The organism is Butyrivibrio sp. VCB2006, from assembly GCF_000420945.1.
Taxonomy (GTDB): Bacteria; Bacillota; Clostridia; order Lachnospirales; family Lachnospiraceae; genus Butyrivibrio.
In genome coordinates, this window is record NZ_ATVX01000003.1 from 1 (window position 1) to 115343 (window position 115343).

The window sequence follows — 115343 nt, forward strand, 5'->3', positions numbered from 1 at the left end:
ATCTATCATCTAAATCCTATTGCACTCTGCTTCTTAGTCACTAGTTCCACTGAGACAATAGCTGTAATATAGAAATCTATCATCTAAATCCTATTACTCTCTGCTTCTTAGTCACTTTTCTGCATCACCTGATACTTTTTACCTCATCCACTAATCATCACTAATGTATTTTCTGTATCAACCTGCACAAAGTTACGCCAATTACCACATAACAGCACAAATAAAGTGACTAAACATAGCCCAAACACACAATTTAGATACAAAATGGAATTTACCGCGCCTCAGAACGAAGCGCACCTCTGCAAAACGCAGAACAATTAGATTTACAAGAAACCGGGTGCCGCAACAACCAATATGCCAAACAGGCCATGTCTATTGCCGGCACCCGAAAATAATTGAAATATATTATCCTACCTGAGAGCTTATATTCCTGTTATTACAAGGAACAACAACTCTGCACAGTCATCTCTTCATACAGGTACTGATGTACAGTCATTATAAGCAGTGCAAACCTGCATAAACACTGGATTTATCACTTCTTTACAGATTTTAAAGTCGGGAAGAGTAAAACGTCTCTTATGGTTTCACTATCTGTCAGCAGCATGCAGAGACGGTCAATACCGTAGCCGATACCACCTGTAGGAGCCATACCGATCTCAAGGGCATTGAGGAAGTCCTCATCTGTGTGCTCTGCCTCTTCGTCGCCGGCTGCCGCGTTAGCATCCTGAGCAGCGAAACGCTCACGCTGATCGATAGGATCGTTAAGCTCTGAATATGCGTTACACATCTCCCAAGTGTTGATGAAGAGCTCAAAACGCTCAACCTTCTCAGGATCTGTAGGCTTCTTCTTGGTAAGAGGTGAAATTGCAAGAGGATGATCCATGATGAATGTAGGCTGGATCAGGTTCTTCTCGCAGAACTCTTCAAAGAAGAGGTTGATGATATCGCCCTTAGTGTGACGATCCTCAAACTCAATGTGGTGCTCCTTGGCAAGAGCCTTAGCTTCCTCGTCAGTCTTAACTGTGTCGAAGTCGATGCCTGCATACTTCTTGATAGCATCGTTCATTGTAAGACGCTCGAAAGGCTTACCAAGATCGATCTCGTTGTCGCCGTACTTGATGAGTGTTGTACCACACACCTTCTCAGCGAGGTAACGGAACATGGACTCTGTAAGTTCCATCATTCCTTCGTAGTCTGTATATGCCTGGTAGAGCTCCATAAGTGTGAACTCTGGGTTGTGTCTTGTATCAACACCTTCGTTTCTGAATACACGTCCAATCTCGAATACTCTCTCAAGGCCACCAACGATAAGTCTCTTGAGGTAGAGCTCAAGTGAGATACGAAGCTTTCTCTCCTCATCAAGAGCATTGTAATGTGTGATGAATGGTCTGGCTGCTGCTCCACCTGCGTTCTCAACAAGCATAGGAGTTTCAACCTCAAGGAAGTCTCTGTCTGCAAGGAAGTTACGGATCTCACGAATGATCGCACTTCTCTTCTTGAAAGTCTCCTTAACATCCTCATTCATGATAAGGTCAACATATCTCTGTCTGTAACGAATCTCTGTATCTGTAAGTCCGTGGAACTTCTCTGGAAGTGGCATAAGAGACTTGGATAAAAGAACAAGCTCTTTAACATGAACTGAAATCTCACCGGTCTTGGTTCTGAAAGCAAAGCCCTTAACACCGATGATATCACCGATATCCATTTTCTTGAAATCAGCATAAGCCTCGTCTCCGAGATCATTTCTGGAAACGTAGAGCTGCATACGTCCGTCTCTGTCCTGAAGGTTAGCAAAAGAAGCCTTACCCATAACTCTCTTGGACATCATACGGCCTGCAAGTGAAACAACCTTCTCAGAAGGAACATCTGAAAGAGGCACTACAACTGCCTTACCCTCTTCATCTACAGGTGGTACAAACTCAAGAGTCTCGAAGTTATCTCTAATCTGCTGAGTATGATGTGTCTGATCATACTTAACGATCTGGAAAGGATCTCTTCCCTGAGCCTGAAGCTCTGAAAGCTTGTCTCTACGAACCTGGCGAAGACGTCCAACGTCCTCAACTGGTGCATTCTGCTGGTTGTTCTGCTGATTATTATCTGCCACTATTTCTTCCTCCTGTCACAGCCCTCGTCAAAAGACAAGTCTGCTATTCTTAATTTGTATAAGAGCCAGCGAAATCTTATAAATCGCTGGCCCCCTATAATTATCGTAATATTGCTAAATCAAAAATGTAAGTGTCATCTGATGACATCAGTCTATCATCAAACCTCTGATCTCTCGATGCTAAGTACCTTGTACTTAATTGTGCCGGCCTGAGTCTCAACTGAAACAGTCTGGCCCTTCTTGGCACCGATAAGAGCCTTACCTACTGGAGACTCATTTGAAATCTTACCCTTAAGTGAATTAGCTTCTGATGAACCTACGATCTTGTACTCAAGTTCCTCGTCAAACTCAAGGTCCTTGATCTTAACCTTACATCCGATGCTGATCTTGTTGAGGTCTACATCCTCTTCTACAACAACTTCTGCATTCTTGAGAATCTTCTCGAGGGCTTCGATTCTAGCCTCGATGTCTCTCTGCTCATCCTTGGCTGCATCGTACTCAGCGTTCTCGGAAAGGTCGCCCTGTTCTCTTGCTTCCTTGATCTTCTCAGCAACTTCCTTACGCTTAACAACTTTAAGCTCATGAAGCTCGTCCTCGTACTTCTTGAGTCCTTCATAAGTTAAAATGTTCTTCTTCTCTTCCATTTCATAGCCTACCCTTCATAATAGATTAAACCGCACAACTGTGGGCTTTTGGAGCATATTTTAAAATATTTCTTCTTATTAAAAAGCTAATTTAACTTTGCTATTATATAGTCTATAAAATTTTGTGTCAAGACCACAATTACCGCTCGGAATGACGTTTATGATAATTTAATAATTTAATCTTATTGTCCAAAAAGAAGCCCACAAGCCTCTTTTAGCGAGTCCATATCTTCCATCTGATTGATCTGGTTACGGAACTTGGCACTGCCAGGCATTCCTATGGTGTACCAGGACACGTGCTTACGCATCTCGCGTATTCCGATGTATTCACCCTTATATTTAAGCTGCAGATCTGCATGTCTAATAACAGTGTCGTAAACTTCCTTGGGTGTTGGCCTCTCGCAAGCCTCTCCCGTCTCGAAGTAGCTCTTTATCTCTCGGAAAAGAAATGGATTCCCCTGGGCAGCTCTGGCAACCATTACTCCATCGCACCCTGTCTCTTCAAACATGCGCTTGGCGCTTGGTCCATCAACTACGTCTCCGTTTCCGATTACAGGAATAGACAATGCCTCTTTTACCTGTCTGATAATTGACCAATCAGCCTGACCGGAGTAGTACTGCTCTCTTGTTCTTCCGTGAACTGCAACTGCTGCCGCTCCGCCTTCCTGGGCTGCAAGAGCACATTCAACCGCGTTGACACTAGCTTCAGTAAATCCTTTACGGATCTTGACTGTCACAGGTCTGTCTGAAACCGCCACAAGGGCTTTCACAATCTTCTCTATCAGTTGGGGATTTTTCATAAGGGCTGAACCCTCGCCATTTCCTACAACCTTAGGCACGGGACATCCCATGTTTACATCTAGAATGTCATAGGGTCTGTCCTTAATCATCTCCACTGCCTGCTGCATTATCTCAGGCTCAGAGCCAAAGAGCTGGAGAGATACCGGATGCTCATCCTCATGAATTTCCATCAACATCCCTGTATTCTTGTTCTTGTAGGTGATAGCCTTGGCGCTGACCATTTCCATGCACACAAGACCTGCTCCCATTTCTCTGCATAACAGACGAAACGGCAGGTCTGATACACCTGCCATTGGACCAAGTATTACATTATTGTCCAGGGTTACGTTCCCTATCTGTAACTTGCCGTATCCTGACATAAAACTCCTAACTAATAATTACTCTGCGTCGTCCTCACCAAGGATATCCGCCGGATTCTCGTGAAGAACATAAATCCTGTAGTACAGTCCCAGGGCCTCGAAAAGATCCTGTCTCTTACGTCTAACTTCGCTAACAAGAAGGCCCGCTGTGATCTCATCGTAGGTGATATCCTCTTCATCAGCGTTAGTCTCAATGCTGATTGCTCCGTCTTCTTCAAATACTATTGTGAAGATTCCGCCTGCTTCCTGGGTAAAAAGAACACTGATGATATTCAGTTCTTTTTTGATACTCTCAGGAATCTGCTTGAACACAGGGTTAAAGTAATATTTCTGCTCATAAGCATTAGCTCCGCACAGAACCACTCTGCCGCCTGCTGCCTGCTCGAAGACTCTCGCCTTGTTAGTCTTCTGCATCTCATCTATCTTAAGTTCTTCCTTCAGATCTTCCTCAGTTGTAAGATCCTTATCACGAAATTCCTTATTGTACTGTTCCTCAAAATCCTTGGCACTCATTAAAAAAACTCCTCACTCCGGCGCATTCTGATTATCGAATTCCTTGAGCTGTGGCTTACTGCGACGGTTCTTTTCATATAGAATCTGAAGACCGCGAAGAGTCAGTGTCGGATCGTACACATCAATCTCTTTGGTCTCATCTGCAATAAGTCTTCCCAGGCCGCCGGTTGCGATAACCTTGGCGTTCTTAAGTCCGGACTCAGTCTTCATCTTATCTACGATATATTCGGTCTGACCAACCTGGCCGTAGATAAGTCCTGCCTGCATGCTGGAGATTGTCTCCTTGGCAAGAATGCTGCCCGGATTCTTGATCTCGATCTCAGGAAGCTTGGCTGTATCCTGCCACAAAGCCTTGGCTGAGATTCTGATGCCTGGGCAAACCACGCCGGTAAAAAACTCACCTTTTTCATTTATCATAATATAGGTAGTTGCGGTTCCAAAGTCAACCACAAGTACAGGACCGCCGTAAATCTCGTATCCTGCAACTGCATCTACGATAAGGTCAGGACCAACTTCTCTTGGGTTATCCAGGGCAATCTTGATTCCGGTCTTGATTCCGGGGCCAACAATGTAAGGCTTCTTGCCCAGGTACTTGATGATTGCATTTACAAGGGCATGCATAACCTTGGGCACAACGCTTGCGATCATTACGCCCTCGATCTTATCTTTATCTACATTATTGATATTCATAAGCGCCAATAGCTCAATACCATACTCATCAGAAGTTCTGATGGCTCCGGTTGTCATCCTGAATGAACCAACCAGCTTGTCGCCCTTAAACACACCATATGTAATGTTAGTATTTCCAACATCAACTACAAGGATCATATTATTCTCCTGCATTATCAGCATCAGAAAAAGTTACTATTGCACGACAATCACTCATGCATCTATCACGTATACCCGTACAAACCTCTTACAGATACTTCCCCTGCGTTTATTTCAAATTCTTCGCCTTCTTCATTGGATACGAGGAGAGCCCCCACATTGGTAATGCCGTGAGCTATGGCTTCGTAGGCACCCTTGGGGTCAAGCACCTTAACCAGCTTATGTCTGTTTATGAGTCTTGTTTCATACTGATCCAGCAAAAGAGACATGTCATAGGTTTTGCAGTACTTGCCGTAGTTTTCTTCGAATCGTCTCATGCAGCAGGCAATTACACTTTCTCTTGTAAGCTCCACTCCTGTTGTCCCGAGAATTGATCCCGCAATATCTTTTATCTCATCGGGGAAATCCGTCATATTCACATTTATGCCAACGCCTATCACAACATCCCGAATAGTGTTGTCACTGTTCATGTGAAGCTCTGTCAGTATACCACAAATTTTTTTGCCGGCAATAACAATGTCGTTAGGCCACTTAATCTGTGGGAAAGTCTTGTACTCCGCTATTATTTCTCCGGGAATGTTGACCAGAGTGGATTTGCTAAGGGCATTATCCCTTGCAGCAATCAGCGCCTCCTCGATGCCTTCTGCCACGGACATTCCCATTATGAGGGTCAGCATGGAAATCCTGTCCGCAGGAGCTTCAGGTCTTATTAAAAGACTCATTGCTATATTATCCTCCTGTGGTGTCTCCCAACTTCTTCCTCTGGAACCTCTTCCTGTTATCTGTCTGTCCGCAACAACAAGAGTGCCGTGTGGAGCGCCCTGCTCCCCAAGCTCTCTCGCATCGTCGTTGGTGGATCCTGTTTCCTCCTTATAAATAAGATTCTGTCCCGCCCAACTTGTATGAAGGTTTTCTGATATGCTCTCCTTATTCACGATTTTTTACCCTTATGCCTTATATTTTCCGTCGATTGCCTCGTGCTACTTTATCCATCTTCCATATGGAAGATTATTTTTGTATATGTTCTATTGATTATTATTACATATTTATGCGGCTTTTTCACACAATTTGTTGAATAATTATGATATTATTTGTCCTCTTTTAATGTGGCAAGCATTACAGCCTTGATTGTATGCATACGGTTCTCTGCTTCCCGGAACACAATTGACTGCTCTGATTCAAAGACTTCGTCAGTTACTTCCATCTCATTAAGGCCGTATTTCTCCTTGATCTCTTTTCCGATTCCTGTATTAAGATCATGGAAAGAAGGCAGGCAATGCATAAATACGCATTTGTCACCGGCATTCTTCATAATATCCATTGTAACCCTGTATGGTTCCAGGTCCTTGATACGCTCTTCCCATACGCTGTCGGGCTCTCCCATTGAAACCCAGATGTCTGTATAGATGACGTCAGCGCCCTTTGTTCCCTCGATAGGATCCTCGCAGAAATCGATGATAGCCCCGGTCTTAGATGCAATTTCCATGCATGTTTCCACAAGTTCTTTTCCCGGGAAATATTTCTTATTGGAAACTGCAGTAAAGTGCATGCCCATCTTGGCACAAGCCACCATCAGAGAGTTTCCTGTGTTGTATCTTGCATCACCCATGTACACCAGATGGATTCCGTTGAGCTTACCGAAGTGCTCCTTAATTGTCAAAAGATCTGCCAACATCTGCGTAGGATGGAACTCGTTGGTAAGTCCGTTCCATACCGGAACTTTACTGTACTTGGCAAGGGTCTCCACTATTTCCTGTTCAAAGCCCCTGTACTCAATTCCGTCGTACATGCTGGCAAGAACCCTTGCTGTATCAGCGATACTCTCCTTTTTGCCGATCTGAGAATCAGTTGGATTAAGGTATGTTGAACCCATTCCAAGATCACTTGCTGCAACTTCAAAAGAACACCTTGTTCTTGTACTTGTCTTCTCAAAGATCAGAGCGATATTCTTGCCCTTAAGTTCGTCGTGAAGGATACCGTTTTTCTTTTTCTCCTTGAGCTGTGCTGCCAGATCAACAAGATATGTTATCTCTTCAGGTGTATAGTCCAAAAGTTTTAAAAAGTCACGTCCGTACAGGTTCATTCTACTCCTCCTTGTTCTCATGCGTTTAGATAGTGTGTAATTATATTGATATTATCACATAATTATACAAAAAAGCAACTAATATACATAATTTATGCATATTTATACAAATTGGAATTTCTGGCGCATTCCGGATATAAAAAACTCAAGGTTGCCGACAGTTAGAATTAACATGCAGGGACACAACCTTGAGTTTATGAATTTTAATTGTTCGACTTTTTTATCATCTTAGAATGGTAATTAGTAGAATACGTGAGCTCCGATTATGATTCCCTCTCGACCATTTACACGTCTGAAGTGGAGCGCTCCTCCGACAGTGGTCTCACCATTTAATGCAGCCTGGGCTGCCTGGTAGTTCGAATCAGCTATCTTGCCGCTGTTATATACTCTTGCAACTGTTCCGTTAAGTGCAGGTGTGAACTGACCTGATGCATAAATAACGCTGTAAATAGTGTTAGGATAAGCGCCGCTCCTAACTCTGTTAAGAACAACCGCACCAACACCAACCTTGCCTTCATAAGGCTGGTTACCTGCTTCGCACTGGATAAGTGCTGCCAGGAGTTTAACTTCATCAGCATCTGCGCTGACTGCTCCGCGATTCCTTGTAAGTGCAGCTTTTTTCTCTTCTTCCTCACGGATCTTGATAGCTGCGATGGTCTCGCCCTGGTCGATCTTGAACTCGCTTGTTACGTAGTCACTCTGAACATATCCTGTCTCATCATTGTAATCTACGCTGATCCAGCCGTTGCCCAGATCTTCGATCATATCTACGAATACTTTTTCTGTGAGAACTCCAAGAACTTCTGCGTTCTCATCAGCTTCTTTCCTAATATTAAGAGCACTGCTCTGACTCTTTACTACCTGCTTACCAACGTCAGATGCAAGGTTCATGGCATCTTCACCAAAGAGAAGGTAATCATCCTTGGCCCATCCAATCAGGTCTCCTGACTGCAATTTGGTCCAGCCATCTTTCCTCTCGAGAATCTTACCACCGCAATCCTTGTACAGAACGCCTACCTTGGCAGAGTCTTCGCTGGGCTCTTCCCTGACATTCATGGCTCTTGATACATTAGCCATTACTATTTTGCTCTCTGTTTCCTCGGCAGTGCTGGAAGCGCTGCTGGCATCTGATGATTTGGTCACGCTGGAAGCTACTATTACTTCATAAGCGTCAGCATCAATACCAAGTGGTGAAACAGGACTGATAATGTTTGAAATACCTGCAGCAACATCTGAAATAGTGTTGTTGCTTCTGGCATTTACGGTTAATCCCTGGGAATTTGTAAGAACAAAGACGAGACCACAAATAATGAAAAGTCTCATTACCCTGAGGGATAACGTCGCCACTTTATTCATATCTTTGCTATCCTCTGAATATTTCTATATTTAGTAATAAATCCTTGTGTGCAATTATTACGTAATTGTTGCAATTTATTACTATCACGAAAACATTAAGATATTAGCAAAAAAACTTATGTTTGTCAAATTTGAATACTTTTTCGTACAAAAAATTGAAAGGAAATTACAGGCTTTTAGACTTGTCAATGCAGGCAGTTACAGCATCTATCACTGCTGCGCGGAATCCCTTTTCCTCCAAAACTCTGACTGCCTCGATTGTAGTTCCTGCCGGTGAGCAAACCATGTCTTTAAGCTCTCCGGGGTGCTTGCCTGTCTCGAGAACCATCTTGGCACTGCCTAAAACGGACTGTGCTGCAAACTCATAGGCCTGCTTCCTTGGCATTCCGCCTGCAACAGCCGCATCTGCCATTGCTTCTATGAAAAGAAATACATAAGCCGGAGATGATCCGCTTACTCCAACAACTACATCCATCAGGCTTTCGGGTACTGTGTATGCCTTACCGAAGCTCTCAAGAAGCTCTATTACAAACTGGAAATCATTTTCACCTACAAGGTCATTTCTGCAGACTGCAGAGCATCCCTCAAGAACCAGGGCAGGAGTGTTGGGCATTACTCTTATGATCTTAACCGGTTTCTCAAACTCTTTTGACAACCAACCTATGGTCTTGCCTGCCGCAATACTAACGATGATCTTGCTATCATCTACGCTATCCATGATATCTGCGATAACGACCTTGAGATACTGAGGTTTAACCGCAAGGATAATGATGTCTGCTTCCTTGGCAACAGCTTCGTTAGAGCTTCGAACCTGAATGCCGTACTTATTAGCTACCTTTGTTCTTGTAACCTCAGTTGCTGCAGTTCCTATGATCTCGTTAGGTCCCATAAGTCCCTTGGCAAGAATGCCGCCAATCATGGCCTTCGCCATATTTCCAAGTCCGATAAAACCAATTGTCATGTCGCTTCTCCTCCTAAGTACTATTGTCTTTATCTATATGTAATCTTCAGTCGGTAGTAACCTTCAATCTTCTTTATCTATATGTCTTTATCTGTATTTTTGTATCAGCTGCGTCTCTGTCTTGATGCCTCGAATGTAAGAATTGCGGAAGAAGTTGCTGCGTTCATGGACTCAACCTCTCCCTTCATAGGTATAAGAATGTATGTATCAGCCGCATCTGCAGTCTCCTTGGTAAGACCGTTTCCTTCGTTACCAATGAGGAAAGCTGTTGGCTGTGTATAGTCGAACTCGTCGTAGTTCTTTTCCCCTTTGAGGTGCGCAGCATAGGTATGAATGCCGTTTGCCTTGAGGGTAGCCAGAACCAGCGGAACACTTTCTACATATATAAATGGCATTCTGAAAATGGATCCCATTGTTGATCTGATAACCTTGGGATTGTAAATATCTGCTGAGCCCTTACTGAGGATAATGCCTGTTACACCGGCGCCCTCTCCTGATCTTAGCATCGTTCCAAGGTTTCCCGGATCCTGAATATTCTCAAGCACAAGAATAAGAGGCTTGGCACCTTCATCATCTTTATTGTAACCCTCGAGAACTTCTTCCATCGTGTAATGGTACTGACTTATAACCGCAATGACGCCCTGTGGTGTCTGGGTAGCCGCCATCTTCCTCATAACTTCGTCAGATACTTCTTCTGCTCCGTATCTCCACAGAATCTCTTTATCTTCCTCGCTAGCTTTATCAAGGAAGCGTGTTGTCACATACACTTCTCTAACTTGCAGAACCGGCGCTTCCCTCAGCATCTTCATGCCTTCGATGACAAAAACATCATCTTCACGACGCGCCTTGCTCTTCTCTATATAGTTAACGACCTGCTTAACTCTATCGTTATTTACACTTGTAATCATTGTCTATCCTCATACTAAATAAAAATATAGCCTAACAATGACTTAGGCTTTTCATTATTCTATGCAAGCACTGCCATGATATCATGAATAAACTATTCAGAGTATCAGCAAACAAAAATGTAGATATAGTATAACACACATTAAAGCGATACATCATAGTCTTTATTACATGACCACTGCTACTTTTTGTCCCTATTATTGTTTTCCGCTCTTTAAATAATACCAAATTCTCATTAATTGAAAAATCTCAAGTTTGCTGACTTCTCTGACCAATGCCGAAAGGAAGCAAACTTGAGATTTTGAAATCTTATAAATTACACCGCAGACGAAAACAAGTATTACAACGAATCCAAGAAACAATTACAGAATACGAGCGATCTCGTACATGTACTCGTTGATGTTCTTCTTCATTGCAAGAGCCTCGTCAATATCGTAATCAACAAACTGGCCGTTGCGGTAACCAACTACTCTGTTAGTCTTGCCTGCAGCAAGGATATCAGCTGCATAGCATCCCATCATTGATGCATATACACGATCCTTACATGTTGGGCTACCACCACGCTGCATGTAACCAAGGATAGAAGCTCTTGTCTCAAGACCTGTAGCAGCCTCGATACGACGAGCCATTGATGTTGAATGTCCGATACCCTCAGCGTTTACGATGATGTGGTGTGTCTTACCCTTCTTACGGTTATCGATGATGTTGTCGATAATCTTCTGCTCATTGTAGTCATACTTCTCAGGAAGAAGGATGTCATCAGCGCCGTTAGCGATTGCGCACCAAAGAGCGATGTATCCTGCGTGACGTCCCATAACCTCTACGATACTAACTCTCTCGTGAGATGATGATGTATCACGAATCTTGTCGATAGCTTCCATTGCTGTGTTGATAGCTGTATCAAATCCGATTGTGTAGTCTGTACAAGAAATATCAAGATCAATAGTTCCTGGGATACCAACTGTGTTGATGCCCTGAGCTGAAAGCTTCTGAGCTCCGCGGTATGATCCGTCACCACCGATAACTACTACTCCGTCTATACCATGCTTACGGCAGATTTCTGCGCCCTTAGCCTGACCTTCTGCTGTTGTGAACTCCATACAACGAGCTGTACCAAGAATTGTACCACCCTTCTGGATGATATCTGATACGCTACGTCTGTCCATATCAATGATCTCTTCATTAAGAAGACCCATGTAGCCCTTCTTGATACCCTTAACCTTAAGTCCGTTAGCCAGTGACTTACGTACAACAGCTCTGATCGCTGCGTTCATTCCAGGTGCATCGCCACCACTTGTAAGTACTCCGATAGTTTTAATCTGCTGTTTTGCCATAATTATTTCCTCGATTCAAACTAAAAATTCTAATATTAATCTCTTCAAAAATCTTATTTAATATAATACAAAACCCACTTATTGACAATACTTTGACATACTAATTTTTTATATTATCTCAAAGTTTTTTTGTAACTGCAATGCATGCGAAAACGATTTCAGTCTTTTTTAACTTTTGTCCCTTTTTTGTGTTTATTTTAACACTTTTTCGAATTCTATTTAGCCTTCTATATATAAGCTTTTAATGCCCATATATGATATAATTTCTTCATTAGTTTATAGATGCGGCATGTAGGTTTTCGCATCTGGTTGTTGTTGGGGAAAAGATATGGCATTTACTCATTTACACGTCCACACCGAGTATTCTCTTCTGGACGGTTCCAATAAGATAAAAGAATATGTAAAAAGACTGAAAGACCTTGGTATGACTGCCGGAGCCATCACTGATCACGGCGTTATGTATGGTGTCATCGACTTCTACAAGCAGTGTCGCGATGCTCAGATTAACCCGATCATTGGCTGTGAGGTGTACGTAGCACCAGGTTCCCGCTTTGAAAAAGAGACCTCGGTTTCCGATGACAGATATTATCATCTGGTTCTTCTTGCCGAGAACAACGTGGGCTATGCCAATCTGTCTCACATTGTAAGCCGCGGATTTACTGAAGGTTACTATTACAAGCCCCGTGTTGATATGGAGCTTTTAGAGCAATATCACGAAGGCATTATTGCGCTTTCTGCCTGCCTCGCAGGAGAGATTCCAAGGAACATCGTTAAGGGAACCCCTGACAAAGCCAAAGAAGCTGCTATCCGCCTGGATAACATCTTCGGACATGGCAATTTCTTTTTGGAGCTTCAGGATCACGGAATCCCAGAGCAGCGCATGGTTAACGCTTCTCTCATGGCTCTTTCCCAGGAACTTGATATTCCGCTGGTTGCCACCAACGACTGCCACTACACCTACGCTGACGATGCGGAGGCCCATGACCTGCTTCTTTGCATCCAGACCGGTAAAAAAGTGTCCGACGAGGACCGTATGCGCTACGAAGGCGGCCAGTACTACGTTAAGAGTGAAGAGGAGATGCGTTCTCTTTTCCCATATGCTCAGGAAGCTATCGACAACACACAGAAGATTGCTGACAGATGCCATGTGGAGATTGAGTTTGGCGTAACCAAGCTCCCACATTTCGAGGTTCCGGAGGGGTACGATTCCTGGACTTATCTTAATAAGCTCTGTCTTGACGGTCTTCACGAGCGCTATCCTGATGATGATGGCACGTTAAAAGAAAAGCTGGACTACGAGCTGGGCGTTATCAAGCGCATGGGCTATGTTGATTACTTCCTTATTGTTTGGGACTACATCAACTACTGCCGCGAAAATGGCATTGCTGTTGGCCCGGGACGTGGCTCTGCTGCTGGAAGTATTGTTTCCTACTGCATGCACATCACCAATATTGATCCTATCAAGTATGATCTTCTCTTCGAGAGATTCCTTAATCCTGAGCGTGTATCCATGCCCGATATAGACGTAGACTTCGAGTACGAGAGACGTCAGGATGTTATAGATTACGTTACCGAGAAATATGGCGCCGACAAGGTTGTTCAGATCATCACTTTTGGTACACTTGCTGCCAAGGGCGTTATCCGCGACGTTGCCAGGGTTATGGATCTTCCTTACAGCTTTGGCGACACTATTTCCAAGATGGTGCCAACAGAGCTTAATATCACCTTAGACAGGGCTCTTGAGATGAATCCTGAGCTGCGAAGCCAGTATGAGACTGACGAAACTGTCCACAAGCTTATAGACATGTGCAAAAAGCTTGAGGGGCTTCCCCGTCATACCTCTATTCACGCAGCCGGTGTCGTTATCTGTTCTGCTCCCGCTGAGGACCTGGTTCCTTTGTCCCGTTCCGCAGAAGGTAACGTAACAACTCAGTTCACCATGACTACCATCGAGGAGCTTGGCCTTCTCAAGATGGATTTTTTGGGACTTCGTACCCTTACTGTAATTAAGGATGCTACAGAGTTTGCAAACCGCTCCCTCGGAAAAAAGCCCGGGGATGAGGGCTATATAAATATTGATGAGATTGATTACAATGACCCGGCAGTCCTTGCTTCCATTGGAAGCGGACACTGCGATGGTATATTCCAGCTTGAATCAGGCGGAATGCAGTCCTTCATGAAGGAGCTTCGCCCTCAATCTTTGGAAGACATTATCGCGGGCATATCTCTTTACCGTCCGGGCCCAATGGATTTCATTCCCAAGTATATTGCGGGCAAAAATGACTCCGGGGCTATTTCCTATCAGACTCCCGAACTTGAGCCTATCCTTAAGCCCACCTACGGCTGTATCGTATACCAGGAGCAGGTTATGCAGATAGTTCAGCAGCTTGGTGGATACACTCTCGGGCGTGCGGACCTGGTTCGTCGTGCCATGAGTAAAAAGAAACAGCATGTCATGGAGGTTGAAAGAGCTAACTTCGTAAATGGCAATGCCGAGCAGAATGTTCCGGGATGTGCATCCAAGGGAATCCCGGCGGAAGTTGCCAATGCCATCTACGATTCCATGATGGATTTCGCCAAGTACGCCTTCAACAAGTCTCACGCTGCCTGCTACGCCGTTGTTGCCCTTCAGACCGCATGGCTTAAATACTACTACCCGACTGAGTTTATGGCTGCGCTTATGACTTCTGTCATTGATAATCCGGGGAAGGTTTCCGGATATATCATGAGCTGCAGAAATATGAATATAGCTCTTTTACCACCTGATATTAATGAGGGATTCGATGGCTTCTCTGTTACTGAGATCGAGGCTTCCGAAAATGATAAGCCTATTCCCGGAGCAGTTAACACCTGCGCTCCCGGCCGCAAGAAGGCTATTCGCTACGCTCTTACTGCTATCAAGGGCGTTGGAAGACCTGTAATTGCCGCCATTGTCAAAGAGCGTCAGCTCCACGGCAAGTTCAAGAATATAAACGACTTCCTCACCAGAATGCAGGGCAGGGAAAACGACGTCAACAAGCGTGCCGTGGAAAACTTCATCAAGGCCGGTGCTTTTGACTGTTTCGAAGGAACCCGTAAGCAGCACATGACTGTTTACTCCCAGATCATGGATCAGCTCCACAATTCAGGCCGCAACTCCATGGCAGGTCAGATGACTTTATTTGATTTTGCAGGAGAAGAGGAAAAGAAAATGTACGAGATTCCACTTCCTAATGTTGGAGAGTTCCCTCGTGAGCTTATGCTGGAATTTGAGAAAGAGGTGCTTGGAATCTACGTTTCAGGACATCCTCTTGAGGAATACATTGGAATCTGGAAAAAGAAAATCACTAATACTACTACTGATTTCTATCTTGATGATGAGTCCGGCGCTCCTGTCGTTCACGACAACGCTACTGCCACTCTTGGTGGGATCATCAGCGAAAAGAAGATTAAATATACCAAGAACGATCAGATCATGGCATTCCTGACACTGGAGGATCTTGTTGGTTCTGTGGAAGTCATTGTATTTCCTAAGACCTACGAAGCCAACGCTCCCCGTCTTAACGAGGATGCCAAGGTCTTCATCGAAGGCCGCGTCTCTGTTGAGGATGACCGGGATGCGAAGCTAATCGCCAGCAAGATCATGCTCTTTGATGAAGTACAGAAGACTGTCTGGCTCCGATTTGCAAACAAGGAAGAATATGAAGACAAGACTGATGCTGTTGGCAAAATTCTTGCTGAAAGTGACGGTCGCGACGAAGTTGCTATCTTCCTCACTGACACCAAGCAGATAAAGAAGCTGGGCAAGGCTCAAACCATCAAGGCAGATCACGCCACCTTAGAAGCTCTGGAGGAGCTCCTGGGGAAAGAAAACGTTCAGGTGACATGAGAACATATATGAGCTGCACTATCAGTGTGCAAAGAATAAAGTCTAAGATGTGAGTCATTCGCACGAGTACGTAAATTCATGAGTGTAAAAAGAAAAGGACCAATTCCTGATTACGGTTTACTTATTTAAACCGTAGGAATTGGTCCTTTGATTTTTATACCATGAATTAGTTCGAGCCAGAAGCGAACAGATTAGACTTTATTCGTTCTATTACTGTACAGCTGCCTTAAGCTCATCTACCTTATTGGTCTGCTCCCAAGGAAGGTTAAGATCGTTACGTCCGAAGTGTCCGTAAGCAGCTGTCTGCTTGTAGATAGGACGACGAAGGTCAAGCATCTTGATGATACCAGCTGGACGAAGGTCAAATACCTTACGAACTGCCTCTGTAAGCTTCTCATCAGAAACCTTACCTGTTCCGAATGTATCAACGAGAACTGATGTAGGCTGTGCAACACCAATAGCGTAAGAGATCTGGATCTCTGCTCTGTCTGCAAGGCCAGCTGCTACGATATTCTTAGCAACGTATCTTGCTGCGTAAGCTGCTGAACGGTCAACCTTTGTGCAGTCCTTACCAGAGAAAGCACCGCCGCCGTGTCTAGCTGCTCCACCGTAAGTATCAACGATGATCTTACGTCCTGTAAGACCAGCATCACCCTGAGGTCCGCCGATAACGAAACGTCCTGTTGGGTTGATATAGATCTTTGTATTGTCATCAACAAGTGCAAGATCAACTACTGCATCGATAACGTACTTTCTGATATCAGCATGGATCTGCTCCTGTGTAACCTTCTCATCATGCTGAGTTGAGATAACGATAGCTTCAAGTCTCTTAACCTTACCGTTCTCATCGTACTCAACAGAAACCTGGCTCTTACCATCTGCTCTAAGGTAAGCAAGTGTGCCATCTTTTCTAACTTCTGTAAGCTTTTTTGTAAGCTTGTGTGCAAGGCTGATTGCGTATGGCATATACTCCTCAGTCTCGTTTGTAGCATAACCGAACATCATACCCTGGTCACCGGCACCGATAGCTTCAAGCTGCTCGTCTGTCATCTGGTTCTCTCTAGCCTCAAGAGCCTTATCAACGCCCATAGCGATATCAGCTGACTGCTGATCAAGTGCTACAAGAACTGCACATGTGTTGCCATCAAAGCCCTTAGCTGAATCATCATAGCCGATCTCTTTGATTGTCTCACGAGCGATCTTAGCGTAGTCAACGTTAGCCTTTGTTGTGATCTCACCTGTGATGAGAACGAAACCTGTACATGTAGCTGTTTCGCAAGCAACACGGCTCATTGGGTCCTGTGCCATGCAGGCATCAAGGATAGCATCAGAGATGTTATCGCAGATTTTGTCTGGGTGTCCTTCTGTAACTGATTCGGATGTGAAAATAAACTTATCCATTCTTCTTTCCTTTCTGTTTGGATTGCTACCATAAGGCCGGCTCAAACGCTCCTCCTTATTGTGCAAAAAAAGTCCGCTTGCTGCGTGCACAAACAAGCGGAACTGATTAACGTCTCAGATCCTCTTATTGCTCGTAGAAATAACATTGAAAAATGTCATCTCGTATTCCACAAGGGAATTGCACGCTCAGGTTGGCACCTTCCTTATTTAGTAAGGGGTTGCCGTGGCTTCACCGGTCCTATGTACCTCCACCACTCTGAATAAGAGAACATACTAAATATATAATTGTCTTCGGAAACTATTTTGATTAACTAATTTCCGATATCTGATATTAAACCATGTCGAACAATAAATCAATAGAAAAAATAATAACATTCTGTGAACGAAATGAAAAACTATTTCAATCACGGGTATTTAACGGCATTTAATCAATTCCCTGCTGACGCATATTGCTGCATCTGCTGATAATTAACGTACCAGGAATTATACTTGGAATCTCCTCTTCGGTCCGGAAGTTCATAATTTGCTTTTAACTCATTTCCAAGATATCTGGTGAATTTCTGCGCTCCCCAGTAGTTCAAATGGGAATCATCGTTAAAATCTGTGGCAAAATCCAGCCCCATTTCTGAGTAGTCATAATTAGTGCTGTTAAAGCCAATTTCGTTCATCCTAGCTATTTCTTTTACCCTGTTATAAACAAGTTCATCGCTGTCATTGGTCACGTATGGAGCCACGATCAGGAACAATTCTATATCATTGGCCTTGGTATAATCGATTATCTTCTGAAGGTATATCTCTGATTTCAAAGTAAGTCCGCCGCTTTCTTCCTGCTCGATCACAGGCTGAACCTGACTGTTCACATTGAAATACGGTGTAAAACCCTTAAAATTCGTAAGCTTCTCTCTTTTTGTAAAAGGATAAAGGAAGTCCTCTTTAGTAAGGTCCCCCAGCCTTCCATGATAGTACGCAAAGTCCGGGAAGTAATCAAAAAGCTTGTCCTTCTCAACACTAACCGATAGCATCTGAAGTTTGTTTAAAGAAAACCTTAGTCCGAAAATGTTTGGTCTTATCCAGTCATACTGGTAATCGTCTTTTCGAAGTGCAGGTGAATAGAGATCCAAAACCACTACCTTAGGGCTTTGGTATTTACACAGTTCTTTTAAATAATGATAAGTGATCCAAAGGGGCTGTTCGGCAGCGCTGTAATCGATGGAGGCAATTCCGTAATCATGCCACAAAAGCCCGGTATCAATATCACAATGAATGTGGCTTGAGCCAAGCATGGCCACATCCACGGAGTTCCTGGGCTGATAGTACATGGCCCTGGTCTGATTGGTCCCAACATCGTCCTTTATGCATAAAGCTTCGTCAAAATACCATAACGCAAATAATGTCAGTGCTACAAAAAATACTCTAAGTAGATTCTTTGTTAACCAGTTTCTCTTTTGTTTACTCATTCTCAGATCCCCCAATCCTTGAAAGAAACAACCGTTACAGAAAAGAGATTAGCAAATGCTTAGATCCCGTGTTTTTTAGAAGTTCATGTACATGAAGTCCTGAGCGTTGTAGCCGGGTCCGTAAATTCCCAGTAAAAAGATTCCCATTATCATCACAAACTCAACTGAATACCTGAAAACTGCCGGATATTTCATCAGTGCCTCACCAAATGGCAGCTTTTTTACCAGGCAAATGATATCCAGGAAAAGAATGATCAGCGGAAATACAATTATATTTCTGTCCATCATCCCGACTCCAAGCTCTATGGTCTGAGCTTCCATCGGCACTTCACCCACTCCAATGGTGAACATTCTAAAGATATAATTAAGTGCAAATTTAGTGCTTGGTGCCCCGAAAAAGATCCACGCCAGGGCCACACAGAAGAAGGTTACTACGATATCGACAAGGTACCTGCTTACAGATAAGAATTTGTTCTTGATTTGTCTTTTACCAGCGAAGTTTCTATATAAGGTGTGTATCGTAATGTATATTCCGTGGAGAAGTCCCCAAATCACGAAACTTAGTCCCACTCCATGCCACATGCCGCATACTAAAAAGACAATCAGCGTATTAATGATTTTTCTGAAAAGGCCCTTTCTGTTCCCCCCAAGAGGAATATAGACGTAGTCTCTTAGCCATGTTGACAGGGACATGTGCCATCTTCGCCAGAACACGCTTATATCCGGAGTAAGGTACGGTACAAAGAAGTTTTCTTTAAGCCTGATTCCGAAAAGCCTTCCCACACCTACTGCCAATGCGCTATATCCCGCAAAGTCGCAGTATATCTGGAGTGTATACATGATAAATCCGGCAAAGAGCCATTTTGAGCCGAAGATATGCGGATAGTTCAAAAGCTTTGGTGTATAAATAGCCAGCCTGTCTGCCATCACGACCTTCATGAAAAAGCCGTACAGCATTGTAGGAAATACGATTGATAGTCTTTGATCTGCAAAAAATCTGACTTTATCCAGCTCTTTTACCTGAGACAAAAAGTCCTGCGGCCTTTCGATAGGTCCACTGACAAACTTTGGAAAAAAGCACATGTACAGCAGGAAATATGCAGGATTCTTTTCAGCCTTGGTCTTCCCCTGATAAATGTCAACCTGATATGAAATGGCCTGGAAAATGTAGTAGGAAAAGCCAATGGGAATTATCAGCTGCTCCATTATTTTATCCGAAAGGCTCCATTTTGCCGAATACTTAAGAACAACCAGGGAAATAATGCTAATGCATACACCGATAGTTGCTATTACCTTGGCCTGCTTATGTTTATCCTCACTTATAGCACGGTCTTCCAATAACCCGAAGCCGTACACTATGGCAGATGTGGCAATTACCCATGCAAAAGAGCGAACATCTAATCTGTAGATAAAGACCAGGCTCGCCAGCAAAAGCACATATGGTCTGAATTTGCTGCGAATGATGTAAAACAAGAATACTGTCGCAAACAGCAGTATAAACGAATCTATTTTAAATGGCATTTCCGTCCCCCAACTTGGTGCCGTTTAACTAGGTTGCTGATTTTAAGGATAAAGTTTCATAGAAACTAATAGTTGTATAGTTGACTGTTTTTATACAATATATTGTACCATTTCTCCTATGGTAATAGCTAGGGTAAAAGTGAAAGTAAGTTTAAGATATTGAGATTATTAGATGCTATGGCTAGGTTAGTCTTGGCTTTGTGTGTTATCATGTATATACAAATACTTATTTGCGTTTTTATTCTATTGATTATTCGTATGTCAAATTACATTTTTTCTGAAGCATGTACTGTTTAGGAGAACCCATGGAATCTAAGAGCAGAGAAAACAAATTTTATCTGGTAATTCTTTTTGTATTCATAGTTGCCTTCATCGGCATTGCAATCCTGTATTTGGCTAAAAAGAATAATACTTCCATCATTCTTCAGGGCGAGCCTAAAGATGTTGTTATGGAAAACTTTAATGGAGAAATGGAATTTCAATCCTATTCTCTGTATTCCGGTGACGCTATTCTTACCAATGAAAGCGATATTTCTTTTGACCTTAATGGGAAGACCTATCACGCGGCCCCTTACGAACTGGTTATTGAGTTTACATCCGTACCTTCTGAAGAGGGAGAAAATCTCTCCCTTGGGGGTATAAGTAATCCCATAATTCAATTTCTTTCTTCAGCATCTGCTGTGGATGACGTACAGGCGGATTCAATAGGGCTCAAATATGAAAGTCGTGTAACGGAAAGTGACTACGACACCAGCCAAGAATACAACAAGGTCACAACAGCACCTTTGGAAGTAACAATTAATAATATCAGCTCTCTTCCCAGCATTTATGTAGGCTTTGGTGATCCGCTTTATGCCAACGATAATACTGTGATCAAGCTTGGAGATGTTGTCCTGAGCGACTGCGGCGGTAATATAAATCTTCATGGAATGGGAGAATTTTCTTTTTCCAGCGTCTCTGATGTGACTATTTCCCTGATGAACCCCAGTGATGCTCTGTATCTAAATGGCCATATTGGTACAATCTCAGGATTCTTTAGCAATGATGATGCCGCTTTGTACTGCACCACCGGAACATCCCAAAATAGTTTCTTCTGCGGCAATCAGAAGGTCTACGCACAGGGGAAAGCTCTGAGCCTTGAATATGAGTACAACTCCGAATCAGCAGATCTTATTGTTAACGGCAAGCCCAAAGTAGCTCGCCTTGAAGGCATCGATATCCTCGAAGGCTTTGTCCAGTACCTTGTCTCCAACTTTGATTCCTTCTTTATGGCATTGATTGGAGCTATATTGGGGTTGGCAATTGATAAGACATTGAAAAAAGAGTGACCTCGGGTCACTCTTTTTTACATAGAAGTTGCTCCGTGTTTGCGACATCAGTAAGTCTGTTCTTTCCATCCTGCGTAGCCATTATCAACTGGTGACAATTTGTCACCAACTAACTTCCTTCTTCTCCTAGCTTCTTTATTTCTTCACTGACACTAGAATTGATCAGTAATCGTCTTTCTAGTGTCCGTTTATACCTCATCTACATATAGCAGACACTAGAATTCATTGTATGCTTGTCGTTCTAGTGTCTTTGGCTCCAATTTTCCTTCTTTTTTATCCCACGAAGACACTAGAATAGCAACCTTATCAGTCTACAAGTGTCGCAGCACATTAAAATCGACACTTGTACACATACCTAGCGTCATTTCTAGTGTCGCGCTACTATGTTGGTAACATAGTCGGAATAAAAATCCCGTTTCTATTTCATATTTTTAACTAATATTGATAAAAGCAATCAAGATTTCAAACTGTCCTAAGTCCTTTTTTCCGTATATCGTCCAACTCCTCAGGTTTCAAACATCCGCATTGATATAAACGCAGATATTCTTTAGAAACATCTGAATCGAAGATTAAAACATCGTCAGAGCCTATGGTTACATCAACGCCATTTCTACATAGTTCTGCTATGGGATGAGTCTTCATATCTTTTACTCTTCCAAGCAAATAGTTACTGGTAGGCGTGATATTAAGCCTTATGTGATTATCTACAAGGAATCTGATTACAGAAGGATCTTCTGCTGCCGCAGTTCCATGCTGTACTTCATCCAGCTCGAGTTCCTCAACAGCGCGGCGTACATCCTCAGCTGTGCCCCACTCACCCACGTGAGCTTTAAGCCTAAGCCCTTCAGCTTTTGCACGGCGATAAATTGATTTGAAGTTTTCAATTGGCTGCGCCAGTTCATCTCCATACAGGTCAATTGAGTAAAACGCCTTGCATCCCCAGAAATGAGAAAGGCAATCCTCCAGATATGCTATATCACAATGTCTGGACATACCAATCTGAAGTCTAAGTTCAATCTCCGGAGCAATCTCTTTATGCGCTGATTCAAATGCATTAACAAGTTCCTCTATGTTCCCATTGAAAAACTCACCAAGCCCCCAGACATCTTCACCAATTTCCAATATAGTAACACCATCTTCCTTGGCCTGGGCAAATGTTGCCTCAATTAACAGCCTCCGTCCCTCGGATGAATTGAAATCTTCTCCAATATTCTGCGAATTCCATGCATGCATTTCATCCATGGAGTGAATCGGCTCAAAGATTGGTTTAATATCTTTTCCTGTATGCTCTTTTAAATACTGTCTACTTCCACCTAAAACAAAGTGATTATGTAGATCTGCTTTAGGGCATTTACGTATTTCTTCAAGATTACCTTGTTGTAGTGCATCTATGAAATCCATAATATTTCTACTATCCTCTTTTGGTCATTGATCTTCTTTTAGTATTTCTACAGTTCTTTTTCAAAAAGCTGATCCATTTCTATCATCTTCTCTGAAATTTGCTTCCCACGGGCGTTCTCATCAACAAACATGAATCCAATAAATGGGGTGAAACAATACTCATCAGGTAATTCATCCTTTTCACTCAGTGTACAATACCCAATGATCGAATCACCCGCTGTGGCAACAATTACACTCTCCCACTCGTTGAATGCATTATTTTGCATTCTGGAAGCAAGGTATGGTCCAGCCTTCCAGGAGCACTCTTGCGCATAGTTTATTGTCTTTTCCCATAGGGGATGTCCTTGCTTTATACAAACAATTTCCATAATATTCCCCATCTTGAATAATTCAAGATTATTTGAGGCTCCAATTTAGTGATAGTGCCCCCATATCAGCGATTATACTGATTATAACAGATATCTTTTTATCTTTTCTCTAATTTGCTTGATATCAAGCGGCTTTTGGATTGTTTCTATCGATATTATCAAGTCATTTCCAAGTTCAAATCCTGCTTGTTCGTACGAATTAAGCTTCGAAAGAGCGTTTTTTGCATATTCTCCATCAGACGCCAGGCCGAAATGTTCCCAATATATTGTTCTTCTTGTACGAACGTTCAACAGTGCAAAATCCGGATATAGGATTTTTCCATCATTTATTCTAAGTTGTGGCTCATAGCTATATGGTATTCCTGACTTTTCAAACATATCCGCTAGTATTTTTTCAGATTTAGATCTAACCTTCTCACCTCTGATGGTTAGAAATTGTCCTTCTTCAGGAAAAGAATTCAATCCTCCGGTATTTCTTTTCCTCCAAATCTCGATATATTGTTCATCAGTTGGAATGATTGGAGCAACTAATGCTTTCTTAGCATCGCTAAGGTTGTTATATACAGCATTAATTGAATCCATATCATATACCTTTAGAAATTTCTCAATTTTCCCTTGTGTAAAATGCAACCTATTAAGCACAGCCTGATAATAGTCCCTTTGAACTATCCTTTTAACCTTATCCATGTCTTTTTGCTTCACATACTCAAGCTTTCCTTCCGATGATTCCAAATAATATTGAAATCCATTTTTTCTTTTTGACGTCCTGATTGGTCTATCTTCAGTGATTCTAAATGCACTTAGTGATCTTTGTGTTTCAGCAATAACCTTATCTAGCCATTCAATCTGTCTTTTTAACTGGGCTGAATAATCTTCTATTTTTCTATCCTCCTACTCTTTTTATTATCATGAACACTAAAATTTGCAAAAAAATAATATTTCTAGTGTCCATTCATACCTCATTTACAATCAACAGACACTAGTATTAGAGCTATATCCCAAATCTAGTGTCTAAAACGTTCTTTTCCCTCCCCCATTTACCCTGTTATGACACTAGAATATCTAGTTCTCGCTCCTACTAGTGTCGCCGCAACTCGAAATCGACACTTGTAAGCAATAATATTCCTTTTCCTAGTGTCAACATCACCTATTGCCGCTTTCCATAGCAAACTCAAAACACCAGAGCTGGCACAACACAAACAAAAAACAAGGAATTTTGCGTGGTAAGACATATATCACCACAAAACGATTGTTAAAGAAAAATATGAATACTGAATAAGAATATAACCTACACAATTAAAAAAAGCAATATAATCACTCCTATAATCGAAATCGCTTGAAATACAGCGATTTCGATTATAGTCTGTTGTCGCCGGATACTTCGCCAATTTATATGAAAATCCCTTCGGGATTTCACGCATAAAATAAAAGACAGGACATGAATGCAAGCATTCGTCCTGCCTTTTATCTTATGCTAAAAACACTACGTGTTTTTCATATAAATTGTCTCGTGCCCGGCTCGTTATCACTCAAGCTCCACAGTTCCCGGGGGCTTACTTGTAAGGTCGTACATTACGCGGTTAACGCCCTTGACCTCGTTGATGATGCGGCTCATGACGCGCTGGAGAACCTCGAAAGGAATCTCGGAAGCCTCGGCTGTCATGAAGTCGATAGTTTCAACGGCACGGAGAACTACAGCGTAGTCGTAGGTACGCTCATCGCCCATAACGCCAACAGATCGCATGTTGGAAAGAGCTGCGAAGTACTGGTCTGGAAGCTTCTCGAGGCCTGCGTTTGCAAGCTCTTCGCGGTAGATAAAGTCTGCGTCCTGAACAATACGGACCTTCTCGGCTGTAACTTCGCCTATGATGCGGATTCCAAGACCGGGGCCCGGGAATGGCTGACGAAATACCAGGTACTCAGGAAGACCAAGTTCAAGACCGGCCTTTCTAACCTCATCTTTAAACAATGAGCGAAGTGGCTCAATAATCTCTTTGAAATCAACATAGTCAGGAAGTCCGCCCACGTTGTGGTGGGATTTGATAACAACGGATTCTCCGCCAAGTCCTGATTCAACAACGTCAGGATAAATAGTTCCCTGTGCAAGGAAATCTACTCTGCCAATCTTCTTGGCCTCTTCCTCAAATACACGGATGAACTCTTCGCCGATAATCTTACGCTTGCGCTCTGGCTCTTCAACGCCCTTGAGCTTAGCGTAGTATCTCTCAGCCGCATTGACGCGGATAAAATTGATATCGAAGTTTCCCTTTGGTCCGAATACTCCCTCGACCTCATCACCTTCGTTCTTACGAAGCAGGCCGTGGTCTACAAATACGCAGGTAAGCTGCTTACCGATTGCCTTAGCAAGAAGTGCCGCAAGTACTGATGAATCAACACCTCCTGAAAGAGCCAGCAGAACCTTACCATCTCCAACCTTCTCGCGGATTTCCTTAACAGTATTCTCAACAAAGGAATCCATTCTCCAGGTGCCTGCAGTCTCGCAGATTCCACGTACAAAGTTGCGAAGAATCTCTTTGCCCTTAACTGTATGAAGAACCTCTGGATGGAACTGAATTGCATAGAGCTTTTTGTCCTCACAGGCAGCTGCTGCAACAGGGCAATCAGTGGTGTGGGCAATAATCTCGAATCCGGGAGCAACCTTGCTGATATAGTCAAAATGGCTCATCCAGACAATTGTCTTATCCTCAACGCTTGCAAAAAGAGCTTCCTTGGAGCCGTCGATGAAAGTCTCGGTTTTACCATACTCACGAACAGGAGCCTTCTCAACCTTGCCGCCAAGAACGTGCATCATAAGCTGAGCGCCGTAGCAAAGGCCCAGGACAGGAATACCAAGTTCAAAAAGTTCCTTGGTATAAGTAGGAGCGCCCTCTTCGTAACATGAATTAGGACCACCTGTCAGAATGATACCCTTAGGATTCATCGCCTTAATCTGATCAATAGGGGTACGATAGGAATAAATTTCACAGTAAACATTACATTCTCTGACTCTGCGGGCCACAAGCTGGTTGTACTGCCCACCGAAGTCAATGACAATCACTTTTTCTTCTGAAGCCATTTTACCTCCTGGTTAAATAAATCGTCTCACTGAAATAATTGATCTGTAAGTTGCCGGAGAGTACTTAATTCCGGTCTTCTGAGTGCTGGCGTGAACTATCTGTCCACCACCAATATATATTCCCACATGCCCGCCATAATAAATAACATCCCCCGGCTGGGCATCTGCATAAGACACTTCTCTACCATAAGACCCCTGCGCCCAGCTTGTTCTGGGAACTGATACTCCAAAGGCCTTATATACTGACTGAACAAATCCAGAACAATCTGCTCCGTTTGTAAGGCTTGTTCCTCCGGCTACATATGGATTACCCACAAACTGGCAGGCATAGCTTGCTATGTTGGAACCTGACAAACTACCCGGCGAAGAATAACTCTTGGATCCGCCGGAACTACTTGAACTTGAGCCTCCTCCATTGGAAGATGCTACAGATGTATCTCCTGAACCATTCTTTTCAGCTTCAGCTCTCTCAGCTTCTGCCTTGGCAGCTTCCTCTGCTTCCTTGGCTTCCTGGGCTGCCTTCTTGGCTGCATCTACTTCTTTTTGCTTGGCCTCTATCTGCTTCTGAAGGTTTGCAATTCCGGACTGCTGACTCTTAACCTGAGCAGTATAAACTGCCGCATCCTGCTTGGCCTTGGCAAGCTTAACCTCATAATCTGCGTAAGTAGCCTTATACTGAGCAAGAAGTTCCTCCATATAGGCCTGCTCTTCTTCCAGCTCGTACTGAGAAGTCTCAAGCTCTGCCTTCTCAGCCTCAAGCTGCTCACCATAAGCCTCTGCTGCCTCTTTGGCGGCTACATATTCCGCCAGCTTAATCCTATCGTATTCATACATTTCCTCTACGTAGGACACCTTGTTAAGGGCGTCTGCGTAGCTTGTTGCTGTTAAAAGAATCTGCACATACGAGGTATTGCCTTTTTCATACATGTACTTAACACGCTGTACCATAGCCGCATAGAGATTCTCCTCATGGGCTTTGGCATCATCGTACTCTTTCTGAGTCTTGTCGATAAGTACTTCCTTGTTTGCAATATCCTCTTTTATAAGCTCTATATCTGCCATCAGGCCCACAAGTTCGCTATTTGTCTCATCGATAGCTTCCTGTGTATCCTCCTTGGCCTCAGAATAATCACCAATCTGGCTATTGGCGTTATTAAGCTTGTTCTGGCTGTCCTTGCTCTGCTTCTCAAGATCCTTCTTTTGTTTCTCAAGAGCCTTTTCTTCCTGCTCCAGTTTTTTCTGATTCTGCTCCAGTTCCTCACTGGTTGTGGCATAAACTGTCGCCGGCTCCGCCATTACAAACAAAAAGACAAGTAAGACAGCACAAAGAATATGTAGTTTTCTTTTTTTCATACCGCCCCTCCCTGTCATTTTCTTTATTAATCATTAGTATATCAGAACTAAAACCGACCAATCAACATAAGCCCATAATATAGCATGTTTCTTGCAACATGCTCGCGCCGCGCGCGGATGCTTCAGCATCATTTACATATCGCGCGAGTGCGCATCCATAGCGGAGCGTTTTTATTTCATAGGTTTTTCCTATGAAATAAAAAGGCACTCCAATGAGATAATTCAAAGGAGTGCCATATATACTTAGAAATCACAGTTTCTAGGTGTTCTTGGATAAGGAATTACGTCACGGATGTTCTCAACTCCAGTTAAGTACATAATAAGACGCTCAAATCCCATACCGAAACCACTGTGGATGCAACCGCCGTATCTTCTTGTATCGAGATACCAGTCGATGCCCTCTTTATCTACGCCCATCTCATCCATTCTCTCGATGAGCTTGTCGAGGTTCTCTTCTCTCTGGCTACCTCCCATAAGCTCGCCGGCCTGTGGTACGAGAAGGTCTACAGCTGCAACTGTCTTGTTGTCTGGGTTGACTTTCATGTAGTAAGCCTTGATATCCTTAGGCCAGTCTGTGATAAATACAGGACCGCCAAAGTGCTCAACGATGTACTTCTCGTGTTCCTTGGCAATATCCTCGCCGTAATCAGGCTCGAATTCCCACTTAACGTCTGCTGCCTTAAGAATATCAACAACGTCATGGTGGCTGATACGAGTAAAGTGAGCATTTACGATATCGTTAAGCTTAGCCTTAAGGCCGTTAGATACAAACTTATCGCAGAAATCAATCTCCTCAGGACACTTGTCGCATACATACTTAACTACGAACTTAAGCATTTCCTCTTCGATGTCCATAAGGCCTTCAAGATCACAGAAAGCCATCTCAGGCTCGATCATCCAGAACTCATTAGCATGTGTCTGGGTGTTTGAGTTCTCAGTTCTGAAAGTAGGTCCAAAGGTGTAGATATCACCGAAAGCCATAGCGAAGGTCTCGCCCTGAAGCTGTCCTGAACCTGTGATAAAGGACTGCTTACCGAAAAGATCCTTGCTGAAATCTACCTTGCCTTCCTCTGTCATAGGAAGATCATTCATGTTAAGGGTTGTAATCTTGAACATTTGATCTGAACCCTCACAGTCTGCACCTGTGATAAGAGGAGTATGAACGTAAAGGTATCCTCTGTCCTGGAAATAAGTGTGAACTGCCATTGCAGCTACGCTTCTGATACGGAATACAGCGCTGAAGAGGTTAGTACGTGGACGAAGGTGTGCCACTGTTCTAAGATACTCTCTTGTGTGACGCTTTGGCTGAATAGGATAGCTCTCGGGGCAGTCACCGAGAAGTTCTACTGCTGTAGCCTTTACTTCGAAAGGCTGTTTGTTTTCTGGAGTAAGTACTACATTACCAGTTACCTTAACGCTGGCACCTACTCTTATCTTGGAGATGTCCTCAAAATTATTAAGTTCCTGATCGTAAACAACCTGTAAATTCTCAAAAAATGATCCGTCGTTAACGTTAAGGAATCCAAACTGTGCCTGTGCGCGGTTTGTACGTACCCAAGCGCAGATGGTCACTTCTTTGGAAGCATATTCAGAGGTGTTTCTGAACAGCTCTTTAATTTTTGTTCTCATCTTTTCTCTCCTTAGTTTTCTTTATTCTGCAACTGTTGAAGAAGCCTCGCCAGCTGCCTCTGCAGTCTCTCCAACTTCTGTTGTCTCTGCCTGAACAACGTGTGCATTATTTACAATGAATTCTACAACCTTATCAGCCATAAGTCCTTCTCTGTAGATCTCAAGATCAAGAGAAGCCTTGTACTCTTCGAAAGAGCTGAAAGATGTTGTAGAAGCATTGTCATATGCGTTCTTGAGGTAATCATTGATCTCATCCTCAGAAACTTCAATGCCCTGTTCATCAGCAATTGCCTGGAACAAAATGTACTGCTGAGCCATATCCTTGGAAATATCGTTAAGGTAGTCATCAGCTGTTCCAACAAAGCCTTCATTGTTCATGTACATGCTAAGCATATCAGCTGTTGTAAGCTGCTGACCATAGTAGTATGAGTACATTGTTGCCTGATAATCAAGCATCTGCTTCTGCTGAAGCATATATCTGTTAACAAGTTCCTGTGGAATATCGCCGAATACTGCTGCATCGTATACCATCTGAACTGCTGTGTTCTCTACTGTTGAATCATATTTAGCCTTTGCCTGCTCTGTAAGTGTATTAAATGCATACTCTTTAAGAGAAGCAAGATCTGTTACACCATCAAGTCCAAGGCCTGCTGCCCACTCATCTGACATTTCTGAATCAGGAGCTGTAATCTTGTTAACTGTTACAGTGAAAATAACATCCTTGCCTGCAAGGTTCTCTGCACCATAGTCCTCTGGGAATGTGAGGTTAAGATCTCTTGTCTCGCCAACTTCTGCACCAACAAGTCCGCTCTCAAATCCGTCGATGTATGTGTTAGAACCGATCTTAAGGCTTGCGCCCTCAGCTGTACCACCATCAAAAGCTTCCTTAGTGTCAGCATATTTACCTACATAATCGATATCAACGGTATCTCCGTCCTGAACTGTTCTGTCTGTAATCTCCAGCATAAGTGGATTAGATGACCAAAGGTTATTGACGTAGTCCTCAACTGCTGCGTCTGTAACCGCTTCCTGCTTGGCCTCAAGTGTGATCCCGTTGTACTCACCAAGTGTTACATAATCTGATGCCTTAACATCACCAAGAACCTTGGTCTCGAGATTATCAAAATCAATTGTCAGCCCTGAAGCTGCCTCTGCTGAATTCTCTGTAGCAGCTGCCTCAACACTGCTATCTGTTGCTGCACTTTCATTACCCTCAGCTGCCTCTTTACCGCATGCTGTAAACATAGTGCACACCATTACTCCCGCCAGTAGCACTGATAGTTTTTTCTTCATAATACTTCTCCTTGAAAACTAAAAAAATCTATACTGTTTCCATATTAAAAACAATATTCCTTATACTACCACACATTTTCAAGAGATTAAAGTATTTTATTTGCCATGTAGAGTAAAGAATGCTACAATATTTTCTACGCAGGCCAAGATATATTTTTATCAATTTGGCCGCAGAGTTTAGTTTGTTAGATATTGGAGGATTTAGTTTTGAGTACTGGAGCTATTGTCGCTATTGTCATTGCAGTTATTCTTGTGGCTGCAATTGTTGCACTTTATTTCTTTGGAAAAAAAGCACAGAAAAAGCAGGAAGAGCAGCAGGTACAGCTCGATGCTATGAAGCAGTCTGTTACAATGCTGATCATTGATAAAAAGAGAATGAAGCTTAATGAAGCAGGCCTTCCACAGGCAGTTATCGAGCAGACTCCCAAGCTTCTTCGCAGATCCAAGCTTCCTATCCTCAAGGTTAGAGTTGGAAGCCGTGTAATGAGCCTCATCTGTGATGAGAAGATTTTTGATAGTGTTCCTGTTAAAAAAGAAGTTAAGGCTTCTGTAAGTGGTATCTATGTAACAGAAGTTAGAGGTCTTCATGGTAAGACAGCTGCTCCTGAGCAGAAAAAGAAAGGCTTCTTTAAGGACTTGGTTGCTAAGGCACAGGAAAAAGCCGGCGCTAAGATGGTTAAATAATTATTTGCATATAGTAAAGCGGAGACAAGTCATCTTGTCTCCGCATTTTTTATCTCTATTATTATCATGGAATCCGACAATACCTGTCCTTCCATTTCCAGTGCATACTCCGCCATTACTTTCATGGCCTCTTCCTGATGACTGGTATTGAAATCAAAGCTGTTAGTCACAACCTTCATGGACATGGAGCCATATGGTGTGCTGTACTCAGTGTCATACTCCATCTTTTCTCCAAATTCCAGACGATTCTGAACCTCGCCTCCTCTGACGATTTCCATGCTTTTGCCATCAGAAGCGATATATACCTGATTGTGAACCTTAATAACTCCGTTTGCGGCATCCTGCTCCTCATCATATTCCACAAGGCGTCTGCCATCTTCCATATCCTGATATGTACCTACCGAGCTGGTCATTATCTTCTCCGTAGGCTCTCCGGGTCTCGAATGAATTCCTGTTACATGAACATCTACAGTTTTTGTCATAATATTTACTCCTCATTTACTACCACTATCTATTGTCTGTTCGTTCACCACCCATCACATTTTATTCATTCATATCTTATTTGGATTAATTGCCTTTGTAATAAATACCTGCGGCGCAAGAGCATTGTTGCATATAGCATCGTACCCTTTTTGTGCCTTGCCCTTATCATCAAATATTCCAAATACTGTAGGTCCGCTACCTGTCATGAAGGCCCCTACTGCACCGGCCTGCGTTAAAAGAGCTTCCAGCTTGCCGATGACTTCATATTTGGATGCCGTAACCGGCTCAAGGACATTTCCGATAAGATCGCACATTTTTTTCAGATCATTACTCTCAATGGCCTTTCTTATGCCGTCGATATCCGGATGATTCTCTATTTCCTTGCTATCGAGTTCCTTGTAAACCCAACCTGTGGAAACATCAATATCCGGCTTGGCAACTACAATATTGCATTCAGGCATATCGGAGATAATTGTAAGTTCCTCGCCTATGCCCTCAGCCAGAGCTGTTCCTCCTATGATACAGTACGGAATGTCTGCTCCCAGCTTAACCGCCAGCTCGCAAAGCCTGTTTTTATCAAGTCCAAGGCCCCAAAGTTCATTGAGTGCCAGATATGCCGCAGCTCCGTCTGTGCTGCCTCCTGCCATTCCCGCAGCTACAGGAATTCTTTTCTCCAAATGAATTTTGGCTCCCTTATTAACACCGTATTCAGCCTGAAGTTGTCTAGCAACCTTGCAGATAAGGTTTGACTCATCCGTGGGAATCTTCTCAGAATTGGCTGTAAGAATAATTTCTCCCGTATCATTATCTTCAAAAGAAAGGGTGTCATAGATATCCACATTCTGCATTATCATGCGGACAATATGGTATCCGTCGGCTCTTCTTCCTGTAACATCCAGTCCCAGATTGATTTTGGCATATGCCAATCTCTCTATCTTCATAAATAATCACGTCTCCAGTTATTATTAGTCTGTAAAAGCGCATAAACACGCTTATCATCAATTCTCTTACATCTTCTCACCAGTAAACATCAAACTCAAGAAAAAAAGTCAAAAAAAATTAAAAAAATTTTGTTTTAACTCTAAAGTTTTTTGAAAAAATGCCGATAAGGGGATTAGGTAAACTATTGTTTCGTTTCAGCGAAGTAACCGTCGCGGAAAAGGAGTTCTATATGGGCGTAAACGGAGTTACCGAGGTTACTAACAACATCGCTACTACCTATGCTTCAACCGTCAATCCTAATTCTGTTGAAGAAAAGAAGAAAGACGATGAGGTTAAGGTAAAGCAGGAGGCTGCCGCTGTCTATGAGAAATCAGACGAAAAGACATCTTCTGTTTCCTCCAAAGAAGCGGACAGGACCAAGATCATCCAGCAGCTCAAAGCAGATGATGCGATCCGTCAGCAACAGCTCCTTGACATTGTTAATAAGATGATGGGCAAGCAGGCTAAGAGCTATGGCATCGCAAACTCTGACAATCCGGATGACTCCATTTGGAGTTTCCTTGCGAAAGGTGATTTTACTGTCGACGCAGCCACAAAGGCTCAGGCCCAGGCCGATATCGCAGAGGATGGATATTGGGGTGTTAAGCAGACATCTGATCGAATCCTTGACTTTGCTAAGGCCCTTGCCGGAGACGACCCTGACCAGCTCGAGAAAATGAGATCCGCCTTCGAAAAAGGTTTTGCTCAGGCAGAAAAGACCTGGGGCGGCAAGCTCCCGGATATTTCTCAGCAGACCTATGAAGCTGTTATGAAGGGCTTCGACGAGCTGACAGGAAAAACAGTAACTGAATAACGTTGCTAGTAATCAAAAAGGAAGGACTCAATTGTCCTTCCTTTTTCTTTGTCTTTATTCCACAATGCCTCGAAGCTCGTTTATATCTTCCACATTGTATCTTGTCATATAGTTCTCAATTCCCTCTACCACCTTCTCGGTAGTGTATGGATCATGGAAATTCATGGCACCTACAGCCACTGCGGTAGCTCCTGCCATTATAAACTCTATGGCATCGTCTCCGTTTGCAATTCCTCCCATTCCGATAATAGGAATCTTTACAGCATGTGATGCTTCGTAAACCATACGTACAGCCACAGGCTTGATTGCAGGGCCTGACATTCCGCCGGTCTTATTTGCCAGGGCAAATTTTCTTTTATGAATGTCTATCTTCATTCCGGTAATAGTATTGATAAGTGAAATAGCATCAGCACCTGCTGCCTCTGCAGCTTTAGCCATCTCCGCAATACTTGTAACATTAGGACTAAGCTTCATGATAACCGGCTGCTTAGCCACCTTTTTGATCCTTGATGTAATGTCAAAAAGAGCATCCTTATTCTGCCCAAAGGCAATGGCTCCCTCTTTTACGTTAGGGCAGGATACGTTGATTTCCAGCATATCCACTCTGGATTCATCCCCAAGGCGCTCTACTACTTCCAGATAGTCCTCTACGCTCTTACCACATACATTTACAATGACTTTTGTGTCATATTTTTTCAAAAATTCCAGATCTCTTTCTATAAAGACATCTATTCCGGGATTCTGAAGTCCAATGGCATTTAGCATTCCGCCATATACTTCTGTCACCCTCGGAACCGGATTTCCGGGCCATGGCACATTGGCAACACCCTTTGTAACTACTGCTCCCAGTTTATTCAGATCAACAAAATCCGCATATTCCATTCCGGAGCCAAAGGTTCCTGATCCTGTCATAACGGGATTTTTGAATTTAACGCCTGCTATCTCAACTTGTGTATTCATAGTATTCTCCATCTATTCTCTCGTCGCTGCTCTGCTCATAATTGCACAGTCATCAAAAATCAATATCCTCTGCATCGAACACAGGACCATCTGTGCAAATTCGAGCATTATGCACGTGTGAGTGTTCATCAACCTCTTTGGTCTTGCAGATACATCCAAGACAAGCACCAACTCCGCAGGCCATTCTCTCTTCCAGGGAGATGTAGGCTGTAATTCCCTTTTCCTCCGCGTAGGCTTTGATGGCCTTAAGCATAGGCATTGGACCGCAGGCCATAATTACATCGCACTCTACATTCTGCTGCCCCATGGCATCTATGACATTTCCCTTGGTTCCAACGCTGCCATCCTCTGTAGCAATGACAAGCTCAGAATACTTTCTGAAGTCCTCAGCAAGGAATGTTTTCTGATTTCTATATCCCATAACAGCAGCAACTGACGCTGCTGTCACATTTGAGCTAAGATTAGCAGCCTTTCCCGACAGTTCTTTTGCTGTCTGAAGAAGTGGTGGCACTCCGATTCCACCGCCCATAACAACAACTCTTTTGCCTGCTGCCTTATCAAGTGGAAATCCATTTCCCAGAATCCCCAGAATCATCATGTAATCCCCTGGCTGATACAAAGTAAACTCAGCAGTTCCTGTTCCTACAACTCTGTAAACCAGCCTAATAGCGGACTTTTCCCTGTCTACCTCGCAGATACTGATTGGTCTTGGCAAAAGAGTCGACTTATTAGTCGGGTAAACTCCCACAAACTGCCCCGGATGTGCATCCATCGCAAGGTCAGTTTCAAGCCATAGATCAAAAATCCCCTCAGCAAGCATTTTCTGACTAAGTACCTTAGCCTCCGATTTCTCTTTTCTTCCCATTGCCTACTCCTCAAAATATTATCTTTGATTTATTTAAACATTATCCCGCATACACAATATTTCCCTTGCATATGGTAAAAGATATTTTTCCCGGAAGTCTCTGTCCCAAAAACGGCGTATTGGAAGACTTAGACGCGCTCTGCACAAAGCTCCACTCTTCCCCCGGATCAAACACCACCAGATCGGCAAGGCCGCCCTCTTTGATATATCCTGCGTCCAGACCATATACTCCTGCAGGTCCCGCACTCATCCTGTCGATAAGCTCTTCCATTGTCAAAAGACCTGTCTCTACAAGCTCCCTGATTCCCAAAGCCAGAGATATCTCAAGTCCTGTGATTCCGCTTGGAGCACTCTTTAGGTCCTTCTGCTTTTCTTCTCTTGAATGAGGTGCATGATCTGTGGCAATCATCTCAATTGTGCCATCCTTAAGTCCCTCTATTATGGCCATTCTGTCGCTTTCAAGTCGAAGCGGCGGATTCATCTTGGCAAGAGAGCCAAACTTCAAAACTGCATCCTGAGTAAGGGTAAAGTGGTGAGGTGTTGCCTCCGCATGAACCTTAACGCCTCTTTTTCTGGCATCTCTTATAAGCTCAACCGATTCTGCAGCGGAAATATGCTGAACTACAATCTCGGCTCCTGTTTTTTCCGCGATTTCTATATCTCTTTTAACCATTGAGATTTCCGCATCCCTTGGGGAACCCTTGAGTCCAAGTTTCTCTGCTACCTCTCCGGCATTTATTCCGTTATCTGTGATAAATGAAGGATCTTCCTCGTGAAGACTTATCACCTTGCCCCGCTTTGCTGCTTCTGTGCATGCCTTCTCCATTAGGGATGCATCCGTAATGGGCTTACCATCATCAGTAAAAAGAACTGCTCCGGCATTTATAAGAGCGTCCATATCCACCAGCTCTTTTCCCGCCATATCTCTTGTGACGTTTCCGCAGGTGTAGACTCTTATCCCGGTCTGTGCGCCCCTTTCCAGAACATCCTTAATGGTATCCACGTTATCCATGTGGGGCTGTGTGTTGCCCATCATGACAACCGTGGTAAAACCACCTCTTGCAGCAGCTCCAGCACCGGTCTCTATATCCTCTTTGTAGGTAAATCCGGGGTCTCTAAAATGAACGTGACAATCCACAAGGCCCGGCGCCACCATTTTGCCGGTAGCATCAATAACCTTGCAGTCCGCATCAGACATGAGCCCTTTAACCAAGTCGCTGTCAGGCTCACAAATATTAACAATCCTGTCACCATCGATGATAATATCTTTTACGCCGCTGTCGGCGCCCTTTGGGTCAATTAAGAATCCGCCCTTAACTATCAGCATATTTTCACCCCACATGCTCATATTCAAATAACTACATTCATTAATTCCAATTCCCACGTGCATCACTTTCTTCCATGCACTAGGTATATAATGCTATAACACACCACCATATTTCAAGCCGAAAATATTAATATTCACTTTTTTATACAACCATGAGAAAATATATTGGTAATTTTAAGTACTAATTTTAGAAAAGAGGCATTTTAACATGATACGTTCCATTCTCGCAGTTTTATTTGTTGCGATATTTCTGATACTTAGTCTCCCTATTCAGGGCGTTCTATGGATTGTGGGCAAGTTCAATCCCTGGGCCAAGAAGACCGTTTCCCTTGCCATTGTAAGTTGGGCATTTAACGTAGTATCTTTTATCAGCGGTGTTAAAAGAACTGTCATCGGCGAAGAAAACGTTCCTAAGGACACAGCAGTCCTCTACATCGGTAACCACCGCAGTATCTTCGATATTGTTCTGGCTTACCCAAGAGTTCCAAGACCAACAGGCTTTATTTCCAAAAAGGAAGTTCTCAAAGTACCGCTTCTCAATATCTGGATGATCTATATGGACTGTCTTTTCCTTGATAGAAAGGATATCCGTAAGGGCATGGAGATGATCCTGACAGCCATAGATAAGGTTAAAAACGGAATCTCAATCTTCATCTATCCTGAAGGAACCCGTAACAAGACTGATCTTCCACTGGGCGAGTTCAAAAAAGGAAGCTTTAAGATTGCTCAGAAAACAAACTGTCCAATCGTTCCTGTTGTAATCAATCACTCAGATGAAATATTGGAAAAGCACGCACCATTTATCAAATCAACTCACGTTACTATCGAGTACTGCAAGCCAATCATCATGTCTGAGCTTTCAAAAGAAGATCAGAAAAATATCGATCAGTACGTCAAGAAAATCGTCGAAGATACTTATATCAAGAACGCACAGTAATTCGAAATCACATAGACACAACAAAAGCGGTATGCATATCACCTATGCATACCGCTTATTTTTATCAACCCTTTGCGCCTTTACTTCCACCGCCAAGATGAACACCTTCAAGAACGTTAGTCTCAAAGGAATAAACTACCTTGTGGCTCTCTCTGTCTGCCTTAAGAGCCAGCTCTATCATTTCATCCAAAAGATCTGCATACTTAACTCCAAGTGGCTCCCACAAATAGAAGGAAAGTGATCCCGGAATAGTATTGATCTCGTTAAGATATACCTTATCAGTCTTCTTGTCGATCATGAAATCGATTCTGGAAACGCCTGAGCATCCAAGGCACTTGAATGCATCAACAGCCATCTTTCTGATTTCTTCTCTTCTTGCATCGCTGATCTCAGCAGGGATCTTTCTCTTAAGAGAAGCCATTCCCTTGCTGCCACCGGTCTTAGCACCCTTGGCACCGCCCTTAGCACCGCCGATATACTTATCCTCGAAGCTGAGAATATCATCAGAGTTAACAGGCTCTTCACACTCAGAAGCCTTAGCTTCCTCGTAGTCACCTATAACTGAGCAGTTAATTTCTTTAAGGTCTGAGATAGCAGGCTCAACCAGGATCTTCTTGGAGAACTCAAATCCAAGGTCAAGAGCCTCTAAAAGGTCATCTCTGTCATTTGCTTTCTTGATACCGATACTTGAACCAAGGTTAAGAGGCTTGATGATAACAGGATATTCAAAGGCCTTCTCAATCTTTTCAACAAGAGCGTTTACATCCTCATAGTCCTTCCAGGTGTAGCACTTGCAGTCAAGAACAGGAATTCCGTTGTCCTTGAGGACAGTCTTCATAACGTACTTGTTCATACCAACTGCAGAAGAAAGAACATCACATCCAACTACAGGAAGTCCAAGAGTTGCAAGATATCCTTGAAGTGTACCATCCTCAACGTTTGTTCCGTGAACAATAGGGAATGCGATATCAACCTGAGAAATAACGTTGTTTCCGAACTTCTTCATAGGCCATCTGCAAAGAGAAACCTTGTCGCCCTCTTTAACCCAGATAACCTGTGTGCTCTTCTTGATAAGCTCAGGAATATGAGTGTACTCCTCGATCTTGTCCACATACTCACCTACGTAGAAATCATTGTTCTTGGTGATGTATACAGGAACGATGTCGTACTTGTCTCTGTTAATATGTCCGATTGCCTGAATCGCTGAGATGATTGAAATCTCATGCTCTGTACTCTTACCACCAAATAAAACTGCCAGTTTAAGCTTCATAATTACTCTGCCTTCTTTCTAATTCTAAAACCAATTTCTAATTACTTATAATTATCAGGAAGATCGTTTTCCAAAAGAATTACCTTTTCTCTTCCTGCATCCAGCTCATACATAAGCGCTGTTGCCTCATTGAGAGTGCTCTTTATAAAGATTCTCTCAGGATCAAAGCCGCCTTCAATGGCTCCGGCCTTGATGGAAGCGCTGTTCTTTTCTCCAACAAGGATAATATAGTTACAAACTTCTGCTGCTTGTCTTCCGAACTCCTTGTTGTACTCATCCTCTTTTTCTCCCAGCTCTACCATTCCCGGAGTAACAAGGATCTTAACCTTATCCTCGAAAAGACCTAGAGTCTCAAGAGCAACTTTGGCTCCGTTTGGATTGGAGTTATAAGCATCATCGAGAATTGAAACAGTGCCGTGCTTAACAAGCTCAAGTCTGTGTGGAACAGGCGCAAGTCTTCTGACTGCAATACGCAGCTTGGTCATCGGAACTCCAAGACTGTTTGCTGCAGCTATGGCACCAACAATGTTCTCAACGTTATGTCTTCCAACGAGTTTTGTGCTAAACTCACAGCTCTCTCCATTAGGTGCTGTCACGGTAAAAGATGTACCGCTGCCGGAAACCTTTATATCTGTAGCTCTGTAATCACAACCCTCGGACATACCGTATTTAATGGCATCCTTGTATTTCATATTGGCTCTGATTATCTGGTTATCACCGTTTACAAACTTAAGGTGCTTGTCTGCCTTGCCATCTTCCTTGGCCTTCTCATCAACCGCATCAAGAAGTTCATACTTGGTGCTGATAATGTTCTCAAGACTGTGGAAGGTCTCAAGATGCTGATGACCAATAGAAGTAAGTATTCCGTCATCAGGATGGACAATATCTGTGATCTCCTTGATATCGTGGAGGTGTCTGGCACCCATTTCACATACAAAGATTTCGTGAGTAGGCATAAGGTGCTCTCTTATAGTTCTCACAATACCCATTGGAGTATTGTAGCTCTCTGGAGTCATAAGAACTCTGTAGCCTTCGGACAAAAGAGTGGTCAGATAGTATTTAACACTGGTCTTACCAAAGCTTCCTGTGATACCAATAATACGAAGTCCTGGATGCTCTCTCAAAATTCTCTTGGCATCATCGATATAATACTGATTGATTCTGTTCTCAATGGGTTTGTTTATCAGGTTGGCAAGAGCTGTTAAAAGCGGGAACAGTCCGATATAAACTGCCCATACAATAAGCGCGGCCACAATTCCCTTAGAACTTGAATTGTACAGGATAAAAGAAATCACAAGTAAAATGCAGATCAAAACCGCATCTGTAATAAAAAGCCTCTTAACTCTGGGAGTTACCACGAATTTCTTCTTGGCAGGCTTGGGTAAATACAGGAAAACTGTCATCACAATGAATACGATGGCCAGTATATCAAACAGAAGATATAGCCCAAACTGCTCCCACGCCAAAAATAGCGGCGCAAGAACCAGCGAGAATGCGGCTCCCACATGAAGTCCGAACTTGCTCTGAATCGAACCAAGGAATCTGAAGTATCCCTGGAACTGGTAGCTGGAAAGCTGCAGCATGTGAGTATAATAACGCAGTCCCAAAACAGTTATGGCTACAATACCTATAACCTTGATCAAGATAGTAAAAATGTCCATTTCAAATCTCCAATTTAAATTCCAAGAAAGCTACCAAGAATCTTATTGTACAAATAAGGATTATCAAGGAAAGTATAATGTCCCGCTCCCTGAATAACGGCAAGTCCCGCCTCAGGCATAAGCTTCTCCATCTTCTGTCCGTCTGACAGAGGTGTAGCCGTGTCCTGATCTCCCCAGATAAGAAGTGTCGGCTGAGTAACCGAAGGCATATATGGCTCGCAGTCCTCATTGACATTCATTACCAGAGACTTACGCATGATCGGTGAAGCCGCAGCATAGTCCGCGCTTCCGAATTTCTTTTGCAACATATCAAGAGTCTGTGGAAAAAGCTTTATTATCCCGGTCTTGGTCAAAAGATTCTTGTAAAACTTGTATCTCTTGGTGCGGCTGTTCTGAGCCCCGGTCCTTACCGGAATTATTCCTGCGGAATCAGTCAGGATTATCTTGGGAATAGTAAAGTCTGTACTTATCCTTCCATCATGGATTCCTGCGGCAAGCTTGATAATAATTCTGCCGCCCATGGAATGTCCGAGGAATATGATCTCTTTTTCCTGAGGATAAAGCTGCCTAATAAATGCCAGTACAAAGTCCACGTAGGCATCTACATTCATTGGCTCAAGAGGCTCGTCACTCTTACCAAAGCCCGGCATATCCATAGCCACCACATGGTATTTGGTCTTGGCAAAAGAAATAACTCCTGCAAAAAGATCGATGTTGGAGCCCCATCCGTGAAGCATCACAAGAAGTGGTCCGCTGCCTTCATCTATGTAATTTATATTTAGTCCATTAATATTTGTGTTCATGACCCATCCATATTAACACCAGCTAAAGTTACTTGCAAATTCCATATTATGACTAAGATTTTGGAAAAAATGCTGTTAGTTCTCCAGTACACTTAGCATAAAAATCAAAAGTGCATCCTTCTGCGGATCATTCATAACTCCGCTGTAGCCTTCAGTATCCTTGTAATCCCTCTCGGTACTTGAAGTGACAAAATTAAGGCAGGACGGATTCATTCCCATCATGTAGTGGGCATGGTTCTCAATAATTGTGGTGTACTCATGATTATAAATAATGTGATTTGTAATAGTAAGGCATCTTGCCTCATCAAGAAGAGTAGAAAAATCCTCTCCTTCTGCGGCATTTGCCACAAGGTACCTGCTCTCTGTAGCTCTTTGGGCAATGGCCTCGGATTTTTTCATAAGTGCCTTGATAAGCTTCTCGCACTGCTCCTTGTCCACATTCTGATTGGTTGAAAGATATGTCACAGCCCCGATAAAGATATTCTCGTCATCATTAAAGAGCTGCACCAGATCATCCCTTACAAAAAAACTGTCCAGAACATGATGATATTTGTCGCTTCCCGTTGCTCTGTAAAGCTCTGCTGCCGCTTTAAATGCCTGTGTGCTGTCATAAACACTCTGGTTTATGGAAAAGCTCTCCCAGGCTCTGTCCGCCGCACGAAGTGCCGCTGTTGCATAGTCCTGATCGTACTGCTGATAAATGAAGCTAAGCCTTGCCATAGCCGCTGCAAAGCTTATTGTTGCCTCCATTGACACCGGGGTTACTTCCACAGGAGCAGAAAAAATATCTGACCCGCCACCACCTGTGATAGCTGCGCCATAGACGCCACCGGTCTTGGAATCCTGCATCTTAAGGAGCCAGTCCGCCTCATATTTGATCTCGTCAATTATATCCGGAATCCCATTGCCGCTTTCCGGAATTCCTGTTTCATCCGTAAATGCATTTGGATTCATCTCAAAAGAAAGAAGGAGATTTTCCAAAATCCTGCAGCCAATGAGCACGTCTCTGTCAGCGTTCTCATCCATATGCCAGCCACCGGTTACATCAATAGTCTGGTCTGAGTTCTCCTGAAATCTGGCCTCTGTGGTGTGACAGGCACTATGTCCGTTATCTCCATTATCTACCTGGGATATGGCTATTCCGCATCTATTGGAATAATACTTACGGCATGCCTCGTCAAAGACATCTCTGTAAACATCCTCTCCGATAGTAAATGCATAGGACTCACCAATATAATCTGCTGAAATATAGTAGTTTCCGGGCTCTCTGAAATCATTAAATCTGCCTATACCGTAGTACTTTTCGGTTTCTTCGTCCCTGTTGGCTTTTACTACTTCCCCTGTATAGACCACTTCCCCGGATTCAAGGTCTATGATCTGAAAAGACTCCGGAAGCTGCCTTCCTCTGAAGATGACCACCTTTTCAGAATCTATATTAAATCCGGACTGATCTACCATGATGTTTGGTATCTGCTCAGGAACTTCTACACTTTCTGCTGTGTAAGAGACCTCCGATACTGCTATTTCTTCAACAATCTCCTCACTACTTTCAGCAGAAGAAGCGCCGCAACCTGCGACGCTTCCCATCATCAGCACCATTAGTGCTGCTATTATTCTCTTATTCCCTCTCTTATAAGAAAACATGGCGTTATCCATTTCACTTTTTTGCGTTTCTAAAATTATTTTACGCGGTTAAAGTTAATTAGACAACCATCAAGGATTATTTGTCTCTCATCATCTGTGAGGCTTCCAAGCTTTAAGTTAAACTCAGATAGCTTTCCATCGGCTACGGCAAATGCCTTGATGTTCTCAGCCTTTTCTTTTACTGCTTTTCTGATATCCGGAATAAAGATATAGTCCTTATTCTTGAACGGAAGATCCTCGCCATCAATGATGAATGGCAGCATTCCCCAGTTTATAAGATTTGAACGATATCTCTTTGTAGCATACTCGTTGGCGATATTAGCCCATCCGCCAAGAACCTTCTGGCAGGAAGCAGCCTGTTCTCTTGCTGAACCATCACCGGGCTTAACAGCAAATATAGTTGAACCGATTCCTGTATTAGCATTGCTTACATCAGTAAACTGAGTCAGTACAGTCTTAATTGCTGCTGCAGTTTCTTCACTCATCTCATCGATAGGAGCATTCTCACGTCTCTTGAGCTCCTGCGCATATACTTCCTTGGCAAGTCCTACATATGCAGGATCCTTTCTGGAAAGAGTAAACTCAGCAAGGCCCAAAGGATTTGATCTGTAAGATGAAGTCTCACCTGAAGGGATAAGCTCATCTGTTGTTGTAACAGGATCATGAATCTCTGAAACAACCTTGAGAAGAAGATTGTCAGTAAGTGCCACCATCTTAGGCCAGTCCTTGATGTTTGGTCCAAGCTGAAGCTCTACAGATGGATCTGCCTTACCATGGGAATCAAATACACGATTCTCATAAATCTTGCTATCGAAATGATATTTATACTTACCAAAATCACCGTCAAACTCTGTTGCAGGTGTAAGTATTCCCTTATTGGCAGCTGTTGCTGCAATTGATCTTGCATCCATAAGTGCAACTGAGGCAACCTGTCCGCTCTGAACTTTAGAACCTTCACGGTTAGGGAAGTTTCTTGTGGAGTGTCTGATACTGAATGCGTTGTTGGCAGGAGTATCACCGGCACCAAAGCAAGGTCCGCAGAATGCAGTCTTAAGTATTGCACCGGACTCAAGGATTGTAGCAGCTGTGCCATTCTTAACAACTTCCATAAAGATAGGAGTGGAAGCAGGATATACACTAAGTGTAAATCTGTCATTACCGATAAAGTGGCCCTTAAGGATATCTGCTGCGGCGCAGATATTCTCAAATCCGCCGCCTGCGCAGCCTGCTATAATTCCCTGATCAACGTAAAGCTTTCCGTCTTTGAGCTTATTCTGAAGAGAGAACTCAACCTTATCTCCAAAGCTTACCTTTGCACGCTTTTCTACATCAGCAAGAATATCTGCTGCGTTTCTGTTTACCTCGGCAATCTCGTAAACATTACTTGGGTGGAATGGCATAGCTATCATAGGATTGAGGCTATCGAGATCAACCTTAACAAGTCCATCATAGTATGCTACTGCTCCGGGCTTAAGCTCTTTATAGTCACCACTTCTGCCGTGAATATCGTAGAACTGCTTGATCTCGTCATCGGTCTGCCAGATAGATGAAAGACATGTTGTCTCTGTTGTCATTACATCAACACCGATTCTGAAATCAGCACTGAGATTCTTGACACCTGGGCCTACAAACTCCATTACCTTATTCTTGACATAGCCATCACCAAATACCTTACCGATAATTGCAAGAGCAACGTCCTGAGGTCCTACGCCCTTCTTGGGAGTACCCTCAAGGTAAATAGCCACAACGCCCGGCATATCAACATCGTAGGTCTGTCCAAGGAGCTGCTTAACAAGCTCAGGGCCACCCTCTCCTACTGCCATTGTACCGAGAGCTCCATATCTGGTATGAGAATCGGAACCAAGGATCATGCCGCCGGAAGTAGCCAGCATTTCTCTTGCGAACTGATGGATAACTGCCTGATGAGGTGGAACATATACTCCGCCGTATTTCTGAGCAGCAGTAAGTCCAAACATGTGGTCATCTTCATTGATTGTTCCGCCAACTGCGCAAAGTGAATTGTGACAGTTTGTAAGAACATAAGGAATAGGAAACTTCTCCAGACCTGAAGCTCTTGCTGTCTGAATAATTCCTACATAAGTAATGTCATGGGAAGTAAGTTTATCAAACTTAACACACAGCTTATCCATATTTCCGGAAGTGTTGTGGGCCTTAAGAATTCCATAAGCAATAGTATTCTGTCTGGCTTCTTCCTTGGAAGTTGTAACTCCCTGACTGGAAAGCGCTGCAGAAGCTTCGCCGTCATCCGGAATAATAGTTGTGCCGTTTAAAAGAAAACATCCCTTATCAAGCGTTGTTACCATTCTGATTCCTCCTACCAATTAATCCCGTCTTATACATGTATACAATTATAATGTCGCTATCATACCATAATTCCGTACTATTTTGTAGTGACAATTTTAATATGAATCCTTCATTTTTTGTAATTGTCTGGTTATATCCTCTATGCCTGCTTCCTTAAGTTCTCCCCTGAACTGATTCACTTCAGCTTCAGGCGTGATATCGTAGCTGCCATAGCAGATTTCCGGCATATATTTGTCAAAGACAGATATAACTGCCCTCAGCTTTATTTCATTTACGCCATAAGAAAAATCATATCCATCCCACGGGTAATCTATAGACACATGCTCATAAGTATTTAAAAGATCATAGTACTCATCCCAGGAAACATCTGCATCAAGGAGCTCATAATCATCTCTTCTTCCCCACCAGAAATTTGTAACTATACTATTTATGTCTGCATTATATCCGCTGGGTTTCTCTATCATCCTCTCTTTGTTATATATATACTGATATCCCTCTCTTCCGTATCTGAGAAGGCAGTAACAGTCTCGATCGTTTCTAAGAACGTCATAAACCATAAGTGCTTTTTCCGGATTCTTACTTTGGGAAGAAACAGCCATGGCTCCATGGAGAATGCTGGTTTTCATGAGATTTGAACTTTCCTGTCCAAACCAGAAAAATCCTGTCTCGGCACTTGGATTTCTGGCATCCATTTCAGGTTTTATAGAAGTGTAGTAGTTTTGTGTATGATGCTGGACAAGAGCAGAATACCCCTGAATAAACTCTTCGGTATTATCGCCTGCGCTTGACAGATCTCCCCGCCAAACGCCTATACGTTTCCACTCCTTCATAAGCTTGGCAAATTCAAGGAAATCATCTCCTTCATAATAAGGAGAAACTATCTTACCATTTCCGTCTGAATATGCGCCCCATATTCCATAAGTACTGATTTCGTAAATAGGGTTATACTTGCCGGCAGACATAATATAACCAAGGGCTATAATTGTATTGGTTCCATCAGCATCCCAAGGTATCATTTCCACCCTGTGATTTGCAATATACTTAAGATACTTAGTGAGGTCTTTCCAGCTGGTAATCTGTTCTAGTCCTGCTTCTTTGGCCAGATCTGACCTATAAATAAAACCATGATTAGTCCACTGTGTGTATTCATTTTCCGGGATAAAATAGACATCTCCGTCATAGGAGCACTTTCTCCACTCTTCATCCGTAACGTTCATATAGGTCATCGGACAAAAAGCCTGGATCATTTCTTTTGACATAGGAAGAAAATTGCCCTTTTGAGCATTTGCCCATGCATCAAGCCAGTCAGTGCTGGTGCCCACAAGGTCAATATCAGAATTCTCCAAAGAAAGAATAGAATTGTATTTGCTTAGATAATCATCCCAACTTACATAACAGATATCCAATTTGGCATTTACTTTTTTGAGCAGAATCTTATTGATCTCTTCAACCGCATATTCAGTCATGCCATTGGTTGGCTTATCTCCTATAGTCAGGTAAGTGATGGTTGTAGGCTCTTCGCTGAAGTCAATGTCCCATTCTTTGTATGCATTTTCTTCAGTAATGGATGGGCCTTTCCCCGGCCTGATTTCACAGGCAACCATTGTAAGTACCATAACTACTATAAGTAAGCTGGATATTACCCTTTTTTTCATTAAAGGTTTCCTTTCTGCTCCTTCTCAGCCCTATTCCTAGCTCTCAGTTCCACAAAAAAATCCTTTAACATCCTTGAGCATTCATCCTTAAGAACGCCCTTTTTAACATCAACCTGGTGATTAAAATCCGGGTTATTTAATATATCCATTACAGAACCGGCACATCCGGCCTTGGGATTCTCGGCTGCCATGATTACCTGAGGTATTCTGGCCTGTACTATTGCTCCCGCGCACATCTGGCAAGGCTCTAATGTAACATATAGCTTACAGTCCTCAAGTCTCCAGTCCCCAATGACCTTACCGGCTCTTTTTATAGCCGTAATTTCAGCATGGGCAAGTGGGGTTTTATCCGTGTTTCGTCTGTTGTAGCCTCTTCCAATAATCTTGTCATTGTAGACAATTACACATCCAATTGGGACCTCGCCCAAAACATAAGCTTTTCTTGCCTGGGCAATAGCCGCCTTCATATATTTAATATCTTGTATTTCCTCCGGGCTCAGGCCTTTTGTACTGATCCTGCCCAGTGATTTAGGTTTCATCTGCATATCTTTATATTCTTGAATTCATACCATTTTGGTAGTAATTAAATTGATTTTTTGCTATTATATATCATTATTATAGTCATATTTGGATATTATCGAAAGGACAATTATGAGGATTTCAACCAAAGGCAGATATGGCCTCAGAGTCATGACTGATTTAGCAGTCCATTATAATGGTGAATATATAGCTCTCAAGGATATCGCTATAAGACTTGATATTACCGTAAAATATCTTGAGCAGATTGTTACAGCACTTAATAAAGCCGGATATCTCGAGAGTATGCGTGGCACCAACGGCGGACACCGTCTTGCAAAGGATCCTTCTGAATATGTTGTCGGGGATATTCTTCGTGTCATGGAAGGCAATTTCTCGCCTGTAGAATGCTCTGCAGAGGGAATGGAAGAATGCCCACTCTCCGATACCTGCGCCAGCCTTAACTTTTGGAAAGGCCTTGATGATGTGGTTAATAAGTACATCGACAGCTATACTCTTGATCAACTTGTCATGTCTAAGCCATCGCAAAAATAATAGTCGGAATTACTTGCAATAATTATCAAAACCAAGTATATTTATAGAGCGGCTCTGTAAAGGGTGTATGTAGCAGTTCTTTTGTGTGGACTCGGGTCTTATGCAATGGAAATCTGCGAACCGTGTCAGGTCGGGAACGAAGCAGCACTAAGTGGAACCTTCCATGTGTTGTAAGGTTGCCTGTTTCTACCGGAAGGACGTGCATGCATCCTTTACAGGGCCGTTTGTGTAGAGCACTTAGCGAGGTCCTTCCAAGCTTAGTGCGAACCACTTCTGTGCACTTGATGAGGTTCTTTCGAATCTAGTGCAGCAGAAGTTTCCTTTTAACGATTCTCCAGATACTTCATATAGTTGATTACCATCAGTGCAATCTTGAAGGTAAGTGCATCATCAAAATTTCTAACATCAAGTCCTGAACTCTTTTCCAGCTTCTCTATTCTATATACCAAAGTATTTCTGTGTACAAAGAGCTGTCTTGATGTCTCAGATACATTAAGGTTATTCTCGAAGAACTTACTTATTGTATTAAGAGTCTCTTCATCAAGATCATCCGGTACTTCTTTTCCGCCAAAGATCTCATCAATAAATATCTTGCAAAGGCTCTCGGGAAGCTGATAAATAAGCCTGCCGATGCCTAGTGTGTTGTAGGCATTTACTCTCTTTTCGGCGTAGAATATTCTTCCAACCTCAAGTGCCATCTTTGCTTCCTTAAAGGACTTACTAAGATCCTTGATCTCATCTACGATTGTTCCGTAAGAAACGCGAACATTGAGCATGGCCTCGGTATTCATCATATCTACTATAGTAGTAGCGATCTTCTGTACATCCTCGTAGGTCTGGCCTCTGCTCAGATTCTTGATAAGGATTACGCTGTTCTCATCAACCGCTGTCACATAGTCACCGGAGTGCTGACCATACATGCTGCTAAGCAGTTCCTGAGCAGTGTTATCAAGGGAATTCTTGGTTTCAACAAGAATGATTACTCTTGGAACACTTACCTCTATCTTGAGTTTTCGTGCTCTGTTATACACATCTATTAAAAGCATGTTATCAAGAAGCAGATTCTGGAAGAAATTGTTTCTATCAAATCTCTCTTTGTAAGCAACTACAAGATTCTGCAACTGACTAACACCAATCTTACCAACCATATATGCATGCTCACTGTCGCCCTTGGCAAGAAGCACATATGCAGGATCTCCCTCGTCCAATATCTTGAAAAGGTGCACATCCCCAATAACCTGAGAATCAACAGGTGAATTAGCAAAGTTTATAACAATTGATACATCCAAAAAATCTCTCTCGCTCGTGGATGCAACAACCTCGCCGCTTAAATCCATAACGCATAGCTCAACCTTAGTTATAGCCCCTAATTCCTCGATACTTGTTCTAATAGTCTGTGCAGATATCATTTGTTTCACCTTTCGCATATGAAAAATACGCATATTTACTATAAATTATTATATCTTAATTAAAAAAATATTGAAATATGAAAAAGGCCACGCTATAGAGCGTGGCCTTAAATAATTCATATTAGTTTGTGATTGTCTTCTCTGTCTCTTTGTCGAAGATGTGGATCTTCTCAACGTCGAATGCAAACTTAACCTTATCGCCAGGTCTAGCTGTTGTACGAGAATCAACTCTAGCTGTGATAGGGAACTCAGCAAGATCAAAGTACAGATAAACTTCTGCACCAAGAAGCTCGTATACGTTGATTGTTGACTCGAATACAGCCTTAGATGTGCTAACAACCATCTCTGAATCGTCAACATCCTCAGGTCTGATACCGAATGTAACCTTCTTACCAGCGTAGCCACCCTCGATAACCTTCTTAGCCTTTGCAGGTGGAAGCTCGATTGACTGTCCAGCGATCTTGAGGCAAGCCTTGTCGCCATTAACCTCAACGTCAGCGTCAAGGAAGTTCATCTGAGGTGATCCCATGAATCCAGCAACGAAGAGGTTGCCTGGCTTGTCATAGAGGTTCTGAGGTGTGTCAACCTGCTGAACAACACCGTCCTTCATAACTACGATTCTTGTACCAAGAGTCATAGCCTCTGTCTGGTCATGTGTAACGTAGATGATTGTTGTACCAAGTCTCTGGTGAAGCTTAGCGATCTCTGTTCTCATCTGAACACGGAGCTTAGCATCAAGGTTTGAAAGAGGCTCGTCCATAAGGAATACCTTAGGGTTACGAACGATAGCACGTCCCATAGCAACACGCTGTCTCTGTCCACCTGAAAGAGCCTTAGGCTTACGATCAAGGAGCTTCTCAAGATCAAGGATCTTAGCTGCTTCTCTAACCATCTTGTCGATTTCCTGCTTTGGAACCTTTCTAAGCTTAAGTCCGAAAGCCATGTTATCATATACGGTCATATGAGGATACAGAGCGTAGTTCTGGAATACCATCGCGATATCTCTATCCTTAGGCTCTACGTCGTTAACTACTCTGTCACCAATCTTAAGTGTTCCTGAAGAAATATCCTCAAGACCTGCGATCATACGAAGTGTTGTAGACTTACCACATCCTGATGGGCCTACGAAAATGATAAATTCCTTATCCTCGATATCAAGGTTGAAATCTTTAACAGCCTCGAAACCATTAGGATAAACCTTAGTAACATGCTGAAGTGATAAACTTGCCATACCTTATTTTTCCTCCTAATTTGCAAATACGTTTATGCTATAAATGAGTATAACTTTTAGAAATTTTATTATCTATTCACTAATTTCACAAATATTTTAGTATTCATTAGCTAATGTGACTAAGATACTAATCAGTTTTCCACAATTCAAAAATGTTGACGAAGAATCAAAAAATTCACTGTGCAATTTGTCCATTGCAATTATTCACAAAAAGAAATACTTCCCCTTCCTTCAGCTTTAGATTTTTCAAGTGCTCCCCTTGCTGCGCTCAGTATTTCTTCAGAAGATGCCCCATCTTTCGGATATATAGCACGTCCGGCAGCTATACTCACATCTTTCCCCTGTTCATGAAGTTCCGATTTCAGATCATACAAAAACAATTGCAGCTCATCTGTCTGCTTTCTTATGTCTTTTTCCTCTGCTACGCCCTTCAAAAAGATAAGAAACTCGCCGGCTTCTGTCCTTCCGAGAATATCTGAAAGCCTGTAGGTCTGCTGCAGTTCATCAGCTACATTTTTGGCTATTTCCGCACGCTCCGATGAATTATCACAGTCTACAGTAACCGCAAAAAGCATTCCATTTCTGTCACCGGCATATCTGGCATATCCGTTTAACTCTCCATTAAAGCCCACTTCATTGTATAGTCCCGTTATGAGATCTGTCTTTATCTTCTCGCTCTCTTTGGTTGCTCTCATTCTTCTTATAAATCTTCCCAAAAGGAATATACCCAAATTTGCAAGGATATATATTGTAAGGATTATAAAAAGCGTACAAACAAGATATTTATAAGCTTTCATCCTGCCGCTGATAAGCTGTTTCATTGTTTCATCACTTATCAGAAGGACTATTCCTCCCGATGTCAGTTCAGACGGAATAACAACCAAATTCCCATAGTCTTCGACTCTTGACTCATAGTATTTCTTTTGCGAAATATTAAGTTTAATGGTATCAAGTGGCATCTGCTTTATATTATTATCCCAGAAATTATCTCCATCGAAATTTCCCGCGTAAACCCGGCCACCAAGCTCCACCAATACAGCAGTATCCAAATTCGGAAGCTTTGAGAAAATCCTGCTGTTTAAATCTGCGACTTTAGAATCAGTAATTAGATATCCCTTGGTTGTACCATTGAAATTCAGGTAATTAACTACAACTACACTACCGGCCTCAAAGCAACCGTCTGTAGGAACGAAGACCATTCCTCTGCCTCCGCTTTTATAGTCCCTTGAAATCTCCTCAAAAAATCTTTCGTCCTTAAGATCAATGTTGACACCTTTTTCGTTATAGCCCTGTCCATCTAAAGTACACACCACGCTACCGTATACGGATTCATTTTGCGAAAGAGCTTTAAGGACATTTACAATCTTTGTTCTGTCCTTATAAAAGTCCATATTAGCAAAAGAAACAGCCGTAGAATCATTGTAATCTACGACTGTTTTAATAATCATATCCACAGAGCGCAAGCTCTCCTCTGCAATATGTGAAATATTATGAACTTCGTTCTGAGAAACTTCTCTTTGAATACTGCCACGGAAAAAAAGGCAGGTAATACCTACCACAAGGTACAATGCAATAATCGGAACAAACCACCTAAGATACGCCTTTTTCATGGGGATACCTCTCGAAATAGCGAGAAACAATTCCTACTAATTACTGTTACTGGCCCTGTTCTTCCTTATTCTCAACTTCGCCATCGTCAATCTTTCTGATGGCTGCCTCCATTTCTTCTTCCTCTGACATCTCTTCTACCTTAGGCTCGAAACGCTTAAAGGTTCCGTTATACAAAAGAGCATGCACAAATCCCGGTCCGGAAATTCCAAGAAGAATAAGAACAGGAAGTGCTTTTACATAAAAGAAATAGAAAATTACAACAGGTACAGCGCTTACAAGCACCATAAGCACAGTCTTGGGAAGTGCCATGATTGACATAAGTGCTGCATTCCTCAAAGTGCCAAGTACTGTGTTAACGAACTTAGACAAAAGAGGGAAAATATAAAGCGAAACCATATACAGGATCAACGCAATAGCTATAACAATGTATCTGTAAATTCCTGTATTATCTTTCATGATAAGGAAATCCAAAAGAAGGATTCCGCCTGCAGCGAACTGGATAACCTGCAAAATAGCTCCCTGCTTGAAGTTTTCCTTAAAAGATTTGAAGAATGACTTAGTTACATAGCTGTCTTCATCTCTTACGATCTTAAGGAGCACATAATGCATAGCTGTAAGTGCAGGTCCAAGTGGGATAGAGCATACAATTCCTCCGAGCCACGCAACAACTACATAAAAAACAATTCCATCCAGATTGGTTATTTCTCCGGCAGCAATCTGAACCAGATAACCTCCGATTGTGACAGCCTGCTCAATAATAAGAGGTGTTGCAAAGAGCAGTGTCAAAATGTTCAGCCACATCACGTCTGCAAGCTTTGAAAGCGCATGCATAAGTGGACTATCAATGTCAAAAATCTTTCCCATAAAACAAAACCCGTTCCTTCTAGCGTAACCAAAGCTCCATCGGCGTGAATCTTATTCCATCCGCCACAGTCTCCGGTCCCAAATCTTTAAATCCCCGTTTATGATAAAAGCCTACAGCATAAGGTGAAGAATTAACCGTAAGCCGCTCCATCCCCTCTTCATCTTTTACATATCTGGAAACATACTTAATTAAGGCACTGCCAACTCCGTTGCCATGATAATCAGAATCGACAAACAACAGGGAAATATGGCTTTTCTCTCGAAGAGAAATCATGCCAACACACCTATCCCCGTCCTTAGCAACAAACAGCTGATAATGCCCTGCCACAAACATCTTCCTGAGCATATCGTCATTGACGAACTTGTGGAAATTTACTATCCCTTCCTGGGAGTAATCCGGGGCATCGAACCTCGTAAAGGTTTCCCATGCAAGTTTCATTGCCCCGTCCCAATCAGAATGGTAAGCACTCCTTACCATTATTTTTGAAGTATCAACCTTTATTGACACTGTCTAACACTTTCTTGATCCACTGATACTGATCTTCAAATACCTGCTCTCTTCCAATCTCCTGCTGAAGCTCATGTCTCATTCCATCATAGAGTTTGAGCTCAACATTGTTGATCTTAAGCTGGTTTGTATAAATACTGTATAACTTCTGAGGAGCTTCTCCGTAATCGCCCACCGGATCCTCTTTACCTGCAGTAATAAGGATAGGGAGATTCTTGGGGATATCATCCATCTTGTCCACATTCTGAACTCTTCTGAGAAGCTCAGCCATTGTAGCAAATCCATTAAGTGTAAACACAAAATTATCAGCAGGATTTGCAATGTATTTGTCTATGCTCTCCTCATTATGTGAGAGCCAGTCAAACTTGGTTCTTGGGTTAGGGATCTTCTTGAGATATCCCTTGAATGCCATATTATTGATCATGGTTGAACGATACTTGGTTCCCATGATAACCTGCAAAAAGTTAACAAATGAGGACATTGAATTAACTGTTCCTGTTGGAACAAAGCCGGTTCCCTGAATAATAGCACCCTGAATACCTGTACCATAACGAGTAATATATTCTCTGGCAACAAATGATCCAAAGCTATGTCCTAAAATAAATACGGGAACACCCGGATATTCCTCCTGTACCATCTTCTTGAGCCTGTGGGCATCACGAACAAGTACAGTAGCAGGATCTTCCTTGCAGAAAAAGCCGTAAGTACCGCCCTCTGCAACAGAGCCTCCATGTCCAAGATGATCATTACCCATTACAAGAATGCCCTTTTCAGCCAGAAAACGAGCAAACTCATCATAACGATCAATAAACTCCTGCATTCCATGGATAATCTGCAAAATAGCTACAGGCTGTCCCTCAGGAATCCACTTAATCGCATGAATTGTGGATTGTCTGTCTCTTGATTTGTAAGTCAATTCCTCTTTGCGCACCATTTTGGAGTTCCTCCCCATATAAAATTGTTTTTCGTTATATATATAATAACATGGATTTCTCCGCTACGCTTTCGAAATCCATACACACATTCGGAATCCGCACTATCGTGCTACTTCCTCATGTGTGTTTATGTCTCAAGGTCCAAGAATCTCTCATGCAATCATGAGATTCTTGGACTTTGATCCATTTATTATCAACAAATCTCCGCTCCGCTAGGCATTGGCTTCTCAGGAGTCATAAGTGCAAGGTTGCCCTCTGCATCTTCAGCACACAGAAGCATTCCCTCGGAAAGAACTCCTGCAAGCTTAGCAGGCTTAAGGTTAACAAGAACCATTACCTTCTTACCAACCATCTCTTCAGGTGTGTAGTACTTTCTGATTCCAGATACGATCTGTTTAACCTGGCTACCAATCTTAACCTGAGAGCAAAGAAGCTTTTTAGACTTCTCAACTGCTTCACAAGCTATGATCTCACCAACCTGGAACTGCATTGCTCCGAACTGGTCATACTCGATCTCTTCCTTGGCAGGAATATCGATAGGAGCCTGCTCTGACTCCTTGGTCTCAGCCTTAGGAGCTGGTGCAGGTGCAAGTCCTGCCTTTGCAAGGTTCTCAGCAGCCTTTCTCTGAGACTCTTCGAACTCAGCCTTCTGCTTCTTGGTGATCTCAGCTGCCTTCTCAAGAACATCCTTAAGATCCTTACGTGCAAAGAGCATCTCAGGTGTCTCTACTACCTTAGTGTCATTTGCAAGAACACCGAACTGTCCGAGAGAATCAAACTCTCTTTCTGGAGAGTGAAGCTGCTCTCTGATCTTCTGAGCTGTCTCAGGCATAAATGGATCAAGAAGTGCTGCTCCAATTGAGATAGACTCTACAAGGTTATAAAGAACTGTAGAAAGTCTGTCCTTCTTGCTCTCATCCTTGCCAAGTACCCATGGCTCAGTCTCATCGATATATTTGTTACATCTCTTAAAGAGAGTGAAGATTTCTGTAAGAGCATCAGCTACTCTGAGCTCATCCATCTTTTTCTCTACCTTGTCATAGCAGCCTGTAACTACAGCCTTAAGGTCAGCATCAACATCCTCTGTTACGCCCTTATCAGCTACAACACCGCCAAGATACTTGTTGCTCATAGCGATTGTTCTGTTTACAAGGTTACCAAGTGTGTTTGCAAGGTCTGAGTTATAACGCTCAACCAGAAGCTCCCATGTAATAACACCATCGTTTTCAAATGGCATCTCATGAAGAACGAAATATCTAACAGGATCAACGCCAAAGAGACTTACAAGGTCATCCGCATAGATAACGTTGCCCTTTGACTTACTCATCTTCTCGCCGCCCTGAAGGAGCCATGGATGTCCAAAGATCTGCTTAGGAAGTGGCTCTCCAAGTGCCATCAGGAAGATTGGCCAGTAAATAGTATGGAATCTGATGATATCCTTACCGATAAGATGAAGGTCTGCAGGCCAGTACTTCTTGTACTCATCAGTGCTGTTGCCGTCTGCATCATAACCAATACCTGTAATATAGTTTGTAAGAGCATCAAGCCATACGTATACAACGTGCTTGTCATCAAAGTCTACAGGAATTCCCCACTTAAAAGAGGTTCTTGAAACGCACAAATCCTGAAGTCCCGGAAGAAGGAAGTTGTTCATCATCTCATTCTTTCTGGAAACAGGCTGAATAAACTCAGGATGTGTGTTGATGTGCTCGATAAGTCTGTCAGCATACTTGCTCATCTTGAAGAAATATGCTTCTTCCTCAGCAGGATGAACCGGGCCACCGCACTCAGGACACTTGCCGTCCTTGAGCTGAGACTCTGTATAGAATGCCTCACACTCTGTACAGTACATTCCCTTATATGATCCCTTGTAGATATCACCCTGATCATAGAACTTTTTGAAAATCTTCTGAACCTGCTTAACATGGTCATCGTCTGTTGTACGGATGAATCTGTCATAGGATGTATCCATAAGGTTCCAAAGACCCTTGATAGTATCTGAAACCTGATCTACAAACTCCTTAGGAGATGCACATCCGGCCTCAATAGCTCTTGTCTCGATCTTCTGACCATGCTCATCTGAGCCTGTCTGAAAATGTACGTCAAATCCGTCTCTTCTCTTATATCTTGCGATTGCATCTGCAAGCACGATCTCATAGCTGTTACCAATATGTGGCTTACCTGATGTATAGGCAATCGCAGTTGTAATGTAATATTTACCCTTATTCTGCATTTCTATATATCCTTTCAAACATCTTAGTATCTAAATCAATTACCAGCACAAAAGCTCGCACCCGGTTTCTGTTACAACAAGTTCAACTTCCCACTGGGCTGAAGGCTTCATATCTGCTGTGTAAACTGTCCAATCATTCTCATCGTCGATAAAGATCTCGTCCTTACCCATGTTTACCATAGGTTCAATGGTAAATACCATACCGGGAACCATGAGCATTCCTGTACCGGGCCTACTAACATGGCTTACATAAGGCTCCTCATGGAATGCGTTACCACATCCGTGTCCACCAATCTCTTTTACTACTGTATATCCATTATCAAGAGCATGCTGATGAACCGCATGTCCCATATCTCCGATAGGTGTCCAGGGGATAACTGCCTTTATTCCGGCTTCCATACACTCTTTTGTAACCTGGACAAGTCTCTTTTTCTCAGGGGAAACATCTCCTATCATAAACATTCGTGATGAATCAGAGAAATATCCATTAAGAATAGTAGAACAATCTACATTTATGATGTCACCATCTTTTAAAATTACATCCTTGGAAGGAATTCCGTGACATACCTGCTCATTGATTGAAGTGCAGACACTCTTTGGGAATCCTTCATAACCTAAGTCCGCTGGGATTCCTCCCATCTTCTTGGTAACATCGTTTACGATGTCGTCTATTTCCTGTGTTGACATGCCTGCGCGGATCTTGTCGCCAACCTCGTCAAGTACAGCCATGTTAATAACCGCACTCTTCTTAATACCTTCGATATCCTTCTCAGTCTTAAAAAGACTTCTGTCAGGAATGATAAAGCCTTCATGTTCGAAATGAATGAGCTTATCATCAAAGGCTGCATGGCAACTTTTGTACTTTTTACCGCTTCCACACCAACACTGGTCGTTTCTTTCTAATCTTTTATACATTTCAATCCTTCTTTTATCGATAAATACTCTATATTAGTATGCCTTCTGCGTTTGTAAATGTCAACGTAATCGGACGACCATATTCGCATATATACTCTTATTGGTCTGTTTGTTTATTTGCATTATCAATATTTACACTTGAATGCTGCGTTTTTAATTTCCGGTACCGGAGAATTCTTACGAATGAAGTTCATGAGAAGATCCGGCATCTCGTCAGAGTAGCTTCCGATGGCCTTGCAATCACCAATGCACTGGTATCCGCCAGTTCCGGTAGCTCTATAATTACTTGTTACGAGAGAATATTTCTCATTGTCGGAAAGCTCTGTTCCATCAAGTTTTCTTAGCTTAACAACTCTGTCACCGACAGGTCTTGTAAGATCAAACTCGTAGTCCAGGCCTGCGTAATAATCATAGTTGTAGTGCTCTATCTTGGGCTGAAGAAATACCTTGGAAACGCTAACCTCTCCGGTCTCCTTGTTATAGTCAAAATATTCTGCGCTTCTTTCAAGGGCCTGTTTAAGAACCGCCTTTGTAACCTCTTTTACCTCAACTGTATTGGCAAACTGGTAAATGCCAAGGACATCCCTTACTGTGATTTCCTTTTTAAGCCCCAGAGGATCGTTTGCAAGGCTGGTGCAGGAGAAATCCGCTCCGGTGTAATCAAGCTGAACCTGGTTAAAGATTGCAGCCACCTTGCTTCCATGAAGGGCTGCATCCAATTTCTGTTCAGGCTCGATCTCTTTTTCCAGGCATCCGATGGGCTCATCAAGCCATACCTGAATCTTGCCTGTAAGCTCATTCATAAAGCTGTGATCATCTATTATCTTCTGACACTTTTCGTCAGGTTCTGTTGGCGTTACAAGTTCTGATTCAACGTTAAAAGAGCTGCCGTCTTTCTCCACATTAAGAAGACAGTACTTCATGGCATTTGACGGAGGCTGCACTCCATGTGTACCCTCGATTTCAACTGAAGCCACAGCAATATGCTGATGTCCGGTCAAAAGAATGTCGTATCCAAGCTCTCTTGCGATTTTACAAGCCTGATTTTCTGCGGTCTGGGACAAAAGAGCTCCTGTCTTAAGATCCTCCTCAAAGCCGCCGTGATAAATGGCAACTGTGAGATCACACTTATCTTTTAACTCCTCATACTGCTCAGAAAGAGCCTTAACAGGATCAGTAACCTTCAGAAGTTCAAGGTGCTCCGGCTGCTCCCATACGTTAACATAGCCTGTAACTGCAGCAGTAATTCCCACCTTTGTGCCATCAGGCATAGTGTGGATCACGTTTTTGACGATCCCAAGTTTTCCACCAAGGTCCTCAACATTGGCAGAAATAAGTGTTGCCTTCATAGCGCTTGTATAGTCGGCAATTGCATCGTAGCCAAAGTTAAAGTCATGGTTTCCAAGTGTATAGTAATCAAGCCCCATGACGTTAAAGCCCTCTGCCATAGGATTGAAATCATACTCATCCTTATGCTCCAGATAATATGACAAAAGCGGAGTTCCCTGAAGTGAATCTCCACCATCGATTACAAGGGTATTCTCATCCTTTTTTATCTGTGACGCCAAAAGAAAAAGCCCGGAATTCTCTGGTTTGTTTTTGGCATAATTAACCGGGAACAAATGTCCGTGGGTATCTGATGTAAAAATGATACGCATTAATAAATCTCCTTATCTTACTAGCTAAAAAAGGGAAGATACCTCTGATATCTTCCCCCTAATATATTATAAAGTACTTAGTCAAGTTTCATCATCAACTTCTGGGCTTCTCTTTCGGAATCATAATCATCACTGGTGGATTCTACGTAGCCCTTATGATTGTAGATTGCAACTGCCTCTTTTCCGGCGTCTGTATTTCCTATATTGATAAAGGAAAGTTTTATTGCTTCCTTTAGTTCTTTTGTCATTATAGGTGAATACTTACTTGTACAAACCGTGTCATTGTAGATGCCATCGGTAACTCCGATTACATCAGTTTCATCCCAAATGCTTGCAGTCCTTCCATACGAAGAATTCCATTTTTCTTCCTGATCAAGCCTTGCGTCAGCATAGGTAACAAGAACGTCAATCTTGCCCTCTGCAAGTTTGGAAAAAGCTGTTCCATAGTTATCGGAAACCTCAGCATTGATAAGATCTGTAATGTGTTTACCATAAGTGGACTGAAACCACAGTGAAGGATATACAAATCCGGCAGGAGAAGAAGAGTCCATGATGCTCCATTTGAGAGCATCCAATTCTTCAAAGGTAATTTCTTCACCGGCATTTACTTTCTCAGCTATGGCTCTTCCGGCATCAGAAGGGCCTGCTATAATCAGGGCTCTATAATAAGTCGCTGGATCAGTGGTTCTCTTTGTTGGCTTTTGTTCATTCCAAACCTTCGGATCGTCGCTATCTATGGAAAGTCCATCTCTTGTTGCTGTGAGAATGACATCGCAGCCATCATCAAATAGCACGTAGGTTCCGGCAGGTAAAAATCCAACATCAATAGTTCCCGCGGATAAGCCCTCTCCAACTGACTCATAGGAGGTTCCAACCACGATTTCAACCTCTTTAACATCGTAGCCAAAACCGGCAAGTTCCTCTATAAGCAAGTCTTTTAGAGGTTCTGTGGATTTAACTATTTCTTCCGGCTCCTGGGAAGGAACAAACCCTACAGTAAGCTTACTGATTGCAGTTGGTTCAGAAGGTCCAATCTGCGTTTCTTCTATGGCGTTTTCCTGAGGCGTCTTCTGAATCAGTTCCTCCGGGCCATTATCCACCGTTATTTCCGTTGTTTTCTTTCCACATCCGATGGCCAGGATCGCTATGGAAATACAAATTATTATACTTATTCCAATTCTTCCAATTCCATGTCTTCTCATTCTCGTTCCACCCTATAACTATTAAGAGCTCATGTGTATCCACATGAGCTCCCCAATCTCTTTGAAACAAGTATAAGATAACAGAAAAAGAAATTCAACGATTCTGCAATATGTTTATAAACTTTTTAACGTTTGCTGAAGCATCACCATTAAAGACACCTGAGCCAGATACAATAACGTTTGCGCCAGCATTTAAGACATTTTCAACATTCTCTGCATAGATACCGCCGTCTACTTCTATATCTGTAGATAGGCCTCTATCGTCAAGCATCTTCCTCACGCTCTTTACCCTGTCTATACTCTCAGGAATAAAGGACTGGCCGCCAAATCCAGGCTCTACTGTCATCACAAGAATCATGTCTACCTTATCAAGGTATGGAACAAGCTCCTCAACAGCAGTACCAGGCTTTATGGAGATACCTGCCTTGATACCACAGGTATGAATCTTGTCGATAACTGCCTGGGGATCCTCAGCTGCTTCCAAATGGAAGGTTATGATATCTGCTCCAACAGCTACAAAATCTTCTATGTATCTGATTGGATCAGTGATCATGATATGAACATCAAAGACTTTCTGCGTTGTCTTCCTGATGCTCTTGATAACTGGCATACCATAGGAAATGGATGGCACAAAAATGCCATCCATTACATCAATATGAATATACTCAGCTCCTGCTTCATCTACTTCTCTTATCTGCTGACCAAGAATATTAAAATCTGCAGACAATATTGAGGGACTCAAGATATTCTTCATTATTTCAAAAATTCCTTTACTGATGCATAAACTCCGTCACCATCAAGGCCATACTTCTTAACCAGAGCAGCTGCCGATCCTGACTCACCGAATCTGTCCTGCATACCGATCTTCTTAACAACTGTAGGACATTCCTCTGAAAGAACGTCACATACAGCGCTTCCAAGACCGCCGATTACTGAATGCTCTTCAACTGTAACAACCTTACCGGTCTTCTTGGCTGTTGCTACTACGAGCTCTCTGTCGATAGGCTTGATTGTGCAGATATTAACAACTTCTGCGCTGATACCGTCAGCTGCAAGCTTCTCAGCTGCCTCAAGTGCAGCACCAACTCCGATACCAGTTGCTATAATACTAACATCAGTACCCTCTCTAAGTACAGTACCTTTTCCAAGTTCGAACTTGTAATCAGGTCTGTCGTTAACTACAGGGCAAGCTGCACGTCCGAAACGGATGTATACAGGGCCTTCGTGCTCAGCTGCTGCTCTAACGCAAGCTCTAGCCTCGATATCATCTGCAGGACACATAACAACCATTCCAGGGATTGTACGCATAAGTGCAAGATCTTCGTTACACTGATGGCTGGCTCCGTCCTCACCTACAGTGATACCGGCATGTGTTCCACCGATCTTAACGTTGAGGTGTGGGTAACCGATTGAGTTACGAACCTGCTCAAATGCACGTCCTGTAGCGAACATAGCAAATGTGCTTACGAAAGGAATCATACCTGTTGTAGCAAGACCGGCTGCAATGCCCATCATGTTACACTCAGCGATACCACAGTCGATATGACGATCTGGGAATTCCTTCTTGAACCAACCTGTTCTTGTTGCTGCTGCAAGGTCTGCATCAAGTACTACTACCTTGTCGTTAACCTTTGCAAGCTCTATAAGTTCTTTACCATAACTATCTCTGGTAGCAATCTTCTTAACTTCGCTCATCTTAACCTCCTCAAGCTTCCAGGGCTTCGCCGATCTTGTTAAGATCGTCCATAGCCTTTGCATACTCTTCATCATTAGGTGCTACGCCATGCCATGAAACCTGGCCCTCCATGAAGGATACGCCCTTACCCTTAAGGCTGTGTGCGATAATAGCTGTTGGCTGGCCCTTGGTCTCTCTAGCTTCCTTGAAGGCAGCTCTAAGAGCATCAAAGTCATGAGCATCTACGTTGATTACATGGAAGTTAAATGCCTCAAACTTCTTGTCGATAGGATATGGTGAACATACCTGATCAATAGGTCCGTCAATCTGAAGACCGTTGTTATCAACGATAACAACAAGGTTATCAAGCTTGCGGAATCCGGCAAACATTGCTGCTTCCCAAACCTGTCCTTCCTCAATCTCACCATCACCAAGAAGTGTGTATGTTCTGTAATCTTTATTGTTAAGCTTTGCAGAAAGAGCCATACCACAAGCAACTGAGATTCCCTGTCCAAGAGAACCACTGCTCATGTCAAGGCCTGGGAGATACTGCATACTAGGATGTCCCTGAAGTCTTGAACCAAGCTTACGAAGTGTTGTAAGCTCCTCAACAGGGAAGTAGCCCTTCTGTGCCATTACTGAGTAAAGACCAGGTGCTGTATGTCCCTTGGAAAGAACAAAACGATCACGATCAGGATTCTTAGGATCCTTAGGATCTACGTTCATCTCCTCAAAATACAGATATGTAAAGATATCTGCTGCTGACAGTGATCCACCCGGGTGACCGGCACCTGCTGCGTGAACCGCTGTAACAATGCCCTTACGGACTTCGTTTGCAATCTTCTGCAATTCTTTGTTAGTCATAATTCCTCCACTTTTTTCCTTGCATCATGTTCTCACAAAACGCACAGTACATATGCATTTCTGTTTCAAATTCTTAACGCAAATACAATGTATCATAATGAAAATCAATTATCTATGTTAATTTTTGCCGAGATTTTACTATATAGTGCTAAAAAAATAGGACGTTCTGCTCTCGCTTCGCTCGCCAGAACAAGGTAGTACACTAAGCTCGATAATACCTCGCTAAGTGATTACCTTTGTCCGTAATAAGCGTTAGCACCGTGCTTTCTGTAATAGTGCTTGTCCTGGAGCTCCTGTGGAGCAGGCATAACGCGAGGATTGATTACTTCGCATCTGTAAGCCATCTTAGCAACTTCCTCAGTTACAACTGCGTTGTGAACTGCCTCGTGAGCATCTTTTCCCCAGCTGAAAACGCCGTGGTTCTTGCAAAGAACAGCAGGAACAGCCACTGGGTCTTTTCCCATGCGCTCGAATTCATTGACGATGAGGTGTCCTGTATTCTCCTCGTATGCATCCTCAATCTCATCCTTGGTAAGACATCTTACACATGGGATCTCGCCATAGAAATAATCTGCATGAGTTGTGCCGTAGCAAGGAATGCTTCTTCCTGCCTGAGCCCAGCTTGTAGCATAGGATGAATGTGTGTGCACAACGCCGCCAACTTCCTTGAAGGCCTTGTAGATCTCAACGTGTGTTGGTGTGTCAGATGAAGGATTAAGCTTACCCTCAACCTTATTGCCGTTAAGGTCCATAACTACCATGTCGTCCGGAGTCATGGTCTCGTAGTCAACACCACTTGGCTTGATTACGAAAAGTCCGCTCTCTCTGTCAATTGCACTTACATTTCCCCAAGTGAAGGTTACAAGACCATACTTAGGTAAAAGAATATTTGCTTCATATACTTTTTTCTTGAGTTCTTCTAACATTTTGTTCTCCTCTTAATGATGTTCTGCTCTCGCTGCGCTCGCCAGAACTAAGTAGTACACTAGACTCGTAAATACCTCGTCAAGTGATTACTTAAGTGAATCAACTGCAGCTCTTTCTACTGCAAGACCAGCGTTGTAGTCCTTCATAAACTTATCAAAGCCTTCTGCATCCTCTTTTACAGGCTCAAATGTCTCAACTTTGCCTGACTTAAATACCTTCTCATTGAGGAACTTCTCAAGAGTCTCGCCATCTTCTTTCTGAAGCATGAAGCCTGCAAGGATTGCCTGTCCCCAAGGGCCGCCTTCTCCTGCTGTCTCCATAAGCTTGATAGGTGTATCAAGGGCTGCTGCCATTACTCTGTCACCAACGCCTCTAACCTTGAAGAATCCACCCTGGCCAAAGAAGAAGTCAGCCTTAACGTTCTCTTCCTTCATAAGGATATCGTTACCTGCCTTAAGGGCACCAAGTGCTGTGTAAAGATGTGTTCTCATGAAGTTAGAAAGGTTGAACTTATCATCAGGTCTTCTTACAAAGAGAGGTCTTCCCTCGTTGAAGCCTGTGATGCTCTCGCCTGAGAAATAGTTATATGCAAGAAGTCCGCCGCAGTCTGCGTCGCCTTCCATAGCCTTGCGATAAAGTGTTCCGTAGAGTGTGTCGTCATCGATATCCTGGCCGATTGCACCTGCAAACTCTCTAAAGAGCCCTACCCATGCATTGAGGTCTGAAGTACAGTTGTTGCAATGTACCATAGCTACTTCCTCGCCGCTTGGTGTTGTAACAAGGTCAAGCTCAGGATATGCCTTGGAAAGGCTGTGCTCCAGAACTACCATTGAGAATACTGAAGTACCTGCTGAGATATTACCTGTTCTAACGCCAACAGAGTTTGTAGCAACCATACCTGTTCCTGCATCTCCCTCAGGAGGACATACAGCGATTCCTGCCTGAAGTGTTCCTGTAGGATCAAGCTTTTTAGCACCTTCTGCTGTAAGTGTTCCTGCTGCTGCGCCTGCAGGAAGTGACTTAGGAAGTACATCTCTAATCTTCCAGCCAAGGTTCTTGCCTGCGATGAGCTCATCGAACTGGTCAAGCATCTTCTGCTGATAATCACATGTCTTGGAATCGATAGGGAACATACCTGATGCATCGCCTACGCCCAGAACCTTCTCACCTGTGAGCTGCCAGTGAATGTAGCCAGCAAGTGTTGTGAAGAAGTCGATCTTGGAGATGTGCTCCTCACCATTAAGAATTGCCTGATAGAGGTGAGCAATACTCCATCTCTGTGGAATGTGATATCCAAAGAGCTCTGTAAGCTCATCAGAAGCCTTCTCTGTAATTGTGTTTCTCCAGGTTCTGAATGGAACAAGAAGCTCTCCATCCTTATCAAAAGCCATATAACCGTGCATCATTGCGGAAAATCCCATTGCACCGATCTTAACAAGCTTCTCTCCGTATTTCTTTTCAACATCCTCAGCCAGCTTCTGATAGCAGTCCTGAAGTCCTGTCCAAATGTCATCAATAGTGTAGGTCCAGATTCCGTTATCCAGTCTGTTCTCCCATCCGTGTGAGCCGGATGCGATTGGATTATACTCATAGTCTGTAAGTACTGCCTTGATTCTTGTGGAACCAAACTCAATACCAAGCAGTGTCTTTCCCTCAGCAATTAAACTTTTTACATCACCCATAGTCATTCTCTCCTTTTTCCTATATGTTAGTTGTTAATGATTATTATTTCTAATGTTATGGTTAGTCATGCTTTTTATCAGATGGTCCTGACAGAATCCCTCAAAATCACATCTTCTGCAAACTCATAGGTAGCACTTCCGGCCTTATTAGTGCTGTGTATCAGGCGGATCATGTTCTGCGCCGCCTTCTCGCCAAGTCTTGCCTTAGGATGTGGAATAGAAGAAATCGTTACCCCCGCAACTCCTATCTTGGCCATGTCTGAATCATCCATTCCAATTACGGACATATCTCTTGGAAGCTTCATTCCATCATCCATAAGAACCTGCATCAGCATTCCGGCCACCTGGTCGTTGTAGCAAAATACAGCTGTGCATCCCTTAAGTCTCTCTTTTACTCTAGAGAGAGCTCTTTTACCATCCTTAATATCTATGGTATCAATCCAGTTCACATGGTCATAGGTAAAAGATAGTCCGCATTCAGTCATTGCACGAAGATATCCGCGATACCTCTCTCTTCCCTGTCCGTCATCGAGCTTGAGAACGCATCCTATGCTCTTGTGCCCCGCATCTGCCAGAGCCTTAACCGCTCTGTAGGCGCACTCTTCATCATTGATAGATACATGGGGCATATCAAGCTCAGGATAGTAGCTGTTTATGAAAAGAAACTTCATTCCCTTGTCGATAAGCTTCTTGTAAAGACCTATGTTAGGGTTTGGAAGAGCACTCTTAACCGGCTCCATGATCACTCCAGCTACATCGTTTCTATCCATCAGATCTTCCAGTATCTGTCTCTCCTTACCAGTTGTATTGTTGGTAAAAGAAAGCTGCATGGAATAACCCTTGGCACTAAGCGTACTCTCAATCCCTCTGATGGTGCTAGGGAAAATGTAGTCATCAACGTAGGTTGTAACAACCGCCACAACGGACTTATTGCCATCCTCAGCATGCTGATCAGCCACATACGTACCACTTCCACGTCTGCTCTCAAGAAGGCCATCCTCAGAAAGCTTCTGAATAGCATGCCTTACTGTCTGCCTGCTAAGGCCAAACATCTCGCAGAGCTCATTTTCAGAAGGAATCTTGTCCCCTGAGCCCAGCTTACCGCAATCTATATTTTCATTTATCCAATCTATAATCTTCTGATACTTAGCCAATTAGATCACCACTCGATTATTTTTTGTCGTATTGATGGGATGAATGCTAGTAAAACTACAGGATACATTTATCAACTTGTATTGTTTTGCACAAGTTGTATGTGTTTTATGATAATGTTTATTCCCCTCAATACGTCTACCATTGTAGTGTGCCTGCAAATACTCCGTCAATGACTAATATATACAATTTTGCCAAGTTGTATATGTACAAATATATCAAAGAACGTCTCAGTCTCAGATTATTCTTTTTATTTCGTGTACAATTCAACATTTTCATTTGCTTGATTGTTAGATATTATAGAAAGGCATGCCGAGCTTGAGGCTAATAGCAATATGGAATACTCCGAGTCCTACTATGAAAATCATACAGATGAACCACTGACAGCAGAGGAACTTGAGAATAAAATTAAGGAACTAAGCAGCTACGAGCGCAAACAGCTTCAGGGCGATGTTGACTACGAAGGACTTATTACAGTACTCAAGAATAGTTGATATTGAACGCCATCGAGGAAAGAACATGAAAAAGATCACATTCGCATCCGTCATATGTATGGCAGTAATTACAACATTGTTATTTACAGGCTGCTCACCGTTGGGTAGTAAAGAGCGTCACTACAAATATGAGGAAGGTAGTCTCGAACGTCATATTGAGTGGCTCGATTTGGATCCTGAGCAATGTTCAATTAAGAAAATTAGTGGTGAGGGTGAGTCAGATGTCTATGAAGTCTCAACAGATAAATATAATCTGGATAAAGAACTGACCTTTTATGTTTTCAGGAATGCAAGTAGTAACATGATCGGGGCGGTTACTTGGTATTGGGATGACAACTTTAAGGATGAGCTTTTTTATGCCATTTATCCACAGGAGCAATGGCCTTCAGTCTTGCAGGCTCATCAGGAATATGCCCCGGATTTTGAGATTGGACCGCTGACCTTTTATGAAGATATGCAATCTGCCATGGAAACTACAGATAAGATTGTGGAACTATATAAAAGCCATGGTTTTTCAAAAGATATGATTCCTTGGAGTCATGTTCAGGGAAGATACACTGACACCATAAGGGTAGATGGAGTGACAGATAGTCAGTATTATCTGGAAGATGTTCCAAAAGAGCTGATCTATCAGGCTTTGTTTGAATCTGAACATCTTGCAAATATAAATGATGACAATGTTGATTCGTTCAACTCAGATTACTACAAAACTGAAATGGAAAAGTACTATTTGGACTGGGCTGTAGAAAAGGGCCTTGTGGATATCTATTCTAAATTTTCATACGAAGATAGGCTAGAAATTCATGGATATGGCTGGGATGGATATTACTATGCAGTGGTTGATGGCGAAGCAACAGATGAGGCGGAAGAAATTTTTACAGACTACGATGGAACTCTCCCATACTCATCTTTTTACAAACTTCTCAAGAGGCAAGGTATCCCAGTTGAAGGAGATTGGTATCACTATAAGTTTACAGGAATAGATGGAAAAGAGTATGAATTTGGCTATGATCAATGCATTCTCGAGGCAGATCCTGTAAGTTCAAGAGATGCAAGTGACACTGATTTTTCCAGAACATTCAATAATTTTTATTATATCTGCGATGGTGAAAAATACATTTTCGGTAATCTCAAACTTGAAGACCGAAAGTATAACAGAGCAAATATACATTGGGACCCGTTTGTATATACCGGACAGGTTGAGAAAATGACAGGACTTATTGTTACTTCAACACATGCCGAAAATAATACCGAAGTTTTTTGATTTAGTTGATAAAGGCAGCGCACGAGGCGCTGCCTTCATTATTTTACTTACTTATCTGATACTACCGAGCTCTTTACATTCCAGCGCTAGCACTATCTGGGTTTGGCTCTTCTGATCCCGAGCCCTCAGATACAGAACTTCCTGTGCCTGCATTATCTGAGCTAGTTGAACCAGAAGCCGCAGCGCCTGAGCTTACAGCACTTGATGCTTCTGCGCTGGAATCAGCAGTGGTTGTACCATCTGCGCTTGAACTCTCTGCTGACTTTTCATCATCCTCTGACTTAGATACAGCTGCGCTGTCAACATTTGCTTCAACTGATGATCCTGAAGTACTTGCTGCAGCTACATCTTCGCTTGAGCTTGCTGAGGCCGCTGCTTCATTCTCATCTACACTTGAACTAGCAGAAGCTGCTGCCTCATTCTCGTCTATGCTTGAACTTGCCGAAGCTGCTGCCTCTTCCTTAACATCTCCATCCTTCTTAGCATTGAGGTTAAGCAATTCATCAAGGAAGCTTGTACCTACACGCATCAGGCGAAGGGAGGAGTTAATGCCATTACCTGCGTATTCAAAATCCGGATAAGAGCCCATAGTATTGTGTGGAATAATCTGACCATCTACTATAGCAAATACATTCCAATAATCTCCGTTGCTAAGTCCTGTAGGAACATTAAACTTCTGTATTAGCTCATCTTTCTGATAAACCTTAACTACTGCCTCCGAAGTTGATATCGTTCCAGTTCCAGCGTACCTGTGAATATAATAGTAATATGGGCTTGACAGTTTAGCTTTCAAAGTAATAGTTTCAGGTCCATAACTCGTTGTATCATCCACATCAAGATTACATATTTCCTCTCCATCATCATAGCAAGACTTATCTCTGTAATATACATGAAAATACCATCCATTAGATAATGGCCCATAAACATGCGAGTCTAGGTCTCTTGGGTTCTCCCCCCATGTAAGAACAATTCTGAAGTCATCACCTGATCCAATAGGTGTGAGTTCACCATCTTGATTTTCGGTAACTGTCCTTTGTACTATTATGTTTGTCAAGCTAGTAATAAAACCATTCTTACTTACGGATAAAGTATAATTACCTAAAGGAAGCCCCAAAGTATAATTTCCATTAGAATCTGTCTTACTTGTCGCAAGTACATCTCCTTCTGATGCGTTATTCCATCCTTTTCGCACTTCTATATCTGCTTCAGGAACACCAAGCGCAGTAATTGAATTTTTAATCTTTCCCTTTGCAACACCTTCTTCACCTTCTCTACCAGCAACAAGAAGGAATGTCTCCATGAACGTATTCTTATTTTCCGTGACTGTAGCATACGCCGTAAAAGGAATAAAGCCTAGCGCATTTATCTGTATTAAATAATTATCCTCTTCGAGTTTGAAACTATATTCACCATCGTTATCAGTCAATCCTAAGTCACTATCCCAACTTCTGGTATTACTCTTTGCTCTGACCAATGCAAATGGAACTGCTACATCTCTTTTCGATGCCAAACAAACCTTTCCTGATAAGGACCCTTCTCGCTTGCTATTCTCAAGTTGAGCAATTTTAGCATTGACACATCTTGCATAAGCTTTAGCCCCTTCAGCATTTGGATGCATGGAATATGCACTGATTGGATTTACATCATTTATATCTTCAGATTGATGCGTCCATACTCCATTAAGCCATGGATCATCAGAAAAAGCCTGATGTCCCCCGTCAGCGTCAAACGCTTCTTCAACACTGACAAAATATATGTTCATTCCTTCATCTCTACACTGCTTTACGGTCTCTTCTATCTTTCGATTAAAATCATGAACTTTATTATTGACCATTGTTGATTCTTCCAGGCTAAACGTGAATCCTTTTCCTGTTTTATCCAAAAGTTTAGGATATCCCGCAACGATAATAGCTGCCTGCGATCCAGCCGCAGACTTCACTGCCTTGTATGTGGTTTTGAGATCCCGCATTGTATTGTCAATATTAGCCCAAAGATCATCTAACTTATTCTTTAATTTTTTACTGCCAAGATAGGTACTTTTCTTCACACATAGTGAAATAATATCTTCGAACCCTACATCATTACCACCGACTGTCATGGTAACATAATCAACTTTGCCATATCGATCTATCGTATTGAAGATATCATTCTGAACCGGTAAATCATCAGAATAATAAAAAGGCATCAGGGTTGGAGTCATTCCAATCCATACCGATTCTTCTTGAAACGCACTTTTATGCTGTTTTGTAAAATACAAATCCGTAGACACTGCTCCTGATGAAGCAACAAAATACCACTGAAAGTTGTCGTTACTTTTTTCTTTTTTACGATGATTGCCTGTTATTCCATAATTAGGAACTTCAAGCAAACTTGGCCATGCTTTTGTAGATCTATGTGCCAACCAATCACGATCTCTTATTTTCTCATAAACATTCTTTTCCTGACCGTAAAATGGTGTTATGCCTTCTCCAGATGAATAAGAATCACCCAATGACACCACAATCATTGGATCAGAGTAATCTTCAGCCGCCCTAGCTGTCATACTTGTATTGGAAAAAAGCATTAAAAAAACTATTACAAATGCTAACAAAACACTATTTATTTTTTTTATCATAATCCATCGATCTCCTCACTTGTTATGCCATTCAATGTATCTGCATCTATTCTATCAATAACCTTGACTATTACTGTTGAGTCATATGGAACGGTAACAAAATACTTATTTGTCTCATCATCATAACTAGTGAGTTCATTTGCTTCTGAAACAAGAAGCTGTACAGGGTGCGTTGAATGTAAATTATAAGAAACCGGATTAGTAATAACCTTGCCATTTATTACAAAAATATGCCATAGCTCTCCATTACTGCTTATATAATCCGTTTCATACATAGGACGGCATATACTAGCATTACCTGTAACTTCTGCATCATCTGTATATTCTCCGCCCATCGCATATTCGTAAGTAATTGGATATTTAGTAAATCCTCTTTCAGCTAAAAGATCTGCCACTTCAGTTTCTGTAAGATTATCTGGAGATGTCGCTGCATCCACTATACTAACTATTTTCCCACTTTCAGAATAATATCTCTCAGCTTCTGACATTTCGATAGAAGGCGCACCTGAAGATCCTGGTGCTGGTGCAGATGTACTTGCTGAAGAACCAGAACCCTGTGATTTGTTGCCTTCGCTCTGCGAATCATTTCCCGCATTGCCACTATTGGTATTAGACTCTGTACTTCCTGTTTCCCCAGAGGCATTACCTGAATTAGTAGCATTTGCTGTCTTTACAACATTTGTTGTTTCTACTGGCTTAACAACACTTGTTGAATTTTCATTAGTTGTTGCCTTTGCAACAGTTGAGTTATTGTTGCCAGTTGTGGTAGTTCTCTTTTCCCCTTTTACAGCAGCACCTTCTGTGCTCTCTGTAGTTGCATTATCGGAAGCTACAGCAGGTTCTGTTTCTGCAGGCTCTTCCTTGGATGCTTCCTCTACTGGAGTATCTGCCAATGGCACTTCCTCTGTCTGAATGGTAACAACATCATTGTCCGCTACTTGATTCTCTTCTGATGGCTTATTACCTCCTGATACAGCAACAGCCACCAGGACGATTATTGCTACAGCTAATAAAGCAAGCGCAATTCGTCCATACACACTTGTAACAACTTTTTTCATACAACTTCTCCTTTATAAATAAACTTATATTTCACCCCTGCAATCATTTCGCTCCCCACGCAAAACTACATAGCTGCAGGATATCGTATCCTTATTCATCTGCACCCAAGTCTTTTTCTCTCAGTATCCTTCTTATAATCAGAACAATCAGTGACTGAATATATGGCACGATCAACATGATAAAAAACAGACAGCATATTGTAACAATCACAATTGCGATACTAAGAGCAGCTGCAAATTCCATATTACTTGTATCTATATAATCAGAAATCGATGTGAATACAGTAAAAAAGGTAGCCGACAAAACTAAGATCGCCACAAGTAAACCCACGTAATAACATATACGCAGAGCGATGTTTGATACTTTATCACCTATAAAAATCATTTTTTTACTAACTTTTGTACCTAGGAAACTTAAAAGAAAAGCAACAATGGTAAAAAGAAAAATACCATAGATCTTTACAGAAATATGCTCATTAATCAGTGCTATGTATGATATTAAAGCCGTCAGAATGGCAATGACTCCCCTTGAAATCCTATATTCTCTCTCCATAAATTGTTCCCCAACAATCTATAATGTCCCCCAAGCGCTATTTCTAACGCTTCATCACAGGAAAGTGTCAAATTTTAATAGGAATATAGCATATCTGAGCCTGATGCACAATAGAAAAGCGCAGAAAACTACACATTTTTACGTAGTTTCCGCGCCATTTGTTCTTGAATAAAAGAATAAATATTGTTGCATAACCCCATTATAAGGTTTGTACTTGTCAAATAAAAAGCCTTGTGGATACTGGCTATCAAGCACTTTGTTAATCCAGACATCCTTAGGAAAAGCATCTAATCTGTGGTAACCAAAGAGTATCTCGCAGTTGGCAACCTTAACCCCAACGCCATACAATGCCAGAAGTTTCTGCATGAGAGCATCATCATCGATTTCTTTCCAGCTCTCAAGATTTACTGCTCCGCTTACCACATCCTGTGCAGCCTGATATACATACTTATCTCTATAGCCGAGGCTGCATCCTGATAGTTGTGCAACAGTCAGCTTAGACAGTTCCTTTGGAGTAGGAAAAGAAAATACATCATTTCCTTCTGCGTCCACAGCTATCTTATGTCCTGCAAGCGCGCATATTTTCTCGATTGAAGCCTTAATTGCAGGAATGTTTTTTCTCTGGGATATGATAAAAGAAATCAGCATCTCCCAGGGATCCTGCTGAAGGATTCTGATGCCCTGCCCAAATTCAGAAGCATTATAAAGGTATTCATCTTCTGCCTTGTCGATCAGGCTCCTTATATCGCTATAACTGCTATTCAGATCAAAGTAGTTTTTCCAGAACGCCTCGAACTCTTTTTTATTACAGCTTAGCTCATACCGACCACCCAGAATATTTTTATCGTCCTTATCGCCTGATGCCCCAATAATAATGTCAGTCTCTACACCGGAATCGCCCGACACATCTTTAATAAAAAGATATTGATTTCCTGCGACCACACTATAACCATCACCACATTTATTGAATCTGAAGCACTGGCCGCTATCAGCTATTTTCTGAAGATCAAAATCATCTTGTATTTCAATTATCATTATTACTCGTCCTATTTATATTCTCAACTTGTATTTTCTATTTATATCAATATCCCCAATTTATATTTCCTACTTGCGCTTAATCATCCGAGCCTACTACGCGTATTTTCCAGTTTTTCCGGATTTACTTGTAGTTTCCTACAGTACCTCTACGCGTAATTTCTCATTTTGCTCATTTTACTCGTAGTAGATTTTTAACCGGAAGTCATTCCTACACTGGGATTTCTATTTTTTCTGATTTACTCGTAGTATCCAGTTATATCGCTACGTGTAATTTCTCATTTTGCCCGTTTTACTCGTAGTAGATTTTTAAACCGGAAGTCATTCCTACACTGGGATTTCTATTTTTTCTGATTTACTCGTAGTACACAGCTATCGCACTACGTGTATTTTCCCGTTTTCTCAGATTTACTGGTAGTATCTAGTAGTACACAGCTATGCCACTACGTGTATTTTATCATTTTCTCGAATTTACTAGTAATTTCTCATCTTCACCAGCAATTCACCAGCAATCTTCATCACTAATCTCCACCAGTCTTCTCCACCAGTAAATTATTGCAGAAATCAGCGTCTCTTATCTTTGTCCTCGTCCGCCATGGCATCCACGTAGCCCCTATCCCATAGCATGATGTTCAGCTTCTGTGCAAGCTCAACAGCAGGCTGTGTGAAATACTGATTGGTCATGACAACTCCGACCATTCTATCATAGTAGTCTCGGCCGGCATATATCTCCTGAACAGCCTTTACTCCGATTGGCTTGTCGTAGCACTTACATTGAACTGCGTAGGTCACGCCATCCTTCTCAGCCAGGATGTCCGCGCCAAAATCTCCACTACCCTTTGTAACTTCAACTTCAAGGAAGCCATGGGCTTTCAGAATATCAGCGCAATAATACTCGAAGTCATGGCCCTCCATCTCGTCCATCGGAAGGGGCTTCATCCTGATCTTTTTAACAATATGAACTATCAAAAATGCTATCAGCACAATTGCTGCGCCGATTATACAAGCTATTATATGTTCATGGTTCATTCTCAACATTCCACTGACCACACTCTACTTAATCATATTTATCGTTTTTCTCATATCATAGGTCGTATTACCAACCTGCCTCCGCAACCTCTTCCTGAATTGCGATTACATTTCTGTCCCAGGACTCGAACCTCTCATCACCTCTATGATCAGGAATGTCAAACCTGAATTTGAGTCCAGCTCCAAGATAATCTGTATATTTGCAGCTTCCCCGGTAATTCAAATGAGAAAAATCAAAGAAGTCCTGCGAAAAATCCAAGTCCAAAGTTTCATACATCTCGGTGCCATCCTCGAACCAGATTCCTCTTTCAGCACAAAGTCTTTCCACATATTCAAACCTTTGGTCAGCCTCGTATTCCTTGATATAAGGAGTTACGATAAAAAACATCTCTATTTCATTTTCATTACAAAAATCTATTATCTTATCAAGATACTCCAAGGACTTGTCCGTCAGTGGCAGAGGATCCTCTGCATCAAATTCTGGTTTTTCCCACTCTCCAGTCTTAAAATACGGAGTATATCCCTTAAAGGCACTCTTGTCCTCTTGGGTCTCAGATAAATAATCCCAGTCCGCCTGTTCAAGCTCCTGATACCTCATGTGATAGCTAACCAGCGCCGGGAAAAATTCCAAGACTCTTGATGGTTCAACACTAACCTTAAGCATGCCAAGCTTATTGACAGATGGCTTTAAGCCATAGAAATTGTCCCCGATATACTTGTATTGGTAGTCGTCCAGGAAATTTGCAGGAGCAAAGAAATCAAGAACCATCACCTTTGGCTTTTGATATTTGCAGAATTCCTTGAGATAGTAATATGTCATCCAAAGAGGCTGCTCTGCGCCGCTATAGTCATAGGCCGCAATACCGTATTTTTCCCACAAAAGAGCTGTATTGATGTTTACGTGCATATGGCTTGATCCAAGAAACACCACATCAACTGTATCTTTTGGCTGAGCATACAAATCCCTTGCCTGCTTTATTCCATGAGCAGTCTTAAAGCTAAATAGCCTGTCCACAAAAGTAAGCGAAACAACAAGCGCAAGCACCAACAATATGAACTTACATAAACTTACAATTTTTTTCATTTGGGTTAAAACTCCATATAAATGAGTCTTGTGCTAATATCAGGTCCATAGATTCCAAAAATCACCAGTAACATCAACAAGAAATAAAATGCAATATATCTTCTGCCCTGAGGAGCTGAGGCTATCATTTCCGGAATGTTAGACTTACTGTAATATGCTACTCTGTCAAGGATTCCTATCAGTATAATCGAAACAATGATTACTCCGAGCTCAATCATGACAAGATTCATGTTTTCCATGTTTTCGGCAAAAGAAATATATCCTGCGAAATGTGTAAACATGCACTTTACATAATTAACTCCTGACGAAAGTGATGAAGCCCTAAAGAATATCCAGGCAAAAGAAGCCTCTAAAAATGTGATGACGTTTCCAAGAACGCCAGTCCTAAGCGTCTTAAATCCCTTATCTCTGCAAATACTATCAATTGCTGAAAAGACTCCGTGTAAAAGTCCCCAGACTATAAAGTTCTTACCTGCGCCATGCCACATTCCACAGATTAAAAAGACTATCATTGTATTTATTATCTTTCTGGCCGGGCCCTTTCTGTTACCTCCAAGAGGAATATAAACATAGTCCCTGAGCCATGAAGACAGAGACATATGCCAACGTCTCCAGAACTCTGTAATGTTCTGACTGCAATATGGCATATCAAAGTTTGTTACAAGATCAATTCCAAATGCCTTGGATATACCAATAGCAAAGTATGAATAACCTGCAAAATCGCAGTAAATCTGAATCGTGTAAAAGAGTGCTCCAACAAACAGCCAGCTACTGCCCAGAAGCTGTGCTCCATCAAAGAGCTTATCAACATAAATTCCAAGGCGGTCAGCTATCGCAACCTTCATAAACGCGCCATATAGAGTATAGTACAATACTCTCTTCCATCTCTCTTTGTCCAGGAGCTTAACCTTTCCAAGTTCCTTAATCTTAGAAGAAAAACCTTCCCATCTTTCAATAGGTCCGCTTACAAATTTTGGGAACCAGGCAAGATAAAGCACAACATCTGCCATGTTGTTTGATGCTACTATAGTTTTTCTTTTCACATCTACTATGTAACTTATTGCTTGAAAAACGTAGAAGGAATAGCCGATTGGCATAAGTATTTGTGTAAGGAATGTATCCTCACCGGCCGCATCTGAAAAATAGGCCGGAACATACTTAAAAATCAATAAACTGAGAATAAACATAGAAACTGCAACGGACATAATGCCCGCTGCAGCTTTTTCACTTTTCTTTTGCCAGATAGACACAAGCTGTCCTGCTGCCCATGTCAGCACAGAAACAACAAGGACTGCTATTCCGGCAAGCCTATTAAGGGAGTAAATGTAGAGAATACTTGCTATCATTAACAAATATTTTCTGCTAATCCCCTTCAGAATATAAAACAGTATGCAGATAATCGCTGCATATATTAGCGACGTAACGCCAATTGTCATAGTTTAAGGTCTCCGTCTTTAACCCAACCAAGCTTCTTAACACCCGCATGTATAATCAATGAGAATACTGCAGGAAGAACAAAAGAAATCATCACAAGTCCGAACCAGTCGAAAGCTGTGATTGCTGCTTTGCTACCCTCAGCAACGTCCTTGACCCATCCGGTATAAACACCGATCTGACCAACAAGTCCGCAGGTTCCCATACCAGATGAAACAGGTGCGCCATTCATGCGAAGGCCAAATACGCAGGTTGCGATTGGTCCTGTAATAGCTGACGCCACGATAGGTGCAATCCATACTCTTGGATTTTTGATAATGTTACCCATCTGAAGCATTGATGTTCCGATTCCCTGTGAAACAAGTCCGCCCCATTTATTCTCTTTGAAAGAGATAACTGCAAAACCTACCATCTGAGCACAGCATCCGGCAACAGCTGCGCCTCCTGCAAGGCCTGTAAGCTGAAGTGCTGCACAGATTGCTGCTGATGATATAGGAAGTGTAAGAGCAACTCCTACAAGAACTGAAACAAGAATTCCCATTAGGAATGGCTGAAGCTCTGTTGCCCACATAATAAGGTTACCTACCCACATAGCTGCTCTTCCAAGTGGTGGTGCAATGAGCCATGAAAAGAAAATTCCGACTCCGATAGTAACAAGTGGCGTAACAAGGATATCTACCTTGGTCTCTTTGGATACTGCCTTACCGAATTCAGCAGCAAGAATAGCTACAAAAAGAACTGCCAGAGGACCGCCGGCTCCGCCAAGAGCGTTAGCTGCAAATCCTACTGTGATCATAGAAAACAATACAAGTGGTGGACACTTAAGTGCATAGCCGATAGCTACTGCCATAGCCGGTCCACTCATAGCTGTTGCAAGTCCGCCGACAGTATAGTCAACACCTGCTATTGTTGCTACTGTCTGCATAAGAAATGGAATGTGGAACTGTGTACCAATTGTATTGATAATTGTTCCAATAAGTAATGAGCAAAATAATCCCTGCGCCATTGCTCCCAGCGCGTCGATACCGTATCTCTTAAGGGAGATCTCGATATCCTTCCTCTTCAAAAACTCTTTCATACTCTTTTCATCCTCCGTCGATGCCTGGATTATTCCGGGTCACCGCTTCATTATTGTATTTCTGCAAAATTTTACCACAAATAATCACAGTTCTACAATCTTTAAGGATAAAAAAGCTACTGTCTCAACATGACTTGACCAGGAGAACATATCGCAAGGGCGAACCTTCTTAAGTTCATAGCCACCATCTACAAGAATTCTGAGGTCTCTTGCGAGAGTTGCACTGTCGCAGCTAACGTATACGATACGATCCGGAGACATCTTAAGCATGGTCTCCAGGCACTTCTCATCACAACCCTTACGGGGAGGGTCAACCACGATTACATCAGGATGAAGTGCAGTATTATCTGCAGAATCTCCTGCCTTCTCAGATTCTCTCTTATAAAATTCAGGCAAAACTTCCTCTGCCTTGCCGCAGAAGAAATCCGCATTTGTAAGGCCGTTTCTCTTAGCATTTGCCTTGGCATCCTCTATGGCCTCTGGAATTATTTCCACGCCATAGACATGTCCGGCATTTTTAGCCATGGAAAGAGTGATTGTTCCGATTCCGCAGTACAGATCCCAAACTGATTCCTTGCCTGTTAAGCCTGCATAAGTAATGGCCTGACCATAGAGCTTTTCACACTGAGCAGGATTGACCTGGTAGAAAGATAATGGTGAAATCTCGAAATCAAGACCGCACAAGGTATCGGAAATAACGTCCTTGCCCCAAATAGTGTGAACTTCCAGCCCCATGATAACATTGGTCTTGTCTGTATTGATGCTGACAGATATGCTGGTCATTCCGGAAACAGAAGAAAGTGCTTTAACCAAATCGTTCTGACCTTTTATGTATTCTGCTACTGTTCTATTCTCGTTCTGATTAGTATTATTTCCCTTAACTTTTCCAGCCGTTTTATAATTCAGCACCAGGCACACCATAATCTGTCCTGAGGTAAAACCTTTTCTGATAAGCACATGCCTTACAAGGCCTTTGCCGCTAGCTTCATCATAGGCCTTAATCCTATTCTTTTTCATGTGACTTAAGATGATGTCCAGAATCTCTTTATTCTCAGGGATGCCAATAAGACAGTCATCCACAGGAATAATGCTGTGTGTTCTTCCTGCATAAAAACCTGCTATAGGATTGCCATTCTTATCAGTACCAATAGGGTATTGAGCTTTGTTCCTGTATCTCCAGGGCTCATCCATTCCAATGATTGGCTCCATGATGCCATCGATAAAATCGCCATCAAAGCCGCCCAAACGAACGATGTTATTTCTAACCTTGTTCTGTTTGAAAGCAAGCTGTCTCTCATAGGTCATATTCTGAAGCTGGCATCCACCACACTGGCGAGCCACAGGGCATTTCGCTTCCTGTCTGTATGGTGAGTATTCCGCAACCTTCTCAAGATGAGCGTAGGCATAATTCTTTTTGGCCTTCATGATCTTGGCGCTTACCTTGTCACCAATTACCGCATCTTTAATAAAGAGGGTATAGCCGTCTATCTTGCCTATGCCCTCTCCATCGTTGCCTATATCAGTGATCTCCACGGTAAGCAGATCATCCTTTTTGTATTTCATATCTTCTTTTATTTTCTTACTACTCATATCGCAATCCTATTACTTAACATAACTATCTAAGCAACTATAAGCACTATCACTGCTCATCTTTCCAATGCAATCTATGAAGTTCTCCCTGCTGTTCCAGTCCTGCAAACTGATTCTGTCTGAGAGCTTCGTACAACACTATTGCCACAGAATTAGAAAGGTTCAAAGACCTAATGTCACTTCCCATGGGAATTCTGATGCAGGTCTCCTCATTATCTACAAGGATTTCTTCAGGAATTCCGGCGCTCTCCTTGCCGAACATGATGAAATCGTCCATTCCAAACTGTACATCTGTATAGCATTTCTTGGCCTTAGTTGTGGCATACCAGATCTTCGCTCCGGGATGCTGGGCCTTAAAATCCTGATAATCAATATATCTGGTCACATCAAGACGTTCCCAGTAGTCCATTCCTGCACGACGCAGTTCTTTTTCTCCAAGTCTGAATCCCAATGGTTCAATCAAGTGAAGACTTGTATTCGTAGCCACACAGGTTCTTCCTATATTTCCGGTATTCTGTGGAATCTCCGGCTGATGTAAAACTATATGCATATATTTATCTCGTTTCTTCTTTCTCTAACATAACTATTTCGGACTCAGATCATAACAACATCTTTATTTTTTGTTGCTTTGATATTATCTATAGCCCTTACTCGTCCACTTCATCCATTGCCTTAGCCTTGGCCAGAGAGAAAATAAACTCTGTTCCTACGCCGGCTGTACTGATGACATTGATGTTTTCTTCGTGGGCTTTAACTATTTCTTTTACAATGGCAAGGCCAAGGCCTGTGCCCTTCTTGTCCTTACCTCTGGATGCGTCTGATTTATAGAATCTGTCAAAGATAAGCTTCTGGTCTTCCTTGGGAATACCGATTCCGCTGTCCTTAACAGAAACAAATACTTTGCTGTGCTTCTCAGTGGTCTCAATCTTTACGCTGGATTCCTTGTGACTGAACTTGATAGCGTTATCCACAAGATTGTATAGAACCTGCTGAATCTTACTCATGTCGGCATTAACCAGCATCTTCTCATCTGTCAGCACAAGCTCTATAGCTATCTTCTTGTCGATGCAGGTTCCTCCAAAGGATTCCGCCACATTTCTGATAACCTGATTAATATCAAAGTCGGTTCTGTCGAGAAGCATTCCTCTGGTATTAAGGTTATTAAGAGTAAGCAGCTCGTTGGTGAGCTTGGTAAGTCTATCCGTCTCGTTTATTACTATTCCCAGATATTTGCTGTGCATCTCCTCAGGGATTGTTCCGTCCTGCATAGCCACAAGGTATCCTCTGATAGAAGTAAGCGGAGACCTGAAATCATGGGACACATTGGCAATAAACTTCTTTTGGTCATCCTCCTGGCGGGCAATTTCGCCGGCCATATAGGAGAGTGATGCGGCCAGATATCCCATTTCATCCTCCGATTCCACGGAAAACTCATAGCCCATATTTCCGGCTGCATACTGCTCTGTAGCTGTTGTAATCTTTCTAAGCGGAACATAAACCAGCTCAGTAAAGAAGATAAGGATAATCATAGACAACAGGAAAAGAACTATAAGCATCAGATATGAAATGTTCAAAAATTCATTTGCTGAATTCTGTATGGCTCCTATCGGAGTATGTATTACCACGTATGCCTGAACCTTGAAGTTTGCTGTTATAGGTGCAAACACGCTAAGTACATCCTCTTTAAAGCTATTCCAGAAATTGCCTGTGGTGTAGTAGGAGCTTCCGGTGACCGTGGGATCAAAACCGTCAATCACTATTTCTTTTCCCGGCTCCAAAACCCTTGATGAATCAAGAACAAGTCGACCTGACGGGTTGATGATCCAGATTGAAGCATTATCCATGTACTTGGAAAGCGCCACCATCTGAGTGTGTACCGCATCCAGCGAAGTCTCACTGTTATACAGATCTGCCGCATAGGTATTGGCAATCTGAGTCGCAACTTCGTACATGGTATCAGCTTTGTCACGTCTGATTCTCTCGTAGGTCATGTTATAAACGAAGGTCGCCACAACCACAAATCCGAAAATACCAAAGAGAAGATACGCAAGCAAAAATTTTAAATAAAGAGTTCTCTTCATTTACTGTTGTACCTCAAATTTGTATCCTATTCCCCAAATTGTGGCAAGACGCCATTTCTCGTGATCTGAGAGCTTCTCACGAAGTCTCTTGATGTGAACATCTACAGTTCTGGTATCACCGATATACTCATAGCCCCAGATCTGATCAAGGAGCTGCTCTCTTGTAAATACATGGTTTGGTGAAGCAGCCAGGAAATAAAGAAGCTCAAGCTCCTTGGGCGGCATATCAACGCGCTCTCCCATGTAGGTTACAGAGTAGTTGGTCATATTGATCTCAAGGTCAGGATATCTTACAACCTTGTCATCAGACTCCTGAACTTCCTGAGTCTGAGGCTTATAACGGCGAAGGACTGCCTTTACTCTTGCCACCAGCTCTTTTGAATCAAAGGGCTTCTCCATGTAGTCATCAGCCCCCATCTCAAGGCCAAGTACCTTATCAAACACTTCGCCCTTAGCAGAAAGCATGATGATCGGCACCTGTGATTTGGTTCTGATCTCTCTGCAAACCTGGTAGCCATCGATACCAGGAAGCATTAAATCCAGCAGAACCAGATTAGGTTCGAAGGTATCAAAGGTGTTGATGGCTGATTCGCCATCGTTACAGATTCTGGTCTCAAAGCACTCTTTTACCAGGTACAAAGAGATCAGCTCTGCAATGTTGTTGTCATCATCCACAATTAAAATTTTCTGTTTTGTAGCCATTTTCCCCTCACTAAACTCACTTAATAAATGTAACTATTGTTACTCCGGCATCTCCCTCGCCGAATTCCCCAAGTTTAAATGATTTAACATAAGGCACTGACTTAAGGTAGTTGTGAACTGCCTGTCTGAGGATTCCAGCGCCTTTTCCATGCACAACTCGCACGTTGTTAAGGTGTGACATGTATGCATCGTCCAGATATTTATCCAGTGCTGATATAGCATCATCACTGTTCTTACCAATGAGATTTATCTCAGTCTTTATGCTTGCTGCCCTTGAAAGATCCATCTTGCCGGAGCTGGTGTTTCTTCCATAAAACTTCTTCATGGCTGCCTTGCCGTCCTCATCCTGAACAAGCACAAGGTCTCTTATGTTGGCCTTAGTTCTCATGATTCCGCACTGAACATAAAGATTTCCGTCCTTGTCAGGCTTGGAAGAGATTGTTCCCTTAAGTCCCATGGATACGATCTTAACTGATTCGCCAAGCTTAAGCTGTGACTCCTTGAGCACAGGGTGATTAGCGTTTGCAACTTCCTTCTTGGCTGCGATGGCCTTATTCTTGGAAGATATCTTCTGACCTACGTTGGTTCTGGCTCTCTCAAGATCCTGGATTGTGGCGTTAGGTCCGGCTTTTCTGAAGGTTCTGATGGTCTCATCAGCAAGGTCCTTGGCCTCCTGGAGAATATTTCTGGCCTCTTCGTTGGCCTGCCTTAAGATTTCTTCCTTCTGTCTGTCGAGCTTATCGGTCTTGGAAGCAAGCTCTGCCTTGAGTTCTTCTACTTCTTTCTTGTACTCGGCAATCTCAAGTCTCTCATTTTCTATGGTCTTACGGCTCTTCTCAAGATCTGCAAGAAGATCCTCAAACTTTTTATCTTCAGTTCCAATCTGCTCTTTGGCCGCATTTATGATATCTTCCGAAAGTCCCAGCTTGGAAGATATAGCAAAAGCGTTACTCTTACCGGGAATTCCGATAAGAAGTCTGTATGTCGGACGAAGTGATTCAACATCAAACTCGCAACTTGCGTTCTGGATTCCTGGAGTATTCAGCGCATAAACCTTAAGCTCACTGTAGTGAGTTGTAGCCAGAGTTCTGATTCTCCTGTTGTGCAGGTTATTAAGAATTGAAATGGCAAGAGCCGCACCCTCTGTAGGATCAGTTCCCGCGCCCAATTCATCAAAAAGACAAAGCGAGTTCTCATCAGCATTTGCCAGAATAGAAACAGTGTTGGTCATATGAGATGAGAAAGTTGAAAGAGACTGCTCAATACTCTGCTCATCCCCGATGTCTGCATAAACTTCCTCGAATACGGAAAGCTCAGACCTGTCACCGGCAGGAATTGCAAGGCCGGCCTGTCCCATAAGAGTCAAAAGACCTACTGTCTTAAGGGTTACTGTCTTACCACCTGTGTTAGGTCCTGTGATGATCAGCATGTCGAAATCTCTGCCCGCATACACATCAATAGGAACAACCTTATTCTTGTCGATAAGAGGGTGTCTTCCCTTCTTGATATCAAAGCAGTGCTGGTCATTGAATATCGGAGTGATTGCGTTAATCTCCAGAGCATAGGAAGCCTTGGCAAATACGAAATCAAGATCTGTCATGATATCGGCGTTGTATTTTATAGCTTCAACATGCTCACCCACCTGGAGACTGAGTTCAAGAAGAATCTTCTCAATCTCAGCATTTTCCTGAAGAATCAGCTCTTTTATCTTGTTATTAAGTTCAACTACAGCCGCAGGCTCGATGAAAAGAGTTGAACCTGATGATGACTGGTCGTGAACAATACCATTAATCTGTGATTTATACTCAGCCCTTACAGGAACGCAGTATCTGTCGTCACGCATGGTAACAACCGCATCCTGAAGGTATGTGCGCATTGATCCGTTGATGAGCTTATTAAGCTGCTCGTGGATTCTGTCGTTGGTCAGCATGATTCCACGTCTGATGTGCTTAAGTGCAGGGCTTGCGTCCGAACTCACTTCTTCCTCTGACACTATGCATCTTCTGATTTCTGTAGAAACAGGAGTAAGTGGCTCAAGCATGCTAAAAGATTCTGTGAGAGAATCAGGGGCCTCGTCATCTCTTGCTGTCCTTCCGTAGTTCTTGACCCTTGCTACGTTTTCCAAAAATGCTGCAAGACGAAGGAGCGCTGCCATATCAAGGGCACTGCCTATCTTAAGAGCTTTCAGGGATCCTGTGAAATCTCTGTTATCGCCAAAAGAAACTGAGCCTTTCTTGAAAATTCTAGCTATCGCATCAGATGTCTTGGTCTGGTTAAGTCTGATTTCCTTGATGTCTGCGGACGGAACAAGTTCGCGGCACATCTTCCTTCCGGGATCTGATGTGGCGTGCTCTGTAAGTCTGTCTATAATCTTATCGTACTCAAGTACGTGTAATGCTTTTGAATTCATTGCCTTAAAAACCTCTTATTTATATATGTACCCAAAGTACAGTATAACAACTATATCTGTGCATGACTAGTGGAATTCTATGGTGAAAGCGGCTATAATTATAAAGATATTATGTTATGCCATTTGGGGGAGTGCATATGCCACTTAATCAGGACGACAACAAAAAGGATAATCTGGCTAATACCACCTTTATCAGTGAGAAAATAAAGCAACGTCCCATCAATCGTAAGAAGCTGCTTCGAAGAACTGTCATCACAATCTCTCTGGCCGTTATTTTCGGTGGAGTTGCATGCTTCACCTTCCTTTTACTTCAGCCGGTTTTCAGCGACAGACTCTATCCGGAAAAAGAGCCTGCAACTGTATCTTTTCCCGCTGAATCAGCAAGTGATGAGCTGACTCCGGAGGAAATGTTCGCAGATGACAACGAGATTGCCGCCAGTGAAGCCATGAGCCTTGAAGCAACACAGAAGACTCAGATTGACCAGGCCATTGCATCCTATACCTTCGGCTCCGGGGACTACAACAACATGTTGTCATCCCTTAAGGCCGTTGCTACAGAAGGAAGCCGCTCTATCGTTAAGATCACAGCTATTTCCAGTGACACAAACTGGTTCAGCCCATCCTTTGAGAGTAGTTCAGCCGTATCCGGACTGATTGTTGCCGACACCGGAAGTAATCTGCTGATTCTTACTTTCTATGACAAGTTAAAAGAGGCAGAGTCCATCGGAGTCACTTTTTGCGACAATACCAGATCAGAAGCCCAGGTTAACCTTGTAGATACTATTACCGACCTGTGCATACTCACAATCAAGAAGAACACGCTTTCCGCAGAAACCAGAGAAAAGATTCATGTAGCATCACTTGGTAGCTCCAACTCCAACAGCATAGCCGGTCTTCCTGTTATCGCCATTGGAAGTCCCGTAGGTGTTCAGGGATCAATTGCCTATGGAATCGTCACCAGTGAAAAGACAACCCTGGATCTTCCGGACAGTACCTACAAGCTTCTTACTACAGATATTTACGGCAGCAAGTCAGGAAGCGGTGTTCTTATTAACTTAAGCGGACAGGTAGTAGGCATCATAGACATGGACAAAGAGCCTGAGGATCTTTCAAACAATATCTGTGCCATAGGTATCACTGAGCTTAAAGTCCTTATGGAAGATTTGTCCAACTCGGAGAAAAGAGCTTATCTGGGAGTACACGGAACCACCGTTCCTCAGGAAATCCAGGCTCTTCAAAATGTTCCTTCAGGCGCATACATCACCATGACAGAACTTAGTTCTCCTGCCATGAAAGCAGGCATTCAGAGTGGTGATATAATAACTGCAATTGATGATGTTGATATTACAAGTTATGAGCAGTTAATAAATAAACTTGCCCAGCTTAGCCCTGATGATGTAATATCAATTACTGTAATGCGTCAGGCTGTTTCGGATTATATAGAAATGAATCTGGAAGCAACACTGACCGAGTCAACACATGATTGACATAGGATTTTGTTAATTTAGAAATGAGGTTTTTTAATGAAGTTTATTAAGGATTTGAAACCAGGCGACAGAGTGGCTGACATCTATATGTGCAAGCACAAATTAAGCGCCACCACCAAGAACGGCAAAGAGTACTATTCTGTTACCCTTCAGGATAAGACAGGCACCGTGGACGCCAAGGTTTGGGAGCCCAACAGTGATGGTATCGATGAGTTCGATGATACCGACTGCATCGATGTATTTGGTGAAGTAACAAGCTTTAACGGAGCTCTTCAGGTTAATATCAAAAGAGCCAGAAGATGCCATGAGGGCGAGTATGATCCTGCTCTTTACCTTCCGGTAACAAGCAAAAATGTGGATGAAATGTACAAGGAGCTTCTTGGAATTATCGCAAGCATCGGTAATCCTTATCTTAAAAAACTCCTTGAAGAGTTCTTTATAAATGATGAGAAGTTTATTGATCTTTTCCGTAAATCCAGCGCAGCCAAGACTGTACACCACGGATTTATCGGCGGACTCTTAGAGCATACCCTTAGTGTTACCAAGCTGTGCGATTATTTCTGCACTGCTTACCCAAGACTTAACCGTGACCTGCTTCTTACTGCAGCTATCTGTCACGATATAGGTAAGACCAAAGAGCTTAGTCTTTTCCCTATAAATGATTACACAAATGAAGGTCAGTTCCTTGGCCACATTGTAATGGGCTCAGAAATGATAAGCGACAAGGCTAGGAATATTCCGGGCTTTCCTGAACTTCTCAAGCAGGAACTTCAGCACTGTATCCTTGCTCACCACGGAGAATTCGAGTACGGATCTCCCAAGAAGCCTGCGATTATGGAGGCTGTTGCCCTTAATCTTGCCGATAACACAGACGCTAAGATGGAGACCTTTACAGAGCTTCTTGCTAATGTCACAGAGCCAGGCTGGCAGGGTTATAACAAATTCTTCGAATCAAATGTTTTCGAGACTAAAGTGGATTAAAAAAAGAGCCGTAAGGCTCTTTTTTATTGTTTTTATAGTTTAGAGATGAAGCGCTCGAAGCGTTCCATAGCGGCTTTGAGGTTATCCAAGGAATATGCGTAGGAGATACGTATGTATCCTTCACCGCAGTCTCCGAAGGCATTGCCAGGTACAACAGCCAGCTTTTCTTCTGTGAGGAGTCTTGTGCAGAACTCATCACTTGTCATTCCGAATTTCTTGATACATGGGAATACATAAAATGCTCCAAAGGGCTCAAAGCACGGAAGGCCAAGTCTCTTAAACTCGTTAAGAAGGTATCTTCTTCTGTGGTTGTATTCCTCTTTCATCATGCGCACATCATCATCGCCGTTTTTAAGAGCTTCCACTGCTGCGTACTGGCTGGTGGTCGGAGCACACATAATGGCGAACTGGTGAATCTTGACCATCTGCTTCATGATAAGCTCAGGTCCGCAGGCATATCCAAGTCTCCATCCTGTCATAGCGTAAGCCTTTGAGAAACCATTTATGAGAATTGTTCTCTCCTTCATGCCGGGAATAGAAACAATTGAAACATGCTGTCCCTTATAAGTTAACTCTCCATAAATCTCATCAGAGATCACATAGAGATCTTTTTCTATGCAAACCTTGGCAATCGCCTCCAGGTCTTCCTTCTCCATAACGGCACCCGTTGGGTTATTAGGAAATGGAAGTACCAAAATCTTGGTCTTGTCTGTAACTTTATCAAGGACTTCCTGTGCTGTAAGTCTAAACTCGTTCTCTTCCTTGAGCTCAATAATAACCGGTACAGCATCTGCCAGAATAGCACAGGGTTCGTAAGAAACATAACTTGGCTGTGGAATGAGAACCTCATCACCCTCATCTACCATAGCTCGCATCGCAAGATCTATAGCTTCAGAACCACCTACTGTAACGAAGATCTCGTTTAAAGGATCATAGTCCACACCCTGTGTTCTCTTTATATAATTTGCTATCTCTACTCTAAGTTCCTTAAGTCCGGAGTTAGATGTATAGAAGGTTCTGCCCTTCTCAAGTGAATAAATGCCCTCATCTCTTATGTGCCAGGGAGTGTCAAAGTCAGGCTCGCCCACACCTAGAGAGATAGCTCCTTCTGTTTCCTGTACGATATCAAAGAACTTCCTTATTCCGGAGGGCTTGATATCTACAACTTTTTTTCCAAGCGGATTTCTCATGGTGTAATTATCTCCCTTGTATCTTCATATTTCTTGGTAAGAATTGTTCCATGATCCTTATATTTCTTAAGAATAAAGTGGGTCGCTGTACTAAGAACGTTATCGAGAGTAGCCAGCTTGTTATTAACGAAACCTGCAACCTCAAGAAGGGACTTACCCTCAAGGATAACCATAAGGTCAAAGCCGCCGCTCATAAGGTATACGCTTGTTACCTCAGGATACTTGTAAATTCTCTCGGCGATATTATCAAAGCCCTGGCCTCTTGTTGGAGTAACCTTAACTTCTATAAGCGCATTAACCTTCTCAAGACTTGTCTTGGACCAGTCAACCATTGTGTGATATCCACAAATAATGCCCTCATCCTCAAGTGCCTTAAGCTCATTAGCTACAAGAATCTCCTCAGCGCCAATAAGAACGCTAAGCTCATGAATGTCGATTCTACTATTCTTCTCAATAATATTTAGTATCTCTTCTCTGGTTCCCATATTATTCTTATCTCCTCAACAATATTTCAATTTCGACAATTATAATTGTGCCTTAGATTTGTACCAAAGTAAACCTGTCGGTTTTATCCACTTTGATTAACCGCTATCACCCAAGTGCTGACAGTATTTCATCTGCCTGAGGTGACTCAAGGAATCTGGTCTCATCCGAATTAACAACAATCTTGTCATTTCCTTCGATCAACTGCCCAATAACCACCGCAGGAATTCCCTTCTCCTGAAGGTCGCTCACAAGCTTTTCTCCGTTTTCCGTAGCCAGCAAAAGAGCTCCACCTGACAGAAGCTGATATGGATTAATTGTAAAGAACTCGCATATTTCTACTGTTTCCTGCCTAAGAGGGATAGTTCTCATATCCACCTTAAGGCCGCATCCCGCTCGGCCGGCCATCTCCCAAAGTCCGGCAAAGACGCCTCCTCCGGAAAGGTCATGAGCTGCGGTAATTCCGGACTCTAAGGCAATCTCCATCTCTTTTCCCACAAAAAGACTATCCTTAAGCCCCTTTGCTTCATCTATAAAAGGCGCAGGATACCTTTCTGTCAGCTCCTGATACTTCTCAGAAGCCAGCATTGCTGTTCCTTCCATGGCAACCCACTTGGTAATTACCAAGGACTGTCCTGCCGCAGGCTTTGATGAAAACAAAACCTCTTTCTCTTCATTTTCCCTGGAATCATTGTAATAGCCAACTCCGGACACCGTCACTATAGGCCTGTTGACCGCAGCTGTGACTTCAGTGTGGCCTCCTGCATAGACAACGCCGCAGGCCTTGGCTCCATCAATGGCATCCTTAACAATTTTCTTGAGGACGGGCTCCTCCGCATCAGATGGAAGAAGCACGGAAACCTCAACATGATCAGTAGTAAGTCCCTGGGATACAAGGCCATTAACAGCCTTGACCACACCATAATATCCCGCATCCTGTACATCCACAGTTACAGGAGCTATGGTTGAAAAAGTTCTCTTACTTTCAGAAAAAGCGCAGTCTGTCCCCACAGCTGCGCTCATTTTATTCTTAAATTCTGTTCTCAGCTGCTTTAAAACGGATCTTTTTAAAGCATTCTCAGTAATTTTGCCAAATCTCATCCTGGCTCCTATATTATCAGTTTGTAGTTACAGTTTCCAAATTGTCTGCTGCCTGCTGAATCTGTGCATTAGCTGCATTTACCGCCTCTGCCGCCGCAGCTGCTGCCGCTTCCGCATTCTCTGTTCCGGCTGCGTCCCTGGCTGCCTTAAGCGCACCGGCCACTGCCTTGACTGTACCAACATCTTTTGTGGCAATTGCAGTCTGAAGCTGAGAAAGAGCTGTAGCATCAGCACCTGCAGTACCTACAGTAATAATCCTTGGTACCATCTTATATATACTGCTGTTGATAACATCATTACTAACTTCTGTGCCATTCTCTGTTACAATCTTGCGTAACTGAGCCTTGTATCCGATATGGGCTGACTGAGTTCCAACATATCCGATACCCTGAGTAGAATCTGTAACATACTGATCTTCAGAAGCCGGTGTAGTCTCAAGTACTTCACTCTTGAAAGATACCTTTCTGCCGGGATCTCTGGTCTCAACACCATAAATAGTAAATGTAATGTGCTTGTCAGAAGAAGTATAACCTTCTATATAAATTGGATACTCAGTGTTATTAACAAATCTGAAGTTCTTGCCGCCAGATTCTGCAATAGCTGCGTCCGCTGAAGGTGAAACGTAATTGACGATCATTGAATGATTATGTCTCTCAGTAACCTCAAGTTCAGCAAGAAGAACTGCGTTGTAAAGAGTAGTAGATACCTGACAGATACCGCCACCAATACTCTCAACTACAATTCCGTTAAGGTAAGAGCCCGCTGGGAAATAACCATTGGCCTCTGTAAATGGTGTAATTGTATCAAGAACATTAAACTCCTCACCCGGGTAAAGAGTAGTTCCGTTTATAAGTGAGCATCCATTTGCCACGTTGGCGCTTCTGGATGATCCTGATGTTTTATAACTTGTTGTGTAGGTACCAAGAACGTCCTTGACCTTGGCAAGATCCTCTGCGCTTCCAAGTGGCGCATCTTCCTTGATAGAAAGAGAAACAACTGCATTTTCTCCATTCCATCCAGATTTAACGAAATTCTTGATAGCCTCAATTGAAGCATCTACATCAACCACATATCCAATCTGGCCCTGGCTTACTGTAAATCCATCTGAAGTTTTCTTAAGAGCGAAATTAACCTTATCCTGGTTAAAAGAACTGCATCTGTCAGCAACGATCTCCTGAAGATGCTCATCATTAAAGCCATACTCAATATCAAATCTACGGCCTTCTTTTTCTAGATCCTTAAGAGCTTTATATCTCTGAATAATGTTGCCTTTGTGACCAAGGCTATATGCATCCTCGATGATCTGAGGATTCTTCCAGGCTATTCCCAGCTCATCGCCATATACAGAAAGGCTACGGCCTTCGCCTGCATCGAGAGTAATCTCTGCACCTGCCATCTTATCAAAATAGGCATTAACCGCGCTTGTCGCGTCGGATACTGTCATTCCGGAAACATCTATATCTCCAATATAAATGCCATTTGCGATTGTTCGTCCATCTGCTGCTTTTGTCCGAATACCCGGCAGAAGTAACAGCACACCTAAAAAGAGGAAAACTCCTCCGAGAAACTTTTTCATAATGCCCCCTCTGAGCGATTGTGCTATTATTAACTATATGTAGTAAATTTTTAAATTACTCCTTTAACTGAAAGGATATTATAGATGAAATTACCTTTTTTAGCAAGTTTCATAGTATTCATAATTATCTTCAATATCACCTCCAGACGAGTATCCAGAAAGTTTGAGCAAAAGGAAGCCGACTTTTGGGAGAAAGAGCGTGAAGCCAATGGTGTCAGAAAAAAGAGCCTTGAAAATCTCGAATACATCCACATTCCACTCCAGCTTCTTCCCTTTGATACCTATGGAGAAAATGAAGTCCTGAAAAAGGCCGAGGAAGAGGTTCTTGCACTCAAGGACGAAAAGATTGTTAACTTCACCGGAATCACCAACACCGACCTTAAACTGGAATATGGCGCTGCAAATATAACCGCACTGACACAATATGATCAGAACTACACTTCACTGGTAGTTGCCCTTCAAAAATGGGGACAGGAATTGTACAACCAGGCTCGTTTTACTGATGCCACCACAGTTCTTGAGTTTGCAGTAAAAACAAGATCCGATATCTCCGGTACCTACAGACTTCTCATCGATATGTATAAAACAAAGCTTGGTCTTGTAAGTAGTGAGATCAGTCGTAAGCTGGAAGCTTTGATTCCAATTGCTCAGGAACTTAATTCTCTTAGTAAGAACCAAATACTAGGTATGATAAATGATGCCATGCCGGAAGGAACCAAGACGGAAGCTGTCTGAAACTATAATAAATCAAGGGTTTGCACATAATACTTTGTGCAAACCCTTTTCTTATTTGTCTTATAGTGTTTGTGTGAATCTGTCGAAAGCAGCCTGTCCCTCAGGTGTTCTCTTATATACACCTGCATCCTCAAGAACGTGCATAAATACTTCACCAATTTCATTCTGAATTATCTCATCGATATTATCAGCATTTATAGCATCATACTTCCCTCGGAACTCATCTACCCAGTCAGCGTGCTTTTTAAGAACTTCGTCTGCTCTGAGGTCAACTCCTGAAAGCATAGCATCTTTTAACTGTGCCATCTCTGACTTAAGTCTTGCAGGAAGAACCGCAAGGCCCATTACCTCAATAAGACCAATGTTCTCTTTCTTGATGTGATGGAGCTGTGCGTGAGGATGATATACACCCAGTGGATGCTCCTCTGTTGTTATGTTGTTACGAAGAACCAGATCCAGTTCGTAGTTGTCTCCACGCTTTCTGGCAATCGGAGTTATTGTATTGTGAGGAGTTCCGTCTGTTTCTGCAAATACAAAGGCAGCCTCATCAGTATAGCCTCTCCACTTATTGAGAATGACATCAGCAAGCTCAATAATTCTGTCTGTATCAGGACCTGAAAGTCTGATTACTGACATAGGCCATTTAACAATTCCGCTGTTTACATCCTCGAAGCCCTTTACTGTGAAAGTTCTCTCAACAGGAGCCTTGGCCATGGCAAAGGTATAATGACCACCCTGGAAATGGTCATGGCTAAGAATTGAACCACCTACTATAGGAAGGTCAGCGTTAGAGCCAACGAAGTAGTGTGGGAACTGCTTAACAAAATCAAACAACTTGCAGAAAGTATTATGCTCAATCTTCATAGGAATATGCTGAGAATTGAACACGATACAATGCTCATTGTAGTAAACGTAAGGAGAATACTGGAATCCCCACTTGGAATTCTGTATTGTCACAGGAATGATTCTGTGGTTCTCTCTTGCAGGATGATCAACTCTTCCTGAATAACCTTCATTTTCCCAACACAGCTGGCATTTAGGATATCCGCTCTGCTTGGCATTTCTTGCTGCTGCAATTGCCTTAGGGTCCTTCTCAGGCTTAGAAAGATTTATTGTTATATCAAGATCACCATACTCTGTAGGAGCAATCCACTTCATATCCTTGGAAATACGGTATCTGCGAATATAATCACTGTTCTTGGAAAGGTTGTAGTAGTAAGCAGTTGCCTCTTCAGGACTTTCAGCGTATTTCTCATTGAACTTTTTAATAATGGTACTTGGTCTTTCTACCATAAGTCCCATAAGCTTAGTATCAAATAGATCTCTGTATACTACGCTGTCATTCTCGATAAGTCCGTTTGCTGCTGCATAGTCATCAATTTCTCCAAGGACTTTCTCAAGAAATGCGCCAAGCTCTGACTCGTCTGCAGGAACCTGCTCAGATAACTTCTCAATCTCTGAAATCTCGTATTCAGCACTATCAAGACCAAGCTCTATCAAAAGAGAATTGAAAGTATAAACAATGTCTTCTTTTTCTATAAGTCCTGTTGCAAGGGCATAAGCCACAAGCTTTTTAACAGCTTCATTAATCATCGCAATTTCTCCATTTCTTGTTTTATAGGAAATTCGTAGCTCGGGTTATCAAACTTCCTGAGGGCCACCGCCGATTTCTACTGTATAGAAAGTAGCTTCATATCCAATCTTCTTGAGGTAGTTCTCACCTACTGTCTTCTTGAAGTTCTCAACTGCCTCATCCTTAACGATAGATACTGTGCAGCCTCCGAATCCGCCACCGGTCATACGTGAACCGATAACACCGGGGATTTTCCATGCCTCTTCAGCGAGGGTATCAAGCTCAACACCTGTTACATCATAGTCATCGCGAAGTGATTCGTGGGACTGTCTCATAAGCTCACCAAAGTGATTGATATCGCCGGCCTTAAGAGCCTTAACAGCCTCAATAGTACGCTGGTTCTCGTATACAGCGTGCTTAGCTTTTCTCTGCATATCAGGATCTGTAAGAACATCCTTGTGTGCTTCGAATTCTTCTATAGAAAGATCACCAAGGCCCTTGATATCTACAGTCTTCTGAAGGATTGCAAGAGCTTCCTCGCACATGCTGCGTCTAGCATTGTACTGAGAATCTGTAAGTTTGTGCTTCTTGTTAGTATTAGCGATTACGATCTTGGCACCCTCAAGCTTGATTGGAGCATACTCATAAGAAAGATCTGCTGTATCAAGGAAGATCGCGTTGTTCTCTTTACCCATAGCAGATGCGAACTGATCCATAATTCCGCAGTTACATCCGTTGTAGTTGTTCTCTGAGTACTGACCGATAAGAGCAATGTCCTGGTTAGTTACATCAAAGCCGTAAAGGTCTCTTAAAATAAATCCTGTAAGAACCTCAAGAGATGCTGATGAAGAAAGGCCTGAACCGTTAGGGATATTTCCATCGATTACCATGTCAAAACCTGTATCAAGCTTCATTCCGCGCTTAGCAAATGCCCAGATTACACCGATTGGATAATTGGTCCAACCAGCCTTGTCACTTATTGTATCGATTTCATCAAGTGATACGCTGTATACTCCGAATCTATCCTGGTTAACAGAATAGAACTGCAGTGTTCTGTCATCTCTTTTACGTACTGCTGCGTATGTTCCGATTGTAAGAGCACATGGGAAAACATGTCCTCCGTTGTAGTCTGTATGTTCTCCGATAAGGTTAACACGGCCAGGTGCAAAGTATGTCTTAACGCCGTCCTTGTTACCAAATACCTTTTCAAAATTATCAAGTACTGCCTGCTTCATGTTCTGATCAATCATATAATCCTCCTTGTGCACACGGGCACGAAACACGATTTATCTTGCTTATACTATATAGTTTCAGGGTATTTTTTGAAATACCTCTTTGTTCAATATACCTGTCAAAATGTTAAAAGAGCCCCGGCATCAATCCGCCGGAGCTCCCCACTGTTTGATATTTAATTTGATATTATTACTGCTTAGCTGCCTGAAGAAGCTTATCCTTGAGCTGTGTCTCAATCTGAGCAAGCTCAGCTTCTGCTTCATGACGCTTTGCCTTACCTTCTGTTTGGATCTTAAGCACCTCATCAAGAGTTGAGATAAGTGACTCATTAGTATGCTTAAGAGTCTCGATATCAACGATACCTCTCTCAGCCTCCTTAGCGCTCTCGATAGTAGCAACCTTAAGAGCATCTGCATTAGCCTTAAGAAGCTTGTTTGTCATATCATTAACCTCTCTCTCTGCCTGAGCAGCCTGTGTTGAATGCTCAATACCAATGGCGATAACCATCTGGTTCTTCCAAAGAGGAATTGTGTTAACGATTGTGGACTGAATCTTCTCAGCCATAACTGTATCTGAACTCTGTACCATACGGATCTGTGGACCGGTCTGCATAGCGATTGTTCTTGTGAGCTCAAGATCATAGATCTTTTTCTCGAATCTGTCGCACTTGTTAGCAAAGTCTTTAGCTCTTTCTGCATCCTCAGGAAGTCCTGAAGCCTCTGCCTTCTTCTGAAGTTCTACAAGTGTTGTGCTGCGCTCTTCCTCAAGCTTCTTCTTACCTGCAAGGATGTACATTGTAAGTTCCTTGTAGTAGTTGAGGTTCAGGTCATACATTCTGTCAAGGAGCTCAACGTCCTTCATCAGTGTAACCTGATGTCTCTCGAGCTCGTTGGAAATAGTTTCAACGTTTGTCTCAACCTTGCTGTACTTCGCCTTCATACCCTCGATTCTGTTGGCACTCTTTTTGAAAAGAGCTTTAAGTCCCTTCTCGTCCTCACCAATCTCGAAGTTCTTGAGCTGTGTAACAAGGTCTGTGATCATGTCACCAACCTGGCCCATGTCCTTGGTACGTACGTTGTCGATTGCCTTCTCAGAGAAATCAGCAAGCTTCTTCTGTGTGCCTACGCCATAGTTCATGATACCTGTTGTGTTGCTGATATCAATCTGCTTACTGAAATCTTCAACCTGCTTGAGCTCCTCTGCTGAAAGCTGAGCTTCCATAGCAAGGTTTCCGTTATCCTTAACCTTCTCAGGCTCTTTAACTGCCTCAGGCATAGGTGCCTCGGCTGTAGCTGCTGCCTCTGCCCCAAAAGAAAGTGAAGGTGCAGCAGGTGCTGCATCAAAATTAAGTTCGTCTCCCATTACAAAAATCCTCCTAAGTACTTTAATTCATTTATAACTCTCAGCAATACTACTTGCTAAAATTCACTTCTGATCAAACTCAAGAGCTATACCGCCCTCCTGAGCCTGTGCCATAGCCATACCACCTCCGGTTGTAGCAACCTGCAATCCGTCATCTGTAAGGCCATCCTGTGCCATCATTGTCTTCATAACTGAAATATCTGATGAAATATCCCAAGCCATATCCTGGAAGAGACTATCAAGGAGCTTCTCAAAAGCATCATTGATGGTATCCATTACAGTTTCAATTTCTCTCTTGGTCTGCTGAACATTCTCACCGTTTCCTGCCTGCTTATCAAGCTCAACGTAAGCTGCAAGAAGCTTTTTTATTGTAGGAAGGTAATAGTTCATCAGCTTGTGAAGATCATCGGCTGTATCAGGCTCTTTTTTAACCTGTTCAAAAATCTTGTTCATGATGCTCTCAAGCTTATAAAGCTTGCTAGACATTTCCTCAGTATCAGGAATAACATCATTGATCTGTCTGACAAACGTGATATATTCTCTGCCTTCATCAAGGAGGCTCTGAACCTTGTCAGGAGCCTTGGCCGGAGCTTGTCTTGTAACCTCAGCAGCCTTGGCATTTCTCTCTTCTCTTGCGAGTCTGTCCTGTTCTGCTCCAAGATACATCTGATAAGCCGCATCAGTTATCATGAAGGTTGAGTTACTTGCATCAAACTTACCTCTTGGCAGATAGCCCAGGGAAACCATTGACTTGAGATTCTTGTAAACCTGCTCGTCAGACTCAAGTGCCGCGCTTGCAAGATCGCTTACCTTGAAATACTCAGCATTCTTGAGGATATTTCCATACTTGTGCATTTCCTTGGCCAGCTTGAATTTCTTGAATCCGGAAAAGCCAAGGACACCGCCGATAATACTAATAGCCAGCATCGTAATGATTAATGGCAATATTTGTGAAAACAGGCATCCGAAAAATGCCCAGAAAAAGCAAAATCCTATTGATGTTCCTAAAATTCCCTCTACAAGACCGTTATACTTACTGATTCTCTTGGCAAGAAACGGAAATGTATGAACAACATTGGCTCCGTTGTTCCTTACTATATGAACTGTTCTGTCCTGATTAGTTCCACTTGCATATGTGGTCTTGCGTTCTACACTGACAGATTTAACAGTTCTTGTAATCTCCGAGGCCAGCTTACTGTAATCGTTAGTATCTATGGCCTTGGTGACACTTTTTAATATATCGTTGCCCGCATTTAGAAGTTCCTGCGTATTCTTATCCACAACCTGCCTCCCAAAATAACAAAACATGCAAGTCCATTTTACAGTAAGTCTACCCAAAATACAATTTTATTGAGGCATTTGTTTCATTTTTTCTCGCGAGTTTCCTTGCTTATGTTGCACAATAATTGATAATATGAAACTGTAGTCTCTATCCGAAACGATTACACATAAGAAACGGAAAATTAGTAATGGAAAAAGCGTACAAACTTCTTTTTAATACAGAAGAATCTGATGATTTATATGTTTACTGCTGTGGTCTGTCTCAAACAGAGCCCGGACACAGCTTTGGGCCGGCCCTTAAGCCCCACTTTATGATTCACTATGTTCTAAGTGGCAAAGGTTCTTTTACCCTTGGAGGAAAAAAATATCCTCTCACCGAAAAGTATGGATTCCTCATCGTTCCTGATGAGCTGGCCTACTACGTAGCTGATGAAAAAGATCCCTGGACCTATGTATGGATTGGCTTTGGCGGAAAGCGCGCCGAAGAAATCGTATCTCAATTGGGATTATCTCTTCAACAGCCTGTATTTAAAAGCGACAAATCCAAGGACATTTATAACCTGGTCAAGGACATGATGGACCATAACACCTTTAGCGTAGAGGATTCCCTTCGAAGAAACGGCAATCTTTCACTGTTTTTGTCAGTGATCGCCTCCGGATTATCCGTAACACCAAAGAGTGACTCCAGCAGCGACAACAACTATGTACACAAGGCTCAGGCCTTTGTTCGCAGCAACTACTATAACCCCATCAAGGTTACCGACATTGCTGATTTTGTCTGCATTAACAGAAGTTATCTCTATACCTTGTTTGAAAAAGAGCTGGGAATTTCGCCTCAGCAGTATCTTTCCAGCTATAGAATTGCCAAGGCTTCTGAACTTTTGCAGTTGACCGAGCTGCCAATTGAGTCCATATCCATATCCTGCGGATACTCTGACCCATTGGTTTTCTCCAAAGCTTTCAGACAGGAAAAGGGCATGTCCCCCTCCAAATTCCGCAAGAGCCTTCCAAAAAGCGGCAATGCTCCCGGGCATGAACACTTAAAGCAGGTTGAGCGCCTAATTGAAGAGCGTCACTTAGAATCAAATGACCCAAACTAAAAAATAATCCCCGTCGTCACCGGCGGGGATTTTCTTGTATCTTATTTAACTTCAATGTTTAATTTATCGAGATGCCATACCTCATCGACATATTCCTGGATAGTTCTGTCAGAAGAGAACTTACCGCAGCTTGCGGTATTAAGAAGGGCCATTTTTGCCCAACGCTTCTTGTCTGCGTATGCATCTGAAATCTTCTTTTGAGCCTCAAGGTATGACTCGAAGTCCTTAAGGATGAAGTATTGGTCTGCTCTGTTTCCGCCAACCTTGTTAAGTAGGCAATTATAAAGCGGTCTAAAGAGCTCTCTGTCATGAGAGAAGGTTCCGTCTACAAGCATATCCAACGCTGTCTTTACATTAGGATCGCTATTGTAGATATCCATTGGATTGTAATTGCCGTTCTTTTCATAATCCATAACTTCCTGTGAAGAAAGTCCAAAGATGAAGGCATTCTCCTCTCCAACCTCATTAACGATCTCAACATTAGCACCGTCCATGGTTCCGATGGTTACAGCTCCGTTTAACATCATCTTCATGTTACCGGTACCGGAAGCCTCTTTACTTGCTGTAGATATCTGCTCTGATACATCAGCTGCAGCAAAGATAAGCTCTGCGTTAGATACTCTGTAATCCTCGATAAATACAACCTTGATCTTATCCATGATAGCAGGATCGTTGTTGATGACATCCGCTACAGAGTTGATAAGCTTGATTGTGAGCTTAGCTGTAAGATATCCGGCTGCTGCCTTGGCACCAAAGATGTAGGTCTTTGGATAAAAGTTCTTGTTAGGATGAGCCTTCAGATCATGATACTCATACATTACTGTCAGTATGTTAAGGAGCTGTCTCTTGTACTCGTGAAGACGCTTAACCTGTACATCAAAGATAGACTTAGGATCAACCTTAACTCCGTTATGCTCTAAGATGTACGCCGCAAGTCTTTGCTTGTTCTTGAACTTGATCTCCATGAACTCGGCCTGAGCCTTCTTGTCGTCTGCAAGAGGTTTAAGCTTATCCATCTGAGAAAGGTCTACAATCCAGTCATCACCAATCTTTTCTGTTACCCAGTCAGCAAGAAGCGGGTTCGCATGCATAAGGAATCTTCTCTGAGTAATACCGTTAGTCTTGTTGTTGAACTTCTCAGGCATCATCTCGTAGAAATCGCGAAGCTCTCTCTGTTTGAGGATTTCTGTGTGAAGCTTGGCAACACCGTTAACGGAATGGCCGCCAACAATTGCAAGGTGAGCCATCTTAACCTGGTTGTCATACAGAATAGCCATGCTGCGGATTTTGGCCTGAACATCAATTCCTGCAGATCCTGAGTAAGTACGCATAATTTGATCAACAAATCTTCTGTTAATCTCATCAACAATCTGATAAATTCTTGGAAGAAGTCTCTGGAAAAGATCTACAGGCCACTTCTCAAGAGCCTCTGACATGATAGTGTGGTTGGTGTAGCAGCAGGTCTTGGTTGTTACTTCCCAAGCATCATCCCATGAGAGATAATAGTCATCCATAAGAATACGCATAAGCTCTGCAACTGCAACGGTTGGATGCGTATCATTAAGCTGGAATACAGCCTTTTCGTAGAACTTTCTGATATCATCATGGTTCCTAAGGTACCTCTGAACTGCGGTTTGAACAGAAGCAGAGATAAAGAAATACTGCTGTTTGAGACGGAGCTCCTTTCCTGCAATATGGTTATCATTAGGATAAAGAACTTCACAAAGCTGGCTGGCAAGATTCTCCTGCTCAACAGCCTTCTGATAATCACCCTTGTCAAAAGAATCCAGCTGGAAACACTGAATAGGCTCAGCATCCCAGATTCTAAGGGTATTAACTACGCCGTTACCGTATCCAAGGACAGGAAGATCGTAAGGAACAGCTCTTACTACCTGATAGCCTTCCTGTTTGAATATGGTTCTGCCATAGTCGTCTGTATACATATTTACATAGCCGCCAAACTTAACCTCTTTTGCCAGCTCGTTTCTTCTAAGCTCAAAGGGGTTACCGTTTTCAAGCCAGGTATCAGGAACTTCAACCTGATAACCGTCCTGAATTTTCTGACGGAACATTCCGTACTTATATCTGATACCGCAGCCGTAAGCCACGTATCCAAGCGTAGAAAGTGAATCCAAAAAGCACGCTGCAAGTCGTCCAAGACCACCGTTTCCAAGAGCCGGATCCGGTTCCTGATCTTCCACAAGGTTAACATCGATGCCCAGCTCGTCCAAAGCCTCCTTTACCGGCTTATAAGCCTGAAGATTGATTAGGTTATTACCGAAAGCTCTACCCATAAGAAATTCCATGGACATGTAATATACAATTCTTGGATCCTGCTCAGATACTGCCTTCTGGGTTGTCATCCAGTGATCAACAATGGCATCCTTGATAGCATAGGCTGCTGCCTGATACAGTTCCTGTGGAGTAGCCTCCTCCATGGTTTTCCTGTATAGAGTTTTAACGTTGTACTGAACACTTCTCTTAAAAAGATCTTTGTCAAACGATAACTGCTTTTTCTTCATAATGCCTCCTCAAATGCGTGCCTTTTCATAATATTATGGCAAGACTGTACGAATATATTTTACCGCAAATTCGTACAGTCTTTTATTAAATATCCATAAACACAGTTCTAAATCAATTACTTGATAATAGTGATATCCCCACGTGGCTGAGCATAATTTGTACCAATAGTGCCTCTAAGCTCGGTCTTTACATAGTCCATAACAGCTTCATCAAGAGGAATACCTGTATCAAACTGTCCGCTTGCATTAGTAAATGCGTAGTATGTATCTCCGCCTGCTGAGCAGAAGTTATTTGTTACTACAGCATATACGTCTGACTTGGAGAATGGCTGACCGTTTATGCTCTCGATAGATACTCTGTTGATTGAAGCCGGCTTACAATATGTAGAATTCGGATATGTAGCTCCCTTAGCATAAGACTTTCTGGTATCAATTGTAAACTTGATTCCCTTGGTCTGTGGGAAGCCTCCAACAGGCTCAGGTGTGCAGAAAGTAGATGCTTCAAGAACCTCAAGAAGCTCTTCGCCTGTGACATAAACAACAGTTATTGTATTTCCGAAAGGAAGTACTGTGTTGATATCCTTCTTGGTAACAGCTCCTGCTGCGATAGGTGCACGAACGCCACCACCGTTTGTGATTACTACAGTATGAGCATCATCTACTGATACAGCGCCCTTTGTCTTGTTGATTGTCCAAAGCATAGCGTCTGTAATAAAGTTACCATTGTTTGTTTCTTCTGTTCTGTTTCCTGGAGCCTTCTCACCGTTTAATGTAACCTGGCTGGTTCCGATTCCTGCGCTGTACTCAGCATCAACTCTCTTGATGATCTGTGTTGTTACAGCATCTGTTCTAACCTCTTTCTGAAGGTTATCAAGCCAGATAAGGTAACGGTCTTCAATTGACTTAGTTGCATTATCAAGTACTACTACACCGATAGTCTGGAATTTAGTACCTGTCTGGTCTACAGGCATATTATCACTGGTTGTCATGATTGTATGAGAATGACCATCAAGCATAAGGTCTATTCCCTTTGTATTCTTGTAAAGATCTGTACTGCTGTTTCCTGCTGAAGAAGCTTCTGCAGATACTCCAAGGTGTGAAAGACAGATAACAAGGTCTGCTCCCTGAGCTTTAAGGGTGTCAACCTGTCCCTGGGCACAAGCATACATCTCTTTTCCTGAGAGGAAGGTAAGTCCCTTGATAAGAACAGGGTTTGCCTTGGTCTGAGACTCAGGAGTTACCATTCCGAAGAAACCAATCTTCATGCCTGAAGCAGTTGTATACATAGTATTCTGAGCTGCAATGGCATTTCCGTTTGCATCAAAAGCATTGGCACAAACTACCTTGAACTTGGCAATAGCCAGATCCTTCTTGAGTGCATCGTAGCCATAATCAAACTCGTGGTTACCGATAGTTACAATCTGATAACCTGCAGAATTCATAGAAACGATGGCATCTCTTCCCTTGGTGCTGCTAACATAAGGAGTTCCCTGAAGGTAGTCGCCGCAATCAACGAGGATTACCTCTGCTCCTCTTTTCTGGAAATTCTCTTTAACTGATGCTATATAAGCATAACGTCCGATAGCACCATGTACATCGTTTGAATGAAGGATTACTGTTTTACCGCTTAAATCTTGAGGAACATCAAGGATTGTTCTGATGTCCGAATCCCCCACATCCGCCTGTGCCTTAAGCGGACTCTGAATGCATGTCAGCAAAAGTGCTGCCGCCAGCATTACTGCAATTTTACCCAACAAACTCTTTTTCTGTCTCATACTTCCTCCTGTCTAAAAACAAAGAATTAATTGTTACATAAATAATTATAAAAAGAAAAGGCTACCTTTATCAAGCCGATAAAAGTAGCCCCTTCGCTATTTTTTCATTATATGTTGTTACTGAAGAAGTGACAATACTCCCTGGTTGGTTTGGTTGGCCTGCGCAAGCATTGCCTGACCTGCCTGAGCCAGAATGTTATTGTTGGAGAATCTTACCATTTCGTCTGCCATGTCGGTATCACGTATCAGGGATTCCGATGCCTGGGTGTTTTCAACTACATTGTCAAGATTCTTAATTGTATGCTCCAGACGGTTCTGCATAGCACCATAGTATGAACGCATGGTACTAACATTGATAAGTGCCGATTTAAATTTTTCAATTGCTTCTAAGGAATCAGCCCTTGAAATGGTATTGCACATTGAAAGACCAATCGCGTCAGCAGAAAGAGCGAATCTCTTAAGTGCTATTTCATTCTCTGAAGTTGTTTCAGATCCTACCTGTAGATACAAAACTGTCTCTTCGCTGGTGTCTGTTGCCACAGCTTCCAGATTCTTAACATAAAGTGAACCCTGATCTGTAACAGTACTTCCAAATACATTGCTGGAGTTAAGGCTTGGTGCAATTAATGAGCCTGCTCCATTTAGCCCACTAGAATCTCCCGGCTGGGTGGCTTTAGCAAGGGCAAGAGCGAATTTAGCCGCGTCTTCTGCACCACTATTCATTTCTGCAATGGTTCCTGCAACAGTTTTTCCTGTTGGTAAAAGAGAATCTATTATCTCCGTGTATGACTTGACCGCCGAGGTATTACCATTTTTATAGTTTTCTTCGTTTGCCATAAGAGCATTGAAAATCCTATTTGCTCCATCTATCAGGCTTTGCTGTGTAATGTTTTCAATATCTGAGCCACTTGCCAGCTGGCAGAGATAGGCACATTCCAAATATCCATGGCCATATACACGATCTTCAACTGTATATTTATTGAGAAAGTTCTTGGTTTTTTCCAGCTTGACCGCGTCTGAATCTGAACTTGCTCCTATTCTGGCAAGTTCATCATTCCAACCTGTTGTAAAGCCACCACCAATCAGCTGTGCCGTGCCTTCTACAAACCATTTATCAAAATTACCCTTAGTATTATCACTGGTATCTCCTCTATACATGCCTTCTGGCATTAGTACATCCATAACTCCGTGCATAAGCTCATGAGCTATGGTCGATTGCAGCATTTGCATATCTGAATCTGACAGATTTTCGCTTTCATAATCTGAGGAATCCACTTTCATCAAAAGTGTTCCTTCAGCAAAACTATCATGTCCCGGATCTCTCGGGTAAAATGCAGACGACATATAAGCAAGCGTTCCGCCTTGCCCATCTATATATGAAATACTTAAGTCCATTCCATATTCGTCATTGTCACTCTGTAGTGCACTAAGTGCGCCTCCAACCGATGCCGCCAGTTTATTCTCTATCTGGCTCATTGCTGTTGGAATCATCTCTTTAGCTATTTTTTCTGCAAGAGCCCTCTGCTCCGGACTGGCTTCCGTAATTGCAGATCCATTTTTAGGGAAAATTGGGATTTCATTAAAGGTAGTTTTCCCGCCAATAGCCTCTATTTCCTCAATGATTCTCTGTACTTCGGAATCAATATAGCTCCTGTCCTCAGGATTTAATGTATCGTTAGCAGCCTTTACAGCAAGCTCATTGCCTCTTTGTATCATGTCGTGAACTTCTGTAAGAGCACCATCCGCTATCTGGACAAAAGAAATACCATCTTGTGCATTACTGGATGCTTGCGTTAGTCCTCGTATCTGGCGACGCATCTTCTCACTTATCGCAAGTCCCGCAGCATCATCTGCAGCACGATTAATTCTGTATCCAGAGGAAAGCTTTTCAGAAGACTTTGCCTGAGTTCCGGTGGTTATATTAAGTTGTCTGTTAGCATTCATGCCTGCTATGTTATGTTGTACTACCATATTTACTTATTCTCCGGTAATCAGTCCCAGTTCCCTCTTACTTCCACTCTCAGATCTTCTCTGTCTGATATATCGGTTAACAAATGAAATATCATTAGAAAAAGCTTGCCGATTATTTGAAATAAAAATTCATATTCGGCTTAATTTTATGTTTTTTATGCCGATATCTTTATTAGTAAAGCAAAGATATCGAGGGTGAACTATGGTTATTCAGCATAATATAGCTGGCATGAACGCCAACAGACAACTGAATATAACCACCGGAAATCAAGCTAAATCTTCAGAAAAGCTCTCCTCCGGATATAGGATCAACCGGGCAGCGGATGATGCTGCCGGGCTTGCTATCAGTGAGAAAATGCGCAGGCAGATTCGCGGCCTTGCCCAGGCCTCTGAAAATGCGCAAGATGGTATTTCTATGGTACAGGTAGCTGACGGAGCCATGAATGAAGTTCACGATATGCTTCAGCGTGGAAACGAACTGGCTGTAAAAGCTGCCAATGATACTCTCACACGTGATGACAGGTCATACATTCAAGCTGAAATAAACAAGATAATAGAAGAAATAGATGCTATAAATGGAAAAACCACCTTTAACGAAATATATGTATTAAAGGGTACTTCCACAGGAGATGTGGATCTGGGTGTTACTGTTGACAGAGGAACTAAAATGCCGGATTGGGTTGGTATCACAGGAGATGACGGAGGTCATATGTCCAGTACTTATAATACCGATCATGTGGCAACATACGTGGATTTTAGCAATTATTCCCCTGACAAGGCTGATGAGCTTGCAGGAACAGGTTTTCATTTTACCTGCTGTACCTGTGATAAACACTACAGCATCAAGTTTAATAATGGCGGCGGAAATTCTGTTGAAACCAGCGGTCAGCACTATATTTACAACGTTGATATCAGTGGTGCTCAGGACGCAAATGATATCATGGACAAAATCATTGCTGCAACTGATAACGGCCGTCCACAGAGCCATTTTACAGAACTTGCAAAAGCTAACGGGAAACTGGTTGTCTATGACAATAGATCAGGTCAAACCGCAAGCGGTGACGGAGGTCGTTTCGGCGACGGTGTTGCTGTAAAACAGGATCAGTTTGAAGATGGCGTAGGAAACATTATTCTTCAGGTTGGTTCTGAAACAGATAGTCAAAACCAGATTTCCTTGGAAATGCCGTACATATGCGCTCAAACCTGTCATGTAGATCAGGTCAGCGTCATGTCACATAAGAATGCATTAGATGCTATAGAAAGCTTCAAAGATGGTCTTACCTTCGTGAGCTCCGAAAGAAGCCGCATGGGTGCTTACCAGAACAGACTGGAACACACAATCAAGAATCTTGATAACGTAGTTGAGAATACTCAGGACGCTGAGTCACTTATAAGAGATACCGACATGGCATCAGAAATGGTGAAGTATTCCAATAACAATATCCTGGCTCAGGCAGGCCAGTCAATGCTGGCTCAGGCCAATCAGACTAATCAGGGTGTTCTGTCCTTATTACAGTAACCTTTGATACCCGGTAAAAATCATTTGTTCTTAAAACTAATAAAACAAAAGGGATTACCTTCATCATTACGATAAAGGTAATCCCTTTTTATCCCCTCTAAAACCGCATACACAGGTCTTTATTAAACTCTTTCAACACCGATTGTTACTTTCTCGCCGTTGATATCCCACTCTTTAGCATTTGCTACGTCAGATCCATAAACGATCTCGTTAGCAAGAACCTTTGTAGAGATGCTGCTCTCACTTGCCTTAACAATTTCAGCAAGCTTGTCGTTACCATTAAGTGAAACCTTGATGTGATCCATTACTTCGAAGCCTGAATCCTTACGCATGGTCTGAACCTTACTGATAACCTCAAGAACAAAGCCTTCTCTTACAAGCTCTTCTGAGAGGTTAGTATCAAGAACAACTGTGATTCCCCAGTTCTCCTGTGAAACAAAGCCTTCCTTCTGAGCCATCTCGATAAGGAGATCTTCCTTAACAAGCTCTACATCAACATCGTTAACATTGAACTTGATTGAGCCGTTTGTGTTAAGCTCATCCATTGTAGCGTTTCCATCAAGAGTCTCAAGGTATCCCTTGATTGCTCCGATGTTCTTACCATACTTAGGTCCCAGAGTCTTGAGCTGTGGCTTGAAGGTATAGCTTGTGAAGTCACGAACGTCATCTGTAAATGCTACATTCTTGACATTGAGCTCTTCTCTGATGATATCTGTATAGAACTCACCAACAGTCTGCTCTGCCTTAACATACATCTGTCCGATTGGCTGACGATTCTTGATGTTTGCAGCGTTTCTGGCAGCACGGCCAAGAACAACGATATCAAGAACTTCTTCCATATCTTTCTCAAGCTTAGTATCGATGAGGCTCTCATCTACTGCAGGGAAGTCGCAGAGGTGGATTGACTCCGGAGCATCCTTAAAGCTGTTACGAACAAGGTTCTGATAAATCTCCTCTGTCATGAATGGAACCATAGGAGCTGCTGCCTTAGATACTGTAACAAGAGCTGTATAAAGAGTCATGTAAGCAGAAATCTTGTCCTGCTCCATTCCCTTAGCCCAAAATCTCTCACGAGATCTACGTACATACCAGTTAGACATCTCATCAACGAAGTTATCAAGTGCCTTACCAGCCTCAGGAATTCTGTAGTTTGCAAGGTTCTCATCAACAGCCTTAACGCAGCTGTTAAGCTTGGACAGAAGCCACTTATCCATTACTGTGAGCTTATCCAGCTCAAGCTTGTAGTTAGCAGCATCAAATCCATCGATATTAGCATAAAGTGTAAAGAACGCATATGTGTTCCAAAGTGTACCAAGGAACTTACGCTGTCCTTCCATAACTGCATCACCGGAGAATCTGCTAGGAAGCCATGGTGCTGAGTTAGTATAGAAGTACCATCTGATTGCGTCTGCGCCGTATTTCTCAAGAGCGTCGAAAGGATCAACCGCGTTGCCCTTAGACTTACTCATCTTCTGTCCGTTCTCATCCTGTACAAGACCAAGAACGATAACGTTCTTGAATGCAGGCTTGTTGAAAAGAAGTGTTGCCTCTGCGTGAAGTGAGTAGAACCATCCACGTGTCTGGTCTACAGCCTCTGAGATAAACTCAGCAGGGAACTGCTTCTCAAAGAGTTCCTTATTCTCAAATGGGTAGTGGAGCTGAGCAAATGGCATAGCACCTGAATCGAACCAGCAGTCGATAACCTCTTTTACCCTGTGCATCTTCTTGCCGCACTTAGGACAAGTGATCTCGAACTGATCGATATAAGGTCTGTGAAGCTCACATGTCTCTGCGCTAGGATCTCCTGAAAGCTCAGCAAGCTCTTTTCTTGATCCTACAGAGAGCTGGTGACCACAGTCATCGCACTCCCAGATATTAAGAGGAGTTCCCCAATATCTGTCACGTGAGATACCCCAGTCCTGAATGTTCTCAAGCCAGTCACCGAAACGTCCCTTACCGATTGACTCTGGAACCCAGTTGATCTCTTTATTGTTGCGGATAAGGTCTTCCTTAACTTCTGTAACCTTGATAAACCATGAAGAACGAGCGTAGTAGATAAGAGGAGTTGAACATCTCCAGCAGTGTGGATAGTCATGCTCCATCTTAGGTGCGCCAAAGAGAAGTCCTCTCTTATCAAGATCCTTGAGTACCTCTGGATCTGCACTGATTGCACCCTCATCCATTTCCTTCTGAGTTGGCTTGCATCTCATGCCAGCAAAAGGAGTCTCAGGCTTAAGCTTACCTTCAGAATCTACCATCTGTACAAGTGGAGCGTCGTACTTACGACCAACTCTAGCATCATCTTCACCGAATGCAGGAGCGATATGTACGATACCTGTACCATCTGTCATAGTTACATATGTATCGCAGTAGATAAAGAAGCACTTCTTGTGCTGCTTCTCAGCCTCGTCAGCTGCGCACTGGTAAAGTGGCTCATACTCTTTATACTCAAGGTCAGTACCAACGTAAGTTTCAAGAACTTCGTAGGCAGCCTGTCCTTCCTCTTTTGCTAATGAACCAAGAACGTTGTCAGCAAGCGCTGCAGCAAGATAGTATACGTTGCCATCAGCAGCCTTAACCTTAACGTACTTCTCATCAGGGTTTACGCAAAGACCGATGTTAGATGGAAGTGTCCAAGGTGTTGTTGTCCATGCAAGGAAGTATGCGTCCTCATCCTTAACCTTGAAACGAACGAGAGCTGAACGCTCTTTAAGAGTCTTATAGCCCTGTGCAACCTCGTGTGATGAAAGAGGGGTTCCACAACGTGGGCAATAAGGAACTACCTTGAAGCCCTTGTAAAGAAGGCCCTTCTTCCAGATTTCGTTAAGAGCCCACCACTCTGACTCGATGAAATTGTCATCATAAGTGATGTATGGGTGCTCCATATCAGCCCAGAAACCAACTGTGCCGGAGAAGTCCTCCCACATTCCCTTATATTTCCATACAGATTCCTTACACTTCTTGATGAAAGGCTCCATACCATACTCTTCGATCTGCTCCTTACCATCAAGGCCAAGAAGCTTCTCTACTTCGAGCTCAACAGGAAGACCATGTGTATCCCAACCAGCCTTACGAGGAACTGTATATCCCTTCATTGTGCGGTATCTAGGAATCATATCCTTGATGGCACGTGTGAGTACGTGTCCGATGTGTGGCTTACCATTAGCTGTTGGAGGGCCATCATAGAACATATACATCTCACCCTTGCTGCGGGTATCAACACTCTTCTGGAATATGTCTTCTTTTTTCCAGAATTCTTCAATCTTTTTCTCTCTGCCGACAAAGTTCATGTCAGTTTCGACTTTGTTATACATATTGAGCTCCTTTCTTGATACAAAAAACCCTCGTCCTTGTAAAAAGGACGAGGGCTAAAATTCTAGTCTCGTTGTACCACCTGTTTACACATACGCGCCAAAGCATCATCGAATACTCCGGTTGAATACGCTTCCCGTTAACGCCGGGATGTACGGCAAAAATCTACTGAATTACGAATAATATCTGTTCGATTCTGCAGCTCAGAAGTGATATTCGAATAGTGGCTACTCGCACCGGCTCACACCAACCGCCGGCTCTCTGAAGGCTTCGCTTACTACCTACTGTCTTCGTCACAGCTTTTATTATTATATTAACGTTCACATAATACTATTAATGTATTTATTATGCAAGAAAAAAATCCCAGGCCACATATAGTGGTCTGGGACTGTTAACAACTACAATATCTATTACCTGCAATCAGTTGTCAAGTGCCTTGTAAACAACTGCTGCAAGAGCTGCACCTACAAGTGGTCCAACAATGAATACCCAGAGAGCAGCGATAGGAGCTGTATTTCCTGTGAATGCTGCTACAAGAGCAGGTCCAAAGCTTCTAGCAGGGTTAACTGATGTTCCTGTAAGTCCAATGCCAAGGATGTGAACAACTACCAGTGTAAGTCCGATTACAAGTCCGCCAAAAGAGCCGTGGCTTGCCTTTTTGGATGTAACTCCAAGAATAGCTATAACAAAGATAAATGTAAGAACTATCTCAACAAGAAGTCCTGCAACAGGGCTTCCGTTTACTCCGTCAAGACCGTTAGAACCAAATCCGCCTGTCTGATCTGTTACTCCGCCAAGACCGAATACAAGAGCAAGGATTCCTGCGCCTGCAAATGCGCCGATGCACTGAGAAATAACATAACCAACGAACTCACTAACTTCCATTCCACCAGATAAAAGAACTCCCAGTGAAACTGCAGGGTTAATGTGGCAACCTGAGATGTTGCCGATTGAATAAGCCATTGCTACGATGGTAAGGCCAAAGGCAAGAGCTGTTAAAAGATAGCCTGATCCGCTTGCTGCATCGCACCCAACCAGCATAGCTGTTCCACATCCGAGAACTACAAGTGTTGCTGTTCCAATACATTCTGCTACATATTTCTTCATACCACGCCTCCTGATATTATATTATTTGAGATGTCTTTACATCCCTATTTATCTGTTGTCACCCCATTTTCGACAACAAATTTGCGATACACTACTATTATAGTCATTCCAACGAAAAAGTGTTAGATTATTTGCACAATTATTGAATATGTCAGTTATTTTTCTAAAACTGAGTTGAATATGCCATATTTATCGACATTTTTTATTTGATGATATCCCATTCAAAATGTAAGATTAATCTAATGAAAACATTTAAATTTTTAGGAGGAGTTTTGCCATGATGGATTTTGACTTTCTTTTGGATTACAGAGCGCTTGATACAGAAGCAGAGGTTTTCTGGGATATGCCCCTTGATGCCACTCCTTCCTGCCGCTATCAGGTATTTGTAGATGGTAAAAAAGCTGATGAAGTAAGCAAAACTCATTATTCTCTCAAGGACCTGACACCGGATACAACTTACGAGGTTGAAATTGTCATATGTTATCCGTCAATAGATCAAAAGTCTCTTGGCCAAATCAAGGTTCACACTAATTCAGTAAAAAGAAATATCGACGTCACGAAAGCTCCGTATAACGCCGTAGGCGACGGTACCCACATGAATACAAGGGCTTTACAGGATGCCCTTGATGCCTGCGATGAAAGCTCCAGGGTCTATATTCCTACTGGAACCTTCCTTACCGGTGCGCTGAACGTGCACTCAGGTACAGAAATATATCTGGAGGAGGGAGCTCTTTTACAGGGAACTGAGGATCCTCTTGATTATCTTCCTAAAATTCACAGCCGCTTTGAAGGCTATGAGATGGAATGCTACAGAAGTCTTCTGAACCTTGGAGAGCTTGATCATGATGCCGGTTTCAACTGCGAAAATGTAACTATTCATGGAAAAGGTTCTATCATCGGCGGCGGATGGCCGCTGGCTAAGGCCATTGCCAAGATAGAGGGGGATCGTCTCAAGGAATACATTGCTTCTCTTGGAGATAAGATCAAGGACTACGAAAGACCAGAAACCATCGCCAACAGATTCAGAGGTAGACTTATCAATATGAGTAACTGCCGCAACATCTGGATTCATGGCCTTACCCTTGGATATGCTCCTTCCTGGAACATACATTTTATTTATTCAGATCAGATTGTAACAGACCACTGCACCATTAAATCTGAAGGTATCTGGAATGGAGATGGATGGGATCCTGATTCCTCCACAAACTGCACCTTGTATGCCTGTGATTTTTACACAGAGGATGACTCTGTTGCCATCAAATCAGGCAAGAATCCTGAGGGCAATGTAATAAACAGACCAACCAAGCACATAAGAGTTTTTGACTGCGTAACTAACTTCGGCCATGGCCTGTGTATAGGAAGTGAGATGTCAGGCGGAGTCGAAGATGTACGTCTCTGGGACTGCGAAATGGGTCCAACCTGGTCCGGCATAGAGATAAAAGCCACCAAGAAGCGTGGTGGCTATGTACGAAACATCCTGGTTCGCGATATCACTGCTTCTCACATTCAGATGCACTCTGTAGGCTACAATGACGATGGTGAGGGCTCCAAGGTTCCACCTCAGTTATCGGATTGCCGTTTTGAACGCATGTATCTTCTCGGAAGATATCTTGATAACAATGCCGGCCGCAACGAATGGCACGACTGTCCTTCTATCCTATTGTGCGGTTTTGACGAGCCCGGATACGAAGTAAGTAATATCGAATTCAAGGACATCACAATGGAGGATCTCGCAGGAAGAAGCGATTTTTATAAGAGCGTAGCTGAAGATCATGCCAATTCCTCAGGTTCAGGAAGCGAAGCCAATAAGAATATTCACATGGAATACTGCAAAAATATATCTTTTGAAAACATGACGCTGGTCCCAAGAACCAAGTAAAAAAATAAGCATCTACCCGATAGTCTCATGCATCAGATTTTCAGGTAGATGCTTTTTCTTTTGATATTAAAGGTACTTCATAAGTTCATCGATGTCATCGCTTGTGGTTGCCCAGTCTGTGGCAAGCCTGATAACAGTGTGATTATCGTCGAATTTCTCCCAGAATCCGTAGCCCACGCGCTGTGCAAATTCTTTTAACCTGTCATTTTCCATGACAATAAACTGCTGATTTGTAGGAGAATCTATAAACAGCTGATAGCCCTTGTCTGTAAGCTTATCTCTAAGAGCTTGTGCCATATCAATGGCATTCTTACTGATATCCATATAAAGATTGTCAGTAAAAAGAGTGTCAAACTGAAGGCCAAGAAGCCACCCCTTAGCAAGAAGAGCTCCGTGCTGCTTGATAACAGGAATTGGATGGGCGGTTGGCACTCCCTTAGGGAATACTACAGCCTCTCCGAAAAGAGCTCCCACCTTGGTTCCTCCAATGTAGAACACATCCACGAGGCTGGCTATATCCTGAAGGGTGACATCTGTTCTTTTACTCATAAGTCCATAGCCAAGCCTTGCTCCATCAAGAAATAGTGGAATCTTATACTCCTTACAGATTCCGGAAAGTTCCTCCAGCTCTGCCTTGGAATAAAGAGTTCCATACTCAGTTGGATGGGAAATATAAACCGCTCCCGGGAACACCATATGCTCATGGTTATCGTCATCATAGAAATTAACAAGAAGCTTTTTAAGATCTTCTGCTTTTACCTTACCAATCTGATCGTTGTAAATTGGAGCCTTCTTGCCATCATCTGATGAACATGTCTTTCCCTGCGGGATACTTGGAAGTGTCAGAACCTTGTGGCCGGAAAACTCAATTGCTCCGGCTTCATGGGCTGCCACATGTCCGGTCTGAGCTGCCACTACACCTTCATATGGCTCAAGAAGCATGTCCATTATTGTCTGATTGGTCTGAGTTCCTCCAACCAGGAAGAATACATCCGCATCTGGAGCGTCGCAGGCTTTTTTTATCTTATCTGCTGCGCTTTTGCAATAATCATCCGTTCCATAACCAACTATCTGCTCAAAGTTTGTCTCCGTCATTCTCTGAAGAATTTTGGGATGAGCGCCCTTTGTATAATCACTTGAAAAAGAAATCTTTTTTCCCATGTCATTTTCTCTTTCTATATAGTATTCAGTATGCAATCAGTTCTCAGAAAACTGATCTTCTCTAAGTCCGTTAAATCTGCAGAAGTCTGTTTTTTCCTCAATGGTCTTAACGAATTTCTCAAGTCCGACCTGGTCTTCAAATTTAAACCTGTCTAAACTTGGACTGTCTATATCAAGAACACCAATCACCTTGCCATTGCAGTGCATAGGAATAACTATCTCAGAATTAGATGCTGCATCACATGCAATATGTCCTGCAAATTTATGTACATCCTCTACCAAAAGAGTTCTATCCTCCTTGGCTGCAGTTCCGCAAACACCTTTACCAAGAGGAATTCTGATACAGGCAACCTTCCCTTGGAATGGCCCAAGCATAAGTGATCCCTTATCCATCAGATAGAATCCTGCCCAGTTAATGTCCTCAAGATTCTCATACAAAAGCGCAGACGCATTGGATAGCACCGGCATAAAAAAGTTCTCATCTTCAGCTAAAGATTTAAGCTGCTCTGTAAGCATATTGTAATCTGTCATTTCTAACTCCTCCTGTCAAAATTATCTTTTTTCCCAATACATTGAAAATGGGTATGGGGTCTTCCCTGACCTCATACCCACGATTCTAACACTCTTTTTGCTTGTACA

91 protein-coding genes, 1 other RNA gene and 1 riboswitch are annotated in these 115343 nt (G+C 42.6%); of the genes, 15 read left to right on the forward strand and 77 right to left on the reverse strand.

All coding sequences use genetic code 11. The features are described from left to right. Positions 1–532: 532 nt before the first annotated feature. The 11 genes from lysS to pfkA form a co-directional block, all read right to left on the reverse strand. Positions 533–2104, reverse strand: coding sequence for a lysine--tRNA ligase (gene lysS, locus G613_RS0102860; RefSeq protein WP_029231217.1), 1572 nt, complete (start codon positions 2102–2104; stop codon positions 533–535). A 158-nt stretch (positions 2105–2262) separates the two neighbouring features. Further along, positions 2263–2748 (reverse strand): transcription elongation factor GreA, encoded by a 486-nt coding sequence (greA, locus tag G613_RS0102865; protein WP_029231218.1) that lies wholly within the window; start codon positions 2746–2748, stop codon positions 2263–2265. A 182-nt stretch (positions 2749–2930) separates the two neighbouring features. Further along, positions 2931–3908 carry a tRNA dihydrouridine synthase DusB gene (gene dusB / locus G613_RS0102870; RefSeq protein ID WP_029231219.1) on the reverse strand — a complete coding sequence of 326 codons (978 nt, stop codon included), beginning with the start codon at positions 3906–3908 and terminating at the stop codon, positions 2931–2933. Between the two features lie 18 nt (positions 3909–3926). Beyond that, positions 3927–4421, reverse strand: a complete 495-nt coding sequence (locus tag G613_RS0102875; protein WP_029231220.1) for a DUF6145 family protein — start codon at positions 4419–4421, stop codon at positions 3927–3929. A gap of 12 nt (positions 4422–4433) precedes the next feature. Next, complete coding sequence (locus G613_RS0102880) at positions 4434–5249, reverse strand: type III pantothenate kinase (RefSeq protein WP_029231221.1); 816 nt, start codon at positions 5247–5249, stop codon at positions 4434–4436. Positions 5250–5314: 65 nt separating this feature from the next. Then, positions 5315–6184, reverse strand: a complete 870-nt coding sequence (locus G613_RS0102885) for a biotin--[acetyl-CoA-carboxylase] ligase (RefSeq protein WP_051151022.1) — start codon at positions 6182–6184, stop codon at positions 5315–5317. Positions 6185–6336: 152 nt separating this feature from the next. Further along, complete coding sequence (argF, locus tag G613_RS0102890) at positions 6337–7332, reverse strand: ornithine carbamoyltransferase (RefSeq protein ID WP_029231222.1); 996 nt, start codon at positions 7330–7332, stop codon at positions 6337–6339. A gap of 240 nt (positions 7333–7572) precedes the next feature. Further along, positions 7573–8688 (reverse strand): cell wall hydrolase, encoded by a 1116-nt coding sequence (locus G613_RS0102895; protein ID WP_029231223.1) that lies wholly within the window; start codon positions 8686–8688, stop codon positions 7573–7575. A gap of 166 nt (positions 8689–8854) precedes the next feature. Then, positions 8855–9649, reverse strand: a complete 795-nt coding sequence (gene proC, locus G613_RS0102900) for a pyrroline-5-carboxylate reductase (RefSeq protein WP_029231224.1) — start codon at positions 9647–9649, stop codon at positions 8855–8857. 104 nt (positions 9650–9753) lie between these two features. Further along, the gene (locus tag G613_RS0102905; RefSeq protein ID WP_029231225.1) at positions 9754–10557 is read right to left on the reverse strand and encodes a TrmH family RNA methyltransferase; all 804 of its coding nucleotides are present in this window, start codon (positions 10555–10557) and stop codon (positions 9754–9756) included. Between the two features lie 360 nt (positions 10558–10917). Further along, a complete protein-coding gene (gene pfkA / locus G613_RS0102910) occupies positions 10918–11889 on the reverse strand; it encodes a 6-phosphofructokinase (protein WP_029231226.1) in 972 nt (323 codons plus the stop codon). Positions 11890–12217: 328 nt separating this feature from the next. On the opposite strand from pfkA, the gene G613_RS0102915 reads away from it, so the two are divergent. Next, positions 12218–15757, forward strand: coding sequence for a DNA polymerase III subunit alpha (locus G613_RS0102915; RefSeq protein ID WP_029231227.1), 3540 nt, complete (start codon positions 12218–12220; stop codon positions 15755–15757). Between the two features lie 210 nt (positions 15758–15967). On the opposite strand, the gene metK is transcribed toward G613_RS0102915, so the two are convergent. The 3 genes from metK to G613_RS0102930 all read right to left on the reverse strand — a co-directional run bounded on the left by metK (position 15968) and on the right by G613_RS0102930 (position 20136). Continuing rightward, positions 15968–17158 carry a methionine adenosyltransferase gene (gene metK / locus G613_RS0102920; RefSeq protein WP_029231228.1) on the reverse strand — a complete coding sequence of 397 codons (1191 nt, stop codon included), beginning with the start codon at positions 17156–17158 and terminating at the stop codon, positions 15968–15970. Positions 17159–17317: 159 nt separating this feature from the next. Beyond that, a riboswitch (SAM riboswitch) is annotated at positions 17318–17425 on the reverse strand. A gap of 161 nt (positions 17426–17586) precedes the next feature. Beyond that, positions 17587–18615: a hypothetical protein gene (locus tag G613_RS0102925; protein ID WP_029231229.1), complete on the reverse strand. Its 1029-nt coding sequence runs from the start codon at positions 18613–18615 to the stop codon at positions 17587–17589. Between the two features lie 75 nt (positions 18616–18690). Next, positions 18691–20136 carry an MBOAT family O-acyltransferase gene (locus tag G613_RS0102930; protein WP_029231230.1) on the reverse strand — a complete coding sequence of 482 codons (1446 nt, stop codon included), beginning with the start codon at positions 20134–20136 and terminating at the stop codon, positions 18691–18693. A 305-nt stretch (positions 20137–20441) separates the two neighbouring features. Here G613_RS0102930 and G613_RS0102935 point away from each other — a divergent pair, with 305 nt between their 5' ends. Then, entirely contained in the window at positions 20442–21464 is a 1023-nt protein-coding gene (locus tag G613_RS0102935) for a hypothetical protein (protein ID WP_029231231.1), read from the forward strand. Between the two features lie 462 nt (positions 21465–21926). On the opposite strand, the gene G613_RS0102940 is transcribed toward G613_RS0102935, so the two are convergent. From G613_RS0102940 to tig, 7 genes are all read right to left on the reverse strand, one after another. Then, positions 21927–22865 (reverse strand): adenosine deaminase, encoded by a 939-nt coding sequence (locus G613_RS0102940; RefSeq protein ID WP_029231232.1) that lies wholly within the window; start codon positions 22863–22865, stop codon positions 21927–21929. 47 nt (positions 22866–22912) lie between these two features. Further along, positions 22913–23233 carry a GNAT family N-acetyltransferase gene (locus G613_RS0102945; protein WP_029231233.1) on the reverse strand — a complete coding sequence of 107 codons (321 nt, stop codon included), beginning with the start codon at positions 23231–23233 and terminating at the stop codon, positions 22913–22915. Between the two features lie 81 nt (positions 23234–23314). Further along, the gene (locus G613_RS18385; RefSeq protein ID WP_155828020.1) at positions 23315–23920 is read right to left on the reverse strand and encodes a hypothetical protein; all 606 of its coding nucleotides are present in this window, start codon (positions 23918–23920) and stop codon (positions 23315–23317) included. Positions 23921–24758: 838 nt separating this feature from the next. Continuing rightward, positions 24759–26309, reverse strand: coding sequence for a glutamine-hydrolyzing GMP synthase (gene guaA, locus G613_RS0102955; protein ID WP_029231235.1), 1551 nt, complete (start codon positions 26307–26309; stop codon positions 24759–24761). Positions 26310–26321: 12 nt separating this feature from the next. Next, positions 26322–27662, reverse strand: coding sequence for a C40 family peptidase (locus G613_RS0102960; protein WP_029231236.1), 1341 nt, complete (start codon positions 27660–27662; stop codon positions 26322–26324). Between the two features lie 243 nt (positions 27663–27905). After that, positions 27906–29291, reverse strand: a complete 1386-nt coding sequence (gene asnS / locus G613_RS0102965; RefSeq protein WP_029231237.1) for an asparagine--tRNA ligase — start codon at positions 29289–29291, stop codon at positions 27906–27908. 21 nt (positions 29292–29312) lie between these two features. Further along, a complete protein-coding gene (tig, locus tag G613_RS18390; RefSeq protein ID WP_029231238.1) occupies positions 29313–30584 on the reverse strand; it encodes a trigger factor in 1272 nt (423 codons plus the stop codon). Between the two features lie 207 nt (positions 30585–30791). Here tig and G613_RS0102975 point away from each other — a divergent pair, with 207 nt between their 5' ends. Next, positions 30792–31268, forward strand: a complete 477-nt coding sequence (locus tag G613_RS0102975) for a hypothetical protein (protein WP_029231239.1) — start codon at positions 30792–30794, stop codon at positions 31266–31268. Positions 31269–31297: 29 nt separating this feature from the next. Here the strand turns inward: G613_RS0102975 and G613_RS0102980 are convergent, their stop codons facing one another. Further along, positions 31298–31750 (reverse strand): DUF1934 domain-containing protein, encoded by a 453-nt coding sequence (locus G613_RS0102980; RefSeq protein WP_029231240.1) that lies wholly within the window; start codon positions 31748–31750, stop codon positions 31298–31300. 69 nt (positions 31751–31819) lie between these two features. Next, positions 31820–32692 (reverse strand): 4-(cytidine 5'-diphospho)-2-C-methyl-D-erythritol kinase, encoded by an 873-nt coding sequence (ispE, locus tag G613_RS0102985; protein WP_029231241.1) that lies wholly within the window; start codon positions 32690–32692, stop codon positions 31820–31822. 230 nt (positions 32693–32922) lie between these two features. On the opposite strand from ispE, the gene G613_RS0102990 reads away from it, so the two are divergent. Beyond that, entirely contained in the window at positions 32923–33546 is a 624-nt protein-coding gene (locus tag G613_RS0102990; RefSeq protein WP_029231242.1) for a hypothetical protein, read from the forward strand. 54 nt (positions 33547–33600) lie between these two features. Here G613_RS0102990 and G613_RS0102995 read toward each other — a convergent pair whose 3' ends face one another. The 3 genes from G613_RS0102995 to G613_RS0103005 are packed head-to-tail and all read right to left on the reverse strand — an operon-like array spanning position 33601 to position 36698. Continuing rightward, on the reverse strand, positions 33601–34506 hold the full coding sequence (locus tag G613_RS0102995; protein WP_029231243.1) for a dihydroorotate dehydrogenase: 906 nt from the start codon (positions 34504–34506) through the stop codon (positions 33601–33603). Between the two features lie 52 nt (positions 34507–34558). After that, positions 34559–35371, reverse strand: a complete 813-nt coding sequence (locus G613_RS0103000; protein ID WP_029231244.1) for a dihydroorotate dehydrogenase electron transfer subunit — start codon at positions 35369–35371, stop codon at positions 34559–34561. 40 nt (positions 35372–35411) lie between these two features. Beyond that, positions 35412–36698, reverse strand: coding sequence for a dihydroorotase (locus G613_RS0103005; protein WP_029231245.1), 1287 nt, complete (start codon positions 36696–36698; stop codon positions 35412–35414). A 208-nt stretch (positions 36699–36906) separates the two neighbouring features. Here G613_RS0103005 and G613_RS0103010 point away from each other — a divergent pair, with 208 nt between their 5' ends. Then, positions 36907–37635, forward strand: coding sequence for a lysophospholipid acyltransferase family protein (locus G613_RS0103010; protein ID WP_029231246.1), 729 nt, complete (start codon positions 36907–36909; stop codon positions 37633–37635). A 64-nt stretch (positions 37636–37699) separates the two neighbouring features. On the opposite strand, the gene G613_RS0103015 is transcribed toward G613_RS0103010, so the two are convergent. From G613_RS0103015 to tadA, 7 genes are all read right to left on the reverse strand, one after another. Further along, positions 37700–38905 (reverse strand): D-alanine--D-alanine ligase family protein, encoded by a 1206-nt coding sequence (locus G613_RS0103015; RefSeq protein ID WP_029231247.1) that lies wholly within the window; start codon positions 38903–38905, stop codon positions 37700–37702. Positions 38906–38946: 41 nt separating this feature from the next. Then, entirely contained in the window at positions 38947–40566 is a 1620-nt protein-coding gene (locus tag G613_RS0103020; RefSeq protein ID WP_029231248.1) for a Mur ligase family protein, read from the reverse strand. Positions 40567–40580: 14 nt separating this feature from the next. After that, positions 40581–41369 (reverse strand): alpha/beta fold hydrolase, encoded by a 789-nt coding sequence (locus G613_RS0103025; protein ID WP_029231249.1) that lies wholly within the window; start codon positions 41367–41369, stop codon positions 40581–40583. Positions 41370–41444: 75 nt separating this feature from the next. Next, positions 41445–43013 (reverse strand): glycoside hydrolase family 9 protein, encoded by a 1569-nt coding sequence (locus G613_RS0103030; RefSeq protein WP_029231250.1) that lies wholly within the window; start codon positions 43011–43013, stop codon positions 41445–41447. A gap of 35 nt (positions 43014–43048) precedes the next feature. After that, positions 43049–45337 (reverse strand): hydratase, encoded by a 2289-nt coding sequence (locus tag G613_RS0103035; protein ID WP_029231251.1) that lies wholly within the window; start codon positions 45335–45337, stop codon positions 43049–43051. A gap of 96 nt (positions 45338–45433) precedes the next feature. Continuing rightward, the gene (locus G613_RS0103040; RefSeq protein ID WP_029231252.1) at positions 45434–46993 is read right to left on the reverse strand and encodes an extracellular solute-binding protein; all 1560 of its coding nucleotides are present in this window, start codon (positions 46991–46993) and stop codon (positions 45434–45436) included. Next, positions 46993–47532 carry a tRNA adenosine(34) deaminase TadA gene (gene tadA / locus G613_RS0103045; RefSeq protein ID WP_051151028.1) on the reverse strand — a complete coding sequence of 180 codons (540 nt, stop codon included), beginning with the start codon at positions 47530–47532 and terminating at the stop codon, positions 46993–46995. The genes G613_RS0103040 and tadA overlap by 1 nt, the downstream gene beginning before the upstream one ends. Positions 47533–47644: 112 nt before the next feature. Here tadA and G613_RS0103050 point away from each other — a divergent pair, with 112 nt between their 5' ends. Beyond that, positions 47645–48064 carry an RrF2 family transcriptional regulator gene (locus tag G613_RS0103050; protein ID WP_029231254.1) on the forward strand — a complete coding sequence of 140 codons (420 nt, stop codon included), beginning with the start codon at positions 47645–47647 and terminating at the stop codon, positions 48062–48064. A gap of 89 nt (positions 48065–48153) precedes the next feature. Continuing rightward, positions 48154–48253: signal recognition particle sRNA small type (gene ffs, locus G613_RS20185), an RNA gene on the forward strand. A 134-nt stretch (positions 48254–48387) separates the two neighbouring features. On the opposite strand, the gene G613_RS0103055 is transcribed toward ffs, so the two are convergent. The 16 genes from G613_RS0103055 to G613_RS0103130 form a co-directional block, all read right to left on the reverse strand. Then, positions 48388–49473, reverse strand: coding sequence for a PucR family transcriptional regulator (locus G613_RS0103055; RefSeq protein WP_029231255.1), 1086 nt, complete (start codon positions 49471–49473; stop codon positions 48388–48390). 121 nt (positions 49474–49594) lie between these two features. Further along, a complete protein-coding gene (locus tag G613_RS0103060; RefSeq protein WP_029231256.1) occupies positions 49595–50704 on the reverse strand; it encodes an ABC transporter ATP-binding protein in 1110 nt (369 codons plus the stop codon). 200 nt (positions 50705–50904) lie between these two features. Continuing rightward, positions 50905–52314 carry a GGDEF domain-containing protein gene (locus G613_RS0103065; RefSeq protein WP_029231257.1) on the reverse strand — a complete coding sequence of 470 codons (1410 nt, stop codon included), beginning with the start codon at positions 52312–52314 and terminating at the stop codon, positions 50905–50907. Positions 52315–52360: 46 nt separating this feature from the next. Continuing rightward, the gene (locus G613_RS0103070; protein WP_029231258.1) at positions 52361–53179 is read right to left on the reverse strand and encodes a YesL family protein; all 819 of its coding nucleotides are present in this window, start codon (positions 53177–53179) and stop codon (positions 52361–52363) included. Positions 53180–53198: 19 nt separating this feature from the next. Further along, positions 53199–53687 carry a GNAT family N-acetyltransferase gene (locus G613_RS0103075; RefSeq protein WP_029231259.1) on the reverse strand — a complete coding sequence of 163 codons (489 nt, stop codon included), beginning with the start codon at positions 53685–53687 and terminating at the stop codon, positions 53199–53201. Next, positions 53671–54621, reverse strand: a complete 951-nt coding sequence (locus tag G613_RS0103080) for an alpha/beta fold hydrolase (RefSeq protein ID WP_029674467.1) — start codon at positions 54619–54621, stop codon at positions 53671–53673. The genes G613_RS0103075 and G613_RS0103080 overlap by 17 nt, the downstream gene beginning before the upstream one ends. 194 nt (positions 54622–54815) lie before the next feature. After that, the gene (metG, locus tag G613_RS0103085) at positions 54816–56855 is read right to left on the reverse strand and encodes a methionine--tRNA ligase (protein ID WP_029231261.1); all 2040 of its coding nucleotides are present in this window, start codon (positions 56853–56855) and stop codon (positions 54816–54818) included. 39 nt (positions 56856–56894) lie between these two features. Then, positions 56895–57770: a methionyl aminopeptidase gene (locus G613_RS0103090; RefSeq protein ID WP_029231262.1), complete on the reverse strand. Its 876-nt coding sequence runs from the start codon at positions 57768–57770 to the stop codon at positions 56895–56897. Between the two features lie 125 nt (positions 57771–57895). Beyond that, entirely contained in the window at positions 57896–59428 is a 1533-nt protein-coding gene (locus G613_RS0103095; RefSeq protein WP_029231263.1) for a bifunctional metallophosphatase/5'-nucleotidase, read from the reverse strand. 77 nt (positions 59429–59505) lie between these two features. Continuing rightward, the gene (locus tag G613_RS0103100; RefSeq protein WP_081647754.1) at positions 59506–60630 is read right to left on the reverse strand and encodes a phosphate/phosphite/phosphonate ABC transporter substrate-binding protein; all 1125 of its coding nucleotides are present in this window, start codon (positions 60628–60630) and stop codon (positions 59506–59508) included. Positions 60631–60724: 94 nt separating this feature from the next. Continuing rightward, positions 60725–61384, reverse strand: coding sequence for a ribulose-phosphate 3-epimerase (gene rpe / locus G613_RS0103105; RefSeq protein WP_029231265.1), 660 nt, complete (start codon positions 61382–61384; stop codon positions 60725–60727). Beyond that, entirely contained in the window at positions 61384–62325 is a 942-nt protein-coding gene (locus G613_RS0103110; protein WP_029231266.1) for a transketolase family protein, read from the reverse strand. The genes rpe and G613_RS0103110 overlap by 1 nt, the downstream gene beginning before the upstream one ends. A 10-nt stretch (positions 62326–62335) precedes the next feature. Next, complete coding sequence (locus tag G613_RS0103115) at positions 62336–63169, reverse strand: transketolase (RefSeq protein WP_029231267.1); 834 nt, start codon at positions 63167–63169, stop codon at positions 62336–62338. Between the two features lie 230 nt (positions 63170–63399). Beyond that, positions 63400–64095, reverse strand: a complete 696-nt coding sequence (locus tag G613_RS0103120; RefSeq protein ID WP_029231268.1) for an L-ribulose-5-phosphate 4-epimerase — start codon at positions 64093–64095, stop codon at positions 63400–63402. Between the two features lie 87 nt (positions 64096–64182). After that, positions 64183–65778 carry a xylulokinase gene (locus tag G613_RS0103125; protein ID WP_029231269.1) on the reverse strand — a complete coding sequence of 532 codons (1596 nt, stop codon included), beginning with the start codon at positions 65776–65778 and terminating at the stop codon, positions 64183–64185. 77 nt (positions 65779–65855) lie between these two features. Continuing rightward, positions 65856–66932 (reverse strand): GntR family transcriptional regulator, encoded by a 1077-nt coding sequence (locus tag G613_RS0103130; protein ID WP_029231270.1) that lies wholly within the window; start codon positions 66930–66932, stop codon positions 65856–65858. A 333-nt stretch (positions 66933–67265) separates the two neighbouring features. Between G613_RS0103130 and G613_RS19410 the strand changes: the two genes are divergently transcribed. Beyond that, positions 67266–67424, forward strand: a complete 159-nt coding sequence (locus tag G613_RS19410; protein WP_155828021.1) for a hypothetical protein — start codon at positions 67266–67268, stop codon at positions 67422–67424. Between the two features lie 25 nt (positions 67425–67449). Further along, positions 67450–68688 (forward strand): hypothetical protein, encoded by a 1239-nt coding sequence (locus tag G613_RS0103140; protein WP_029231271.1) that lies wholly within the window; start codon positions 67450–67452, stop codon positions 68686–68688. A gap of 73 nt (positions 68689–68761) precedes the next feature. Here the strand turns inward: G613_RS0103140 and G613_RS0103145 are convergent, their stop codons facing one another. The 13 genes from G613_RS0103145 to G613_RS0103205 form a co-directional block, all read right to left on the reverse strand. Beyond that, positions 68762–71251, reverse strand: a complete 2490-nt coding sequence (locus G613_RS0103145) for a carboxypeptidase regulatory-like domain-containing protein (protein ID WP_196805030.1) — start codon at positions 71249–71251, stop codon at positions 68762–68764. 47 nt (positions 71252–71298) lie between these two features. After that, a complete protein-coding gene (locus G613_RS0103150; RefSeq protein ID WP_029231273.1) occupies positions 71299–72360 on the reverse strand; it encodes a hypothetical protein in 1062 nt (353 codons plus the stop codon). A gap of 91 nt (positions 72361–72451) precedes the next feature. Further along, positions 72452–72913, reverse strand: coding sequence for a hypothetical protein (locus tag G613_RS0103155; RefSeq protein WP_029231274.1), 462 nt, complete (start codon positions 72911–72913; stop codon positions 72452–72454). Between the two features lie 138 nt (positions 72914–73051). Then, on the reverse strand, positions 73052–73948 hold the full coding sequence (locus G613_RS0103160) for a DNA-3-methyladenine glycosylase family protein (RefSeq protein ID WP_029231275.1): 897 nt from the start codon (positions 73946–73948) through the stop codon (positions 73052–73054). A 564-nt stretch (positions 73949–74512) separates the two neighbouring features. Next, positions 74513–74977, reverse strand: coding sequence for a restriction endonuclease (locus G613_RS0103165; protein WP_029231276.1), 465 nt, complete (start codon positions 74975–74977; stop codon positions 74513–74515). Positions 74978–75044: 67 nt separating this feature from the next. Continuing rightward, positions 75045–76061: a hypothetical protein gene (locus G613_RS0103170; protein WP_029231277.1), complete on the reverse strand. Its 1017-nt coding sequence runs from the start codon at positions 76059–76061 to the stop codon at positions 75045–75047. 5 nt (positions 76062–76066) lie between these two features. Beyond that, positions 76067–77407, reverse strand: a complete 1341-nt coding sequence (locus G613_RS0103175; protein ID WP_196805031.1) for an MBOAT family O-acyltransferase — start codon at positions 77405–77407, stop codon at positions 76067–76069. An 86-nt stretch (positions 77408–77493) separates the two neighbouring features. Beyond that, on the reverse strand, positions 77494–78573 hold the full coding sequence (locus G613_RS0103180; protein WP_029231279.1) for a PTS transporter subunit IIC: 1080 nt from the start codon (positions 78571–78573) through the stop codon (positions 77494–77496). Between the two features lie 84 nt (positions 78574–78657). Further along, positions 78658–80163 (reverse strand): 23S rRNA (uracil(1939)-C(5))-methyltransferase RlmD, encoded by a 1506-nt coding sequence (gene rlmD, locus G613_RS0103185; protein ID WP_242826121.1) that lies wholly within the window; start codon positions 80161–80163, stop codon positions 78658–78660. A 49-nt stretch (positions 80164–80212) separates the two neighbouring features. Beyond that, complete coding sequence (locus tag G613_RS0103190; RefSeq protein WP_029231281.1) at positions 80213–80713, reverse strand: tRNA (cytidine(34)-2'-O)-methyltransferase; 501 nt, start codon at positions 80711–80713, stop codon at positions 80213–80215. Positions 80714–80810: 97 nt separating this feature from the next. Beyond that, positions 80811–82244 (reverse strand): sensor histidine kinase, encoded by a 1434-nt coding sequence (locus G613_RS0103195; RefSeq protein ID WP_029231282.1) that lies wholly within the window; start codon positions 82242–82244, stop codon positions 80811–80813. Continuing rightward, complete coding sequence (locus G613_RS0103200; protein ID WP_029231283.1) at positions 82245–82946, reverse strand: response regulator transcription factor; 702 nt, start codon at positions 82944–82946, stop codon at positions 82245–82247. A gap of 16 nt (positions 82947–82962) precedes the next feature. After that, the gene (locus tag G613_RS0103205) at positions 82963–85356 is read right to left on the reverse strand and encodes an endonuclease MutS2 (RefSeq protein WP_029231284.1); all 2394 of its coding nucleotides are present in this window, start codon (positions 85354–85356) and stop codon (positions 82963–82965) included. 137 nt (positions 85357–85493) lie between these two features. Between G613_RS0103205 and G613_RS0103210 the strand changes: the two genes are divergently transcribed. Next, the gene (locus G613_RS0103210; RefSeq protein ID WP_029231285.1) at positions 85494–86843 is read left to right on the forward strand and encodes a S1C family serine protease; all 1350 of its coding nucleotides are present in this window, start codon (positions 85494–85496) and stop codon (positions 86841–86843) included. A gap of 36 nt (positions 86844–86879) precedes the next feature. Further along, the gene (locus G613_RS0103215) at positions 86880–87824 is read left to right on the forward strand and encodes a 3'-5' exoribonuclease YhaM family protein (protein WP_029231286.1); all 945 of its coding nucleotides are present in this window, start codon (positions 86880–86882) and stop codon (positions 87822–87824) included. A 32-nt stretch (positions 87825–87856) separates the two neighbouring features. Here G613_RS0103215 and G613_RS0103220 read toward each other — a convergent pair whose 3' ends face one another. From G613_RS0103220 to G613_RS0103235, 4 genes are all read right to left on the reverse strand, one after another. Next, entirely contained in the window at positions 87857–89014 is a 1158-nt protein-coding gene (locus G613_RS0103220) for an aminotransferase class I/II-fold pyridoxal phosphate-dependent enzyme (RefSeq protein WP_029674473.1), read from the reverse strand. After that, complete coding sequence (locus G613_RS0103225) at positions 89011–89499, reverse strand: Lrp/AsnC family transcriptional regulator (RefSeq protein ID WP_029231287.1); 489 nt, start codon at positions 89497–89499, stop codon at positions 89011–89013. The genes G613_RS0103220 and G613_RS0103225 overlap by 4 nt, the downstream gene beginning before the upstream one ends. A gap of 106 nt (positions 89500–89605) precedes the next feature. Next, positions 89606–90598: an AIR synthase-related protein gene (locus G613_RS0103230; protein WP_029231288.1), complete on the reverse strand. Its 993-nt coding sequence runs from the start codon at positions 90596–90598 to the stop codon at positions 89606–89608. 16 nt (positions 90599–90614) lie between these two features. Continuing rightward, positions 90615–92174 (reverse strand): VanW family protein, encoded by a 1560-nt coding sequence (locus G613_RS0103235; protein WP_029231289.1) that lies wholly within the window; start codon positions 92172–92174, stop codon positions 90615–90617. Positions 92175–92258: 84 nt separating this feature from the next. Here G613_RS0103235 and G613_RS0103240 point away from each other — a divergent pair, with 84 nt between their 5' ends. Further along, entirely contained in the window at positions 92259–92909 is a 651-nt protein-coding gene (locus tag G613_RS0103240; protein WP_029231290.1) for a hypothetical protein, read from the forward strand. Positions 92910–92969: 60 nt separating this feature from the next. Here the strand turns inward: G613_RS0103240 and galT are convergent, their stop codons facing one another. From galT to G613_RS18395, 4 genes are all read right to left on the reverse strand, one after another. Then, entirely contained in the window at positions 92970–94502 is a 1533-nt protein-coding gene (gene galT / locus G613_RS0103245) for a UDP-glucose--hexose-1-phosphate uridylyltransferase (protein WP_029231291.1), read from the reverse strand. Positions 94503–94550: 48 nt separating this feature from the next. Beyond that, positions 94551–95732, reverse strand: a complete 1182-nt coding sequence (locus G613_RS0103250; RefSeq protein ID WP_029231292.1) for a galactokinase — start codon at positions 95730–95732, stop codon at positions 94551–94553. 172 nt (positions 95733–95904) lie between these two features. Beyond that, positions 95905–97077 carry a toxic anion resistance protein gene (locus G613_RS0103255; protein WP_029231293.1) on the reverse strand — a complete coding sequence of 391 codons (1173 nt, stop codon included), beginning with the start codon at positions 97075–97077 and terminating at the stop codon, positions 95905–95907. A 63-nt stretch (positions 97078–97140) separates the two neighbouring features. Continuing rightward, positions 97141–98358, reverse strand: coding sequence for a 5-bromo-4-chloroindolyl phosphate hydrolysis family protein (locus G613_RS18395; RefSeq protein ID WP_029231294.1), 1218 nt, complete (start codon positions 98356–98358; stop codon positions 97141–97143). 188 nt (positions 98359–98546) lie between these two features. Here G613_RS18395 and G613_RS0103265 point away from each other — a divergent pair, with 188 nt between their 5' ends. After that, a complete protein-coding gene (locus G613_RS0103265; RefSeq protein WP_029231295.1) occupies positions 98547–99458 on the forward strand; it encodes an AraC family transcriptional regulator in 912 nt (303 codons plus the stop codon). Between the two features lie 41 nt (positions 99459–99499). On the opposite strand, the gene G613_RS0103270 is transcribed toward G613_RS0103265, so the two are convergent. From G613_RS0103270 to G613_RS19000, 3 genes are all read right to left on the reverse strand, one after another. Next, entirely contained in the window at positions 99500–101980 is a 2481-nt protein-coding gene (locus G613_RS0103270) for a glycogen/starch/alpha-glucan phosphorylase (RefSeq protein WP_029231296.1), read from the reverse strand. Positions 101981–102096: 116 nt separating this feature from the next. Further along, positions 102097–103755 (reverse strand): bifunctional metallophosphatase/5'-nucleotidase, encoded by a 1659-nt coding sequence (locus G613_RS0103275; protein ID WP_029231297.1) that lies wholly within the window; start codon positions 103753–103755, stop codon positions 102097–102099. Positions 103756–103872: 117 nt separating this feature from the next. After that, positions 103873–105726 (reverse strand): flagellinolysin, encoded by a 1854-nt coding sequence (locus G613_RS19000; RefSeq protein ID WP_155828022.1) that lies wholly within the window; start codon positions 105724–105726, stop codon positions 103873–103875. A gap of 202 nt (positions 105727–105928) precedes the next feature. Here G613_RS19000 and G613_RS19980 point away from each other — a divergent pair, with 202 nt between their 5' ends. After that, on the forward strand, positions 105929–107245 hold the full coding sequence (locus tag G613_RS19980) for a flagellin N-terminal helical domain-containing protein (protein WP_029231298.1): 1317 nt from the start codon (positions 105929–105931) through the stop codon (positions 107243–107245). Between the two features lie 122 nt (positions 107246–107367). Here the strand turns inward: G613_RS19980 and ileS are convergent, their stop codons facing one another. Together ileS and G613_RS0103300 are read right to left on the reverse strand one after the other, a co-directional pair. Continuing rightward, positions 107368–110559: an isoleucine--tRNA ligase gene (gene ileS / locus G613_RS0103295; RefSeq protein WP_029231299.1), complete on the reverse strand. Its 3192-nt coding sequence runs from the start codon at positions 110557–110559 to the stop codon at positions 107368–107370. A 418-nt stretch (positions 110560–110977) separates the two neighbouring features. Next, positions 110978–111664, reverse strand: a complete 687-nt coding sequence (locus G613_RS0103300; RefSeq protein ID WP_029231300.1) for an MIP/aquaporin family protein — start codon at positions 111662–111664, stop codon at positions 110978–110980. 277 nt (positions 111665–111941) lie between these two features. On the opposite strand from G613_RS0103300, the gene G613_RS0103305 reads away from it, so the two are divergent. Next, the gene (locus G613_RS0103305) at positions 111942–113543 is read left to right on the forward strand and encodes a glycosyl hydrolase family 28 protein (protein WP_029231301.1); all 1602 of its coding nucleotides are present in this window, start codon (positions 111942–111944) and stop codon (positions 113541–113543) included. A 66-nt stretch (positions 113544–113609) separates the two neighbouring features. Here the strand turns inward: G613_RS0103305 and G613_RS0103310 are convergent, their stop codons facing one another. Together G613_RS0103310 and G613_RS0103315 are read right to left on the reverse strand one after the other, a co-directional pair. After that, entirely contained in the window at positions 113610–114704 is a 1095-nt protein-coding gene (locus G613_RS0103310) for a threonine aldolase family protein (RefSeq protein ID WP_029674478.1), read from the reverse strand. Between the two features lie 36 nt (positions 114705–114740). Continuing rightward, complete coding sequence (locus G613_RS0103315) at positions 114741–115235, reverse strand: GAF domain-containing protein (protein ID WP_029231303.1); 495 nt, start codon at positions 115233–115235, stop codon at positions 114741–114743. Positions 115236–115343 lie beyond the last annotated feature (108 nt).

What these genes read in the sequence shown, in the direction of transcription:
- G613_RS0103300 (WP_029231300.1), bottom strand. Translation starts at nt 111,664, where the DNA reads ATGAAGAAATATGTAGCAGAATGTATTGGAACAGCAACACTTGTAGTT.
- galT (WP_029231291.1), bottom strand. Translation starts at nt 94,502, where the DNA reads ATGATTAATGAAGCTGTTAAAAAGCTTGTGGCTTATGCCCTTGCAACA.
- G613_RS0103305 (WP_029231301.1), top strand. Translation starts at nt 111,942, where the DNA reads ATGATGGATTTTGACTTTCTTTTGGATTACAGAGCGCTTGATACAGAA.
- G613_RS0103265 (WP_029231295.1), top strand. Translation starts at nt 98,547, where the DNA reads ATGGAAAAAGCGTACAAACTTCTTTTTAATACAGAAGAATCTGATGAT.
- rlmD (WP_242826121.1), bottom strand. Translation starts at nt 80,163, where the DNA reads ATGAGTAGTAAGAAAATAAAAGAAGATATGAAATACAAAAAGGATGAT.
- G613_RS0103055 (WP_029231255.1), bottom strand. Translation starts at nt 49,473, where the DNA reads ATGATATCTGCACAGACTATTAGAACAAGTATCGAGGAATTAGGGGCT.
- ispE (WP_029231241.1), bottom strand. Translation starts at nt 32,692, where the DNA reads ATGAAGATAGAGAGATTGGCATATGCCAAAATCAATCTGGGACTGGAT.
- G613_RS0103030 (WP_029231250.1), bottom strand. Translation starts at nt 43,013, where the DNA reads ATGTTTTCTTATAAGAGAGGGAATAAGAGAATAATAGCAGCACTAATG.
- G613_RS0103025 (WP_029231249.1), bottom strand. Translation starts at nt 41,369, where the DNA reads ATGAACACAAATATTAATGGACTAAATATAAATTACATAGATGAAGGC.
- G613_RS0103160 (WP_029231275.1), bottom strand. Translation starts at nt 73,948, where the DNA reads ATGATAATTGAAATACAAGATGATTTTGATCTTCAGAAAATAGCTGAT.
- G613_RS0103225 (WP_029231287.1), bottom strand. Translation starts at nt 89,499, where the DNA reads ATGGGAACCAGAGAAGAGATACTAAATATTATTGAGAAGAATAGTAGA.
- G613_RS0103010 (WP_029231246.1), top strand. Translation starts at nt 36,907, where the DNA reads ATGATACGTTCCATTCTCGCAGTTTTATTTGTTGCGATATTTCTGATA.
- G613_RS0103250 (WP_029231292.1), bottom strand. Translation starts at nt 95,732, where the DNA reads ATGATTGATCAGAACATGAAGCAGGCAGTACTTGATAATTTTGAAAAG.
- G613_RS0103145 (WP_196805030.1), bottom strand. Translation starts at nt 71,251, where the DNA reads ATGCTTTTTTCCAATACAAGTATGACAGCTAGGGCGGCTGAAGATTAC.
- G613_RS0103205 (WP_029231284.1), bottom strand. Translation starts at nt 85,356, where the DNA reads ATGAATTCAAAAGCATTACACGTACTTGAGTACGATAAGATTATAGAC.
- G613_RS0103190 (WP_029231281.1), bottom strand. Translation starts at nt 80,713, where the DNA reads ATGCATATAGTTTTACATCAGCCGGAGATTCCACAGAATACCGGAAAT.
- asnS (WP_029231237.1), bottom strand. Translation starts at nt 29,291, where the DNA reads ATGAGAACAAAAATTAAAGAGCTGTTCAGAAACACCTCTGAATATGCT.
- G613_RS0103090 (WP_029231262.1), bottom strand. Translation starts at nt 57,770, where the DNA reads ATGTATAAAAGATTAGAAAGAAACGACCAGTGTTGGTGTGGAAGCGGT.
- G613_RS0103255 (WP_029231293.1), bottom strand. Translation starts at nt 97,077, where the DNA reads ATGGGAGACGAACTTAATTTTGATGCAGCACCTGCTGCACCTTCACTT.
- G613_RS19410 (WP_155828021.1), top strand. Translation starts at nt 67,266, where the DNA reads ATGGAATACTCCGAGTCCTACTATGAAAATCATACAGATGAACCACTG.
- proC (WP_029231224.1), bottom strand. Translation starts at nt 9,649, where the DNA reads ATGACAATTGGTTTTATCGGACTTGGAAATATGGCGAAGGCCATGATT.
- G613_RS0103080 (WP_029674467.1), bottom strand. Translation starts at nt 54,621, where the DNA reads ATGGTGCGCAAAGAGGAATTGACTTACAAATCAAGAGACAGACAATCC.
- G613_RS0103050 (WP_029231254.1), top strand. Translation starts at nt 47,645, where the DNA reads ATGAGGATTTCAACCAAAGGCAGATATGGCCTCAGAGTCATGACTGAT.
- ileS (WP_029231299.1), bottom strand. Translation starts at nt 110,559, where the DNA reads ATGTATAACAAAGTCGAAACTGACATGAACTTTGTCGGCAGAGAGAAA.
- G613_RS0103095 (WP_029231263.1), bottom strand. Translation starts at nt 59,428, where the DNA reads ATGCGTATCATTTTTACATCAGATACCCACGGACATTTGTTCCCGGTT.
- rpe (WP_029231265.1), bottom strand. Translation starts at nt 61,384, where the DNA reads ATGAAGAATATCTTGAGTCCCTCAATATTGTCTGCAGATTTTAATATT.
- G613_RS0103175 (WP_196805031.1), bottom strand. Translation starts at nt 77,407, where the DNA reads ATGATAGCAAGTATTCTCTACATTTACTCCCTTAATAGGCTTGCCGGA.
- G613_RS0102990 (WP_029231242.1), top strand. Translation starts at nt 32,923, where the DNA reads ATGGGCGTAAACGGAGTTACCGAGGTTACTAACAACATCGCTACTACC.
- tadA (WP_051151028.1), bottom strand. Translation starts at nt 47,532, where the DNA reads ATGAAACCTAAATCACTGGGCAGGATCAGTACAAAAGGCCTGAGCCCG.
- G613_RS19980 (WP_029231298.1), top strand. Translation starts at nt 105,929, where the DNA reads ATGGTTATTCAGCATAATATAGCTGGCATGAACGCCAACAGACAACTG.
- G613_RS18385 (WP_155828020.1), bottom strand. Translation starts at nt 23,920, where the DNA reads ATGGATAAGGTTAAAAGGATAGTTCAAAGGGACTATTATCAGGCTGTG.
- G613_RS0102915 (WP_029231227.1), top strand. Translation starts at nt 12,218, where the DNA reads ATGGCATTTACTCATTTACACGTCCACACCGAGTATTCTCTTCTGGAC.
- G613_RS19000 (WP_155828022.1), bottom strand. Translation starts at nt 105,726, where the DNA reads ATGGTAGTACAACATAACATAGCAGGCATGAATGCTAACAGACAACTT.
- metK (WP_029231228.1), bottom strand. Translation starts at nt 17,158, where the DNA reads ATGGATAAGTTTATTTTCACATCCGAATCAGTTACAGAAGGACACCCA.
- G613_RS0103215 (WP_029231286.1), top strand. Translation starts at nt 86,880, where the DNA reads ATGAAGTTTATTAAGGATTTGAAACCAGGCGACAGAGTGGCTGACATC.
- G613_RS0102875 (WP_029231220.1), bottom strand. Translation starts at nt 4,421, where the DNA reads ATGAGTGCCAAGGATTTTGAGGAACAGTACAATAAGGAATTTCGTGAT.
- G613_RS0102895 (WP_029231223.1), bottom strand. Translation starts at nt 8,688, where the DNA reads ATGAATAAAGTGGCGACGTTATCCCTCAGGGTAATGAGACTTTTCATT.
- G613_RS0103310 (WP_029674478.1), bottom strand. Translation starts at nt 114,704, where the DNA reads ATGGGAAAAAAGATTTCTTTTTCAAGTGATTATACAAAGGGCGCTCAT.
- G613_RS0103155 (WP_029231274.1), bottom strand. Translation starts at nt 72,913, where the DNA reads ATGGAGAGAGAATATAGGATTTCAAGGGGAGTCATTGCCATTCTGACG.
- tig (WP_029231238.1), bottom strand. Translation starts at nt 30,584, where the DNA reads ATGAAGAAAAAACTATCAGTGCTACTGGCGGGAGTAATGGTGTGCACT.
- G613_RS0102940 (WP_029231232.1), bottom strand. Translation starts at nt 22,865, where the DNA reads ATGGATTTCATAGATGCACTACAACAAGGTAATCTTGAAGAAATACGT.
- G613_RS0103230 (WP_029231288.1), bottom strand. Translation starts at nt 90,598, where the DNA reads ATGAGATTTGGCAAAATTACTGAGAATGCTTTAAAAAGATCCGTTTTA.
- G613_RS0103110 (WP_029231266.1), bottom strand. Translation starts at nt 62,325, where the DNA reads ATGAGCGAAGTTAAGAAGATTGCTACCAGAGATAGTTATGGTAAAGAA.
- G613_RS0103240 (WP_029231290.1), top strand. Translation starts at nt 92,259, where the DNA reads ATGAAATTACCTTTTTTAGCAAGTTTCATAGTATTCATAATTATCTTC.
- G613_RS0102980 (WP_029231240.1), bottom strand. Translation starts at nt 31,750, where the DNA reads ATGACAAAAACTGTAGATGTTCATGTAACAGGAATTCATTCGAGACCC.
- G613_RS0102880 (WP_029231221.1), bottom strand. Translation starts at nt 5,249, where the DNA reads ATGATCCTTGTAGTTGATGTTGGAAATACTAACATTACATATGGTGTG.
- G613_RS0103140 (WP_029231271.1), top strand. Translation starts at nt 67,450, where the DNA reads ATGAAAAAGATCACATTCGCATCCGTCATATGTATGGCAGTAATTACA.
- G613_RS0103020 (WP_029231248.1), bottom strand. Translation starts at nt 40,566, where the DNA reads ATGGACATTTTTACTATCTTGATCAAGGTTATAGGTATTGTAGCCATA.
- G613_RS0103115 (WP_029231267.1), bottom strand. Translation starts at nt 63,169, where the DNA reads ATGACTAACAAAGAATTGCAGAAGATTGCAAACGAAGTCCGTAAGGGC.
- dusB (WP_029231219.1), bottom strand. Translation starts at nt 3,908, where the DNA reads ATGTCAGGATACGGCAAGTTACAGATAGGGAACGTAACCCTGGACAAT.
- G613_RS0103015 (WP_029231247.1), bottom strand. Translation starts at nt 38,905, where the DNA reads ATGAAGCTTAAACTGGCAGTTTTATTTGGTGGTAAGAGTACAGAGCAT.
- G613_RS0103150 (WP_029231273.1), bottom strand. Translation starts at nt 72,360, where the DNA reads ATGAAAAAAGTTGTTACAAGTGTGTATGGACGAATTGCGCTTGCTTTA.
- pfkA (WP_029231226.1), bottom strand. Translation starts at nt 11,889, where the DNA reads ATGGCAAAACAGCAGATTAAAACTATCGGAGTACTTACAAGTGGTGGC.
- G613_RS0103120 (WP_029231268.1), bottom strand. Translation starts at nt 64,095, where the DNA reads ATGTTAGAAGAACTCAAGAAAAAAGTATATGAAGCAAATATTCTTTTA.
- G613_RS0103100 (WP_081647754.1), bottom strand. Translation starts at nt 60,630, where the DNA reads ATGAGAAGACATGGAATTGGAAGAATTGGAATAAGTATAATAATTTGT.
- G613_RS0102905 (WP_029231225.1), bottom strand. Translation starts at nt 10,557, where the DNA reads ATGATTACAAGTGTAAATAACGATAGAGTTAAGCAGGTCGTTAACTAT.
- G613_RS0103060 (WP_029231256.1), bottom strand. Translation starts at nt 50,704, where the DNA reads ATGGCAAGTTTATCACTTCAGCATGTTACTAAGGTTTATCCTAATGGT.
- metG (WP_029231261.1), bottom strand. Translation starts at nt 56,855, where the DNA reads ATGCAGAATAAGGGTAAATATTACATTACAACTGCGATTGCCTATACA.
- G613_RS0102945 (WP_029231233.1), bottom strand. Translation starts at nt 23,233, where the DNA reads ATGGAAATTGTTTGTATAAAGCAAGGACATCCCCTATGGGAAAAGACA.
- G613_RS0103210 (WP_029231285.1), top strand. Translation starts at nt 85,494, where the DNA reads ATGCCACTTAATCAGGACGACAACAAAAAGGATAATCTGGCTAATACC.
- G613_RS0102935 (WP_029231231.1), top strand. Translation starts at nt 20,442, where the DNA reads ATGGAATCTAAGAGCAGAGAAAACAAATTTTATCTGGTAATTCTTTTT.
- G613_RS0103235 (WP_029231289.1), bottom strand. Translation starts at nt 92,174, where the DNA reads ATGAAAAAGTTTCTCGGAGGAGTTTTCCTCTTTTTAGGTGTGCTGTTA.
- G613_RS0103200 (WP_029231283.1), bottom strand. Translation starts at nt 82,946, where the DNA reads ATGGCTACAAAACAGAAAATTTTAATTGTGGATGATGACAACAACATT.
- G613_RS0103125 (WP_029231269.1), bottom strand. Translation starts at nt 65,778, where the DNA reads ATGGGTGATGTAAAAAGTTTAATTGCTGAGGGAAAGACACTGCTTGGT.
- G613_RS0103005 (WP_029231245.1), bottom strand. Translation starts at nt 36,698, where the DNA reads ATGCTGATAGTTAAGGGCGGATTCTTAATTGACCCAAAGGGCGCCGAC.
- G613_RS0102960 (WP_029231236.1), bottom strand. Translation starts at nt 27,662, where the DNA reads ATGAAAAAAAGAAAACTACATATTCTTTGTGCTGTCTTACTTGTCTTT.
- greA (WP_029231218.1), bottom strand. Translation starts at nt 2,748, where the DNA reads ATGGAAGAGAAGAAGAACATTTTAACTTATGAAGGACTCAAGAAGTAC.
- G613_RS0103270 (WP_029231296.1), bottom strand. Translation starts at nt 101,980, where the DNA reads ATGAAGAAAAAGCAGTTATCGTTTGACAAAGATCTTTTTAAGAGAAGT.
- G613_RS0103065 (WP_029231257.1), bottom strand. Translation starts at nt 52,314, where the DNA reads ATGAAAAAGGCGTATCTTAGGTGGTTTGTTCCGATTATTGCATTGTAC.
- G613_RS0102925 (WP_029231229.1), bottom strand. Translation starts at nt 18,615, where the DNA reads ATGAGTAAACAAAAGAGAAACTGGTTAACAAAGAATCTACTTAGAGTA.
- G613_RS0103220 (WP_029674473.1), bottom strand. Translation starts at nt 89,014, where the DNA reads ATGAGAAATCCGCTTGGAAAAAAAGTTGTAGATATCAAGCCCTCCGGA.
- G613_RS0103275 (WP_029231297.1), bottom strand. Translation starts at nt 103,755, where the DNA reads ATGAGACAGAAAAAGAGTTTGTTGGGTAAAATTGCAGTAATGCTGGCG.
- G613_RS0103170 (WP_029231277.1), bottom strand. Translation starts at nt 76,061, where the DNA reads ATGAAAAAAATTGTAAGTTTATGTAAGTTCATATTGTTGGTGCTTGCG.
- guaA (WP_029231235.1), bottom strand. Translation starts at nt 26,309, where the DNA reads ATGGCTTCAGAAGAAAAAGTGATTGTCATTGACTTCGGTGGGCAGTAC.
- G613_RS0102930 (WP_029231230.1), bottom strand. Translation starts at nt 20,136, where the DNA reads ATGCCATTTAAAATAGATTCGTTTATACTGCTGTTTGCGACAGTATTC.
- G613_RS0103315 (WP_029231303.1), bottom strand. Translation starts at nt 115,235, where the DNA reads ATGACAGATTACAATATGCTTACAGAGCAGCTTAAATCTTTAGCTGAA.
- G613_RS0103165 (WP_029231276.1), bottom strand. Translation starts at nt 74,977, where the DNA reads ATGAACCATGAACATATAATAGCTTGTATAATCGGCGCAGCAATTGTG.
- G613_RS0103035 (WP_029231251.1), bottom strand. Translation starts at nt 45,337, where the DNA reads ATGGTAACAACGCTTGATAAGGGATGTTTTCTTTTAAACGGCACAACT.
- G613_RS0103070 (WP_029231258.1), bottom strand. Translation starts at nt 53,179, where the DNA reads ATGGGAAAGATTTTTGACATTGATAGTCCACTTATGCATGCGCTTTCA.
- G613_RS0103180 (WP_029231279.1), bottom strand. Translation starts at nt 78,573, where the DNA reads ATGAAAGAGTTTTTGAAGAGGAAGGATATCGAGATCTCCCTTAAGAGA.
- G613_RS0103195 (WP_029231282.1), bottom strand. Translation starts at nt 82,244, where the DNA reads ATGAAGAGAACTCTTTATTTAAAATTTTTGCTTGCGTATCTTCTCTTT.
- G613_RS0103040 (WP_029231252.1), bottom strand. Translation starts at nt 46,993, where the DNA reads ATGAAAAAAAGGGTAATATCCAGCTTACTTATAGTAGTTATGGTACTT.
- argF (WP_029231222.1), bottom strand. Translation starts at nt 7,332, where the DNA reads ATGAACCTGTACGGACGTGACTTTTTAAAACTTTTGGACTATACACCT.
- G613_RS0103000 (WP_029231244.1), bottom strand. Translation starts at nt 35,371, where the DNA reads ATGGGAAGAAAAGAGAAATCGGAGGCTAAGGTACTTAGTCAGAAAATG.
- G613_RS0102995 (WP_029231243.1), bottom strand. Translation starts at nt 34,506, where the DNA reads ATGAATACACAAGTTGAGATAGCAGGCGTTAAATTCAAAAATCCCGTT.